The organism is Flavobacterium sp. LC2016-13 (assembly GCF_009707955.1).
Taxonomy (GTDB): Bacteria; Bacteroidota; Bacteroidia; order Flavobacteriales; family Flavobacteriaceae; genus Flavobacterium.
This window is the reverse complement of sequence record NZ_WMDQ01000006.1, coordinates 230687-337532: the sequence shown is the minus strand read 5'-3', so window position 1 is coordinate 337532 and position 106846 is coordinate 230687. Positions and strand designations below refer to the sequence as shown.

61 protein-coding genes (1 of these 61 only partly in view) are annotated in these 106846 nt (G+C 34.5%); 46 read left to right on the top strand and 15 right to left on the bottom strand.

Annotated elements, in window-relative coordinates:
* Positions 1-276 precede the first annotated feature (276 nt).
* The 8 genes from GKZ86_RS14755 to GKZ86_RS14720 form a co-directional block, all read right to left on the bottom strand.
* The gene (locus GKZ86_RS14755; protein ID WP_154783844.1) at positions 277-1383 is read right to left on the bottom strand and encodes a pectinesterase family protein; all 1107 of its coding nucleotides are present in this window, start codon (positions 1381-1383) and stop codon (positions 277-279) included.
* Between the two features lie 86 nt (positions 1384-1469).
* A complete protein-coding gene (gene fucP / locus GKZ86_RS14750; protein WP_154783843.1) occupies positions 1470-2777 on the bottom strand; it encodes an L-fucose:H+ symporter permease in 1308 nt (435 codons plus the stop codon).
* A 107-nt stretch (positions 2778-2884) separates the two neighbouring features.
* Positions 2885-3328, bottom strand: coding sequence for a MaoC/PaaZ C-terminal domain-containing protein (locus tag GKZ86_RS14745; protein ID WP_154783842.1), 444 nt, complete (start codon positions 3326-3328; stop codon positions 2885-2887).
* Between the two features lie 82 nt (positions 3329-3410).
* Complete coding sequence (locus GKZ86_RS14740; protein WP_154783841.1) at positions 3411-4478, bottom strand: Gfo/Idh/MocA family protein; 1068 nt, start codon at positions 4476-4478, stop codon at positions 3411-3413.
* 1 nt (position 4479) lies between these two features.
* The gene (locus GKZ86_RS14735) at positions 4480-5703 is read right to left on the bottom strand and encodes an extracellular solute-binding protein (protein WP_154783840.1); all 1224 of its coding nucleotides are present in this window, start codon (positions 5701-5703) and stop codon (positions 4480-4482) included.
* Positions 5703-6842, bottom strand: a complete 1140-nt coding sequence (locus GKZ86_RS14730) for a CaiB/BaiF CoA-transferase family protein (protein WP_154783839.1) — start codon at positions 6840-6842, stop codon at positions 5703-5705. Before GKZ86_RS14730 ends, GKZ86_RS14735 begins: the two co-directional genes overlap by 1 nt.
* Entirely contained in the window at positions 6843-7988 is a 1146-nt protein-coding gene (locus tag GKZ86_RS14725) for a CaiB/BaiF CoA-transferase family protein (RefSeq protein ID WP_154783838.1), read from the bottom strand.
* A complete protein-coding gene (locus tag GKZ86_RS14720; RefSeq protein WP_154783837.1) occupies positions 7985-9133 on the bottom strand; it encodes an ABC transporter substrate-binding protein in 1149 nt (382 codons plus the stop codon). The genes GKZ86_RS14725 and GKZ86_RS14720 overlap by 4 nt, the downstream gene beginning before the upstream one ends.
* 324 nt (positions 9134-9457) lie before the next feature.
* On the opposite strand from GKZ86_RS14720, the gene GKZ86_RS14715 reads away from it, so the two are divergent.
* From GKZ86_RS14715 to GKZ86_RS14670, 10 genes are all read left to right on the top strand, one after another.
* On the top strand, positions 9458-10222 hold the full coding sequence (locus tag GKZ86_RS14715) for an SDR family NAD(P)-dependent oxidoreductase (protein WP_154783836.1): 765 nt from the start codon (positions 9458-9460) through the stop codon (positions 10220-10222).
* 198 nt (positions 10223-10420) lie between these two features.
* On the top strand, positions 10421-11275 hold the full coding sequence (locus GKZ86_RS14710) for a fumarylacetoacetate hydrolase family protein (protein ID WP_154783835.1): 855 nt from the start codon (positions 10421-10423) through the stop codon (positions 11273-11275).
* A 19-nt stretch (positions 11276-11294) separates the two neighbouring features.
* Positions 11295-12308 carry a zinc-binding alcohol dehydrogenase family protein gene (locus tag GKZ86_RS14705; RefSeq protein ID WP_154783834.1) on the top strand — a complete coding sequence of 338 codons (1014 nt, stop codon included), beginning with the start codon at positions 11295-11297 and terminating at the stop codon, positions 12306-12308.
* A 185-nt stretch (positions 12309-12493) separates the two neighbouring features.
* On the top strand, positions 12494-13291 hold the full coding sequence (locus GKZ86_RS14700) for an SDR family oxidoreductase (RefSeq protein WP_154783833.1): 798 nt from the start codon (positions 12494-12496) through the stop codon (positions 13289-13291).
* A 5-nt stretch (positions 13292-13296) separates the two neighbouring features.
* A complete protein-coding gene (locus tag GKZ86_RS14695) occupies positions 13297-14127 on the top strand; it encodes an amidohydrolase (RefSeq protein WP_154783832.1) in 831 nt (276 codons plus the stop codon).
* Positions 14128-14607: 480 nt separating this feature from the next.
* Positions 14608-16749 (top strand): bifunctional aldolase/short-chain dehydrogenase, encoded by a 2142-nt coding sequence (locus GKZ86_RS14690; protein ID WP_154783831.1) that lies wholly within the window; start codon positions 14608-14610, stop codon positions 16747-16749.
* A 320-nt stretch (positions 16750-17069) separates the two neighbouring features.
* On the top strand, positions 17070-19583 hold the full coding sequence (locus GKZ86_RS14685) for a right-handed parallel beta-helix repeat-containing protein (protein WP_154783830.1): 2514 nt from the start codon (positions 17070-17072) through the stop codon (positions 19581-19583).
* A gap of 163 nt (positions 19584-19746) precedes the next feature.
* A complete protein-coding gene (locus tag GKZ86_RS14680) occupies positions 19747-20811 on the top strand; it encodes a Gfo/Idh/MocA family protein (RefSeq protein ID WP_154783829.1) in 1065 nt (354 codons plus the stop codon).
* Positions 20808-22388 carry a sodium:solute symporter gene (locus GKZ86_RS14675; RefSeq protein ID WP_154783828.1) on the top strand — a complete coding sequence of 527 codons (1581 nt, stop codon included), beginning with the start codon at positions 20808-20810 and terminating at the stop codon, positions 22386-22388. The genes GKZ86_RS14680 and GKZ86_RS14675 overlap by 4 nt, the downstream gene beginning before the upstream one ends.
* 166 nt (positions 22389-22554) lie before the next feature.
* Entirely contained in the window at positions 22555-23529 is a 975-nt protein-coding gene (locus GKZ86_RS14670) for a serine protease (RefSeq protein WP_154783827.1), read from the top strand.
* Positions 23530-23639: 110 nt separating this feature from the next.
* Here the strand turns inward: GKZ86_RS14670 and GKZ86_RS14665 are convergent, their stop codons facing one another.
* Complete coding sequence (locus GKZ86_RS14665) at positions 23640-23846, bottom strand: helix-turn-helix transcriptional regulator (protein ID WP_194632539.1); 207 nt, start codon at positions 23844-23846, stop codon at positions 23640-23642.
* 163 nt (positions 23847-24009) lie between these two features.
* Here GKZ86_RS14665 and GKZ86_RS14660 point away from each other — a divergent pair, with 163 nt between their 5' ends.
* From GKZ86_RS14660 to GKZ86_RS14500, 33 genes are all read left to right on the top strand, one after another.
* Positions 24010-24225, top strand: coding sequence for a SymE family type I addiction module toxin (locus GKZ86_RS14660; RefSeq protein WP_154783826.1), 216 nt, complete (start codon positions 24010-24012; stop codon positions 24223-24225).
* 260 nt (positions 24226-24485) lie between these two features.
* Complete coding sequence (locus GKZ86_RS14655) at positions 24486-26672, top strand: family 78 glycoside hydrolase catalytic domain (protein ID WP_154783825.1); 2187 nt, start codon at positions 24486-24488, stop codon at positions 26670-26672.
* 235 nt (positions 26673-26907) lie between these two features.
* Positions 26908-28578 carry a hypothetical protein gene (locus tag GKZ86_RS14650; RefSeq protein WP_154783824.1) on the top strand — a complete coding sequence of 557 codons (1671 nt, stop codon included), beginning with the start codon at positions 26908-26910 and terminating at the stop codon, positions 28576-28578.
* 136 nt (positions 28579-28714) lie between these two features.
* The gene (locus tag GKZ86_RS14645; protein ID WP_154783823.1) at positions 28715-29842 is read left to right on the top strand and encodes a glycosylase; all 1128 of its coding nucleotides are present in this window, start codon (positions 28715-28717) and stop codon (positions 29840-29842) included.
* The gene (locus tag GKZ86_RS14640; RefSeq protein ID WP_154783822.1) at positions 29842-33126 is read left to right on the top strand and encodes a glycoside hydrolase family 2 TIM barrel-domain containing protein; all 3285 of its coding nucleotides are present in this window, start codon (positions 29842-29844) and stop codon (positions 33124-33126) included. Before GKZ86_RS14645 ends, GKZ86_RS14640 begins: the two co-directional genes overlap by 1 nt.
* Before the next feature lie 202 nt (positions 33127-33328).
* Complete coding sequence (locus GKZ86_RS14635; protein WP_154783821.1) at positions 33329-36790, top strand: glycosyl hydrolase; 3462 nt, start codon at positions 33329-33331, stop codon at positions 36788-36790.
* A gap of 74 nt (positions 36791-36864) precedes the next feature.
* Positions 36865-38298 (top strand): sialate O-acetylesterase, encoded by a 1434-nt coding sequence (locus GKZ86_RS14630; RefSeq protein WP_154783820.1) that lies wholly within the window; start codon positions 36865-36867, stop codon positions 38296-38298.
* 200 nt (positions 38299-38498) lie between these two features.
* Complete coding sequence (locus GKZ86_RS14625; RefSeq protein WP_317173608.1) at positions 38499-40829, top strand: DUF5703 domain-containing protein; 2331 nt, start codon at positions 38499-38501, stop codon at positions 40827-40829.
* A gap of 19 nt (positions 40830-40848) precedes the next feature.
* Positions 40849-43308, top strand: coding sequence for a polysaccharide lyase family 1 protein (locus GKZ86_RS14620; protein WP_154783819.1), 2460 nt, complete (start codon positions 40849-40851; stop codon positions 43306-43308).
* A 220-nt stretch (positions 43309-43528) separates the two neighbouring features.
* Positions 43529-45550, top strand: a complete 2022-nt coding sequence (locus GKZ86_RS14615) for a glycoside hydrolase family 127 protein (RefSeq protein ID WP_154783818.1) — start codon at positions 43529-43531, stop codon at positions 45548-45550.
* Positions 45551-46110: 560 nt separating this feature from the next.
* Positions 46111-49509, top strand: a complete 3399-nt coding sequence (locus GKZ86_RS14610; RefSeq protein WP_154783817.1) for a SusC/RagA family TonB-linked outer membrane protein — start codon at positions 46111-46113, stop codon at positions 49507-49509.
* Positions 49510-49527: 18 nt separating this feature from the next.
* The gene (locus GKZ86_RS14605) at positions 49528-51504 is read left to right on the top strand and encodes a RagB/SusD family nutrient uptake outer membrane protein (protein ID WP_154783816.1); all 1977 of its coding nucleotides are present in this window, start codon (positions 49528-49530) and stop codon (positions 51502-51504) included.
* A 98-nt stretch (positions 51505-51602) separates the two neighbouring features.
* Complete coding sequence (locus tag GKZ86_RS14600; RefSeq protein WP_154783815.1) at positions 51603-53306, top strand: polysaccharide lyase; 1704 nt, start codon at positions 51603-51605, stop codon at positions 53304-53306.
* An 82-nt stretch (positions 53307-53388) separates the two neighbouring features.
* Positions 53389-54060: a DUF3826 domain-containing protein gene (locus GKZ86_RS14595; RefSeq protein WP_154783814.1), complete on the top strand. Its 672-nt coding sequence runs from the start codon at positions 53389-53391 to the stop codon at positions 54058-54060.
* 54 nt (positions 54061-54114) lie between these two features.
* Complete coding sequence (locus GKZ86_RS14590; protein WP_154783813.1) at positions 54115-55824, top strand: polysaccharide lyase; 1710 nt, start codon at positions 54115-54117, stop codon at positions 55822-55824.
* Between the two features lie 178 nt (positions 55825-56002).
* A complete protein-coding gene (locus GKZ86_RS14585; RefSeq protein ID WP_194632538.1) occupies positions 56003-59161 on the top strand; it encodes a DUF6298 domain-containing protein in 3159 nt (1052 codons plus the stop codon).
* A gap of 171 nt (positions 59162-59332) precedes the next feature.
* On the top strand, positions 59333-60730 hold the full coding sequence (locus GKZ86_RS14580; RefSeq protein ID WP_154783812.1) for a glycoside hydrolase family 140 protein: 1398 nt from the start codon (positions 59333-59335) through the stop codon (positions 60728-60730).
* 125 nt (positions 60731-60855) lie between these two features.
* Positions 60856-62424, top strand: a complete 1569-nt coding sequence (locus GKZ86_RS14575) for a glycoside hydrolase family 28 protein (RefSeq protein WP_154783811.1) — start codon at positions 60856-60858, stop codon at positions 62422-62424.
* Between the two features lie 102 nt (positions 62425-62526).
* Positions 62527-63444 carry a glycoside hydrolase family 43 protein gene (locus GKZ86_RS14570; protein ID WP_154783810.1) on the top strand — a complete coding sequence of 306 codons (918 nt, stop codon included), beginning with the start codon at positions 62527-62529 and terminating at the stop codon, positions 63442-63444.
* 269 nt (positions 63445-63713) lie between these two features.
* Entirely contained in the window at positions 63714-65579 is a 1866-nt protein-coding gene (locus GKZ86_RS14565) for a six-hairpin glycosidase (RefSeq protein WP_154783809.1), read from the top strand.
* A 109-nt stretch (positions 65580-65688) separates the two neighbouring features.
* Positions 65689-68439: a glycoside hydrolase family 78 protein gene (locus GKZ86_RS14560; protein ID WP_194632537.1), complete on the top strand. Its 2751-nt coding sequence runs from the start codon at positions 65689-65691 to the stop codon at positions 68437-68439.
* Positions 68440-68729: 290 nt separating this feature from the next.
* Positions 68730-70151: an acetylxylan esterase gene (locus GKZ86_RS14555; RefSeq protein WP_154783808.1), complete on the top strand. Its 1422-nt coding sequence runs from the start codon at positions 68730-68732 to the stop codon at positions 70149-70151.
* 87 nt (positions 70152-70238) lie between these two features.
* Positions 70239-72689, top strand: coding sequence for a glycoside hydrolase N-terminal domain-containing protein (locus tag GKZ86_RS14550; RefSeq protein WP_154783807.1), 2451 nt, complete (start codon positions 70239-70241; stop codon positions 72687-72689).
* A gap of 248 nt (positions 72690-72937) precedes the next feature.
* Positions 72938-74506 (top strand): glycosyl hydrolase family 65 protein, encoded by a 1569-nt coding sequence (locus GKZ86_RS14545; RefSeq protein ID WP_154783806.1) that lies wholly within the window; start codon positions 72938-72940, stop codon positions 74504-74506.
* Between the two features lie 246 nt (positions 74507-74752).
* Entirely contained in the window at positions 74753-77509 is a 2757-nt protein-coding gene (locus GKZ86_RS14540) for an alpha-L-rhamnosidase (RefSeq protein ID WP_154783805.1), read from the top strand.
* A 137-nt stretch (positions 77510-77646) separates the two neighbouring features.
* Positions 77647-78795, top strand: a complete 1149-nt coding sequence (locus tag GKZ86_RS14535; protein ID WP_154783804.1) for an exo-alpha-sialidase — start codon at positions 77647-77649, stop codon at positions 78793-78795.
* Between the two features lie 98 nt (positions 78796-78893).
* The gene (locus GKZ86_RS14530; protein ID WP_154783803.1) at positions 78894-79790 is read left to right on the top strand and encodes a sugar phosphate isomerase/epimerase; all 897 of its coding nucleotides are present in this window, start codon (positions 78894-78896) and stop codon (positions 79788-79790) included.
* Between the two features lie 86 nt (positions 79791-79876).
* The gene (locus tag GKZ86_RS14525) at positions 79877-82609 is read left to right on the top strand and encodes a glycoside hydrolase family 20 zincin-like fold domain-containing protein (RefSeq protein WP_154783802.1); all 2733 of its coding nucleotides are present in this window, start codon (positions 79877-79879) and stop codon (positions 82607-82609) included.
* A gap of 288 nt (positions 82610-82897) precedes the next feature.
* Positions 82898-86428, top strand: a complete 3531-nt coding sequence (locus tag GKZ86_RS14520; RefSeq protein ID WP_154783801.1) for a malectin domain-containing carbohydrate-binding protein — start codon at positions 82898-82900, stop codon at positions 86426-86428.
* Between the two features lie 170 nt (positions 86429-86598).
* Complete coding sequence (locus tag GKZ86_RS14515; RefSeq protein ID WP_154783800.1) at positions 86599-89031, top strand: glycoside hydrolase family 2 TIM barrel-domain containing protein; 2433 nt, start codon at positions 86599-86601, stop codon at positions 89029-89031.
* A 239-nt stretch (positions 89032-89270) separates the two neighbouring features.
* Positions 89271-90077: an SDR family oxidoreductase gene (locus GKZ86_RS14510; RefSeq protein WP_154783799.1), complete on the top strand. Its 807-nt coding sequence runs from the start codon at positions 89271-89273 to the stop codon at positions 90075-90077.
* Positions 90078-90170: 93 nt separating this feature from the next.
* Entirely contained in the window at positions 90171-91085 is a 915-nt protein-coding gene (locus GKZ86_RS14505) for an AraC family transcriptional regulator (RefSeq protein WP_154783798.1), read from the top strand.
* Positions 91086-91088: 3 nt separating this feature from the next.
* A complete protein-coding gene (locus tag GKZ86_RS14500) occupies positions 91089-91412 on the top strand; it encodes a MazG-like protein (protein WP_154783797.1) in 324 nt (107 codons plus the stop codon).
* 124 nt (positions 91413-91536) lie between these two features.
* Here GKZ86_RS14500 and GKZ86_RS14495 read toward each other — a convergent pair whose 3' ends face one another.
* From GKZ86_RS14495 to GKZ86_RS14475, 5 genes are read right to left on the bottom strand one after another with little or no spacing between them, the layout of a single operon-like run.
* Positions 91537-92991 carry a serine hydrolase domain-containing protein gene (locus GKZ86_RS14495; RefSeq protein WP_154783796.1) on the bottom strand — a complete coding sequence of 485 codons (1455 nt, stop codon included), beginning with the start codon at positions 92989-92991 and terminating at the stop codon, positions 91537-91539.
* A gap of 12 nt (positions 92992-93003) precedes the next feature.
* Positions 93004-95421, bottom strand: a complete 2418-nt coding sequence (locus tag GKZ86_RS14490; protein ID WP_154783795.1) for an ABC transporter permease — start codon at positions 95419-95421, stop codon at positions 93004-93006.
* Between the two features lie 42 nt (positions 95422-95463).
* On the bottom strand, positions 95464-97875 hold the full coding sequence (locus GKZ86_RS14485; protein ID WP_154783794.1) for an ABC transporter permease: 2412 nt from the start codon (positions 97873-97875) through the stop codon (positions 95464-95466).
* 1 nt (position 97876) lies between these two features.
* Positions 97877-100312 (bottom strand): ABC transporter permease, encoded by a 2436-nt coding sequence (locus tag GKZ86_RS14480; RefSeq protein ID WP_154783793.1) that lies wholly within the window; start codon positions 100310-100312, stop codon positions 97877-97879.
* A gap of 4 nt (positions 100313-100316) precedes the next feature.
* Positions 100317-101030, bottom strand: coding sequence for an ABC transporter ATP-binding protein (locus GKZ86_RS14475; RefSeq protein ID WP_154783792.1), 714 nt, complete (start codon positions 101028-101030; stop codon positions 100317-100319).
* 280 nt (positions 101031-101310) lie between these two features.
* Here GKZ86_RS14475 and GKZ86_RS14470 point away from each other — a divergent pair, with 280 nt between their 5' ends.
* From GKZ86_RS14470 to GKZ86_RS14460, 3 genes are all read left to right on the top strand, one after another.
* Positions 101311-102660, top strand: coding sequence for a sigma-54 dependent transcriptional regulator (locus tag GKZ86_RS14470; protein WP_154783791.1), 1350 nt, complete (start codon positions 101311-101313; stop codon positions 102658-102660).
* Between the two features lie 192 nt (positions 102661-102852).
* Positions 102853-104184: a PAS domain-containing sensor histidine kinase gene (locus tag GKZ86_RS14465; RefSeq protein ID WP_154783790.1), complete on the top strand. Its 1332-nt coding sequence runs from the start codon at positions 102853-102855 to the stop codon at positions 104182-104184.
* Positions 104185-104337: 153 nt separating this feature from the next.
* Complete coding sequence (locus GKZ86_RS14460; RefSeq protein ID WP_194632536.1) at positions 104338-106587, top strand: patatin-like phospholipase family protein; 2250 nt, start codon at positions 104338-104340, stop codon at positions 106585-106587.
* A gap of 71 nt (positions 106588-106658) precedes the next feature.
* Here GKZ86_RS14460 and GKZ86_RS14455 read toward each other — a convergent pair whose 3' ends face one another.
* On the bottom strand, positions 106659-106846 hold the 3' portion of the coding sequence (locus GKZ86_RS14455; RefSeq protein WP_154783788.1) for an NAD(P)/FAD-dependent oxidoreductase. The gene runs 982 nt beyond the window's last position; the window shows 188 of its 1170 coding nt (coding positions 983-1170); the start codon falls outside the window, past its right edge; it ends in the stop codon at positions 106659-106661.

Sequence of the window (106846 nt, the reverse complement as noted above, 5' to 3'; positions counted from 1 at the left end):
ATCACTACTAAACAATAATTGCTTTTTACTTCTGTTAAATTAAAGTCAATTTTAAGTTTTAAACTATAGGGTGTTAGTCTTTTTGTCGGAGGTTGTAAAAATTAAGCTAAAAAAAGCTTCTTAAATTAATAAGAAGCTTTTTTGCAAAATAGGTTAATACTATTTCTTCGCTTTTAAATTACTAATAGCTTATTTAAATTATAGAAAGAAGTACTATATGTTCTTTTCTGAATATTCGAAAAAGAGAAATTATCAAAGGTGATAATTTTTGATGTTTCACTTAAATCCTTTTTCAAAAACTGAATCTGCATTTTTATCTTTTTTAGAAAGTAAAATGGAATTGCATTTATCTTTTTCAATTACTGGATCCCAGTCTCCTTCAAGATTATTTGCGGTTGTGGTATTAGCTCCAAATATTTTTTCTTTGGTATATTCCGAAGCCTCATTTTTATTTAGCTGATGGGACCATGATATACGATTATTTGGTTGGTAACCGGGGCCATAACAATCATACTCAGCATAAAAACTCATTTTCCAATTATTATATGCTTTATGTTCAGGATCTTTTGACCAAACAGACCAACCATCGGGTATAATATGTGAACCTTCATAACAATTAATAAAAACTACATTTGCACCCGCTCCCCACGGTCTACCTAAAGATACGTTTGGAGCAACTCCTTTAGAATATTCCATCACAACGCAATTTTTAAATACAAAGCCATATTTATTTTTACCTACATCCTGATTACTTGCAGTAATATATGAACCTCCTTTACTTTGAATATAACAATTTTCAAATAGAGCAATACCAGAGCCAAAAATAAAATCTGTAGTGCCGTCAATGATGCAATCTTTGATATAGGCTCTCTTATTTGCTTTAAGATAAAATGTGTCCTGAAAACCGCTTATTTTGCAGTTATGAAATATAGACCTGTCACCATTAATCATCAGAGCTACAGCTTGGCCTCCTTTTTTATATTGTGGTAAATAGCTGTCGATTTTATTTTCAAACGTGATATTCTCTGCAAAAAAGCCATCTGCTTCAATGAGAGTACTAAATGATTTGCTTGTGCCACCAGCGATCTCTGCATAATCATCATAAGTAAGTATTGTATTTTGATATGATTCACCTATTAGCGTTACATTTTTCTTGCTTGAAATGAGTTTTAATTTTTCTTTGTATCTACCAGCTTTTACAAAAATAATTGTGCGTTTCAAACTATTGTCAGGAACGGCATCAAAAGCTTCTTGAAGTTTAGTAAAATTTCCACTTCCATCTATAGCAACGACAATGTCATAAGTCTTTTTGTCTTTCTGAGCAGATAATATATTAGTAAATACCAGTAGTGATAGACAAATTATTTTAAAATCTTTTTTCATTTGTAAAGTGTATTTAATTTTAAACAAAAACAAGGTGTATTTAATTATAAATATCACCTTGTAATTATATGAAAAAATAAAAATAATTAAGAAGAAGGGCTAGTCTTTACTTTGTGTCCAAACACACCAAAAGAAAGAATTATAATGAAACATACTAATGGAATAATATATCCCGATTGAATATCATCATGATTGATATCAATTAAAGTTCCCATTCCGTAAGGTAAGATTGCTCCACCTACAATTGACATTACTAGCCATGAAGAACCCGTTTCGGTATTCGATTTTAATCCAACCAAACCTAATGAGAAAATAGTTGGAAACATAATCGACATAAAAAATCCGATTCCGCCAAGTGCATAAATCACATAAATTCCTGTTCCGTATATTGCTACTAAACACAATAAAATACTACAGATGCAATAGATAGAAAGCAAAACATAATCTTTAACGAATTTTAAAAAGAAAGTTCCAATAAAACGTCCAGCCATAAATAAGAAACCATATATACCAAGATAATATCCTGCTGTTTTTTCATCTAGTCCGGCTCCTTGTTCTGCAATTCTGATAAAAAAACTAGTAATACAAACTTGTGCTCCTACGTAAAAGAACTGCGCAACTACTGCCCAACTTAAATGTGAAAATTTTAAAACAGAGAAAAAACCTGGTTTAACTTCAACTTCTGTATGCTGTGGTTTCATAGAAGGCAAGTGCATAAAATAAAATAGGATGGCTACTAAAACCAATACACTTCCTAAAATGATATAGGGTAATTTTACAGACGAAGCTTCTTCCAGTAAATAAGCAGCTCTTGTCGCATCTGGCATTGCGGCCATTTGTTCTGGTGTATTGGTTTTTCCAGAAAGAATAAATAACGATCCAACAATTGGAGCGATCATTGCTGCTAAACCATTAAAAGATGCTGCCAGATTTAATCTTTTTGAAGAAGATTCAGCAGGTCCTAAAATGGCTGCATAAGGATTCGCACTAGTTTCGAGAATCGTTAAACCACATCCAATTACAAATAATGCAAACAAAAACAATTCATAGGTTCTGGTATTTGCGGCTGGAACAAATAGGAAAGCACCAGTTGCAAAAACTAATAAACCTGTAATTATACTGTTTTTATAACCAAATCGTTTAATTAACATTCCGGCTGGAATTGCCATGATGAAATAAGCAAAAAATACTGAAGTGTCAATCAATGTTGATTGACGATTATTTAATTCACAAGCTTTTTTTAAGTGTGGAATTAAAATAGAATCCAGATTATGTGCCATTCCCCAAAGGAAAAATAAACTGGTAATTAAAATGAAAGGTAAAAGATACTTCGTTCCTGATCCTTTTTCTGTGGCGACTTCATGTTGATCGCCAATTTGGTTGGTTATTTGCATAGTTAGTTTTTTTAAAGGTTCAGAGGAACATAGGTTCAGAGGTACAAAGATTAACATTCAGATTAAAACCTCTGTGCCTTTGCAACTTTGTTCCTTTGGACCTCCTATTAAAGATTCTTTTTTACTAATAATAGATGATCGCAAACAAGTACGACTTCTCCTTTCTGATTGATAATTTCTACGTGTTCGGTTATTGTTCCCATATCCGGTTTCTTGGCTTCTCCTTTTTCTGAAATTGTGATTTCTGAATGAATAGTATCACCAATATGTACAGGTTTTACGAATCGCATACGGTCATATCCTTTAGAAAAAGCTTCAGGATTAATTTCAGAAGCTGTTAAACCAATACCAATACTGAAAACCATAGTTCCATGGGCAATACGTTGTCCGAAAGGTTGTGTTTTACACCATTCTTCATCCATATGATGTGGAAAAAAGTCTCCTGTATGTCCTGCGTGAACGACAAAATCTGTTTCTGTAATAGTTCTTCCAAAGGTTACTCGTTTGTCGTTAAGTTGATAATCTTCAAAAAATGTTGATTTGAAATACATATATTTTTTAGTTTGAAAGTTTGAAAATGAAAAGTCGTAAAGTCAAATACTTTGGACTTTATGACTTCGGCTTTCGACTTAATTATAATTCGTTTAATGAAATACCTCCGTTTTTATTGCTGATATAACAAGCTTCAACAACCTTCATTGTATCAAGAACATCTTGAACACTGGCTAATAATTTTTGATCTGAACCTTCTTTAAAACGCATTAGGTTAGACATTGTTCCAATAAAAGCTTCGGGAAACCATGATCCTTCAAGTTTTATTTCTTTCCATTCGTATTTGCCTTCTTCAGTCTCAACGGCATATTCAAAAATATCAGGCAAGCCGTCAGGATAATTCATCAATAATCCCATTTTGGCTTTTATAGCCCCTTTTGTTCCTTCCCATTTAATGTAACTTTCTTCATGTTTAGGTCCAAAATGATGATCGTGATTCGTATTTATAACGACGTGTTTGGTTTCTCCATAATCTAAAATGATAGTAGATCGGCTGGAGGATAATTTTTTTAGCGGATGTTTTGCTGTTTTTGCCATCACACTTTTCGGATTTCCCAGAAACGATCGTATGCAATCGATATAGTGAACACTGTGAAAAAGAATTTCTAATCTTGGATGTTCCTTAATAAGTGGAAATAATTCCCATGGAGTATTAACAGTTACTTTAAATTCCAAATCATACAATTCGCCGATGATTCCTTCATTAATTAAATATCTTGCCGCACTTACAAAAGAGGCAAAACGCAATTGAAAATTAATACCAGCAACTAATTTTTTTTTCTCACAAACAGCAACAATTTTACGAGCTTGTGCCAAATCATTTCCCATAGGTTTTTGAATTAGCACTGCAGCGCCATCAGGGAGTTGTTCTAAAATCTCAATATATTGATCAGGAAGAACAGTAATGTCATAAACAGTATTTGCAGGAGCATTTTTAACCGCATCGGCAACAGATTCAAAAACATGAGAGATTTTAAATTGTTTAGCCAAATCATGTGCCTTAGAAATAGTTCTGTTTGTAATACCAAAAACAGTAAAACCAGCCATTTCATAAGCAGGCAAATGTGCATCTTTTACAATACCGCTTGCACCAATAATAATTATAGGCTGATCGGTTTCCGGTAATGAGGGTTTATATGGAATATTCATCTTAAATAATTTTTTGAATCGTATTTTGGGTTTCTTCTAAAAGTTTTTCAGAAGGAATATCACTTTCTATGGCTTTCAAAACCATTTCATCTATCAATGTTGCCACTTTTGGCCAAACAGGAGTTTGTGGTAATGTTAAAGCATTTTCGTGAAGCATTTCAAGTTTATGATAAAACGGAATAGTTTTATTTATTTCGGCATCATTCCAGGTTGATTTTCTGCAACCAATTCCTCCTTCATTCGTTAATAATTTATCGCTTTTTGCAGTAGTAGCAAATCTTAAAAAGTCGTAAGCGAGTATTTTATGTTTGCTTCCAATGCCAATTGTGTATAACCAATAAACATTTAACGAAGCCGTTTTATGGTTTTTATCACACGGAAGTTCCGTGATATCTACTTTGCCCTTTACTTTCGATTCTTCGATTACTTCACACATTGATGCAAATCCAAACCAATTAATAGCCATTGCAGCTTCTCCTTCGGCGAAAGCCATTCCTGCTTCAACCGAACCAAAAATTTTCGATTTGGGATGAACAGCTTTATCATTATTTACCATTGTTCTGTAAAAATCTAAAGCTTCAATTGCTGCATCTTGATTGATATTAATTTGATTTTGATTATCTAACAATGATCCGCCACGTGTCCATAATTGCAGGCAAAAATCAAAAACCATATTATGACCATCCGGATAATTGGCAAAAACAGAACCATAAAGATTTTGTTCAGGTCGATTAAAAAATTCAGCGATTTGAGCAAATTCTTCCCATGTTTTTGGAGGATTTAATTCATAACCAAACTGATTTTTAAAATTCTCTTTTTCAGCTAAATCTTCAAATAAATCCTTTCTAAAAATTAAACATTCAGGACCATCGTGAAAAGGCAATCCGTAAGTGCTATTTTTTATTTGTTGTAAATGCAATAAAGATTGATGCCAGCCTTCAGGATAATCCTGCGGAGGATTTTGATTGATAAATGAGGTTAAGTCGAGAACCGCTTTTTCGTTCGCAGCATCAAATATCCAATCCGTATTAATGTGAGCAATATCCCAAGTACCATTTTTTAAACCTTTATTGGTAATTGTTTCTTCATAAAGATCATGCAATTCTAAAGGAACCATTTCTGCCTCAATAGAAATATCATTTTTAAGGCAAAACAAATCCCAAAGCTTTTGAAGCGTACTTTCAAAAGGATCAAATTTTCTAACAGCTATTCGTAACTTTCCCATTATAGAGCTATAAATTCTTTAATGATTTTCTCGTTATCCTGTCCTAACTTTGGAGAACCTTTATCAGAAGTTAGATATTCTCCATCTATTTTAATTGGGCATCTTGTTGTTTGATATGAATATCCATCTAACATTTGAACTTTCTGCGTAAAATCTAAAACCTTAAATCCTTCTTCGGCAAAAAGCTCTTGATAGTTTAATACACCGGCACACCAAATGTCAGCAGGTTCTAAAATATTCAACCAAAAATCTGTATTTTGAGTTTGTAAATGAGTGGCTAAAATATTTTTGATTTCATCTCTTAAATGAAATTTATTCTCAGGAAATTGTAATAATCCATCGCATTTTAAAAGTGAAGCCAAAACAGAAATAGAGCCCATCGCCAAAGCCAAATAACCATTTTGTGTTTTATAAATTCCATAAGGCGCACCCAAATAAGCGTGAGCATTATTAGTTTTAGTTCGAACAGGTAATTCGCCGCCATCATTAAAAAAAGTGGTAATAGTTTCAAACTGAAAATCAAAAGCAGATTCTAACATACTTACCTGAATTGATGCTCCAATATTATGTATAGCTTTTCGATATAAAGCCGCTAAAATTCCCTGAGCCAAATGTGCTCCGGCTAACATATCAACAATTGATAAACCCATTGGTACCGGACCATCTTCCTGATTGCCGCTCAACCATGTTAAAGCAGTAAGAGATTGTAACAACAAATCTTGTCCCGGTAAATCTTTTAAATCAGGATGATTACCAAAACCTGATATTGAAGCATAGACAACAGTTGGATTAATTTGTTTTACATCATCATAACTTAAACCTATTCGCTCCATAACTCCGGGTCTGAAATTATGCATGACAACATCAGCTTTAGCCAATATTTTTTTTAATTTTTGAAGTTCTTCCGGCTGCTTAAAATCTATGGCAAAAGATTCTTTGTTTCTGTTAATTGTATGAAAAACAGAAGATTCTCCGTTCATAATCAAATCAGAAGTATATAAAGTTCTGCAAATGTCTCCAGTTCCCGGTTTTTCAATTTTTATAACGCGCGCACCCAAATCAGCCAAACGTAAACTTGCTGACGGACCTGAAAGAAACTGACTAAAATCTACAATTAAATAATTTTCTAATGGTTTCATCTATTCGCTTAAAAATTGTTCATGTATTTTTACATTGTCTTCTCCAACTTTTGGAGCAGCTTTTGTACTTATTAAAATTTTACCGTCAAGCTGAATTGGACTTCTGGTTGTTACCAATTTTTCTCCAACAGAATTCTGAACGGTTTGTTTCAATTGCAATTCATTCACAAAAGATTGATTGTCTAATTCTTCATAATTGAAAACTTTTCCAGACCAAATCCCTTCTTTTTGAAGTAAATTCAACCAATAATCAGATTTTTGAGTCGACAGTTTTTCACTTAATACGATTCTGATCTCATCTCTTTTTTCAAACCAATGATGTTTATCCGAATATTTTTTTAAATCAATGCCAATTGTATTTCCAATAAAAAGTAAATCTCCCATTGCCAGAGAGATAAAACCATCTTCAGTTTGATAAATTCCGTATGGCGCGCTAAGAAAAGCGTGCGCACTTCCTTTAATATCACCTCTTTCAGGCAGTTGTCCGCCATCATTTAAGAAAGAAGTAATCGCTTCAAATTGTACATCTAAAACAGATTCTAATAAACTTACTTCAACCAAAACACCTTTTCCGGTTTTGGCTCTTTTAAGTAATGCCGCTAAAATTCCCTGTACAAAATGATTTCCGCACATTAAATCGGCAACAGCCAAACCAAACGGAACCGGTCCCTGACTTTTTCTGCCGCTTAACCAACTTAATCCTGAAAGTGATTGTAATAATAAATCCTGTCCCGGTTTTTTTGCCCACGGACCAATATTTCCGTAACCCGTAATGGTTCCGTATATTATTTTTGGATTAATAGAAAGCGTCTTATCAAAATCTAATCCTATTTTTTCCATTACGCCGGGTCTGAAATTATGCGTCATAATATCAGCTTTGGCGATTAATTTTTTTATCAAAACTAAATCATCCGGGTTTTTAAGATCAGCCGCAAATGATTCTTTATTTCTGTTAATCGTATGAAATAATAAACTACTGTCATCAACAAAAAGATCCTTAATACTAAGTTGTCTGCAAGCTTCACCTTTTATCGGGCGTTCAATTTTAATAACTCTTGCGCCCAAATCGGCTAATTTTAGTCCCGCCGAAGGTCCCGCCAAAAACTGGCAGAATTCTAAAACAACTAATCCTTCTAATGGTCTCATGTTGTTTGCAAGTTTAAAGATTTTGTATAAAGTGAGTTCATCGTTTCTAAAACCAATTCTTCGTTTCCGCCATTCATCAAATAATCACGAACAACATCGCCGGCATGATCCTGAAAATACATATGTCCGGAATATCTTGGACGTAAAAAAGCACGTTCTAAAGCAGGTAAAGTATTTTTGAAATAATCATGAGTTAATGCATTAATTCGATCACTTTTCCATGCCTGCAAATGACCGGGCTGTCCGCCATTATCAGCGAAAATATTTTGTTGTGTATGAGAAGATCCTGTAAATTCAGCATATTTAATAGCCTCAGGAATATTTTTACTGAAAGAAGAAACAGCCAATCCCGTTCCGCCCAAAGAGCTAATCATCGGATTATTATTTAAACGAACCAAATCATAAAAATGAAGCAGCTTTCTGCTATATCCCGTTCTTGAATAATTCGAATATCCGTAAGCAAAAGGACAATAAGCAATTTCATCTGAATTTACCATTGCCTCGTAAACCTGAATTGGATTTCTTTTAAAATTCGCAGGATCTATCAATTGAGCCAATTCTCTAAACATTTGCAAAGCCTTTTTTCCCGTTTCCGGAGAAACAACTTTTTCTTCAGATTGAAATGGAGCTTCGCCAAGACTGCAGCAAAACATATAAAAACTCATTAAAACATCAACAGGAATTCCGGCAAAAGCCACCAATCCTTTTTTGGCCAAAGCCAATAAATCATCATAAATTTCAGGAACTTTTAATCCTTGTTTTTCTAAAATATCTAAGCGCGCTGCCGCAACAGGAGTAGCTGCATCAATTGGTAATGCCCATAATTTATGATGAAAAACATAACTTCCGTAAGAGCGTCCAACCGTATTTATTTCCTGATCTTTTATATATTCTGACGATAAATAATCGGATAAAGGAAGGATTGCATTTGTTTGTGCTCCAAAGCCTGTCCACGGATGATCAATTACCAAAAGATCAAAACGTTTTGCCAAATCTTCGATAGAAGCATCCGCAAATTCTTGTAAGCTTCTTTTCTCCCAGGTAATTTCAATGTTTGGATTAAGTTCTGTAAACCGTTGTGCTGTAGCTACCATTGGCAATAAACCTCTTGTATGATTCCAGGTTATCCCTTTTAATATCGTCATTTTTAAATAATTTATGAGTAATGATTTTATTTGAAAATTAATAAATGTAAAAAATACAATTACAAAAATAGAAATAAGATTGAATTGAACAATAAATGAAGCATTTATTAACAGTCATTTTTTAAAGTAAATGAATCAGAAGAGGATTTTTTTTACAAACGTTATAAAAAATGTTATAATTTATTAAAGTTTACTCATTTTGGAGTATTCATTTAAAAATATTTCTCAAATATTAATATTTAAAATTACTTTTGTAATTGTGGTTTTTACATTTATTAAATGTAGCCACTGGAATAATACATAAATGACTAAATAAGAATAAAAATGTTTTCATTAAAAAATAAAAAAACTGTTGTTACCGGTGGAGGCAGCGGAATAGGTAGAGCAATTGCTACTTTGTTTGCAAAACAAGGAGCCGAAGTACATATTATAGATCTAACAATTGAAAGTGCGCAGGAGACTTTAGACGAAATCAAAAAAGCTGGAGGAAATGCTTTTTCGTACGCCTGTAATGTTGCGGACCAAAAAGAAGTTGTTGCAACATTTGAAAAAATAGGAAACATAAATATTCTGATCAATAATGCAGGAATTGCAAATGTTGGAAAAGTAGACACCACATCTGAAACTGATTTTGATCGCGTTATGGATGTAAATGTAAAAGGGGTATACAATTGTTTGTTTGCAGCAATACCACAATTCAGACTTTCGAATGGCGGAGTTATTATCAACATGGCATCGATTGCGGCTTGGGTTGGTATTCCGGACAGGTTTGCTTATTCAACAGCAAAAGGAGCAGTTATGGCGATGACATTATCTGTGGCAAAAGATTATATAGGAGAAAATATTCGCTGTAATTCTATTTCTCCGGCAAGAGTTCATACACCTTTTGTTGATGGTTTTATTTCGAAAAACTACGCAGGAAAAGAAGCTGAAATGTTCGAAAAATTATCACAATCACAACCAATCGGCAGAATGGGAAAACCGGATGAAATTGCTGCATTAGCTTTATATTTATGCAGTGACGAAGCAGGATTTATCACAGGTTGCGATTACCCAATTGATGGAGGATTTATCAAATTAAATAATTAGAAAAAGGCGCTATCCCGAAGCCTCGGGACTGAGATACTAAGATGCTAAGGTTTTTGTGCTTAAGTTCTTAGTTAGAATGAAACTTATAACTAAAAAATATAAATAATTAAAAAAAGAAGCTAAGGTTCTAAGAGGCTAAGATTAAAAAAAACTTAGAACCTCAGAACCTTAGCAACTTAGTAACTTAAAAAAGAAAATATGAAATTAATACGTTTTGGAGAAATCGGAAAAGAAAAACCAGGAGTTTTAATTGGTGAAAAAAGATTTGATGTTTCGGCAATTGTTTCAGACTTTAATGAAAGTTTTTTTGAAGAAAACGGTTTAGAGAAATTGCAAAAAGCATTAGAAAGTAATCCGACTTTACCAGAAGTTGACGCAAAAGTACGTTTAGGATCTCCAGTTGCGAGACCTTCAAAAATAATATGTATTGGATTAAATTATGTAGATCATTGTTTAGAAACCAATGCACCAATTCCAACAGAACCAATCATCTTTTTTAAATCGAGTACTTCTTTATGTGGACCTGATGATGATTTGGTTATTCCTAAAAACAGTGTAAAAACAGATTGGGAAGTTGAGCTTGCATTTGTTGTAGGTAAAAAAGCCAGTTATGTAGAAGAATCAGAAGCTTTAGATTACGTTGCAGGTTACGCTTTATTGAATGATTATAGTGAAAGAGAATTTCAAATTGAGCGTGGCGGACAATGGGCAAAAGGAAAAGGCTGCGATACATTTGCACCTCTTGGACCATTTTTGGCAACAAAAGATGAAGTAAAAGATGTTGATAATTTATCAATGTGGCTTACTGTAAATGGTAAAAAATATCAGAACAGTAATACTTTAAATTTAGTATTCAAAATCCCATTTTTAGTTCACTATTTAAGTCAGTTTATGACATTGCTTCCTGGCGATATTATCAGTACAGGAACGCCTCCGGGAGTTGGTTTGGGAATTAAACCAGATCCTATTTACCTAAAAGCAGGCGATGTTGTAGAACTTGGAATCGAAGGTTTGGGTACAAGTAAACAAACTGCAGTAGCATACAAAAAGTAATTAAAAAGAAAATTCTAAGATGAAATTTATTGTATGCGAAAAACCGCAGGAATTTAAATTAAAAGAAAAAGAAATACCAGAACCAAAAGACGGCGAGGTATTATTGAAGATAAAAAGAATTGGAATTTGCGGAACTGATATTCATGCTTTTGGCGGAACTCAGCCGTATTTTGAATATCCAAGAATTTTAGGTCACGAACTTGCTGCAGAATACATAAAAGGAAATGCAAAAGGTTTTGAACCAGGCGATAAAGTAACTTTTATTCCGTATTTCAATTGTGGTAAATGTGTGGCTTGTAGAAACGGACTTACAAATTGCTGTGTAAATATTAAAGTTTTTGGAGTTCATATTGATGGCGGAATGGCTGAATATGTAACCATTCCGGAGCAATATTTATTGCACGGCCAAGGTCTTGATTACGATCAATTAGCATTAGTTGAACCTCTTGCCATTGCAGCGCACGGAGTACGAAGAGCAGCCGTTAATGCAAATGATACTGTTTTAGTTATGGGCGCCGGACCAATTGGTATCGGACTTATTCAATTTGCAAAAATTGCCGGAGCCAAAGTAATTGTAATGGATATCAACGATTACAGATTAAATTTTTGTAAAAATGAATTGAATGCTGATGAAACCATCAATCCGTTAAACGAAGATGTAGCGCAAAGATTAGCAGAAATTACAAACGGCGATATGGCAAATGTCGTTATCGATGCAACCGGAAATCAAAAAGTAATGAATAGCGCTTTTAATTATATTTCGCATGGCGGAAGATTTGTTTTGGTTGGACTTCAAAAAGGAGAATTGAGTTTCAGTCATCCTGATTTTCACAAAAGAGAATCAACTTTAATGAGCAGCAGAAATGCCACAATTCAGGATTTTGAATATGTTATGGAATGCCTGAAAAACGGAAAAATAGATCCTAAAAAATATATTACACACAGAACCAGTTTTTCTGAAATGATTACCGATTTTGGACAATTAATTGATCCGAAGAATAATGTAATAAAAGCATTAATTGAAATAGAGTAATATTGAGTTTAAATAAAAGTTTTACGTAAAGTTTGTCATTCCGAGGAACGAGGAATCTCCGCTAGAAACTCTACAAAGATTGGTGAATTTGCTGAAGGAGCTTCTTGCGGAGATCCTTCCTTTGTCAGGATGACAAAACTGTGAAAAAGAACTAACTATTTGCTAAACCTTAATAACCACAAAAAATGGATTTAAATTTAAGAAATAAGATAATTGTTGTTTCAGGTTCAGCCGGAAAACAAGGCAGTATTGGAGAAACCATTATCAACAGATTGGCAGATGAAGGTGCGATTCCGGTCTTGGTTGATAGAAACAACAGAGGAGCTGATTATGCAGCTTCACTTCAAAAAAAAGGAATTGATGCATTATTTGTGCAAACAGATGTTACAGATCCTCTTGAAATAGAAAATGCCATAAAAAAAATAGTTGAGAAATACGGAAGAATTGACGCCGTTATCAATAATGTTGGCGTAAATGATGGCGCTGGTTTAGATTCGAGTTATGAAGATTTTATGAATTCTTTGAAACTAAACGTAGTCAGTTATTTTTTAATGGCTAAATACGCGCTTCCATATTTAAAAGAATCAAAAGGAAATATTTTAAATATTGGTTCAAAAGTAGCTTTAACCGGACAAGGCGGAACTTCAGGTTACGCTGCCGCAAAAGGCGGAGTTTTAGGATTGACCAGAGAATGGGCGGTAGATTTAATTCAATTCGGAATTCGTTCGAATGCCATAATTATTGCAGAAAGTTACACTCCGGCATACGAAGACTGGATTAAAACATTACCGGATGGAGAAGTAGTTTTGAAAAAAATCAACAAAAGTATTCCGTTTGAAGGAAGAATGACCAAAACAGAAGAAATTGCAGATACAGCACTTTTCATTATTTCAGATCGTTCGTCGCACACAACAGGACAATTTGTTTTTGTTGATGGAGGATATGTACATTTAGATCGCGCTTTAATCAACGATGTAAATTAAAAAGCATGAATAACCGAATTGATGCACATCAACATTTTTGGAAATTTGATCCCGTAAGAGATAGTTGGATTGATGATTCAATGCAGAAAATTCAAAGAGATTTTTTGCCCGAAGATCTTTTGCCATTACTTCATGAAAATCAGTTTTCAGGTTGTGTGGCAGTTCAGGCAAGTCAGTCAGAAGAAGAAACCAATTTTTTAGTAAATCTTGCAGCAAAAAATGATTTTATAAAAGGAGTTGTTGGTTGGGTAGATTTGCGCGATGTAATTATTGAAGAAAGATTAAAACATTTTTCTTCTAATAAAATACTGAAAGGATTTCGTCACGTCGTTCAGGGAGAAGCCGATGATTTTATGTTGCGAAAAGATTTTCAAAACGGAATATCACTCTTAAAACAATTTAATTATACCTACGATATTCTTATTTTTCATCATCAATTACCAGCAGCAATAAACTTAGTAAACCAATTTACTGATCAGCCTTTTGTTATCGATCATATTGCAAAACCCGATATAAAATCAGGAGATATTTTATCCTGGAAAAAAGGCATCGAAGAGATTTCAAAAGCTGAAAATGTAATGTGTAAAATCTCCGGAATGGTAACAGAAGCCAATTGGCATTCATGGAAAACCGATGATTTAAAACCTTACTTAGATGTTATTTTTGAAAATTTTTCTGTCGATAAATTAATGTTCGGATCAGATTGGCCCGTTCTAAATGTAGCTTCAGATTACACAGACGTTGTAAAAACTTTAGAAAATTATATTGCACAATTCTCTATTCAGGATCAGAATAAGATTTGGTCTGAAAACGCCAAATTATTTTATAAACTTTAAGTTTTCAAATGTATTTCTTCTAATGTTGCAATAAAAAAAATAGCCACAGATTAAAAGATTAGCCCTGATTTAAATCTTTTAATCCTTTAATCTGTGGCAAAAAAACTTTGCAAATCTTATGCAACGCGTTTTTAAAATATTTTTAAGTAATTTATTTCTAAAGAAAAATAGCTTTTCAATTACATTTTCAGAATTTCTATAGATAAAGTATACTTTATGTATGTCTCAATTCACTTTTTATTAGTTGCATTTTATTTCCTTTTTCTCTCTTCAATTTTATAGTTTCTGTCTAATTTTCATGTAATTACAAGAATTTTAATTCCCTTTCAGAATTATTATTTTGTTTTTAGCAGTCCCATTTACTTGTTAATATTTAGTTATCAATAGAATACAGCCTTTTCCGTAAAGGATAGTACAGGATAGTTATGTTTTTTACATTCTCTTATTTTACACAACAAGATTATGCAAAACAATATAACAATGTCGAATACAAATACAATCAATATGAATTTTAAGCACGTAAGCTATCTTTGGGATGAGAGTAAGGCAGCCGCATTGGCAGGAGATGAAGTAGGGCTTTTCATTTATCGTTCCAATTTGCTTGGGGCCGATTTGCGTTTAACCAATTACGGAGGAGGAAACACTTCTGTAAAAATAACTGACAAGGATCCTTTAACCGGAGCGAGCTCAGAGGTAATGTGGATCAAAGGTTCGGGAGGAGATATTGGAACACTGACCAAATCAGGCTGTGCGGCATTGTATTTGGACCGATTACGCAATTTGGAAAACGTTTATAAAGGAATTGAATTCGAAGATGAAATGGTGGAATTGTTCAACCATTGTATTTTTGATCTGGCTTCAAAAGCACCATCGATCGATACACCTTTGCACGGATTTTTACCCTTCAAACATATTGACCATTTGCATCCCGATGCGGCAATTGCAATTGCAGCAGCCAAAGACGGTGCAAAAATCACCGAGGAATTATTCGACGGCGAAATAGGCTGGGTTGGCTGGCAGCGTCCGGGTTTCGACTTGGGACTTCAATTAAGATCTTGTCTGGAAGAAGCCGAAAAGAAAGGCAAAAAACTAAGAGGCATTATGTTAGGCTCTCACGGATTATTTACCTGGGGCGATACATCATACGAAAGTTACATCAATACCCTTGAAGTAATCGAGAAATGCGCCACTTACTTGGAGAATAACTACGGAAAAAAACGTCCAGTTTTTGGAGGACAAAAAATAGAAAGCCTGCCGGAAGAAGCCAGAAAACTAAAAGCAGCAAAAGTAGCACCGATCCTAAGAGGTTTCTGCTCGTCAGAACGCCAGATGATCGGACATTATACCGATGATAAAAGGGTTTTGGAATTCATCAATTCCAACGATCTGGAAAAACTGGCACCGCTTGGAACTTCCTGTCCGGACCACTTTTTAAGAACCAAAATCAGTCCATTGGTTTTAGAGCTTGATCCAAACGAAGATCTATCCGATGTAAACGCCATCAAAGCCAAACTGACACCGGCTTTTGAGGCTTACAGAGCGATGTATAAGGATTATTACAACAAATGTAAAAAAGATAACTCTCCGGCGATGCGTGACCCGAACCCTGTGGTGATTTTATATCCGGGAGTTGGAATGTTCACTTTTGCCAAAGATAAAACTATGGCAAGACTGGCATCAGAATATTATGTGAATGCCGTGAATGTGATGAAAGGCGCAGAAGCCGTATCGGAATATACCTCACTTCCGCATCAGGAAGCTTTTGATATCGAATACTGGTTACTGGAAGAAGCCAAATTGCAAAGAATGCCAAAACCAAAAGCCTTGTCAGGAAGAGTAGCCGTTATTACGGGCTCGGCAGGCGGAATAGGAAAAGCAATTGCCAAGAAATTTGCTCAGGAAGGCGCTTGCGTGGTGATCAACGATATCAACGAAGAACGCCTGCAGGAAGCAACAGCAGATTTTATCAAAACCTTTGGGAAAGATGCTATTGCAAGCACTTTACTAAACGTTACCGATGAAAAAAGTACTGAAAAAGCATTAGACCAAGCGTGTCTTGCTTTTGGAGGAGCCGATATTATTGTGAACAATGCAGGGATCAGTATCTCAAAATCGATAGCCGAACACACGCTGGAAGAATGGGACAGACTGTACGATATTCTGGTAAAAGGACAATTTATTGTATCGAAAGCAGGAATAGAGGTCATGCGCAAACAGGGATTTGGAGGCGATATTGTAAATATCGTATCAAAGAATGCTGTTGTTGCAGGACCAAACAACCCGGGTTACGGATCAGCGAAAGCAGCACAGGCACACTTAACACGCCTTATGGCAGCAGAGCTTGGACCGGATAAAATCCGTGTGAACACGGTAAATCCGGATGCCGTAATTTCAGATTCGAATATTTGGTCTGGAGGCTGGGCAGAAGGAAGAGCCAAAGCGTATGGTATTACGGTAGCAGAACTGCCGGCTTATTATGCCAAACGCACACTTTTAAATGAAATCATATTGCCGGATGATATTGCCAATGCGTGTTTTGCGTTTGTTGGCGGATTCCTGAACAAATCAACAGGAAACGCCCTGAATGTAGACGGCGGAGTTGCAATGGGCTTTTATAGATAAAGACAGTTTTTTTTAAGTTTGTTTAAGCAAAAGTGGTTTTTTGTGATCTAGCGTCCGATGTTATCGGACGTTATTTTTTTATATACTTATTTGGTTTTAAAAACTCAACCAAATTGTTTGTTTAAGTTGAAAAAGTAAATAATGTGTAAAAAACACACTTATTTAACATCTTTCAGGAAGGTACAGGATACTTATGTTTTTAGGTTCAATTAAATTGGTGCCAAATAATTATATAAAATGCTAAATTAGATGAGAATAAGTTTTAAATCATGAAATTTATATTCAAATTTTTTAAGCATTATAAAAATTAATAAAACAAAATGCGTTTACAAACTCTTCATAAAATATTTATAGCACTTTTGATAACCTGTTCTGTATTTTCAGCAACTGCTGCTGAAATTTGGGTTTCACCAAGTGGAAGTGATAAAAATCCGGGAACAAAACAAAGTCCTTTGGCAACCGTACAAATGGCAATGCGAAAAGCCAGAGAATTGCGCCGTACAAAAGATGCTTCTATAAAAGATGGTATTCGTATTATCGTCATGAACGGAACGTATTATTTAAACGAACCTTTATTTGTAAGACCCGAAGATTCAGGAACTCCCGAAAGTCCAACAACTATTGAAGCAGACGTAAATGCAAAGCCAGTTTTAAACGGTGGACTAGAAATAAAAAACTGGAAAACAACAACAATAAACGGCCTAAAAAAAGGAAGTGTCTGGGTGGCCGATGCGCCTCAAAAAGCAGGCGAAATTATCAATTACCGACAATTATGGGTCAACGGAAAAAAAGCCGTAAGAGCTAAAAGTACTGCCGGAAATCAAATGGATCGTATTTTATCCTGGGATGCTGCAACAGAAACGTGCTGGGTTCCATTTAAAGATAAATCAATAAAATTCGAACCCGGAATGGAAATGTTTATCGTACAATGGTGGTCAATTGCCAATCTTCGAATTAAAAATATTGAAGTTCAAAAAGACAGCGCAAGACTTTCGTTTGAACAACCGGAAAGCCGCATTCAAAGCGAACATCCCTGGCCAGCGCCATGGATTTCTAAAAACAATGGAAATTCTGCATTCTATCTAAACAACGGAATTTCAATGTTGAACGAACCCGGAGAATGGTTTTTGGATAAAAAAAATGCCAAAATCTATTATATTCCAAGAGAAGGTGAAGATTTTAATTCAGCAAAAGTTACAGTTCCCGTTCTCGAAAATTTAGTAGAAGTAAAAGGAACAATAGATTCTCCCGTACATCATTTTAATTTTAAAGGAATCTCATTTCAATACAGCAATTGGCTTCGCCCTTCACAACAAGGTCATGTTCCGTTGCAATCAGGATTATATTTATTAGATGCTTATAAATTAGCAGTTCCGGGAACTCCAAATCAGGCCAATTTAGAAAATCAGGCTTGGGTTGGCAGACCGCGCTCGGCTGTCGAAATTAATTATTCGAATAATATTCAGTTTGAATCTTGTCGTTTCGAACATTTATCTTCAACAGGATTAGATTTAAATAAAGGAACAAATCACAATACCATCAAAGGAAATTTATTCAAAGACATTGGCGGAAGTGCCATAAATGTTGGAATTTTTTCTGAAGAAGCTTTTGAAGCACATTTGCCTTTGGTCATAAAAGATGAAAGAGAAATTTGCTCTGATGAAATAATTGCAGATAATTTAATTACAAACGTAACCAATGAAGATTGGGGAACATTAGGAATCAGTGCCGGTTTTGTAAAAAATATTACGATCGAACACAACGAAATTTCAGATGTATCATATTCAGGAATTGCAATGGGTTGGGGTTGGACGCACACTAAAAATGTGATGGAAAACAACAAAATTCTTGCAAATAAAATTCATCATTATGCCAAGCATTTGCACGATGTTTCCGGAATTTACACGCTTTCATCACAACCAAATAGCAGAATTGAAGAAAATTATATAGATAAAGTGTACAACAGTCCGTATGCACACGATCCGTTTTTGTGGTTGTATTTGTATACCGATGAAGGAACACAAGGATTTACAATTAAAAACAACTGGATTGCAGAAAAGAAAATCTTAAAAAACCACAATGGTCCTGAGGGAAATATCTGGGAAAATAATGATCCGTATGTAAATGCCAAAATTAAAAATGCTGCAGGAATCAGAGCGCCTTACACTGATTTAGCAAAAGAGGTTGTAATTGATGAAAAGTGGGGATTGCAGGAAATGCCAAAACCAGTTACAATCGAAATGATAGGTTCTGATTTTGATATAGAAAAAATCAGATCAACCATAAAAGGTTTCAGAATTGTTGGTGAGGAATTATACCAATGGAAAAATCATTTGGTGATTTACGGAAAAATGAATCAGCCGGAAAGAACAAAAAAGAAATTGGCATTGGCATATCCATCGGCACAAATAAAAATTTACGAAAACCCAATTTACGATTTCCAAAATTTTGAAAGATGCAAAGATTCAAAACCGGCATCAGAATGGGAAAATATTGTTTTAACAGCCAATTTAGTTGATGATCCAAAATTGCAAAAAGAATATGTAGATTATCACACGACACAATTTGAAAAATGGCCGGAAATCGCAAAAGGATTCTGTAATGCCGATTTTCAACAATTACAGGTTTTCAAAAATGAAAAACAATTGATGTTGATTATCAGTATTCCAAAAGGAGAAAATCTGGATAAACTAAATCCAAAAACAACAGAAAATAATCCGCGTGTAGACGACTGGAATGCTTTAATGAAAAAATACCAAACCGGAATCGAAGGCGCAAAACCAGACGAAACCTGGATTTTCCTTAATAAAGTGAATGTAGAAGAGAAAAAATAGAAGAAAGAGTCAAGAAGAAAGAATCTACAGAAGAATCAAGAAGAAAGAAAATCTGCCCGATCTGCTTAATCTGCGTGAAAAAACAAAACTAATCTCAAAGAAGGTTTTAGAAATAATCTAAAGTCTAAAATCTAAAATCAACAATCTAAAATAACCACAACCCATGTTAAAAATTGCCATTTTAGGACTCGGAGAAGGACGAAGCACAATGTCGGCAGCTTTAAAAAGTTCAAGATTAGAACTCGTAAAAGTCTGCGACAGAAATGAGGAATTGTGTAAACAAAGAGCAAAAGAATTTGATTTCCATTCGTATACAACAAATTACACCGATTTATTAAATGATCAGACAATCGATATAATCGCAATTTACACACCGGATCATCTGCATGCCGAACATGTTAAACAAGCTTTGCTGCACGGAAAACATGTCGTTTGTACAAAACCATTTATTGATAATCTTTCAGATGCGGCAGCATTAATAGAATTAAGCAAAAAAACCGGAAAGAAAGTTTTCATCGGACAAAGTTCAAGATTTTTTGAACCAGCAAAAAGACAAAGAGCCGATTTTGAAGCAGGTTTAATAGGCGATTTAATCACCATCGAAGCGCATTATCATGCTGATCATAGATGGTTTTTAGAAAAAGAATGGTCTTTATTGCAATCTTTTAAATGGCTTTACGGAGGTTTAAGTCATCCTGTTGATTTTATCAGATGGTATTTGCCGAATATTCAGGAAGTAATGGGTTACGGAATGATCAGCAGTAACGGAAGCGCTGCCGGATTAAAAAATGAAGACACAATGCACTTTATCTTCAAAGCAACCGACGGAAGAATTGCAAGAGTAAGCGGCGTGTATACTTCGCCAACGCAGCCTGCACAAAGAGACAGTGGAATGAGCACGATTTTAAGAGCGACCGAAGGCGCAAGCCAGGCAGATTATCATGAATTACGTTATGCTGTTACAGACAAAACCGGAGAAGAAAAAGTAATAACCTGGGGCGATTCAACCTTAAAACATTATTTCCGTTTTGAAGGACAAAGCCATCATGCAGGCGAATATCAAAATTATCTAGAATATTTCGCAGACAGTATCGAACAGGATTTTACAGCTTATCCAAACATGGAAGAAGGAATTGGAACTGTAGCTTTATTACAAGCAATGGATAAATCTTTACAAACCGGAATGCCAGTAAAAATAGCTGATATTCTTAACGAATACGGACTATGAACAGCATCTACGATAAATTAACAACGCTCGATTTTATAATTGTTGGCGTTTATTTGGCAGCTTTATTAATTATCGGTTATGTCGTAAGTGTCAAACAAAGCAAGAAAAACGAAACACTTTTTCTCGCCGGTAATTCACTAAAATGGTACAGCATCGGTTTTAATATGTGGGGAACCAATGTTGGTCCGTCATCATTATTGGCTTTTGCAAGTATTGGTTACGCAACCGGAATTGTAGCTGGAAATTTCGAATGGTACGCATTTGTATTTCTATTGCTTTTGGCAATGGTTTTTGCACCAAGATATATTGCGAGCAAAGTAAGCACAATGCCCGAATATATGGGAAAACGTTATGGCGATAGCACACAAAATATTTTAGCCTGGTACGCTTTAGTCAAAATATTAGTAAGCTGGTTGTCATTAGGTTTATTTAGCGGAGGAATTTTAGTACGCCAGATTCTTGGAATTCCGATGTGGCAAAGTGTGACCGTTTTAGTCATTTTTTCCGGAATTTTTACTTTCGCAGGAGGATTGAAAGCCATTGCCAAAGTGAATGTTTTTCAGATGATTTTATTGATTGTTGTTTCGCTAACATTATCGTATTTAGGATTGCAAAAAGTGGGAGGAATCAGCGCTTTAATTGCAAAAACGCCTCCTAATTTCTGGAATTTGGTGCAGCCGGCAAACGAAGCACATTATCCCTGGCCGGCAATATTATTAGGATATCCAGTTGCGGCAGTTGCTTTTTTCTGTACAGATCAATCGATGGTGCAGAGTGTTTTGGGCGCAAAAAATCTGGAGCAAGGACAACTTGGCGTTAATTTTATCGGTTGGCTAAAAGTTATGGCTTTGCCTTTGTTTATTCTACCGGGAATTTTGTGTTATGTTTTATATCCTGAATTAGGAAAAAATTCTGATTTGGCTTACATGACAATGGTAACAAATTTATTTCCAAGCGGAATGAACGGTTTGGTTATTTGCGTTATGATTGCTGTTTTAGTCGGAACAATTGGTTCGTCATTAAATGCATTAAGTACCGTTTTTACCAATGATATTTATGTCAAAAAAATAAATCCAAATGCTTCAATAAAAGAGCAAATTAAAATTGGTCGTGTCACAATTGCCGTTGGATGTTTATTTGCAATTCTTATTGCCGTTGCGATTGACAATATAAAAGGACAAAATTTATTCAATATTTTTCAGGCCGTTTTAGGTTTTCTGGCGCCATCTTTATCAGTGGTTTTTCTGCTGAGTATCTTCTGGAAACGCACCACCAAAAAAGCTGTAAATGCAACTTTATCCTGGGGTTCAGCCTTTAGTTTATTTGTTGGGGTTTTATATCTATGGATTTTCCCTGCAGATAAATATCCCGTTTGGCCTCACTTTTTATTGATTTCGTTTTACATTTTTGCAACTTTATTAGTATCTGCGATTGTTATTTCATTAGCAGATAAAAATCCTGAAGTTAATTTTTCAGATGAAACTGATATTCCTAAAACTAGTAAAAAAGTGAAGTTATTGTTTACTGTTTTGGGAGTTGTGATTCTTAGCTTGTATTTTATTTTTAATGGGAATTAAATAGATTTATCATTTTATATCGAACGTTTTTTGTAAAGCATTTTTGTGTAAATTTTCCTGAATTTAAAAATAATAATTAGGTTTGTAAAAGTCTAACTACATAATGAGAATTAATAAATTTTAATCAAATATGTAGTTTGTAATGCAAATCAAATAAAAATTTAGGATGACATATTACTCAATTCAAAATCCCCTAGGAAGTATTTTACACTTTGTTAATAGCTATAATCTTTCAGACAGTTCAGAAAGACGTGAAAATATTTTAAAATGGCAATCGGATCAATCACCAGCATTGGACATCGAAAAGCACAATGCTATTTACGATGAATTTTCAGAGTTACTAAATTTAGACATAGAATTGCTTGATGAACTATTCAAATCATTGAGTTGGATGACTATTTATATTAAACCTCTTTTAGAGGAAAAGATTTCAATTGCATTCAAATCTGGTTTAATTGAAAACAAAGATGGAAAAGTAATCCTAACAGAAATAGGCAAGTACTTATTTGAGGCAAATGAATATAATAATTATGTAAATTCAATTCATTACAAAGCGAATTTTTGGAAACGTAATAATTTAAAAATTACTGACGATATTAATATTGGTTCTGGTTTTTTTATTGATCTAAACACAATTGTAACCTGCAAACATGTTTATGAAGAACTTATTAAAGAAAAAATCTATATTGAAGATGAAGGTGGTAGAAAATATACCGTAACTGAAGTTACTCCACATCCAAGTGATAAAATTGACATTATAAAATTAACTACAGAAGAGAGTTTTGACTTTTTTCCTCATACGACTGAAGACAACATAATACTAACAGAAAGAGTTATTGTTTTTGGTTATCCGCCAATCCCATTATCCTCTAAACCATTCTTAATGGCAAATCTAGGGGAGGTAAGTAGTATTGTTGATAATTATTTGGATGGAACTGATTGTATTATTTTATCGTGTATTTTAAGACCAGGAAATAGTGGAGGACCAATTATAAATGAGTATGGAAAATTAATTGGAATTTCGACACAAAACCGCAGTCAGAAGGTTACTTTAACATGGAATGATACAGAAGATCTTGATTTAAATAAAAGTTTAGGATATGCAACTGGTCTAAATGCAAAATACATAAATGAATTTTAAAGAATGTATATAAACATTAAACAACTTTAATGACTATTAACTTCGTTATTGTGTATTTAATTTATCACCATACAAATGTAAAAGGCTTTCTCTAAACAGGAATGCGGTTTTTATTTCGTAGAAACCAACAACTCCCGAATATCAACCTTCAAAAATTTAGAAACCTCATAAAGCGTTTCAATAGAAGGTTGAGCTTCATTTGTACACCAACGCGAAACAGTAGATACAGTTTTACCTAAATGATTAGCTAATTCCTTGCTGGTTCGATTGTTTTCAACTAAAACAACTTTTATTCTATTTAATTTAAGTTTCGACACAATGTTGATTTATTGATATTTCATGCAAATATCTTATAATTTAAATATAAGAAAAAGAATATTTCAAATACTCAAAATTGCCCTAAAACAATAATTTAGTGTCTAAAAAATATTATTTGTAGTATAATTTTTACTATTTTTGTTTCGATGAAATAAAAATGAAATGAAGCAATCAGCGAAAAGACGATTAAAAATCCAGCCAAAGCATATCGCAAGATCATATAATCGATACGTTATATTTCCAGAAATACGTCTTTGCGGAAAATGGCTTCAGAAAATCGGTTTTAATTACGGGAGTTTCGTAACGATTGAACATCAGCAAAATAAAATCATTATTACAGCCAATAATGAAATTGAAGGATCACAAACCAGACAATAAAAATTATTCTTTAAATAAATTTTAAATGCCTCAACATTCTTGAGGTATTTTTTATTCGACACATTTTCAATGAATGATAAATCTGACAACACATTATCATTTCAAACAAAAATCAATTAAAATTTAATGAATTACATAAAAAAAGAGATATAAAATTATAGTGAATTTATTATTTAGGTTAAATTAAGATGTTAAACAGGACACAACAGGTTGTGAAATGTAAAAATAACACTTATCTTTAGTCCCAAAATAAACTAACTATGCTAAACCGCTTTTTAATTTTTAAAATTTTCCTTGTCTTTGGTGTTTTATTTTCTTCTAATTTCCTATTGGCACAAGAAAAACCAAAAGAAGCGACATGGATCTGGTATCCAGGTGATTTTGAAGTTTGGTTAAGCAATAAAATGCAAGTAAGACGCACAGAACGCGAAGCAGTATTTCCGCCGCTTTGGCAATATTACAGTCCGTACGCTTTGGTAACTTTTCAAACAGAAGTAGATATTCCAGAACCAGACGAGGCAAAAATATATTCAGAAGGACCTTTTCAATTACTTTTAGATGGTGTTCAGGTTTATGGACAACCAAAATCAATAAAAATTCCTGCTGGGAAACACAAAATTTCCTTTAAAGTATATAATCAAGAAGTATTGCCGGCTATTTATATTGCGGGTAAATATCTTAAATCTGATGCCTCCTGGAAAGTGACCAATGAAGATAAACTTTGGATTGATGAAACCGGAAAAGCACAACAATCCGGTACGCCATGGGTGCCTGTTGGTTCTTGGAATTTTAATTTGCCAGAAAATAAACCTTCTGAGTTTAAGCTAACAACTAAACCTTTGAGTGCAAAAAAAACAGAAAAAATAGGAACTGGTGAATTAGTAGATTTTGGTAAAGAAACTTTTGGTTATATTAAAATTCACGGTTTAAAAGGAAAAGGTAAAGTAGCACTTTATTATGGTGAATCTCGTGAAGAAGCGTTGGATTCTGCCAGATGTGAAACATTAGATCATTTATCTTTTGATGGAAAACAGCCGGAAACTTACACTCATAATGGATCGAAAGCATTCCGCTATGTTCAGGTACAAGCAGATGCAACGGTAAAATACGATTCTATTTCGATGCTTTATGAATATTTACCATTAGACTATCGTGGAGCATTCAAATCTTCGGATGAACAATTGAATAAAATTTGGAATGTGTCGGCTTACACGATGCATTTAACGTCTCGTGAATTTTTTATAGACGGAATTAAACGCGACCGTTGGGTTTGGTCTGGCGACGCTTATCAAAGTTATTTAATGAATTATTATTTATTCTTTGATTCGGCTTCTGTAGAACGAACCCTGTTGGCTCTTCGTGGCAAAGAACCAGTAACGGCCCATATTAATATCATAATGGATTATTCGCTCTATTGGTTTGTGGGCGTTTACGATTACTATTTACACACGGGCGATACGAAATTTATAAAAACTTTTTATCCGCGAATGAAATCACTTATGGAATTCTGCCTAAAAAGAAGAAACACAAACGGATTCCTGGAACCATTAGAAGGCGATTGGGTTTTTATTGACTGGGCAGACGGACTACCAAAAAAGGGCGAGGTTAGTTTTGAGCAAATGCTTTTAGCAAGAAGTTTAGAAGCCATGGCAGTTAGTGCTAAAATTGCAGGTGAAAATGAAGACCAAAAACAGTATCAAAAATTAGCGGATGATTTAAAAACAAAACTATTTGATGTGTTTTGGGATAAAAAACAAAACGTTATGAAACACCAGCGTATAGACGGTAAAATGCAGGATATTGTAACCAGATACGCTAATATGTTCGGTATTTTTTTTAATTATTTTAATGAAGAACAAAAACAAAGTATAAAAAAGAAGGTGTTACTCAATGATGATATTCTTAAAATCACTACACCATACATGCGTTTTTACGAGCTGGAAGCGTTGTGCGCTATGGGCGAACAAGATTATGTGCTGAAAGAAATGAAAAATTATTGGGGCGGAATGTTGAATGAAGGAGCAACTTCTTTCTGGGAAGAATACAATCCAGCCAAAAAAGGAACGGAACATTTAGCGATGTACGGACGACCTTATGGAAAAAGTCTTTGTCATGCCTGGGGTTCTAGTCCAATTTATCTATTAGGAAAATATTATTTGGGTATAAAACCAACCGCTCCGGGTTATTCAGAATATGAAATCAAACCAAATCTTGGAGGTTTACAATGGATGCAAGGAAAAGTGCCAACGCCAAACGGTGAAGTTGAAATTTATTGCAGCACCAAAGAAATCAAAGTAAAAGCCGCTGAAGGAGAAGGAAAATTGATTTTTGAAAGTTCAGGAAAACCAAAAACAAACTCTGGAACAATTACAGAATTAGCGAAAAATAAATATCAGTTGATTGTGAAACCGAATGTGGAATATAAAGTGAGTTATAAGGCTTTGTGAGTTATAAGTTATAAGTTATGAGTGATTAGCTGATAGTTTATAACACCCAGTTTGTCATTCCGACTGAAAGGAGGAATCACACTCGTAACCACAAAGATTGTCACACCAGTTTTGTCATTTCGAGGGGCGAGAAATCCTCGCAAGAAGCTCCACAAAGATTGTTGATTATAGTTGCGGAATTCCTAGTGTGATTCCTCCTCCGTCGAAATGACAAAAAACAGAAAAAATAAAATCAATGTTTTCAAAAAACAAAAAACACAACTTCAAATTAAGAACCGCATTCCTAATGCTGTTAACTGTCTGCATCCAAGCCTCAGCACAAACAACTCCATGGAAACCAGCATCATTTGAAATTGTAAAATCCAATCATAAAACATTCAAAACTACACAATATGCACACGCTTTTTCAGGAAGTAAACATAATATTGTTCGTTTAGCTTCAGAATTACAAGGTTTAACTGGGATTGAAGTTCCTTTAGATCAATATAAAAAAGAAACCAACTCTCCATTACAGTTAAAATTCAAAGAACCCGTTCAGCTTTTGATTGGTGTTTTTGAGGAGATAGATACAGCTGAATTTACTCCTTTAAACTCTGTTAAAATGGTACTTCAAAATGGTTTAACAGTAACAGGTTTATCTCCTATAAATGTGTATGCTGTTTCTTATCCCAAAGGAACGCACAAAATTAATCCAGTAAACAGATCATTCGCTATTTTAGGAGTTATAAAAGCTTCTGAAAAAATAGAGTTCAGAAATGCCAATTTCCCAGACGGAAAACTTTGGAACCCAACTTTTATCGTTGAAGGATTTTCAGATGAAAAACCACTTTTCGAAATTATCGGAGGAGAAAACAAACCCGTTATTGATGAAGAAATGTCTGGTACAGAAGGAATTCAAGGCGGTTTTGAGGGCGGACGTGTCGTAAAAGTTGGTGATACCTATCATATGTTTCCAACCGAAAGAGCTGGAGAAAAAGGAGTAGATTATTATTACGATCGTGTAAAAACCAGAATCGGACACTGGACAAGTAAAGATGCCATCCACTGGAAAAGAGAATCCACCATTTACCAAGCAAGCGGAACATACGCCGTAACCGAAGACGATAACCCAATGAATGATCGTCGTGCTGCAATTTGGTCGTATATGCCTGTTTTTAATGAAAAAGCAAACAAATGGTACGGCTATTATTTGGCGTATACCGTTAGTAAAGAAATAGAACCCAATCATTCTTTCGGAAGAATCTGGCGTTGCGAATCAACCGTTGATGGAATGGAAGGAATTGGAGGTCCATACAAAGATATGGGAATTATCATGGAGCCGGGATTAGACTCAGAACCTTGGGAAGGAAGACAAGGAGTTGCTTCATTTTTCCCATATAAAGTCGGCGATAAATATTTTGGATTTTACAGCGGAGCTTACCCTTTTAATTCATGGGCAGATTATCCCAAGAAAACAGGAAAAGGCTGGTTTGTAGCTTTAGCCGAATCGAAAAGTTTAGAAGGGCCGTGGTCAAGAATCAAAGACGGCAGTAATCCGATTAAAACCATACATCCTTTTTTTGTAGAAAATCCAATTGTGAGTCAGTTACCAAACGGTTTATACATCGCCATTTTTGATGGAGGCCCTGACGGTTGGGGACATCATTTACCCAATATGATGGGATATTCATTATCAAAAGATGGTAAAAATTGGAGCGAAGCAAGATATCTTCCAATAGAAACAAAAGTCAATAAATGGTGGGATATTATGAGAACGCCTTTGTGTTTAATCCCAGAAGGAAATGACGTTTACACCATAGTTTATAATGCAATCGATTTAAAAAGAAGATTTCATCCAACAGGAATGGTAAAAGTAAAACTGAATAAAGACGTAATGGAATCACGTTTGAAGGAATTAAAAAAATAATTTAACGCAGATCTCGCAGATTTTAGCTGATTGACGCAGATAAAAATCAATTAATAATCTGCTTAAATCTGCAAAATCTGCGTGAAACAAAAAAAACTTAGAGCCTTAGCGCCTTCGTGGCAAAAAAAATGTAAAAATGAAAATTAAATACCTAATACTAACCATCTCAGCGCTTTTCATAACGAGCTGTGCAACTCAAAAATACAAGAAAAGAGAAATCAACGAAACCGTAATGCAGGAGATTTATAACGAAGTAAAAACACCTTATAAATACGGTTTGGTAATGGTACCAACAGACAACTCATACAAAATGGATTGCCCAAGCGTATTTAGAAAAGACGGAAAATGGTATATGACGTATTTAATTTATGATGGAAGAGGTTATGAAACCTGGCTAGCAGAAAGCGACAATCTTTTAGACTGGAAATATTTAGGAAAAGTAATGTCTTTCTCAGAAAATGAAAAACATTGGGACGTGAACCAAAAAGCTGGATATATTTCGTTGCAAGACCCAACGTGGGGCGGAAGCTACGAATGGGAAAAATACGATGACAAATACTGGATGAGTTATTTTGGTGGAGACAGCAAAGGTTACGAAGCAGGAATTCTATCTATCGGAATGGCCTATACCAAAGAAGCGCCGACAAAGCCTCACGAATTTCAGAGATTAGAAAATCCGGTTTTAACTCCAAAAGACAAAGACGCCAGATGGTGGGATAATAGCACGATGTACAAAAACAGTGTGATTCGTGATAAAGATAAGATGACGGGACACAATTTTGTCATGTATTATAATGCCCGTGGCGATAGTATAAATCCGGCTAAAGGCGCAGAGCGTATTGCTATGGCAGTATCGGATGACATGAAACAATGGAAGCGTTATGGCAATAAACCTTTAATCAATCATCATAAAGGAATTTCAGGAGATGCATATATTCAGCGTATTAATGATACTTGGGTGATGTTCTATTTCGGAGCTTTTTGGACGGGTTGGAATCAAGGTGCATTTAACCGTTTTGCAGTTTCGAATGATTTAGTAAACTGGACCGACTGGAAAGGCGAGGATTTAGTTAAATCATCTGAACCTTATGATAACATGTTTGCTCATAAATCATTTGTTGTAAAATATAATGGAGTAGTGTATCACTTTTATTGTGCCGTAAACAAAGCAGAACAAAGAGGAATTGCAGTCGCAACCTCTAAAGATTTAGGAAAAAGTGAAATGAATTTTGTGGCACCGCCAGAGAAAAAAGAAAAGAAATAATGAATAATTTTAAAGTACTATTTTTTATTCTGTTTGGGGTAATTGCCCAAGCACAATCCGTTACAGGTGAACCCGCAGGAATTCCTGAACTACATAAAAAATATGAATTTGCACCGTGGGAAGATCCAACGGTTACAAGTATAAACAGACAACCATCGAGAGCAACAGCATATTCTTATACCAATATAGAAGATGCATTAAAAGGTGACAGAACTAAAAGCCGACTTAAAATGCTGACCGGAGATTGGGATTTTAAATATGCTTCAAATCTTAAAGAAGCATCCAAAGATTTCTATAAAGGAAAAGTTGCCGGTTGGAATAAAATCGAAGTACCATCAAATTGGGAATTAAAAGGTTATGATATTCCCATTTATAAAAGTGCCGTTTATCCGTTCAGACCAATAAATCCGCCTTATATTCCTAAAGATTATAACGGAGTTGGTTCGTATCAGCGCAGTTTTACCGTTCCCGAAAATTGGAAAGATATGACCGTAACGTTACATTTTGGAGCTGTAAGTTCTGGTTTTCAGGTTTGGCTAAACGGAGAATTTTTAGGTTACGGAGAAGATAGCTGCCTTCCTTCAGAATTCGATATAACACCTTATTTAAAAGAAGGAGAAAATGTAGTTTCGGTTCAGGTAATTCGCTGGACAGACGGTTCATATCTTGAAGATCAGGATCACTGGCGCGTAAGCGGAATCCAGCGTGAGGTTTTTATTATGGCCGAACCAAAATTACGTATTCAGGATTTCTTTTATCAAACAAAATTAGATAAAGAATACAAAGACGCATCTTTTCAATTGCGACCAAAAGTAGAAAATCTAACAGGCGAAAAAATCAAAGATTATACATTTCAGGCACAATTATACGATGCCAATAATGTGGCTTTATTTAAAGAACCGCTTCAAAAACCAGTTATCGATATGATCAACGAAAGTTATCCGCGTTTAGATAATGTTCGTTTTGGAATGTTTAAGGAAAACATCAGCAATCCAAAAAAATGGAGTTCTGAAGAACCTAATTTATACACTTTAGTAATGTCGATAAAAGATCCAAACGGAAATATTACAGAAGTTAAAAGCTGTAAAGTTGGTTTTCGATCTATCGAATTCTCCAAGGAAAATGGAAAAATGCTCATCAACGGAAAAGAAACTTACGTTTATGGCGTAAACCGTCACGACCAACATCCAACAAGAGGAAAAGCCGTTACAAGAGAAGACATTAAAGAAGATATTACCACCATTAAAAAATTCAATTTCAATTTTATCCGAACAAGTCATTATCCCAACGATCCATATTTTTACGATTTATGCGATCAATACGGAATCATGGTGATGGATGAAGCCAATCAGGAAACACACGGAATTGGCGGAAAATTAAGCAACGACCCAAAATGGACCAATGCTTATTTAGAGCGCATGACCAGAATGGTCGAAAGAGATAAAAATCATCCATCAGTAGTTTTTTGGAGTTTGGGTAACGAAGGCGGAAAAGGACCAAATCACGCTGCAATGTCAGGTTGGGTTCATGATTTCGATATTACACGCCCCGTGCATTACGAACCAGCGCAAGGAAATCCAAGATTAGACGGATATATAGATCCGCTAGATCCGAGATATCCTAAAACAATCGATCACGCGTATCGATTTGAAAACCCGCAAGACGAACCGTATGTAGATATGGTGAGCCGTTTTTACCCGGGCGTTTTTACACCTAAATTTTTAGTCGATCAAAAGAAAGATACACGACCAATTATTTTTGTAGAATATTCTCATGCCATGGGAAATTCAGTTGGAAATCTTAAAGAATTATGGGATGAATTCCGTTCACTTCCAAGAGTTATTGGCGGTTGCATTTGGGAATTTAAAGATCAGGGATTATTAAAAAAAGATCCGGCAACAGGTCAGGAATTTTTTGCTCACGGCGGAGATTTTGGAGAAAAATACCATGACGGAAATTTCAATACAAAAGGAATTGTTGATTCAAACGGAAAACCAAAAGGTTCAATTTATGAAAATAAATGGATTTATCAACCCGCAACAAGTACCTTAAAAAACGATTTTCAATTAGAAATTAAAAATCGTCAGGCCGTAAAATCGTTGGCAGACTATATTCCGGTTTTAAAAATATTAGAAAACGGAAATGTTATTAAAAGCCAAATATTAAAACCGTTCAATCTTGAAGCAGGACAATCTACCATTTTAGATCTAAAACAATATTTGCCAAAATTGAAAAAGGATGCGGAATATTTTCTGAATATCGAATTCCAACTTTCAAAAGATGAACTTTGGGCAACAAAAGGTTACGCTGTCGCGGAAGATCAATTCTTGTTGAAAAAAGCAGATACTTCTTTTGATTTTGAGAAGAAAAACAATGTTGAGGTAAAAACGACAGAAACAGATTCAGATTTTAAAATCAAAGGAAAAACGTTTGATATCAAAATAAACAAAGCAAACGGCGCATTGAATTCTTATGTTTTCAATGGCGAAGAACAAGTTTTTGCACCATTGCTTCCTAATTTTGTCAGACCACTTACAGATAATGACAAAAGAGGATGGAAATCTAATAAAGTATTAAAACCGTGGTATCAGGCAAAATCAAAATTGGTAAATACTAAAATGACTTCATCAATTGACGCAGTGGAAATTACGAGCAATTACGAAGTTATAAAAGACAGTGCAAATGTAAGTGTAGTCTATAACATCAATAAAAATGGAGTTATTAAAGTTGATTACAATTTAAAAGCAACAAACAAATTACCAAACATTCCAAAAATCGGAATGCAAATGGGTGTTCAAAGAAAATTCGATCAAATTTCGTGGTACGGAAAAGGAGAATTAGAAAATTATATCGACAGAAGTTTTGGATCATTTGTGGGGAAATATTCATTGCCAATAAATGATTTTCTGGAACATTATGTAAAGCCTCAGGAAAATGCAAACAGAACCGAAGTACGATGGATGGCTTTTACAACACCTCAGAAAAATAAAGGATTGTTGGTTTTTAAAGGCGAAAAGAATTTAAGCATGAGCGCATGGCCGTACACGCAGGAAAATTTAAGCGCTGCCAAACATACTTTTGATTTAAAAGATCCCGGATTTTTAACCGTAAATATCGATTTGATCCAAATGGGAGTTGGAGGAAACGACAGTTGGACATCAGTTGCACAGCCTTTAGAACAATATCAAATTAAGTCAGGAGATTATCAATATAGTTTTTATCTAATTCCTTTCGAAGCATCAAAAAATGGTTTGGAAGAGAATTTGAAAAAGTTTAAATTTTAAATTACGATCTTATCCTAACAGTCCCGAAGCCTCGGGATAAAATCTGTTAGGTATTTTCGTTTAAAGATTAAAGATATAGTTTGTCATCCTGAGGAACGAAGGATCACACCAGAAGCTCGACAAAGATTGACGATTCTCTGTGTGGAGTTTCGCGTGTGATCCTTCCTGCGTCAGGATGACAAAAGAAAAAACAAGCAAAGCAATGTTTCAAAAAAAACAATTTTTTCTTTTTAGATTTGACTTTCGACTTTCGGCTTTCCGACTTTCGACTGTATTGTTACTCCTTGCGGGCTTTGTCTCCGCACAGGAAATCCATAAAAAAGAAAACACAACTTTTCAACCCACAATCGAATCCTCAAAACCTTGGGTATATTGGTATTGGATGCAAAGTGCCTATTCTAAAGAAGGCATCACAGCTGATTTAGAAGCAATGAAACAAGCCGGAATTGGAGGCGCATATTTAATGACCATAAAAGGCCCGTCAAATCCGCCATTGATGAATCCGCCGGTTCTGCAATTGAGCAAAGAATTCTGGACTTTAGTAAAATGGGCTTTGACAGAAGCAGATCGTTTAGGCGTTAAAATCGCATTTCATCCCGCAGATGGTTTTGCCGTAGCCGGAGGACCTTGGATAACGCCCGAAACATCAATGCAAAAAGTAGTTTGGGCTGATATTTTTGTAAACGGAAATAACACTAAAAATTTACAATTACCAATCCCAAATCATTACAAAGACTATTATAAAGATATAGCAACTTTTGCTATTCCTGTAAAAGAAACATATAGCACATCAAATCAAAATCAACCAAAAATTACTTCTACAATTGCTGATTTTGATGCTTCGTTTTTAAGTGATGTAAAGAAAGACGATCAATTTCGATTGAAAGAAAAAGGCTGGGTACAATACGAATTTGATCAGCCGTTTTTATGCAAATCCATTCAAATCGAAACCAAAGGAAATAATTTTCAGGCGCATCGTTTGATTGTTGAGGTTAGTGACGACGGTAAAAACTTTAAAAGCCTTGGCCGATTAACAACACCACGTCACGGCTGGCAAGATTCGGATGCATTTTATACACACAGCATTATCCCGACAAAAGCCAAATATTTCAGATTTGTATATGATCCTGAAGGAACAGAACCGGGAGCAGAAGATTTAGATCCGGCAAAATGGAATCAGGGATTAAAAGTCTCAAAAATACTTTTGTCAAACGAACCTTTAATAGATAATTATCAGGGAAAATCAGGTGCAATTTGGCGTTTAAGTCCAGAAACCTCTTCAGAACAAATAAACAAAACCGATTGTATTGATCCGTCAAAAATGATTAATATTTCGAAGTTTGTTGATGAAAAAGGAATTCTGAATTGGAAAACTGCTTCAAACGAAAATTGGCGAATTATTCGTTTCGGATATACTTCTACAGGCCACGAAAATGCAACCGCAGGCGCAGGAAGAGGATTAGAAGTTGATAAATTTAATGCAGAAGCTGTTCGTTTTCAACTCGATCATTGGTTTGGCGAAATGTTGAGAACTGCAGGACCGGAATTGGCTTCAAAAGTGGTCAAAATTCTTCATATCGATAGTTGGGAATGTGGCAGTCAAAACTGGTCACCAGTTTTTAGAAATGAGTTTAAAACAAGACGAGGTTATGACATTGTAGATTATTTGCCCGTTATGGCAGGGATTCCAATTAACGATATTCAAACTTCTGAGAAAGTACTTTATGATATAAGAAAAACAATCGCAGAATTGGTTTCTGATAACTTTTTCGCTACACTGGCAGATGTGGCTAAAAAATCAAATGTAAAATTTAGTTCAGAAAACGTGGCGCCAACCATGATGAGCGACGGACTTTTGCATTTTAAACATGTCGATTATCCAAGTGGTGAATTTTGGTTGAAAAGCCCAACGCATGATAAACCAAATGATATGCTGGATGCTATTTCAGGCGGACATATTTACGGAAAAGATATAATTCAGGCCGAAGCTTTTACCGAATTAAAAATGGATTGGGATGAACATCCGGGAAATCTTAAAACGTTGGCAGATCGAAATTATGCTTTGGGAATTAACCGATTTTTCTATCACGTTTTTGTACATAATCCGTGGACGGACAGAAAACCCGGAATGACTTTAGATGGTGTTGGATCTTATTTTCAAAGAGATCAAACGTGGTGGAAACCAGGAAAAGCCTGGGTTGATTATTGTCAGAGAGTTCAGTTTCAATTACAGAAAGGAAAACCGGTTATTGATTTGGCCGTTTTTATTGGCGAAGATTTACCATCGCGTTCCGTTCTTCCGGATCGATTGGTTCCTTTTATTCCGAATATTTTCGGGGTGGCACGTTTAGAAAGTGAAGCCATTCGATTGAAAAATGAAGGTCAACCAAGTATTAAGATTCCAAAAGAAGTAAGTTCTACTAAAAATTCTACCGATTTATCACAATGGATAAATCCCATGAACGGTTATCAATACGATTCTTTTAATGCAGATGTTTTATTAAATAATACAAAAGTTGAAAATGGAAAAGTAGTTTTCAGCAATAGTATTGAATATGGCGCTTTATTATTTCCGGGAACTCATAAAATGGCACCTAATAAAATGATTTCTTTGGCTGTGGCCGAAAAGATATTGCAACTAATAAAAGATGGCGCAACTGTTTTTGTTGATGAAAAACCAGATTTACAACCCGGAATTCAATCAGAAGCAGATCATAAAAAATGGCAGAATGTTTTGAATGAAATTTGGAATACTAATTCAAATGCAGCTTCATGGAAAATCGGAAAAGGAACAGTAATTAAATTGCCCTATTTAGGAAATGATTTTGCGTCAATCGGAATTGAACAAGATATTTATTTTCCAAAATTAAACAGAACCGATTCTGAAACTTTAGCATGGACACATCGTAAATCTGAAACAGAAGATGTTTACTTTCTTTCCAATCAAAATGCAGTAAAAAGACAATTTGAAGCTTCGTTTCGAATTACCGGAAAAAAACCGGAATGGTATAATCCCGTAACAGATAAAACTTCAGCATTAGCAAATTGGAAAATCGAAAACGGAAGAACTATTGTATCCATAAATTTAGACTCAAATGAATCTGGTTTTGTAATTTTTAAAGAAGAAACAAAAGAGATTTTAGCCCAAGGATTTCAAAAAGGTTCTGAATTTGAAACGGTTCAAACATTAGATGAAAAATGGAATTTGCAATTTGATCCGGCATTTCACGGACCAAAAGATGTGGTAAAAACAGCTAAACTTTTTGATTGGAGCACATCTGAAAATGATCTAATTAAATATTATTCAGGAACTGTTATTTATAAAAAAGAGTTTAACTGGAAAGGAAAAACTATGGATAAAATCTGGCTCGATTTAGGAGCAATTGCCAATATCGCAGAAGTTACAATCAACGGAAAAGATTGCGGAACGCTTTGGACTTTTCCCTATAAAGTTGATATTTCTGAAGCACTTAAAAAAGGAAAAAATACATTAGAAATAAAAATCACCAATACTTGGGCAAACCGATTAATTGGCGATCAAAAATTACCAAAAGAAGAAAGATTAACCTGGACAACCGCACCTTTTAGATTGGAAGAGACGCCATTGTTGAAAGCGGGATTATTTGGACCGGTTATGATTGTGAAAGAAAGAAATAAAAAATAGCCACGAATTCACGAATTATTTTAAAATTATAATGAAGAATAATTCGTGAATTCGTGGCAAAAAAGCATCATATAATGAAACATTTTAAAAATTTAATAATCGCGCTTCTTGTTGTTTTAGGAAGCTTTCAAACCAGTGCAAAAATCAAATTACCGGCTTTGTTTTCGGATAATATGATGTTGCAGCAAAAGTCGAATGCGCCAATGTGGGGCTGGGCAGAGAAGAACGGAAATATTACCATAAAAACTTCGTGGAACGCTAAAATCTATAAAGCAAAAGCAGACAATCAAGGCAAATGGAATGTTGCTTTGCAAACTCCTGTTGCAGGCGGGCCATTTACGATTGAAGTAACAGAAGGAACCGAAAAGATAATCATTAAAAACATATTAATTGGTGAAGTTTGGTTGTGTTCAGGACAATCAAATATGGAAATGCCTTTGAAAGGTTTTCAGGGTCAGCCAGTAAAAAACGGAAATGAAATTATCGTAAGATCGACCAATAAAAACATTCGTTTAATTACGGTTCCGAGAGCGACAGTTTTAGAACCTTTACAAGATTTTGAAGGAAAATGGGAAATTGCTTCGCCAAAATCTACCGCTAATTTTAGTGCAACGGCTTGGTATTTCGGTTCACTTTTGCAGGAAGTTTTAGATGTTCCGGTTGGATTAATTCATGTTTCATACGGAGGTTCAAGTATGGAAGCCTGGATGAATCAGGAAATGCTGAAAGATTTTGCAAGCGCTAAAATTCCAACAACAAAAGAAGAATTAGCAAAAGACCCAAATCGTGTACCGACAACTTTGTTTAACGGAATGCTTTCGCCGGTAATTGGTTACGGAATAAAAGGCTGCATTTGGTATCAGGGAGAATCAAATTACGAAAGAGCTTCTGAATATACCGCTTTAATGAAAAAAATGGTAAGTAGTTGGAGAACGTTATGGAAACAAGGAGATTTTCCTTTTTATTTCGCTCAGATTGCACCGTTTAATTATGCGTCATTTCATCCAAAAGATTATTTAGAAAAATACAATTCAGCTTATATAAGAGAAGCACAATTGAATGCTTCAAAGGAAATTCCGAATTCAGGAATGGCAGTTTTGATGGATATTGGAGAAGAAAATAACATTCACCCAATGGACAAGGAAAAAGGAGGAAACCGATTGGCTTTTCAGGCTTTGGCGAGAACATACGGAATTGAAGGTTTTGAATTTGAAAGTCCGAAATATAAATCGATGGAAATAAAAGATGGTTCAGTAACCGTTTCTTTTGATGATGTTGCCAACGGAATTACATCTTATGAGAAAGAAGTAACAGGTTTTGAAATTGCAGGAGAAGATAAAGTGTTTTATCCAGCGAAAACAGTGGTTCGAAGAAAATCGGTGGTATTAACTTCTGATAAAGTAACTAAGCCAGTTGCCGTTCGTTATTTATGGAAAGACTTTGTAAAAGCAGAACTTTTTAGTACGGGAGGATTGCCGGTTTCATCTTTTCGAACAAATGAATGGTAGTCGATTAAACCTTTTATAATTTATCTAGTCTAATCAATTCATTAATTGTTAAAAATTGATTAGTTAAAATTTGGATAAAACCTGGCAGCTACCTAATAGCTGTCAGGTCTTTCCTTAACAGAAAAAATACAAGATTATAAAATATTAAAATATAAAGTGGTTCTCCATTTTTAAGTAATTTTACGTCTAAATAAATAAGTGTGAAAAATACAATAATTTTATTTTTTCTCTTTTCAATGCTTTTAGCTAAAGCACAAATTCCTGTGCTTAAAAATTACAATCAGGTTTGGAATACGCAAAGTAACAATGCATCAGAATCGATGCCTTTGGGCGGTGGCGACATTGGTTTGAATGTTTGGGTAGAAAAAGGAGATTTATATTTTTATTTTTCAAGAAGCGGCACTTTTGATGAACACAATACTTTGCTGAAATTAGGCCGTGTAAAAGTAACTTTAATGCCAAATCCGTTTAAGGATAACGAAGGTTTTCATCAGGAATTGGTTTTGCAGGACGGTTATATTTTAATTGATCAGAATAATACAAAAATCAAACTTTGGGTAGACGTTTTTAAACCGATAATTCATTTCGATTTAGAAAGTAGAAATGCATTAAAAATGACGGCTTCTTATGAAAGCTGGCGTTATAAAAACAGAGAATCCAAAGGAAAAGCAAATAATGCCAATTCTTATAAATGGGCGCCGCAAGGAGAAATAATCACATACAAAGATTCGATTTCATTTGAAAACAGCGGTATAAAATTTTATCACAGAAATAGAGAAAATACTGTTTTTGATGTTACTGTAAAGCAACAAAAAATGGAATCGGTAAAAGATCAAATGATGAATCCGTTGGCGAATTTGACTTTTGGCGGATTTATTACGGGAAGTAACTTAAAACCAGACGGAACTTATTCAGGAACTTATCAAAATACAGATTTTAAAGGTTTTAATCTTTCGAGTATAAAACCTTCAAAAAAACATTCATTAGAACTTTATTTAAATACAAGCCAATCTGATTTTGAGGCTTGGAATAATGGTTTGAAAAATCAAATTTCTGCAAATAAAAACACTTCAAAACAAGCAGAAAAAAACACTATAAAATGGTGGAATGATTTCTGGAACCGCAGTTTTATTTTTACTCAAAAAAATCAATCGATTGAGAAAGATTCAGTTTATCAAATGGGTCAAAATTATCAATTATTCCGATATATGTTAGGTTGTAATGCTTACGGAAAATATCCAACAAAATTTAACGGCGGACTTTTTACTGTCGATCCTGTTTTTACAAACCCGGACTTAAATTTCACACCAGATTTCAGAAATTGGGGCGGCGGAACAATGACAGCTCAAAACCAGCGATTGGTTTATTTTCCGATGGTGAAAAGTGGTGATTTTGATATGATGAAATCGCAATTAAATTATTATCTGAGTTTACAGAAAAATGCCGAGTTAAGAAGTATGGTTTATTGGAATCATAACGGAGCATCGTTTACAGAACAATTGGAAAATTTCGGTTTACCAAATCCTGCAGAATACGAATGGAAACGCCCAGCAGATTACGATCCGGGAATGGAATATAACGCTTGGTTAGAATATGAATGGGATACTGTTTTTGAGTTTTGCCAAATGATGTTACAACAAAAAGAATATGCCGGAGAAGATATTCAAAAATACAATTCGTTTATCATAAGCTGTCTTCGTTTTTTTGATGAGCATTATCAATATCTCGCCAAACAACGAGGAAGAAAAGGGTTGGATGGAAATGGAAAATTAATTCTTTATCCGGGTTCTGGTGCCGAAACGTATAAGATGACTTATAATTCTAACAGCACAATTTCGGCTTTAAAAGTTGTTACAGAAAATCTTTTAAATCTTTCTTCTGAACAATTATCTAAAGAAGATTTAGAATATCTAAAAGGTTTTCAAACCAGGATTCCGCCTTTAAATTTTGGGGAAATTGACAATCACAAAGTATTAGTTCCGGCAAAAACGTGGGAACGCGTAAATAATTCTGAAGTGCCACAATTATATCCGGTTTTTCCTTGGGGAATTTACGGAATTGGAAAGCCAGATCTTGAAACTGCTTTAAATACATGGAAATATGATTCAGATGCAATTAAATTCAGAAGTCATATTGGTTGGAAACAAGACAATATTTTCTCAGCAAGATTAGGATTAACAGAAGAAGCTGCAAAATATAATACTTTAAAAATGGCTAATTCAGATCGAAGATTTCCCGCATTTTGGGGCCCGGGTTTTGATTGGGTTCCCGATCATAATTGGGGCGGCGCAGGAATGATAGGAATGCAGGAAATGCTTTTGCAGGAAGCAAATGGTAAAATCTATCTTTTTCCGGCCTGGCCAAAAGACTGGAACGTTCATTTTAAATTACATGCTTCTCAAAACACAACCGTAGAAGCAGAACTTAAAAACGGGATAATAAATAGTATAAAAGTCGTTCCGAAGGAAAGACAAAAAGACATTATAAATCTCTTAGGGATTTCAATAGAAGAAAAGAAAAAATTAAACTAACTAACATTACCACTCAAAAATGATAAAGAAATTATTAAGTGCTGCAGTTTTGTCGATGCTTTTGGCAACGAACGGGCAAGCACAATCAGTTGATAAAACAACTGAAAGACAAATTGTTAAAGTCGATTTCGATTTTTCGGGACGAAGAACAGAGGAAGTAAGCGATCCTAATTACAGTTCGTGGCCTATTAGCGAACAAACCGAAGCTGAAAAAACATTTAATAATGTTACCTTCAAATTAAAAGGAAATTTTTCTTCAAAATGGTATAAAGTCGGAATGAGCGCGCCATTCTATAGCCGTTTGGCAAGTGATGGTCTGGTAACCGATAAAAGTTTAGAATTTACAATAAGCGGATTAAAAGAAGGACAACATTCGTTACTGACTTTTCATAACACTTTTGATAAAGTCGAAGGAAAAACATTTGCTCCGGTAAAAATTTTTGTAAATGATAAATTAGCCGAAACCGTAACACCAAGTAACAGAGCAAATGCTACAATCGATGCAGCGACATCATATATTGTATTTAATGCACAAGCGGGAAAAGATGTAGTGATTCGTTTTGAATTAGATTCTAAATCTGCAGATTTAATTCAGCAACTGGTAATCAATGGTTTTGAAATTGATACACCAAATCTGAAAAAACAATCACATTCTCCAAAACCGGAAAATGCAAATGAGCACGTTGTAGTTGATAAAAGTTTAATACTAAATTGGGAATCATCAAAAGATGCGGTTGCTCATAATTTATACTTCGGAACAAATAAAAATGCGATTACAAATGCAACAGTAAAATCTGCCGAATTTAAAGGAAAACAAACCAAAACTAAATTTACTGTAGCAGATTTATACAGCATGACAACTTATTATTGGAGAGTTGATGAAATCGATAATAAAGGAAATATAACATTAGGAGAAGTTTGGTCATTCAAACCTGCACAATTGGCTTTTCCGGGAGCAGAAGGTTACGGTCGTTTTGCTGTTGGAGGAAGAGGCGGAAGAATTGTTGAGGTTGATAACTTAAATGATAGTGGTCCGGGAAGTTTTCGAGCTGCAGTAAATGATGGCTCAGGGCCTAAAACAATTGTATTTAATGTTTCCGGAAATATAAAATTAGAAGATCGTTTGGTAGTAAATAATCCGTATATCACAATTGCCGGACAAACTGCTCCGGGCGAAGGAATTACAATAAGTAAAGCTCCGGTTGGACTAACTGGAAATGATGGTGTTATCCGATTTTTGAAAGTTAGAATTGGAAGCGGAAAAACCTATGACGGAATGGGACTTACAGGTGCCAATCATAGTATTATAGACCATTGTTCTATTAGCTGGACAATTGATGAATCTTTTAGTTCACGCGGTGCTCACAATATTACATTGCAACGTACTTTAATTTCTGAAGCTTTAAATGTAGCTGGACATGACAAATATGAAGTTGGAAAAATGCATGGATTTGCTGCTACAATTGGCGGTGATATAGGTAGTTTTCACCATAATTTATTGGCTCACAATTACGGCCGTAACTGGAGTATTGGTGGTGGTTTAAATGGAGATGGATATTACACAGGAAGATTGGATATCAGAAATAATGTGGTTTACAATTGGGGACAAAGAACTACAGATGGTGGAGCAAACGAAGTAAATTTTGTAAATAATTATTACAAACCGGGCGCCTCGACTAAATACTTCTACGCCTTAAACGCACAACATGAAGGCGTTGGAAAAGGAAAACAACAATATTATTTTAGAGGTAATATTATGGAAGGCTATTTTGATGAAAAAAATCAGGAGAAAGGCAGAACAGCTACAATTTCACATAATGAAATTGTGAAGTATGAAACCTTTGTTGATAAACCATTTTTCGAATCTTTCGTAAAAACCGAAAGTGCAAAAGCAGCTTATAAAAATGTCCTTTCGGATGTTGGGGCAAGCGAACCCTTTTTTGATAAACACGATAATAGAATTATTGGAGAAACCCTTAAAGGAACTTTTACTTTTAAAGGAAGTAAAAGTGGTTTAGGCGGAATGATCGATTCTGATAAAGATTTAGGAGATTCATCTGAATATGCTTCTGAAAAACGTTCTTCAGATTGGGATACAGACCATGACGGATTGCCAAACTGGTGGGAAGTAGCACATAATTTAAATGAAAACTCAAAAGCTGGAGATTTTTCAGATACCAATTCAGATATTGATAAAGACGGTTACACACAATTGGATGAATATTTAGACTGGATGTCAAAACCTCATTATTTTATAAACGCTGGTGAGAAGAAAGAACTTTCGGCAATTGATTATTTCAAAGGATATGAAAACAAACCGGTTTATTCTTTTTCAGAAGTTAAAAACGGAAAAGTTACTGTAAAAGGAAATACAATTGAATTCAATACAACCGGAAAAGGATTGGCTTCTTTCGTAATTACAGTTAAAGATGCGGATGGAGATTCAATGAGCAGGAAAATTAATTTTTTCGTTAAATAAAAAATAGTTTCACGCAGATTTTGCAGATTTGGGCAGATTTTTTTATTTACTTTCTTATTAAATTAAAATCTGCGCTGATCTGCTCAAATCTGCAAAATCTGCGTGAAAAATTGCAACACATAGCTTAAGCAAATAAAAAAATCCCGTATAAATCTGCGTTTTGCTTTAGCAATCCGTTTCATCCGCGTCACAATATTCACAATATCAAGAACAAATCAAAATGAAAAAGCAAGTCATATTACTATCAACTATACTTTTTTCAACAGCTTTTATGGCGCAGAATAAAGGTTTGGTAGCGAATGCCCAAAGTCCATATTCAAAATTACAAAGTGTTGGTCTGGAAGATGTAAAATGGACAGATGGTTTCTGGAAAGAACAGTTTGATGTAGAAACCAAAAGCACATTGCCTTATATGTGGAACTTGTATCATAACGATTCAATTTCTCATGCTTATCAAAATTTTGAAATTGCTGCGGGTTTAACAAAAGGAGTTTTTAAAGGACCTTCATTTCACGATGGTGATTTTTATAAAATTTTTGAAGGAATGGCAGCGACTTATGCGGTAACAAAAGACAAGAAATTAGATGCCGAAATGGACGAAGCTATTGCGCTTTTTGCAAAAGTACAACGCAAAGACGGTTATATTCATACTCCGGTTTTAATAGACGAACGCTGGGGAACTTTGGGTCCCGAAGAAGTTAAAAAACAATTGGGTTTTGAAAAATACAACATGGGGCATTTGATGACAGCTGCATGTGTACATTATCGTGCCACGGGAAAAACAAATTTCTTGAATATTGCAAAAGGAGTTGCTGATTATTTGTATGATTTTTATAAAAAAGCTTCACCGGAATTAGCCAGAAATGCCATTTGTCCTTCGCATTATATGGGAATCGTCGAAATGTACCGAACCGTAAAAGATCCAAAATACTTAGAATTAGCCAATAATCTAATCGATATTAGAGGAACCACAAATGATGGAACCGATGATAATCAGGACAGAATTCCGTTTAGACAACAAACTACTGCAATGGGTCATGCCGTAAGAGCAAATTATCTTTATGCCGGTGTTGCCGATTTGTATGCAGAAACCGGAGAAAAGAAATTATTAGAGAATTTAGAATCTATTTGGGATGATGTAACGTACCGAAAAATGTACATTACCGGAGCGTGCGGTGCATTGTACGACGGTGTTTCTCCAGACGGAACTTCATATAATCCTACCGATGTTCAGAAAATTCATCAGGCTTACGGAAGACCATTTCAATTGCCAAATGCAACAGCTCATACAGAAACCTGCGCCAATATTGGTAATGTGTTGTGGAATTGGAGAATGCTGCAAATTACAGCCGATGCAAAATATGCAGATATTGTAGAATTGGCTTTATACAATAGTGTTTTGTCAGGAATTAGTTTAGAAGGAACAAGATTCTGTTATAATAATCCGTTGAATGTTTCTAAGGATTTACCTTTTAAACAACGATGGAGCAAAGAACGCGAAAGCTATATTGCATTATCAAATTGTTGCGCACCAAACGTTACACGAACTGTTGCCGAAGTTGGTAATTATGCTTACAGCTTTTCTAAAGAAGGTTTGTATGTCAATTTATACGGAAGCAATACACTGAAAACAACAATGCCAGATGGTCAGAAAATAGAAATAGAACAACAAACGAATTATCCGTGGGATGGAAAAATTGTGTTGAAAATTATAAAAGCGCCAAAAGAGGCTCAGGCTTTTTTCTTAAGAATTCCGGGATGGAGTCAGGGAGCGATTATTTCATTAAATAATAATAAAATTAATGATGAGGTTGTTTCCGGAACTTACTTCAAAATCAATCAAAAATGGAAAAAAGGAGATATTATTGAATTGAATATCCCAATGCCGGTCGAATTAATGCAGGCAAATCCGTTAGTAGAAGAAATTAAGAATCAAATCGCGGTAAAAAGAGGACCGGTTGTTTATTGTTTAGAGTCAGATCAGCTTCCTGCTAATATAAGTATTAATGATGTTGTTTTAAATGCAAATTCTCAATTTACTACAAGTTTTATTGAGCTGGATAGCAGAAAGTTGTTGACTATAAATGCAACTTCAAAAATTGCTCAGGATTATTCTTGGGATAAAAAACTTTATCAGCCAATCTCTAGTAAAACAGCTAAAGAATATAGTTTTAATTTAATTCCATACTTCGCTTGGGGCAATAAAGGCAAAGGAGAAATGACAGTTTGGATGTCTCATTAATCTCTTCAAAAACCATTCGTAAGATTTTACTTTTAAAAGTTATTTTTTCTTTCAATTTTTAGATAAAATTAACATATTTTGTTAAACTTGAGTTTTTGAATTTCTGTAAGTTTTTTATTCAGATAAGTATTGTTTTTTTATTTAAAAATGAGTAAAATTTTCAAAAATAAATCTTTAAGCGCTTCAATTTCAGTAATAAGTAAAATTTTGTTTTGCGAATAAATTAACATATTTTTTATTTTACTGCATATTTTACTGTTTTTCAAATAAAAAGGGTTTGGATATTTAATAATGTTCAAACCTTTTCCTTGTTTTTTACTTAACGTTCATTTTTTCTTTCTTATTTTTATTAATATTGTTTTTTTAAGTCGTAATTTTTCAGATAATACCATTAATACAGGATAGAGCAGGATAGTTGTAATACGCAATCGTTATATTTTTGGATCACAGATAATAAATGTATTTTTAACATTTAATATTGTTAAAACGATTTTAAGAAAATTATATTTTTTTATTTCAAATCTAACTAAACTAATAACCTAACCAAAAACAAAACATTTATGAAACAAGCACTTATTAAAAGATGTAGTTTTCTTTTGTTTGCACTAATGAGTATTGTGAGTTATGCTCAAACCACAACACATACTATTGTAACTGTTACAGGAACTGTCACAGATAACTTAGGAGGTTTAATACCTGGTGTAAACGTAACTGAAAAATCGACTAAGAATACTGTGACCACAGATTATAGTGGAAAGTATTCAATTAAAGTTAAAACCGGAGGAACTTTGGTTTTTTCTTTCATTGGAATGAGAAAAGTAGAACTGCCTTTAGATGGCCGTACAATTGTTAATGCAAAAATGTCTGAAGATTCAAATCAACTAGACAATATCGTTGTTGTGGGTTATGGTACTCAAAGGAAAAAAGAACTTACTGGTGCTATTGCGACTATTAAACCAGATGATTTAATGGATTTGCCTGTAACTAACTTATCTGACGCTTTAAAAGGATTAGTTCCTGGTCTTGCTGTGACTGGAGGTTCTGGGCGCCCAGGAGATGCTGCCGCTATCCAAATCCGTCAATCTGTTGGTTTTTCAAAAGATGGTGATTCATCTATTCCTTTGGTAATTATTGATGACATGATTCAGGTTGATCCTACGAATGGTAAACCTACATTAGAGCAATTCAACAGATTAGATCCTTCTGAAATCGAAAGTATTACTATTTTAAAAGATGGATCTGCTGCAATTTATGGTTCTCGTGCTTCACAAGGCGCAATAGTTGTAAAAACCAAAAGAGGAAAAGTAGGTAAGGCAAAATTTACTTATAACAGTCAGTTTGCGGTTAATGATGCTGTAAGCCATACTAAAACTATGAATGCTAACGAGTTTGGTGTTTTTAGCAATAGATATTTTACTTCGCAAACAGCTCCTGGCGTTGTTACTGATCCGGTAAAATTGTATTCTCCAGCGGAATTAGAGGAGATGAAAGGTCTGAATTATGATTGGTTAAAAGAGGCGTGGAAACCTGCTATTCAGCAAAAACACACTTTCAATGTAAGCGGAGGTAGTGATGATATTACTTATTTTGCAGGAGCAACTTATTTTACACAAGATGCTAACCTAGGATATCAAAAATACGATAAATGGAATTATCGTTTAGGAATTAACGCAAAAATAGCAAAAGGTTTAGATTTTTCTGCTTCTGTATCCGGAACTGCAGGAACAATTGATAAGTCTTTTACTAAAGCATCTGCAAATATCAATGACGGTAGTTACGGTTCTGCCGGAGGAGGAGAACAGGCTGATTATGCGTATTTGGTGCATATGCCAAAGTTTGTTCCTTGGGAGACAGTTGTTGATGGTAAACAATATTACATGTCACCATTTCCTAATTCGAATAAAAATTTAGGAAGTGCAAATGCAAATGCAAATATTGCAGGATGGAACTATTTTGCTAACTTAAATAATGGTTCGCATCAGATAAGTGATGATAATTCGTCTACTATTAATGCTTCTTTAAATTATAAAATAGCAGCTGTGAAAGGATTGTCATTTAAAGGAACTTTTTCCAGAACTCAAAGTTCTAGTTATACGGAACAAATTCAATTGCCATATGATTTGGCAAGAATTAGAAATTACGAAACATTGGGTAATCACCTTGCAAGTGCAGCTGATCCTACTGTATACAATAATGTTACTAATCCAAATGGAGATTATATTATAGAAACAAATGTTAGAAATTCAAGAGTTTATTATAATAATAGCGATAGTAAGAATACTCAGGGTGACTTTTTAATTAACTACGACAGAACTTTTGGAGATCATCAGATTGGTGCGATGGTTGGAGGAGAAGCATCTGAGATTTACAATACATTTACACGTTTAGCGTATGAAAATACCGGAAAAGATTATTTAGGAAATTTTGCAACAGCCGGGACATTAATCCAATCTAATAGCCAGGCAACTAAAGTCGAAGGCGGAACTCTTTCATATTTTGGGCGTATCAACTATAATTATAAGCAAAAGTATTTGGCACAATTTCTTTTCCGTAGTGATGCTTCGACAAAATTTGCTCCGGAACACTATTGGGGATATTTTCCATCACTTCAATTGGGTTGGGTAGTGTCTAAAGAAGATTGGTTTGAAAAAAATGTGCCATGGGTTGATTTCTTAAAGGTTCGTTATTCAATTGGTAAAACAGGAAAAGATAATCTTCAGGCCTGGAAATGGGTTCAATATTATGATGTTATTGTTGACAAAGGTTTTCAATTTGGACCTAACGGAGGGAATAATGCAGCAGGTTTGACTCCTAGAGTAAATCCGAACAGAGATGCAACATGGGATACTACAGTAAAAAACAATGTTGGTATAGATTTGAATGTTTTGAAAAACAGATTGAATATTACTTATGATTTCTATTATGACAAAACGACAAACATGTTAACAGATATGGCAAGTGCTACCGGTGTGCCATTTTCAGTAGGAGGAGGATATGCAGAGCAAAATTATGGTGCTGCTAATACATGGGGATCTGAGATTAGTATTAACTGGAGTGATAAAATAAAAGGAGCTGTTAGTTATGATATTGGTATCAATTTTAGCTATGCTAATAATGAAGTAGTAAAATATCCAAACCAAGGAAACTTGCCCGAAGCTAATAATGTGAGAAGAGAAGGCAGATCAGAAGGATTTAATCCTGTTTGGGGATTTGCAGTATGGAAGGGAACATCTACAGGAGATGGTATTTTACGTACCGATGCAGATATCGCTAACTATTGGGCTTATTTAACTGAACATGCAAATGCAGTTGGCGGAACTCCAAAATATTTTGATCTTACTACTGCTAGTGCTTTAAGAAAAGGTTCATTAGCTTACCAGGATATTGGAGGACAACTTAATCCTGATGGAACTGCAACTGGACCAGACGGTCAAATTATATCAGACAGTAAAGAATTAGATTATGTTAAATTAGCGAATAGTAGCAGAAAATACGGATTTAATACTAACCTGGGCTTCAAAGTTAGTGGGTTTTATTTAAGAACTCAAATAGCAACGTCATGGGGAGGAGCTAATTTTGTAGATTTAGTAAATCAAGGTTCATCATCCGCTTCTAATATGTGGGCACGTGAAACTTTCTGGAATGATATGTATGCTGAGGATAATCCAAACGGAAAATACCCTAACGTAGCACAATGGACTTATATGTCAAGTCCTTCAGATTTTTGGCAACTGAATACTTTTCGTTGTTTTGTTAGAAACTTAAGTGTTGGTTATGATATTCCTAAAAAAGTATTTGCAGATACTAAAATTTCAAGCATAACATTAGGTGTAACAGGTAATAATCTTTGGGATCTTTATAATCCTTATCCTGATAAGTACCGAAACATGTATGACAATTCTTCTGTAGGTTATCCTACACTTAGAACATGGTCGCTTAATTTTAACGTATCATTCTAATTTAAATTCATGACAATTATGAAAACAAAATTTAATTTATATATATCTTTAACACTGCTAGTTGTTTTGGGTACATCTTGTAGTCAGGACTTTTTAGAAGAAAAGAAAAATTATGGTTCTTACGATGATACTTTCTTTCAAACTCAGGAAAGAGTACAAGCGTATGTAGATAATCAATACTATGATTTTTACAACGCATATAAATCACCAGTATCTACCGTAGTAGGATTATTTACTGATACAAACTCAAGATTAACAGAAGAACTTGGAGGGACTCAGGATTTTATTAATCCAAATAAAACACTTTTAAGCGCAGGTGAAGCTGGTAATTACTATGGACTTAAACTTGGTTCAGGTGTTAATAATACTGCCTATAACAGAATAAGAGAATGTAATATTTTGTTAGAAGATATTGATGTAAAAGGTGCAAATTTGGATAAAACATTCCGTGATCAGGCAAAAGGGCAAATGTACTATATGCGTGCCATGCAGTATTTTGATTTAATGCGTACTTATGGAGGAGTTCCTATCGTAACGACTGTTCAGACAGCTGCTTCAGATGATCCGACAATACAACTGCCAAGAGCAAAAGTTTCTGAAGTAGTAGCTCAAATAGTTGCAGATTTAGATACAGCAGCAAGTTTATTGCCTGGAAAATGGATAGATGCAAGTTACGGACGTTTTACAAAAGGAGCAGCTTTAGCACAAAAAGCTCGTGTACTTTTAACATATGCAAGCCCTTTATTCAACAAAAATTGGGATGGTTCTAACGAGCGTTGGCAAGCAGCTTTGGATGCCGGATTAGCTGCTGAAACTCAATTGACAAAAGATGGTTACGGGTTATTTGGAAATTCTATTAAGGATTGGGAAGCAATGTTCCTAAAAGATAATGTTTTTTGTCCCGAGGCGATAACTGTTCAACTTTGTGGGACTGGTACAACAGGTACAGCAATAAACAATTCTTGGGAAAAAGCGATTCGTTTGGTTAGTTTAGGTGGATCTGGAGGTGGTACTCCCGCCCCTAAAGAAATGATTGATTTATTTCCGTTGGCCGATGGTTCAAGACCTACTGCAGCGAATGGATATAACGATTTTACATTCTTTCTTAACAGAGACCCTAGATTTTACAGAACATTTTCTTTTTCTGGTGCTAAATGGGGAAATAAAGAAACACCAAACGCCGTTCTTTGGGCTTATCGCTGGGTAGATGCTACTAATAAAGCAGGTTTCTCTGATGCGAATACTGCTATATCGAGCCCTGCTTTTGTTCGAAAAATGAGTAATACTGCTGCAAGTAAAGAAACCAATTTTCAATATTCAGGAACAGATATTTTTGAATACCGTTATGCTGAATTGTTACTAAATATTGCAGAATGCTATGCAGCATTAGGACAAACTAATAATACATTAGCTTATTTAGGAAGAATTAGAAACCGTGTAGGAATTCCTTCTGCAAATAACTATGGAATTGGAACATTAACTAGTAAATATGCTGCTATAGAAGCAGTTTTATATGAGCGTAGAGTTGAATTAGCTTACGAAGGAAAACGTTTTTGGGATGTTCAAAGATGGATGCTTTATGATAATGCATCACTTCCTGGTATTGTTGGAGGAACTGTTAGCAAATTAGGATTATCTCCAATCAACGGAACAAAAAGAACCGGAAATTACTTACAATATAAAAACACGGCAGCATCATCAACAACTGATCCTTTAACAGCTGCTCGTGCAAGCATAATAGTTGATTATGATTCTGCTAATTTCCAGACTCAATTAACAACTTTAGCAGCTTTTTATAACGCTAATTTTACTCGTACCGATCTAATTACAGCTATGGATAATTTTGCAGGTGCTCCAGTAAATATTAAGTTTAATCCAAACTATTACATAAGTGGGCTTAATACTGCTGTTTTGACACAAAACCCATGGTTATTGCAAACAGTAGGCTGGAATGATAATTTTGGAGGACCTGGAACCTTCAATTATCAAGAATAAATTCAATATCAAATGAATTAGTATATTAACTTTTCACCTGTATTCTAAAAAAATACAGGTGATTTGTTTAAAAAGAATTACCATAATTAAAAATTAGTATGAAAAATTTCACTTTATCGGCTGTTTTCCTATTGTTTTTAGGAAGTTTCCAATGTTTTGCCCAATATCCCAAAATCAGTCCGGAAGTTCAGGCACAATCCAAAATTATTATGGATGAAGCTTCAAAACTTTCTGATGAGGCGTGGGAAAAAGCTCTTGTAATTATCGAGGAAGAAGCCAAACATGGCAAACCTTATGTGCCGTGGGCATCTAGACCAAACGATTTACCTCAGGCAGAAATTCCTTCTTTCCCAGGTGCTGAAGGTGGAGGAATGTACACTTTTGGTGGTCGTGGCGGAAATGTTTACACAGTTACAAGTCTTGAAGACAGCGGACCTGGAACTTTACGTGAAGCGTGCGAAAAAGGTGGAGCAAGAATAATAGTATTTAATGTTTCAGGAATTATCAGAATCAAAAGTCCTCTAATTATTCGTGCACCCTATATTACTATCGCAGGACAAACTGCTCCCGGAGATGGTATTTGTGTAGCAGGAGAATCTGTTTGGATTAATACGCACGATGTTATTATTAGACACATGCGTTTCCGTAGAGGAGAAACTTTCGTTGGTCGTCGTGACGATGCAATTGGAGGAAACCCTGTTGGAAATATTATGATCGATCACGTTTCTGCAACTTGGGGATTAGACGAAAACATGTCAATGTACAGACATATCTATAGTCCAGGTCCAGGTTATCCGGATATCAAAGTAGGTACCGTAAATATTACAATTCAAAACAGTTTGTTTGGAGAAGCATTAGATACTTACAACCACGCTTTCGGAAGTACTTTAGGTGGAGAAAATTGCGCCTTTATCAGAAATATGTGGGCAAATAATGCAGGAAGAAACCCTTCAATTGGATGGAACGGTATTTTCAATTTTGCAAATAATGTAATTTTCAACTGGTATAACAGATCAACAGATGGTGGCGATTATACAGCCATATACAACATCATGAACAACTATTATAAACCAGGACCGGTAACTGATTTGGCTGAACCAATTAGTTACAGAATCTTAAAACCGGAATCAGGTAGAAGTAAATTACCATACATGGTTTTTGGTAGAGCATTCGTAAGCGGAAACATCGTTGAAAAGAACGAAAAAGTATCAAAAGATAACTGGGATGGTGGTGTTCAAATCGAAAATAAAAAAGGTGAGTTAATGACTTATGACGAATCTAAAGTTTATTTTGATAAAATGAAAAGCGACAAACCTTTCCCAATGCCATGGTTTCACCCATTTATGAAAGCTGATGAAGCGTATGAATATGTGTTGAAAAATGCCGGAGCAACTTTACCAATCAGAGATAAAGTAGACGAAAGAATTGTTAGAACAGTAAAAACAGGAGTTCCCGAATATGCAAAAGGATTAGAGAAAAAAGAATTTTATCAATTCGAACACAGACGTCTTCCGATGGATTCGTATAAAAAAGGAATCATTACAGATATTTCTCAAGTAGGAGGATATCCTGAATACAAAGGAAAACCATACCTAGATACAGACAAAGATGGTATTCCTGATAAATGGGAGAAAAAACATGGTCTAAATCCAAACGATGCTTCTGATTCAAAAATAGATTCAGATAATGATGGGTACACCAATATCGAAGAATATTTAAACGGTACAGATCCAAATCAAAAAACAGACTGGAAAGATTTAAGCAACAATCATGAGACTTTAACGAAGTCTTTGCTAGAGTAATTTTTAATAAACATTCTTATTTCATCACGAAATAGTGAAATAAGAATGTTTTTTTTAAACAAAAATTTCAAAATTCATCATCATGTCAAACAGAAAAATTATAAGTGTTTTAATATTATTTTTGATATGCTTCAATAGCATTGCACAACAACATTTAGATCCTGTATATATTAATATTACCAATGAAAGAGCTGCAAAAATTGTAGCTAAACTAGAATTGGCAAATCCTGCAAAAGAAAAAGCAGTTACAGATATCATTGCGCAGCAGTTTCGAGATTTAAGCCAAATTCAGGATGGAAGAGATGCAGAAATCAAAAAAGTAAAAGCCGACAGCAGTGTTGTAAAGGAAAAAAGAAATGAGAAAATCGATAAATTAAAATCGACTGCAGATGAAGCAATCAGCAAACTGCACGCAGCATATCTAAAAAAATTAGGAACTCAATTATCGCAAGATAAAATAGTAGCAGTTAAAGACGGTATGACTTACGGAGTAGTAGAAATAACCTATGCCGGATATCAGGATATGCTACCCGCCTTAACCAAAGCACAAAAAGAATACATCTACACCAATTTAGTAGAAGCCAGAGAATTTGCAATGGATGGAGGATCATCTAAAGAAAAACATGCCTGGTTTGGTAAATATAAAGGAAGAATAAATAATTATTTATCTAAAGAAGGTTACGATTTAAACAAAGAAAGTGCCGACTGGCATAAACGTGTTGAAGAAAGAGAAAAGAATAAAACAAAAGGATAAGAACCTTTTTAATTTATTCAGATCTCAATATAAATTTCAGAACATTAAATTCTCATGCAAAATATTTTTCCAAATACCACTCTGAAACGAACTATGATGATTATTTCATTTTGTTCTTTCTTCTCTTCTGCGTACGCACAATATCCCGAAATTCCAAAACCACTTCAAGACAAAGCCGATCAGATTTTGGCTGATGAAGAAAAAAGGCTAAGCGAAATCTGGACAGCGAATTATAATGTTATTCAGGCCGAAACAAAATTAGGACGTCCATATTTACCTTGGGCTTCATATCCAAAAGATTTTGTTCAGGCAGATATTCCTGCATTTCCCGGTGCCGAAGGTGGCGGAGCTTTTACACAAGGAGGAAGAGGCGGAAAAATATTTGTTGTAACCAGTTTAGAAGACAGCGGAAAAGGAACTTTTCGTGAAGCTTGTGAGGCCGTTGGAGCAAGAACAATTGTGTTTAATGTTTCCGGAATTATCAGATTAAAGAAAAGAATCAGCATGCGTGCACCGTATGTTACAATTGCAGGACAAACCGCGCCGGGCGACGGAATTTGCATTGCAGGCGAAACTTTAGAAATCGATACACACGATGTTATCATCAGACACATGCGTTTCCGCAGAGGTGAAACCGATGTTACCCGCAGAGACGATGCACTTGGCGGAAACCCAATCGGGAATATTATTGTAGATCACTGCTCCGTAAGTTGGGGATTAGACGAAAATATTTCACTATACAGACATCAGTTTGCGGCAAATGATAAATCAAAATTAGAGAAATTACCCGCTTGTAATATTACCATTCAAAACACCATTTCATCAGAAGGATTAGATACTTATAATCACGCTTTTGGAAGTACCATTGGCGGATTAAACAGTACGTTCATGAGAAATTTATGGGCCGATAATATTTCAAGAAATGCTTCTATCGGAATGTACGGCGATTTTAATTTTGTGAATAACGTAATTTTCAATTGGTGGAATCGCTCGCTTGACGGAGGAGATTATCGTTCGATGTTTAATATCGTAAATAATTACTTCAAACCGGGACCAATAACACCAACAGATAAACCAATTCGTTACAGAATTCTAAAACCTGAATCAGGTTATATGAAACCAAAAACATACGGAAGAGCTTATGTTTCCGGGAATTATATCGACGGAGCTCCAGAGGTTACTGCCGATAACTGGAACGGCGGAGTACAATTAGAAGATCTTTCAGATGAAGAAACCAAAGGATTTTTAGAATTAATCAAACAAAATAAACCATTCTCGATGCCGCACATTACCATAATGAAGGCAGAAGAAGCGTATGAATTTGTGTTGAATAATGTTGGAGCAACTTTACCAAAAAGAGATGCTGTCGACGAAAGAATTATCAAACAAGTCCGCACCGGAAAAATCGAATCAAAAGACGGATTAGAAAATGCAATTGGTAAAGATTTTATTAAAAGAAGATTACCGGCAGATTCATATAAAAAAGGAATAATTACAAGTCCTGACCAAGTAGGCGGTTATCCTGAATATAAAGGAAAAGCATATAAAGATTCTGATAATGACGGAATTCCGGATAATTGGGAAAAGAAAAACGGACTGAATCCTAATGACGCATCAGATGCCAATAAAGATTCAAACGGAGACGGTTATACCAATATCGAAAAGTATTTTAACGGAATTGATCCGAAATCTAAAACAGATTGGACAAAAACAGAAAATAATACTGATACATTGGCAAAATTATCAAAAGGATTATTGCAATAAAGTCTTAAATTTAGTCCGTTAGCTAAATTATCTCGACGTATCCTAACAGGTTTTGAAAACCTGTTAGGTATTTAAGAAATATAGGTTTAGAATAATTTGAGAATATAAGACCTTAAAGCAAATACCTAACAGGTTTTCAAAACCTGTTAGGATAAATCACAACAAAAAATATTTTAAAGTGAATTTTACTCAACTAAAAAATATAGTTTCCCTTCAAAAAGATAAAATCATTTTGTCTGGTTTTATAATGCTTTTCAGTATCAATATTGGAACAGCACAAAATACCTTCCCGGATATTGTAAAAACAAAAGAAGGAAAACTTTCTTTTACTACGGATAATTTAGGAAATCAAATTCCTGATTTTTCTTATGCGGGATATATGGCATCAGAAAAGGCAATTCCTAATCTTGACAACAAAATTTTTGTTTCGAAACAAGAAGAAGACGCCACCCCAAAAATACAAGCAGCGATTGATTATGTAAGTAATCTTAAACCGGATAAATCAGGTTTTCGCGGAGCGGTACTTTTAGACAAAGGAATTTTTAAAGTTAGCGGAACATTATATATTAAAAAATCTGGCGTAGTTTTAAGAGGAAGTGGAAACACAGAAAACGGAACAATTCTTTTAGGAACAGGATTAAAAAGAGAAGCCTTAATTAGAATTTTAGGGATTGATGATAAAAAACCAGGCGAGACTTTTGAATTCAATACAGCTTATACACCACTTGGAACAAAAAAGATCCAATTAAAAAATACCTCAAAATTAAAACCATCTGACGAAATTATCATCACTAAACCTTTAACGGATAACTGGATTAAAGAGTTAAAAATGGATGATTTTGGAGCAGAAACCGGTTGGGTTGGCTGGAAAAAAAATGATTGGGATATTACTTGGAACAGAATCGTAACCAATATCAATGGAAACGAAGTAACGCTAAACGCACCGTTAACAATGACTTTGGATGATATTTACGGGCAAGCCAAAGTAACAGTTTATTCATGGCCCGGACGAATTGAGCAAATCGGAATCGAAAATATTCTGATGAAATCAAGTTATAATGAGTCAAAACCAAAAGACGAAGAACACAGATGGTTAGGGATTAGCATCGAAAACACAAAAAATGCATGGGTCAAACAAGTAAATTTCAAGCATTTTTCTGGAGGCGCAGTTGCTTTATTAAAATCAGCTCAGCAAATTACAGTTGAAGACTGTATTGCAACTGAACCTGTTTCTGAAATTGCAGGTTTTAGACGTCACACTTTTTATACCGAAGGTCAGCAAACATTGTTTCAACGTTGTTATTCTGAATACGGTTATCATGATTTTGCAGTAGGCGGATTTGGAACAACAGGTCCAAATGCGTTTATTCAATGTCAATCATATTTACCATTCAATAATAGCGGAGCCATTGGCAGTTGGGCAACAGGAGTATTATTTGATGTTTCTTATGTAGACGGACATGCTTTAAGTTATAACAATAGAGAACAAAATGGCAGAGGCGCAGGCTGGACTGCTGCAAATAGCGTAATCTGGGAAACTTCAGCATCTAAAATAGAATGTTACAGCCCGCCAACAGCACAAAACTGGGCTTTTGGAACTTGGGGCGGAATCATGGGTGGCGATGGTCACTGGAAAGATGTAAATGGACATATTAGTCCGAGAAGTTTATTTTATGCACAATTAGAAAGTCGTTTAGGACAACTTCCTGTAAAACCGTTTATTTATGATTTAGGTTCAGAACCATCATCAAGTCCTGCTGTTGAAGTCGCACAGGAATTAACCAAAAATTCAGTTGAACCAAAAGAAAGTTTACTGGAATGGATTGCAGAAGTTTCAAAATCAAATCCAATTGATACAAACAATTCAGGTCTTAAAAATGCCAATGATTTAAAAATAAACCCGGCACAAAACATAAATTCCAACAACAAAGTAATAACAAAAAATGGCTGGCTTATTTATGATAATAAAGTAATAGCAGGAAACCGATTAAATGTGCCTTGGTGGAGAGGAAGCCTTAGAGATAGTGATATTTCGAAGTCATTGCCAGATATTACCAGATTTGTTCCCGGCAGAACCGGTACAGGATTTACCGATAATATTAATGAAGTGGCAGATTATTTGACCACTAATAATATGGTCGCTTTAGAACATAATTACGGATTATGGTATGAGCGAAGAATGGACGATCACGAACGCGTTCGCCGTTTTGATGCCGATGTCTGGCCGCCATTTTACGAACAGCCATTTGCAAGAAGCGGACAGGATTTAGCCTGGGATCAATTGAGCAAATACGACTTGACAAAATTCAATGATTGGTATTGGGATCGTTTATCACTTTTTGCTGATTTGGCAGAAACCAAAGGACAATTGTTAGTCAATCAACAGTATTTTCAACATAACATTATAGAAGCCGGAGCTCATTGGGCGAGTTCACCTTGGCGTTCAGCAAACAATATAAACAGTACAGGTTTTCCGGAACCGCCGCCGTATGCAGGAGACAAACGCATCTTCATGGCAGAACAATTTTATGATGTTACCAATCCTGCCAGAAGAAAATTGCACCAAGGATTTATTCGTAAATCATTAGAAAATTTTCAGGAAAACAGCAACGTAATTCAGTTAACAAGTGCCGAATATACAGGTCCGCTTCATTTTATGGAATTCTGGCTGGATGAAGTTCAAAAATGGAAAGACGAAACTGGTAAAAAAGAAATCATTGGTTTAAGCGCTACAAAAGATGTTCAGGATGCTATTCTAAATGATGCTAAAAGAGTAAAAACAGTCGATTTAATTGATATTCGTTATTGGTATTACAAAGAAGACGGAACCGCTTACGCACCACAAGGCGGATTAAATTTGGCACCAAGACAACACGCCAGAAAACTAAAAACAGGAAAAGAAACAGACGATCAGGTATATCGTGCCGTTAGAGAATATCGCGAAAAATACTCTGAAAAAGTAATTTTATATTCAACAGATGGATCACCGAGATTTGGTTGGCCGGCATTAATGGCGGGAGCTTCATTGCCAAATATTCCAAAAATTGAACTTCCTGCATTTTATTCTGCTTTAAGCGAAATGAAACTAGTTGAAGGAAACACATTTTCAGATAATCTTTGGAAATTGGAAAACAAAGGAAAAAGCTATCTTTTTTACGCGAAAAATGCACAGGAAATTTCGATCAATTTATCAGATTACAAAGGCACTTTCGAAGTATATGAAATTAACCCATCAACAGGAACTTTAACTAAAAAAGCAAACATAAGCGGAGGAAAACAAGTAACAATCCCACAATCCGAAATAAAAGAAAAAGTGCTTTTTGTAGTGAAAAAGTAAAATAAGAGTTAGCCACGAATTACACGAATTAGCACGAATTATTTTTTGAAATAATTTGCAAAATCTCTAAAATCTGCGGGAAACAAAAAAACACAAGAAAAATAAAAATTCGAGAAAATTAGTGTAATTCGTGGCAAACAACTAAAAAACATAAATTCAAAATAAACCAAAATGAATCTGAAAATTAAATATTTATACGCCCTAAGTATTAGCTTTTTGTTGACAGCACAAAGTGGATTTTCGCAATCAACAAAAGGCGCTCTGCCTCAAATTAAAGTTTCAAAAAACCAACACTATTTTGTAACCGAAAATGAAAAACCATTTTTCTGGTTAGGCGATACAGGTTGGTTAACATTCAGTAAATTAGACAGAGCAGGTGTTGACAAATATTTTAAAGACAGAAAAGAAAAAGGATTCAATGTCGTTCAGATCATGGTTTTGCATAATCTGAATGCAATAAATGTTTACGGTGATGCCGCGTTGATAAATGAAGATGCCGCACAACCATTAACCACACCAGGCAACAATTTTGATAATCCGGCTGAATACGATTATTGGGATCACGTAGATTACACTTTGGATGTTGCTCAGAAAAATGGAATCTACGTAGCCATTGTGCCAGTTTGGGGAACCAATGTTTCAAAAGGAAATAAAGTAAGCAAAGAACAAGCAGAAAAATATGCGAAATTTTTAGCCGACAGATATAAAAACAGAACCAATGTTATTTGGTTAAACGGAGGAGATACACACGGAAATGAATTCACAGATATCTGGAATGCGATTGGAAGCACCTTAAAAACAAACAATCCAAATCAATTAGTGACATTTCATCCTTTTGGAAGAACAGATTCTTCAGAGAATTATCATAATGCGACTTGGTTAGATTTCAATATGTTTCAATCAGGACACAGAAGATACGATCAGGATTCAGTGAAAACGAATTTCAAAGAAGACAATTACAAATTTGTTCAAAGAGATTTAACTTTAAAACCAACGAAACCAACGCTTGATGGAGAACCTTCATACGAAGGAATTCCACATGGTTTACACGATACATTACAACCAAAATGGACAGCGAACGACGTAAGACGTTACGGATATTGGTCTGTTTTTGCCGGAGCAGCAGGATATACTTACGGACACAACGCTGTAATGCAAATGTTCAGAAAAGGTGATAAACCAGCTTACGGAAATAAAGAATTATGGACATCAGCCATTAATGCACCCGGAGCCGGACAAATGATTTATATTAAAAAATTAATATTAGATTTTCCCTATTTAGAAAGAATTCCGGATCAGACATTAATTGCCAATCAAGGCGAAAAATACGATTATCTGATTGCAACAAGAGGAAATAATTACGCTTTAATTTACACCTACACAGGAAGAAAAATTGAAGTTAATATGGGAAAAATTGCTGGTAATAAAGTAACCGCAAGTTGGTACAACCCTAGAAACGGACAAAAAACAAAAATTGGAATTATAGACAATAAAGGAACCAAAGAATTTCAACCGTCAGGAAAAAAAGAAGATGGGAATGACTGGGTTTTGATTTTGCGTTCGAACTAGTAATTAATGAATTGCTTTTTCTCATAAAAAATGAGAATAAAATACTCTCGCGGATTTTGCAGATTAAAGAGATAAAAAAATCTGCTCAATCTGCAAAATCTGCGAGAAAAAAAACAACCATAACAATGAAAAACATACTAATCATACTCTGCTTCATAACAGGACTAAACACCGCCTTCGCAAACGACGGCTGGCTGAATATCTTAAATGAAGGAGGAAATAATAAAGGCATTAAATGCACCGAAGCCATTCAGAATGCAATCGAAAAAGCATCTAAAAACGGCGGTGGAACAATTTTTTTTCCTGCAGGAGAATATTTAACAGGCGCTTTAAAACTAAAAAGTAATATTACAATTCATTTAGATTCGGGAGCACTTTTAAAATTTTCAGAGAATTTTGATGATTATCTGCCTTATGTAGAAATGCGTTATGAAGGATTAGTAATGAAATCTTTCTCACCATTATTTTATGCGAAAGATGCAGAAAACATTACCATAAAAGGAAGAGGTGTAATCGACGGACAAGGAAAAGCATGGTGGAATGAAGTATATAGAATTGAAAGTGCAAAAGAACCAATTCCGTTAACGAAATATCAAAAAATGTGGGACGAACAAAATCAGGGAATCGTCTATTCTGATTATTATAAAAGAACAATCGATAAAAAGTTTTTCAGACCATCTTTCTTTCAGGCTTATGGTTGCAAAAATATTTTAATCGAAGGTGTAACGTTTCAAAATTCACCTTTTTGGACAATAAATCCTGAATTCTGTGACAATGTAACCGTTACCGGAATCACCATTTTTAATCCACATTCGCCAAATACCGACGGAATTAATCCTTCGTCTTGCAAAAATGTTCATATTTCAGATTGTCATATCAGTGTTGGAGACGATTGTATTACCATTAAATCCGGAAGAGACGAAGACGGTCGCAAATATGGCGTAGCAACAGAAAATGTTACCATTACAAATTGCACCATGTTAAGCGGTCACGGCGGCGTTGTGATTGGAAGCGAAATGTCTGGCGGAATCAAAAAAGTAACCATTTCAAACTGTGTTTTTGACGGAACAGATCGCGGAATCCGAATTAAAGCAGCACGCGGAAGAGGTGGAGTTGTAGAAGATATTCGCGTTGATAATATTGTAATGAAAAACATCAAAGAAGAAGCAATTGTATTGAGCCTTTTTTATGATAAAGATACCAAAGTGGAACCCGTTACTGAAAAAACCCCGATTTTCAGAAACATTCACATGAGTAATATTACGGCTTCAAATGTAAATAAAGCCGGCACTATTTTAGGAATCAGCGAAATGCCAATTCAAAACATATCGTTCTCGAATATTAATATGGACGGAAAAGAAGGTTTTACGGTAAATACAGCAACAGATGTTGAATTTCATGACGTAAAAGTAAACGCAAAAATTGGTTCATCTTTCAAAATATCAGATTCAAAAAATATCATTTTAGATAATGTTGGATCTTCAACACCAATAAAAGGAGTTTCAGTTATCAAATTAGATAATGTTTCAAACATGATGATCAACAATAATTTTCCATTTAATGCAACCGATGTTTTTATCGAAGCCGATGGAAAAGAAACAAAGAATATTTTCCTGAAAAATAATGTATTTAACAACGTAACAACGGCAATTAAAAAAGGAAAAGATCTGGATAAAAAAGCAATTATAGAATAACACCACGTAGTCCTGCAAGGTTTTCAAAACCTTGTAGGTCTAGTTTATACGCATAAGAATACCTACAAGGTTTTGGAAACCTTGCAGGAGAAAAAACGAAGTATGAAAAAAATAATAACCATAATAACTCTTTTTCTTTTTGCGATAAGTTACTCGCAAAAAAAGAAAGAAATTTATCTTTTTACGTCGTTTCGGGAACCCGCGACAGAAGGTTTGTATTTAGCCTACAGCAAAGATGGTTACAACTGGAAAGGGTTGGAAGGTTCATTCTTAAAACCAGAAATTGGAGCAAGCAAAATCATGCGCGATCCGTCAATTACAAAAGGCGGAGACGGAACATATCACTTAGTTTGGACAACCGATTGGAAAGGCGGAAACGGTTTTGGATATGCTAATTCTAAAGATTTAATTCATTGGTCGAAACAAGAATATATTCCCGTAATGAAAAACGAACCAGAAGTCGTAAACGTTTGGGCGCCGGAAATTTTTTATGATGATGTTAAAAAAGAATACATCATTATTTGGGCATCGACAATTCCGTTTCGATTTGAAAAAGGACAGGAAGAAGAAAAGAACAATCACAGAATGTATTATGTAACCACAAAAGATTTCAAAACATTCTCAGAAGCCAAATTATATTACGAACCAGGTTTCAGCGTAATCGATTGTGTGATTGTAAAAAAAGGAAAAAAAGATTATGTTTTGGTTTTGAAAGACAATACAAGACCAATGCGAAATATAAAAGTAGCTTTTGGGAAATCGCCTTTAGGACCATTCGGAAAGAGTTCAGAACCATTTACGGCCCATTTATCAGAAGGACCAACAGTTGTAAAAGTCGGAAAAGAATGGTTGATTTATTATGATAATTACGGCGAGAAAAATTATAAAGCTTCAAGCACTTTAGATTTTGTTCATTTTGAAGATGTATCATCAAAAATAAGCCTTCCCGAAGGACATAAACACGGAACGATTACAACAATATCCGAAGAAGTTTTAAAACGATTAATTGAAAAGAAATAAAAGAGAATGTCACAGATTTAAAGGATTTTTTAATCAATCATAATCAACAAAATACGTGGCGATAGTAAAATAAGAATCAGCAAAATCAGCAAAATCTGCGAGAGTAAAAATTTCTCCCGCAGATTTAGCAGATCAAGCAGATAAAAAGAAATAGTTAGAAAAATTTCACGCAGATTTAAGCGATTTTTATTTTAGATAATAGCAGAAAAAAAAATCTGCGTTGATCAGCTTAAATCAGCAAAATCTGCGTGAAACAAAAAAATATTAAAATGATTGCTTTCCAAAAAATAAAAACCAACATCATAACAACAGCCACAATGGTATTGATTTGTACTGCTGTAAATGCACAGAACGATACCGTGCGTTATGTTGGTAAAACACTTTCAAATGTCGATTATCACCACGGACAATTAAGTCCGGCGGTTGGCGTTCATGCTACACAAGTTATGCGTGCAAGCCGTGAACATCCCGAAAAAGCAGATGGTTTTGGATGGACATACAATCACCAGCCCATGTTGGCATATTGGAACAATACATTCTATTTACATTACTTGAGTGATCCAACCGGAGAACATATTCCGCCGGGACAAACGTTGTTAATGACATCAAAAGATGGTTCAAACTGGACAAAACCCGAAGTAATTTTTCCGATTTACAGAATTCCGGACGGATTTAAAAAAGAAGGAGTTGAAGGCGTAGCCAAAAATCTTGATGCCGTAATGCATCAACGAATGGGTTTTTATGTTACATCAGATAAACGATTATTGGCAATTGGATATTACGGAATTGCAATGGATGAAAAAGACGACCCGAATGACGGAAAAGGAATTGGTCGTGTCGTGAGAGAAATTTATAAAGACGGAACTTTTGGCCCAATTTATTTCGTTCGTTTTAATAAAAGCTTTAATCAAACCAATACAAAATTTCCATTTTATACAAAAAGCAAAGACAAGAAATTCATAAAAGCCTGCGACGAACTAATGTCGAAACCATTATTAATGCAGCAATGGGTTGAAGAAGCAGATCGCGACGATGAATTAATTCCGTTGAAAAAGCAATTTAAAGCATTCAACTATTACCATTTACCAAACGGAAATGTAGTAGGTTTATGGAAATTTGCTTTAACATCACTCAGTAAAGATGAAGGGAAAACTTGGGAATATAACCCAACTAGAGCGCCTGGTTTTGTAAACAGCAATGCAAAAATCTGGGGGCAAAAAACATCAGATAACCGTTACGCAACAGTTTATAATCCATCAGAATACCGTTGGCCATTGGCGATTTCAACAAGTGACGATGGTTTAAATTACAAAGATTTATTGTTGGTTCACGGCGAAATTTCTCCAATGCGATATGGCGGAAACTACAAATCTGCCGGACCACAATACGTTCGCGGAATTCCAGAAACTGACGGAACTCCGCCCGACGGAAAACTTTGGGTAAGTTACAGCGTAAACAAAGAAGATATTTGGGTAGCATCGATTCCGGTTCCGGTTGTAAATACAGTTAACGAAGATGTAAAAGATGTTTTTAACGAACTTCCTGACGGACAAGAATTAAAATTATGGAATACCTATGATTTGTCTTGGGCTTCGACTAAAATAGAAAAGAAAACCGACGGAAAAAAATGGCTGACTTTAAGAGATCAGGACTTTTTTGATTATGCAAGAGCAGAGCGTGTGATTCCGTTTGCAGAAAAAATGGAAACAACATTTACCGTAAAACCAGAACAAAATAATCACGGTTTATTACAAGTTGAATTTCAAAATAAACAAGGACTTCCCGCAGTTCGAATTATTTTTGATTCTGATGGAAATTTGAAAATAAAAACAGGAGCACGTTACAACAATATTGCAAAATACGAAGCCAATAAAGAATATAAAATCACTGTAAAATTGAACATTAAAACCCGTTCGTACACCATAAAAGTAAACGACGAGAAAGAATCAACAAAGATTTTTTATGCTCCGGTTGATGGTTTCGAACGAATTATGTTCAGAACCGGCGATCAAAGATTCACACCAAATACAGATACACCGGCAGATATAGATGATTTTGTCGATTTACCCGAAACAGGAAAATTAATTCCCGAAGCGGTTTTTAATATTGAATCGTTGATAACGAAAAAGTTATAAAAAAAATAGCCACGAATTCACGAATTTTAATTTAACAATTAGTATGAAAAAAATTCGTGAATTCGTGGCAAAAAAACTTTCAGGTTTCTAAACGACTAAAAAATTTAAAGTGAAGAATTTAAAAAACATATTATTCCTCTTAAGTCTTCTGACAACTTTCATTTCAAATGCACAAATTTCTGTTACGCATTTAACTTGCGAAATGACAGAAAATCCATTAGCTGTAATTCAAAGTCAACCAAGATTAAGCTGGCAATTGGTTTCTGCAAAATCAAATGTTTCTCAAACCGCATATCAGATTTTAGTTGCTTCTTCTGAAGAAAAATTAAAAAAAGACGAAGCAGATGTTTGGGACAGCAGAAGAGTAAATTCAGGTAAAAATCTTCAAATTAGTTACAATGGAAATCCTTTAAAAAACGAAACCAAATATTTCTGGAAAGTAAAAGTTTGGGATCAGAATTATAAAATTTCGCAATGGAGCAAAACCGCTTTTTTTAGAATTGCCCCAAACGAATCAGATTTAAATCCAACTTGGATTGGAGCTATTACAAAAGCCGATAGCCATTTGCCGGAAGGTAGAAATTATCATTCGGCAACATATAAAAGAGAGAAAAAAGATGCCATAATAAATGCTTCAGATTCTTTATCTCGCAGAAGTATAATGCTTCGTAAACCATTTTCGGTAAAAAAAGAAATCAAAGAAGCCGTTGTTTACATTTCCGGTTTAGGACATTACGAGTTAACCATTAATGGCAAGAAAATAGGTAAAAGTGAGTTTGCTCCTTTATGGACAGATTACGATAAAACGGTTAATTATAATACGTATGAATTAAGTACGAATCAACTAAAAAATGGAGAGAATGTTATTGGAGTTCTTTTAGGAAATGGAATGTATAATACACTTGCAGAAAGATATACCAAGTTTTTTGTGAGTTTTGGTCCGCCAACTTTGTTCTTCAAAATGAAAGTTGTTTACAAAGACGGTACTGAAGAAATTATAAAATCTGATGAAAGTTGGAAATACAGTAAAAGTCCAATCACGTATAACAGCATTTTTGGAGGCGAAGACTACAATGCCAATTTAGAACAAAAAGGCTGGAATGAAGTTGGATTTAATGATTCAAACTGGAAAAAAGTTGTCGTTCAGGAAGCTCCAAAAGGAATTTTAAGAGCACAAACTGCACCGCCAATTACAATTCAAAAACAATATAACATTGCTTCTGTAAAAGAATTGAAACCAAACTTTTATGTATTTAATATGGGACAAAATCTTTCAGGATTTCCAACCATAAAAGTAAAAGGGAAAAAAGGACAAACCGTTCGTGTTTGGGTTGGCGAAGGATTAAATGATGACGGAACTGTTGGTCAGGGAAGATCAGGAAAACCATATTACTACGATTACACTTTAAAAGGCGAAGGCGCAGAAGAATGGCAGCCAAAATTTAGTTATTACGGTTTTCAATACGTTCAAATTGAGAATATCAATTATAAAGAAACTAAAGATCAAAATTTGCCAACATTAGTAGATTTAAAATCCAATTTCATTTATAATTCTGCAGGAGAAGCAGGAACTTTTGAATCTTCAAATGTAATTTTCAATAAAACGCACGAACTGATTAATAACTCGATAAAAAGTAATTTTCAGAGTGTTTTTACAGATTGCCCGCAACGAGAAAAATTAGGTTGGCTGGAAGAAATTCATTTAAACGGACCCGGATTAATGTTCAATTACAATCTTGAAAGTTATATTCCGGCAACGATGCAAAACATCTCAGATGGTCAAAGAGAAAACGGATTAATTCCGACAATAGTTCCTGAATATGTAGTTTTTGGAGGCGATTTTACCGATTCACCGGAATGGGGCGTAACGGGAGTAATTCTCCCTTGGATGTATTATGAATATTACGGAGATGCATCTTTAATAGAAAAGTATTATCCCGTAATGAAGAAATACGTAGATTATTTAGGCACAAAAGCAACAAACCATATTGTTTCATACGGATTAGGAGATTGGTACGATTACGGAACACATGCCGCAGGATATTCTAAAAATAGTCCGATTGCACTTTCGGCAACTTCTCATTATTTTTATGGAGCAAGTTTAGTAGCAAAAGCAGCCAAACTTTTAAATAAAACAGAAGATATTGCTCAATATGAAACATTAACTTCTGATATAAAAACCGCTTTCAACAAGGAATTTTTCAATGTTGAAACGAAACAATACGGAACAAATAGTCAGTTTAGTAATGCCGTTCCTGTTTTTATGGATATTGTAGAACCGCAATATAAAGCTGCAGTAATGCAAAATTTATTGGCAGATATAAAAGCAAAAGGCGACAGATTAACAACAGGCGATGTCGGAAATCGCTATTTGTTTCAGGCATTAGCACAAAATGGCGAAAATGAAACGATGTATAAAATGAACAACCATTATGATGCGCCGGGTTATGGTTTTCAGATCAAATTTGGATTAACCACTTTAACCGAACAATGGGATCCGCGAAAAGGAAATTCGTGGAATCATTTTATGATGGGACAAATTGAAGAATGGTTTTACCAAAGTCTTGCCGGAATTGTTCCCGATGATAAAAATCCGGGTTTCAAACATTTTTTTATTCAACCGGAAATTGTGGGCGATATGACATTTGTAAAAGCAACATACAAATCAATTTATGGAAATATAGCTTCGGCTTGGGAAAAGAAAGACGGAAAATTAATCCTGAAAGTTGAAATTCCGGTAAATACATCAGCAACAATAAAATTGCCAATCGCAAAGAATTCAGAAATAAAAGTAAATGGAAAAGGGACTAAACATTTAAATTTAGGATCAGGGAAATATACGATTGAATGCGAAATATAGGACGCGGATGATGCGGATTCGCTAAAGCGAAGACGCGGATAAAAACGGATTTTTATTCCAACTAAAATGAATAGACTCCAGCTTTAGCTGGAGATTAAAAATATAAAATTACAAGGCTTTAGCCAAATATTAAGTTTGGCTAAAGCCTAATTACAAAATCAAATTATTTTCCTCCAGCTAAAGCAGGAGGCAATTAAAAAAATAAATTAAAATCTGTTTTTATCCGCGTCTTTACGAAGTAAATCCGTGTCATCCGCGTTCAATTCTAAGCCAGTTTAATACACAATAAAATGATGAAAATAAAACATATATATATAGCAGTTTCATTCTTTGCATTGACAATTTCAAATGCACAGATAACTTCTGATGAAAATTTCAGAAAACCAGTTTCAGAAACGCTAAAAAAGATAGAAACAGCTTTTCACGTTACGATAAACGATGACAGAGGTTTATTAAAAGGAAAAGAATTGGATTATGCCGATTGGAGAATCGAACCCGGAAATCTGGCTATTTCATTAACCAACATTTTAGCTCCGTTTGAATTAATGTATTTCAAACAACCGGACGGAACATACATCATCAGAAAATATGAAAATCATAAAGTTTCGGTAGATAAAGGAAAAGAACGCTTAAATTATTTGGTGACTTTATATTCGAATGTTTCAGAATGGGAAGCGCGCAAAAAAGAAATAAAAGCCTGTATGATAACGTCTTTTGGTTTAGATAAAGCGCCGCCAATGCCAAAATCAAAACCAATTTTAACACCAAAAAGAATTTATAAAGATTATAGTATCGAGAATATCGGATTAGAAATTTTACCGGGCGTTTATGTTACAGGTTCAATTTATAAACCATATCCATTAAACAAAAAAGCTGCTATTATTTTGACGCCTGATGGACATTTTGGTGACGGAAGATATAGAAAAGACGAGCAATATCGTTGTGCTATGATGGCAAAAATGGGTGCCATTGTAGTGAGTTATGATTTATTTGCGTGGGGAGAATCATTGCTTCAATTTCCAGAAGAAACCCACAGAAATAGTATTGCCTCAACCGTTCAGGTTTTAAGCGGAATTCGATTATTAGATTATTTGGCAACAACCAAAAATGCTGATGTTTCAAGAGTTGGCGTTACCGGAGGTTCCGGCGGAGGATCACATACGATGTTTTTGGCAGCTTTAGACGATCGAATCACAGTTTCGGCTCCGGTTGTGATGGTTTCTTCGCATTTTTCCGGAGGTTGTCCGTGCGAAAGCGGACGTGGAATTCACCTTTGCGGAAACGGAACTAATAATGCAGAAATATCTGCAATGATGGCACCAAAACCACAATTAATCGTTTCTGATGGAAAAGACTGGACGCTTGCAGTTCCGGAATTAGAATTTCCTTTTATTCAAAGAACGTATGAATTGTACGGAAAAAAAGATTTAGTCGAAAACGCTCATTTTGCAAAAGAAGGCCACGATTTTGGAATTTCAAAACGTATGGCTTTGTATCCGTTTATGGCGAAATATTTAGGTCTGGATTTGAATAAAGTAAAAAACAAAAAAGGAGAAATCGATGAATCGACTTGTGTGATAGAACCTTACGATAAATTATATGTCTTTGGAAATAAAGCCGAAAATTTGCCTAAAAACGCATTGAAAGATATCAATAAGTTATATGAAATGTTTGGCGAGAAAAATAATAAAGTTTACGAGGTTAAGAAGTAAGAGTAAAAAGATAGCCACGAATTCACGAATTTTATTTTTAAAATTAGTTTAAAATAATTCGTGAATTCGTGGCGAAAAAAAATATTTATGAAGTTAAGAAATAAAATAACGGCAATTTGTTTTGGAATTTTTTCGTTTGTTTCGGCACAAAACAATGACTTAAAACTCTGGTACGATAAACCTGCATCAATCTGGAACGAAGCTTTGCCTTTGGGTAACGGACGTTTGGGTGCGATGGTTTTTGGTGATCCCGCTGTTGAACGTTTACAATTGAACGAAGAAACAATCTGGGCAGGTTCGCCAAACAGCAACGCACATTCAAAATCATTAAAAGCTTTACCAATTGTTCGACAATTAATTTTTGACGGAAAATTTGATGAAGCGCAGGAATTGGCAACACAGGATATTATGTCGCAAACGAATGACGGAATGCCGTATCAAACTTTTGGAAGCGTTTATGTATCATTTCCCGGACATCAAAAATATTTGAATTATTACAGAGATTTAGATATCGAAAACGCCACGGCAAAAGTAAAATATACCGTAAATGGAGTTGAATTTACAAGAGAAATTTTAACCTCATTTTCAGATCAGGTTATTGTAGTGAAACTTTCGGCAAGCCAGCCGGGACAAATTACGTGCAATGTTTTTATGAATAGTCCGCTTGATAAAACAGTTTCAGGAACAGAAGGCGATCAAATTTTGCTTTCGGGAATTACAAGCAATTTTGAAAATCAAAAAGCAAAAGTCAAATTTCAGGGAAGATTAACGGCTAAAAATAAAGGCGGAGAAGTTTCGGCAAGTAACGGAATTATCAGTATTAATAAAGCCGATGAAGTAACACTTTATATTTCGATAGCCACAAATTTCAAAAATTATCAGGACGTAACCGATGATGAAGTGGCGAAAAGTAAAGCCTATTTGGCTAAAGCCGAAACCAGAGATTTTGAGAGCATTAAAAAAGATCATATTGCCTATTATCAAAAATTCTTCAACAGAGTTTCTTTTGATTTAGGAACAAATGAATTCGCGAAGAAACCAACAAACGAAAGAATCAGGGATTTCTCGAAACAATTTGATCCGCAATTGGCGAGTTTATATTTTCAATTTGGTCGTTATCTTCTAATTTCAAGTTCGCAACCTGGCGGACAGCCAGCCAATTTACAAGGAATTTGGAATGATATGGTAACGCCGCCGTGGGACAGTAAATACACAACAAACATAAATGCAGAGATGAATTACTGGCCTGCAGAAGTAACCAATCTTTCAGAAATGCACGAGCCTTTTATTCAAATGGCAAAAGAATTAAGTGTGACCGGACACGAAACGGCAAAAATCATGTACAACGCAAACGGTTGGGTTTTACATCATAACACCGATATTTGGCGCGTAACCGCTCCTGTAGATTATGCAGCATCAGGAATGTGGCCTACGGGCGGTGCATGGGTAAGTCAGGATTTATGGGAAAGATATTTATATACTGGAGATAAAAATTATTTAAAGGAAATTTATCCTGTAATGAAAGGAGCCGCAGATTTCTTTTTAGATTTTATGATAATCGATCCAAATACAGGTTATCTGGTTGTTGTTCCTTCTAGTTCTCCAGAAAACACACACGCTGGCGGAACCGGAAAAGCAACAATTGCATCCGGAACAACAATGGATAATCAATTGGTTTTTGATCTTTTTACGAATGTAATTAAAGCTTCAAAAATTGTTTCGCCAGATGAAGTTTATACTAAAAAAATAAGTGAAGCTTTGGCTAAAATGCCACCAATGAAAATTGGGAAACATAGTCAGTTGCAGGAATGGCAGAACGATTGGGATAATCCTGAAGACAAACACAGGCATGTTTCACATTTGTACGGCTTGTTTCCGAGTAATCAGATTTCGCCAATCAAAACCCCTGAGTTATTTGAAGCTGCTAAAAACTCCTTAATTTACAGAGGCGACGAATCTACAGGTTGGTCAATGGGTTGGAAAGTCAATTTATGGGCAAGATTATTAGACGGAGATCACGCTTATAAATTATTGCAGGATCAGATGCATTTGGTTACCGCAGAACAAAGAAAAGGCGGCGGAACATATCCAAATATGTTGGATGCGCATCAACCATTTCAAATAGATGGTAATTTTGGATGCACTGCCGGAATTGCCGAAATGCTGATGCAAAGCCAGGAAGATGCCATTCAGTTATTGCCAGCTTTACCAAGTGTCTGGAAAGAAGGAAGTATAAAAGGTTTAGTTGCCAGAGGCGGTTTTGTAATTGATATGAGTTGGAAAAACAATAAAATTTCGACTTTAAAAATTTACTCAAAACTAGGAGGAAACTGCCGATTGAAAGTTGAGAATACGCTGAAAGGATCTTCAATTAAAAAAGCAAAAGGGAAAAATCAGAATCCTTTGTTTTATGATGTTGAAGTGAAAAAACCGATTATTTCAGATAAAGCCAATTTGAATAAAGTAGTCTTGCCGAAGTATAACGAATATGATGTGGAAACGAAAGCTGGACAAACGTATAGTTTTTACGGAAATTAGTAAAGTTTCTTGCAAGGTTTCCAAAACCTTGTAGGTATAAGTGATAAAGTTTGCGAATAAAAATAAAACACCTACAAGGTTTTGGAAACCTTGCAGGAGTGGGAAAACGAGATCATCTCTCGCGTGAGTGATGGAAGTGAAGCTCTTTTTTAGTGAGGCTTTTTCTGCCGAACTAAAAAAAGCGGGAACGGACAGCACGACCCGGAGGGACACGCCCAAAGAATTAGTTTTAAAATAACAATTAGAATATGTTACATCATTTTAAATACAAAATAATAGCTTTTATAATCTTGATTTCAACTTTAAATATAAGTTGTAAATCAGGTGCAAGTGCATCAAATAAAGGAACTTCAGTTGTTTTAAAAGAAAAAGATTTCAAACATTATGTTGATTATTTCAACACAATGGAAGATGAGAATTTAAAATTCGCGATTCCAAACGATTCTGCGTGGACTTGGATGGAAAAGAATATTCCGTTGTTTGAATGTCCACAGCAAAATTTTGAGGAGATTTATTATTTCAGATGGTGGAGCGCACGAAAACATATCAAAAAAACACCTCAGGGTTATGCGATTACTGAGTTTTTAGTAGATCGTTCTTATGCCGATAAACACAATATGATTAGTTGTGCTTTGGGACATCATATCAATGAATTTCGATGGATTCATAATCCGCAATATTTAGAAGAGGACGTTCATTTATGGTTTAGAGGCAATGATGGCAAACCAATGAAAAAACTCAGAACTTTTAGCAGTTGGACGGCAGATGCATTATACAATCGCTATTTGGTCAATAAAGATGATAAATTTTTAGTGGATATGTATCCGGATTTAGTTGCCGAATATGCAGCTTGGGAAGGCGATAGAAAACGCAAAGACGGCTTGTTCTGGCAGTTTGATGTAAAAGACGGAATGGAAGAATCGTTGAGCGGCGCAAGAAAATTTAGAAACGCACGACCAACGATTAATAGTTATATGTTTGGAAATGCAAAAGCTTTAGCAAATATTGCGAAGCTAAAAGGCGATGCAAAACAGGAAAGTTATTTTGAAGCAAAAGCCGATACATTACAAAAATTAGTAGAAACAAAATTGTGGAATCCTAAAAGTGAATTCTTCGAAACGTTTACAGAAAAAGATACTTTGGCGCAGGTTCGGGAAGCGATTGGATTTATTCCGTGGTATTTTAATTTGCTACAAAAGGATAAAGGTTTTGAAAAAGCGTGGGAACAAATTAAAGATGAAAAAGGATTTTCAGCTCCGTTTGGCTTAACAACAGCAGAACGCAGAAGTCCACGTTTTAGAACACACGGAACCGGAACTTGCGAATGGGACGGTGCAATCTGGCCTTTTGCTAGTTCACAAACCTTAACGGCTTTGGCAAATGTGCTGAATAATTACAATCAGAATTTTGTTGCCAAAACAGATTATTTCAAGCAAATGAGCTTGTATGTAGAATCGCAATATTTTCACGGAAAACCTTATTTAGGAGAATATTTAGATGAAACTACAGGATATTGGTTAATGGGTGACAGAGAACGCAGCCGTTACTATAATCATTCGACTTTTAATGATTTAATGATTACAGGTTTGGTAGGTTTACGCCCGAGAGCCGATGAAAAAATAGAAGTAAATCCGTTGATTCCGCAAGAAAAATGGGATTGGTTTTGTTTGGATAATGTTTTGTATCACGGCAATATTATCACAATTCTTTGGGATAAAACCGGTGAAAAATATCATAAAGGAAAAGGTTTCAGGATCTTTAAAAACGGTAAACAAATTGCGGTTTCTGAGAAGTTGGAGAGATTAATTTCTGAGTAAGTACGTTGAGTTTTTTCTCTCGCAGATTTGGCGGATTGAGCAGATTTATTTCTCATTTGTTGTCATTTCGACGGAGGAGAAATCACACGCGAAAATCGAGAAATATTGGCGACTTTATGTGTGGAGTTTATAATGTGATTTCTCCTCCGTCGAAATGACAAAATAGAGCGAAATCAAAATAAAAATCCCCTAAATCTGCAAAATCTGCGAGAACAAAAATCACCGCAAAGACAATAAAATAAAATTATGAAAAAGTTTTTTTTACATCTCACAATAATCATCTCACTCTTTACATTTTCGGCGCAAGCCCAAAATAAAATCAGCGTAACTGAATTGCAATGCGAAATGCTAAACAATCCGGAAGGAATTGATATTGTTCAGCCAAGATTAAGCTGGCAAATAAAAGCAGAAGTTAATGATGTAAAACAAACCGCGTATCAAATTTTAGTGGCTTCGACTTTAGAGAATCTAAACTCAAATAAAGCGGATTTATGGAATAGCGGAAAAGTAGAAAGTACAGAATCTGTTAATATTATTTATAACGGAAAACGTTTAGAAAACCGTCAAAATGCATTTTGGAAAGTAATTGTCTGGACTAATAAAGGAGAAATTCAACCGACAAATTCGGCTCATTTTAGCATGGGAATCATGACTTATGCAGATTGGAAATCGACACGCTGGATTGGTTATGAAAAAGCTTCAGCGGGAGATAGTATTTCTCAATATTCTAAATTGTCTGCAAGATATCTTCGCAAAGAAATCAACTTAAAAAAGCAAGTCAAAAATGCCAGGGTTTATATCATGGGATTAGGACTTTATGAATTATACATTAACGGAAATAAAATTGGTGATCAGGTTTTGGCACCGGTTCCAACGGATTATACCAAGAATGTAAAGTACAATGTTTTTGATGTGACTTCGCAACTAAAAGAAGGCAAAAATATGTTGGGAACGATTTTAGGAAACGGACGTTTTTTTACCATGCGTCAGGATTATAAACCTTATAAAATTAAAACATTTGGTTACCCAAAAATGGCTTTGCAATTGTTTGTCGAATATACTGACGGAAGCAAAGATGTTATAAGAACTGATGATACTTGGAAAGTGATCACAAACGGACCCATTTTATCCAACAACGAATATGACGGCGAAGAATACGATGCCCGAAAAGAAATGAAAAATTGGAACACGACCAATTTCGATGATAAAAACTGGTTATTGGCAGAATACGTGCAGGAACCGGGAGGTTTTTATGAAGCACAAATGTCGTCTAATATGAAAATAATGGGCGAGGTAAAACCAATTACGATCAAACAAACTCCAAAAGGAACTTATATTCTTGATATGGGTCAGAATATGGTGGGTTGGCTACAATTGAAAGTAAAAGGAAAAAGTGGAGATAAAGTCAATCTTAAATTTGCCGAATCATTGCAGGCGGATGGATCTTTATATATCGAAAATTTACGTGATGCCAGAACAACAGATGTTTATACTTTAAAAGGCGAAGGCGAGGAAATTTGGGAACCAAGATTTATATTTCACGGATTTCGTTTTGTAGAAGTTTCAGGATTTCCGACAAAACCAACTGTAGATAATTTTACTGGAAAAGTAGTTTACGACGACATCAAAACAATCGGAACTTTTGAATCATCTGATGTAACAATGAATCAGATTTTTAAAAATGCGTATTGGGGAATTCGAGGAAATTATAAAGGAATGCCAATCGATTGTCCGCAACGAAATGAACGTCAGCCTTGGCTTGGAGACCGAACAACCGGAGCTTATGGCGAAAGCTTTTTATTCAACAATCAGACTTTGTATGCAAAATGGCTTGACGATATTAAAAATGCACAAACGGCCGATGGCGGAATTCCGGATGTTGCGCCGGCATTTTGGCGTTATTACGGAGATAATGTAACCTGGCCGGGAACTTATATTACGGTTGCTGATATGTTGTACCAGCAATTTGGCGATAAAAAAGTAATCGAAAAACATTATCCATCCATGAAAAAATGGGTGGTATATATGGAACAAAATTATTTGGTTAAAGATTTAATGACCAAAGACAAATACGGAGATTGGTGTGTTCCGCCGGAATCATTAGAATTAATTCACTCTAAAGATTCAGCCAGAACAACAAACGGAGAATTAATTGCGAGCGCTTTTTATTATCATTTATTGCAAAAAATGAAAAAGTTTGCGACAATTAACGGAACAAATTCTGATGATATTAAATATTATGATTCACTTTCTGAAAGAGTAAAAACAGCTTTTAATGCGAAGTTCTTCAATGCTGAAAAAAATAATTATGCGAATAATACCGTAACGGCAAATCTGCTTCCGTTAGCATTCGGAATGGTTCCTGAAAACCTTCAGTCAAAAGTATTTGAAAATATCGTGCATGAAGTTGAGGTAACCTATAAAGGTCATATTAGTACGGGCGTTATCGGAACTCAGTTTTTAATGCGAACCTTATCTCAGTTTGGAAGACCTGATTTAAGTTATAAATTAGCGTCAAACGATACATATCCAAGTTGGGGATATATGGCGAAAAACGGTGCAACAACTATTTGGGAATTATGGAATGGAAACACCGCAGATCCTAAAATGAATTCGCAAAACCACGTCATGTTATTGGGCGATTTACTGATTTGGTATTATGAAAATATAGCCGGAATCAAAAGCAATCCAGAAACTCCGGGTTTCAAACAAATTATCATGAAACCTGATTTTGAAACAGGATTAACCTTCGTAAATGCTTCTTATGAATCTGTTTACGGAACGATAAAAAGCAATTGGAAGAAAAATAAAAACAATCTACAATGGAATATTACCATTCCGGCGAATTCATCTGCATTGGTTTATTTGCCAACAACGAATGCTTCAAATGTAATTTTGAATGATAAAAAAATAGACAATGCTTCTGCATCTTATAAAACAGAAAACAATAAGCTTATCCTGACATTGTCGTCGGGTTCTTACAATATAAGTCTTAAACGTTAATTTTAAATAATTCGGGATAGTACAGGATAGATATTTATTTTTTTAGTGTCATTTTTACACTTAACAAATAATTTTGTGCGAAAAATTATTAGGAATGCATTTAAAATCAAAAATTTTAATTCAAAATAAAATTAAGAATGAAGATTGTAAAAATAACTTTCATCTTTTTAGGACTTCTTTTTTTAGGAAGTTGTAAACCCACATTATCAAAAAAAACCTGGAAAGAAGGAATTTTAGTCGATGAATTTATATATGACAAAGCACCTTATCCGTCTTGTCACGCCGCTACAATTGTAGAAGCCACAAACGGAGATTTAGTGGCTTCCTGGTTTGGAGGAACACACGAAAGACATCCTGATGTTTGCATTTATGTAAGCATCAAACCAAAAGGAAGCGACAAATGGACAACAGGCGTTCAGGTTGCCGATGGAGTTATGAAAGAAGGTCCAAGATTACCAACATGGAATCCTGTTTTATATCAAATTCCGGGTGGTGATTTAATGCTTTTTTATAAAATCGGACCAAAACCATCAGAATGGTGGGGCGTAATCCGTACTTCATCTGATAACGGAAAAACATGGTCTGAAGCTAAAAATATGCCGAGTAAAGATTTTCTGGGACCAATTAAAAACAAACCTGTTTTATTAAGCAACGGAACTTTAATGTGCCCGTCAAGTATTGAAGGCGACGGTTGGAGATTAAGAATGGAAACATCTCCGGATTTTGGAAAAACATGGATTTTAGGCGATACTTTATCAAGAGGAAAACAAAAAATAAATGCCATTCAGCCTAGTATTTTATTTCATAAAGATGGAAGAATTCAGGCAATCGCGAGAACTAGAAACAGAGCTTTAGCAACTACATTTTCAAGTGATAACGGAAAAACATGGTCAGATTTAGAATTGATTGGCTTACCAAATAACAATTCAGGAACAGATGCCGTAACACTTAAAAACGGAAAACATTTATTGGTCTACAATCACGTATTGCCTCCGGGAACAGAAGCGAAAGGACCAAGAACACCTTTGAATGTTTCTGTTTCTAAAGATGGAATTCACTGGGATGCAGCTTTAATTTTAGAAGATTCAAAAATCAGTCAATATTCTTATCCGTCGATGATTCAGAGTTCTGACGGAATGGTGCATATCGTTTATACCTGGAGAAGAGAAAAAATCAAATATGTAAAAATAGATCCAAGTAAATTAAAAGCAATTCCAATTAAAAACGGAATCTGGCCTGGAGACGAAAACAAAACCGTAACGGCTGTAAAAGCTGAAGAAGAATAAATAAAAGTTTGCCACGAATTTCACGAATTTCACGAATTTTTTTAATAGTAATTCGTGAAAATTTGTGCAATTCGTGGCTAAAACACACACACACAACAATGAGCAATAAAATTTTTATAAAATTAACGGCTATATTTTTTATGGTTGTTTTTGCGGGAGGATTCAATAGTTGCGCAACGGCTCAAACATCAAAAAATAAACAACAATACAAAGTTGCCGTTTGCGATTGGATGATTTTAAAAAGACAAAAATTAGGCGCTTTTGGTTTGGCAAACGAAATCAAAGCCGACGGAATAGAACTGGACATGGGTGGTTTAGGAAACAGGCCAACTTTTGATAGCAAATTAGGTGACCCGATTGAAAGGCAAAAATTTCTTGATAAGTCTAAAGAATTGCATGTGGGAATCAGTTCTATTGCCATGTCTGGATTCTATGCGCAATCTTTCGCGAAAAGAGAAACTATTGTACCAATGATTGAAGATTGTGTTAAAGCAATGAAAGACATGAAAGTAAAAGTGGCTTATCTTCCGTTAGGTACAGAAAGTGATTTGGTAAAAAATCCTGAATTACGCCCAATAATTGTCGAAAGACTAAAATGGGCAGGAAAACAAGTTGGTAAAATTGGTGGCGTTATTGCAATAGAAACATCATTAAACGCTACAGAAGAAAAGAAATTATTAGAAGAAATTGATTCTAAATACATTAAAAGTTCGTTCAATTTTGCAAATGCCGTAGATAACGGAAGAGACATTGTTTCGGAACTAAAAATATTAGGCAAAAAACATTTAGGACAAATTCATGCTTCAAACACAGATAAAGTCTGGTTAGAAAATGACACCACGATCGACATGCCAAAAATTAAACAAACACTTGACGAAATGAAATGGAGTGGCTGGTTAATTGTCGAACGTTCCAGAGATGTTACACAAGTTCACAATGTAAAAGCGAATTACGGCGCAAATGTAGCTTACTTAAAGCGCATTTTTCAGAATTAGTATCTGCGCTAAAGGCCTAACAGTCACGAGACTTCGGGACAGTTAGGTCTCGATTCGCATTTGCAAAGAATAAAAATTACAATACAATGAAATATTTCAGTCTACTTTTTTTAGGTTTCTACATCTCTTTCGCGACAGCGCAAAATGTCACAATTGTTAGTGATATAAAATCGCCTCGTGCTCAGTTTGGAGTAGAGAAATTGTCTGAAACATTATCAGGAAAAGGATTCAAAATCACTTCTTCTGATAAAATAACTAAAAGTTCAAAAGATAAAGTAATTGTCATTGGAGAAAAAGGAACCGATTTTTGGAAACAAAATTCAAAAAGCGCTAAAATAGACGATAGCCAATTAAACAAAAAAGAAGGCTTTCAAATTCGTACTCAAAAAAACTTCATTTATATAGAAGGAACCGATGCTTCGGGAGCTTTATATGGTGCGATGGAATTGGTTGATCGTATTAAAAGTTCAGGCGAAATTCCGTTAGAAATAAATATCGAAGACAGTCCTGAAATGGTTTTGCGAGGTACTTGTATCGGAATGCAAAAAACAACCTATCTTCCCGGAAGAGACGTTTACGAATATCCGTATACGCCGGAAACTTTTCCGTGGTTTTACGATAAAAAATTATGGACCAAGTATTTGGATATGATGGTCGATAACAGAATGAATTCCTTGTATTTATGGAACGGACATCCGTTTGCATCTTTAGTAAAACTGAAAGATTATCCGTTTGCGATGGAAGTAAGCGAAGAAGATTTTAAAAAGAATGAAGAAATCTATAAATTTCTAACCGAAGAAGCCAACAAAAGAGGAATCTGGGTTATTCAGATGTTTTATAATATCATCGTTTCCAAACCTTTTGCAGAGCATTACAACATAAAAACACAAGATCGTTCACGCCCAATTACGCCATTAATTGCTGATTATACCAGAAAATCTATTGCAGCATTTATCGAAAAATACCCAAATGTTGGATTATTAGTTTGCCTTGGCGAAGCCATAAATACAGTTGATGATGACGTAGAATGGTTTACCAAAACCATTATTCCCGGAGTTCAGGATGGTTTAAAAGCATTGGGAAGAACAGATGAACCGCCAATTATTTTGCGTTCGCATGATACTGATGGTCCTTTGGTTATGGAAAAATCGCTTCCACTATATAAAAACCTATACACAGAAAGTAAATACACAGGAGAATCATTAACAACGTATACGCCTGGCGGACCTTGGGGAGAAACACACAGACAGTTAAGTGCTTTAAAATCAATTCATATTGAAAACGTTCATATTCTGGCAAATCTCGAACCTTTCAGATACGGTTCGCCAGATTTTATCCAGAAAACGGTCAAAGCAATGCACAGCGCTCACGGAGCAAATGCATTACACTTGTATCCACAGGCGTCTTATTGGGATTGGCCTTACGCTGCAGATAAAACAAAAACGGGCGAAAGAGTACTCGAAATGGATCGCGACTGGATTTGGTACAAAGCCTGGGCAAGATATGCGTGGGATAGTAAAAGAGACAGAAATGAAGAGATTAAATTTTGGGATACAGATTTAGCCACGAAATACGGAACAGATCAGGAAGCCGCAAATAATATCCTAAAAGCATACGAAGAAACCGGAGAAATTGCTCCAAAAACATTAAGACGTTTTGGAATTACCGAAGGAAATCGCCAGACATTATTATTAGGAATGTTCGAAAGCCAATTGGTAAATCCGGCGAAATGGCGCGTTTATCCGGGATTTCATGAATCGTGCGGACCAGCAGGCGAATTGCTTTTAGAATATGCTAAAAAAGAGTGGAATCACGAACCGCATTCCGGAGAACTTCCAACTCAAATTATTTCAGAAATTACGGAACACGGAAGATTAGCTGTTGAAGCGATCGATAAAGCAGAGCCAAAAGTAACGCAGAATAAAGAAGAATTTTTACGCCTTAAAAATGATATGCATTGTTATAAAGCTTTCGCTGATTTCTTTTCAGAGAAAGTAAAAACCGCATTGTTGGTTTTAAGATACAGTTATTCAAATGATATTTCAGATCTTGATAAAGCGCTTCCGCATTTAGAAAAAAGCATTGAATATTATGAACTATTAGTAAATCTAACTAAAGATAATTATTTGTATGCCAATAGTATGCAAACCGCGCAACGCCGAATTCCGATTGGTGGCGACGACGGAAATAACAAAACATGGATAGAATTATTGCCACATTATGAACGTGAATTGGTTAACTTTAAACGAAATTTAGAGCTACTAAAATCATCAAAAAATGGTAAAATAGAAACTAAAATTGGAAAATCGTGGCAAACCGCAGAAGTAACTTTGTTGAGTGAAAATAAAGGAATTTACGAAGTTAAAAACGGAATAAAAGTTTACGGAACGCCAATTTCTGAACTTATAAAAATTGCGCCCGAATTGCAAAACCTAAAAGGAATTGCATTCGACGAAACATCGCAAAATGAAAACGGAACTCATTTGAAATTTAAAAATACCAAAGCCGTAAAATTGGTTGTAGGATATTTTAATTCAGATCAAAAGCGATTTTTATTTCCGCCAAGTTTAGAAACAGATGCAGCAGGAAATGCCAACGGTCAGGCCGAAGTTATTTTGGCAAGCGCCATGAATTTGAAAGAATTACCAAGAGTAAACATTCATACGTATACATTTCAACCAGGCGAAAATAAATTAGATTTAGGCAAAGGAAGAGTTTTAATTTTAGGATTTATAGATGCAAACCAAACCATAACGCCACGCGATGTTGGTTATATCGATGCAGGAGAAAAAGGGGCGATCGACTGGTTGTTTTATTAATAAGTATAATTTGGGCGTGTCCCTCCGGGTCGGGCTTTCGGCTATATCTTTTATTCCGCTAAAGCTTCATAAAAGGATACCGCCTCAATCCCTCACGCAAACTCGTAATTAACTTACACCTAACAGGTATTCTTAGAGATTTCCTGCAAGGTTTTCAAAACCTTGTAGGTATTCAAAGTAAATATTAAGAAGGCGTAAAAATTAAACCTACAAGGTTTTCAAAACCTTGCAGGAAACACAACGATTAGACTTAAAATGACCTTATATAACTTATATGGTTTAAAAAATATGAAGAAGATAGTTTTTTTTATTTGTTTTTTATTTGTTTTCAGTTCAGTAGAGAGTCAGAAAAGCAATAAGACAGCGAAATTCCGTAAAGAGATTTCGCTGAATTCATTTTGGGAAACTACCATCTTAAGTGCGCCTTTGCAACAAGACGAAAATTTTGTAAAAGATCCAAAAACAAATTCCTGGCAAAAAACAAATGTGCCTCACAATTGGGATCAATATTACGGATACCGAAGAATGAAACACGGCAATTTGCATGGAACTGCCTGGTATCATAAAACATTTAAAATTGAAAAAACGAACAAAGGCAAACGCCTTTTTTTGTATTTTGAAGGAGTTGGTTCGTATGCAACAGTTTGGGTAAACGGAAAAAAAGTAGGCGAACACAAAGGCGGCAGAACCACTTTTACAATCGATATTACAAATGCCGTTTCCTTTGATGCTGAAAATGCAATCATGGTCAAAGCAGAACATCCATCATTTATTGCAGATCTTCCGTGGGTTTGCGGTGGCTGTTCCGGAGAATGGGGATTTTCTGAAGGCTCTCAGCCAATGGGAATTTTCAGACCGGTTTCTTTAGTCATTACAGATGAGGTTCGTATAGAACCTTTTGGCGTTCATATCTGGAATGACAAATCTATTTCTAAAGAAAAAGCGATTCTTCATACCACAACAGAAATCAAAAATTATGGTACTTCAGAACGAAATCTAACAATTGAAAATATACTTTTTGATGCAGCAGGAAATAAAGTTGCTATCAAAAAAAACGATATCAAAAGCATTTCAGGAGAAAGAAAAGAAATAACACAGACACTTCCGGAAATTTTAAAACCAAAATTATGGTCACCTTCCAATCCGTATTTATATGATTTGGTAACTTCCATTTATGAAAACGGAAAAATTATTGACCAATTAACAACGCCGTACGGAATTCGTTGGGTAAGCTGGCCAATTAACAGGCAAGGAAAAGACAATCGTTTTTATATCAATGATGAACCTTTGTTTGTAAACGGAATTTGCGAATACGAACATTTAATCGGCAAAAGCCATTCTTTTTCAGACGAACAAATTCATGCAAGAATCGAACAAATAAAAGCCGCTGGATTTAATGCTTTTCGAGAAGCACATCAACCTCATAATTTATTATATCAAAAAGAATTAGACGAAAACGGAATCTTGTTCTGGAGTCAGTTTTCGGCACATATTTGGTACGATACACCAGAATTCAAAGAGAATTTTAAAACCTTATTACGCGAATGGATTAAAGAACGCAGAAATAGCCCGTCGGTTGTCATGTGGGGATTGCAAAACGAAAGCACAATTCCGAAAGAATTTGCAGAAGAATGCACCAAAATTATTCGTGAAATGGATCCGTTATCTGAGTCGCAGCGTTTGGTAACAACTTGCAATGGCGGAGAAGGAACAGATTGGAATGTGGTGCAAAACTGGTCCGGAACGTATGGCGGAGATCCGTTAAAATACCATCTCGAAATGAGCACGCAACTCCTGAACGGAGAATATGGCGCATGGCGAACGGCAGATTTACATACCGAAGGCGAATTTGATCAACAGGGAATTCACAGCGAAAACAGATTTTCGCAATTAATGGAAATTAAAGTTCGTGAAGCCGAATCTGTAAAAGATAAAATTGCGGGACAATTCAATTGGCTTTTTGCTTCACACGAAAACCCGGGACGTTCTCAAAATGGTGAAGGATTTCGTGATATTGACAAAGTTGGCCCAATAAATTATAAAGGACTTTTTACCGTTTGGGGCGAACCTCTGGACGCGTATTATATGTATCGCGCCAATTATGTTTCGAACAAAATAAACCCAATGGTTTATATCGTTTCGCATTCGTGGCCAAATCGTTGGGATTCGGCAGGAATAAAAAACGGCATTGATATTTACTCCAATTGCGATGAAATAGAATTATTTAATGATGTTGATAAAAGTTCTTTAGGAAAAATTAAAAACCCGGGATTAGGACAGCATTTTCAGTTTAATAATGTCAATATTCAGTACAATGTTTTATATGCAGTTGGTTATGTAAATGGTAAAGCCGTTGCCAAAGATTATGTTGTGTTGAACACGCTTCCGAAAGCTCCAAATTTAAATGCATTATATACCAATCAGGCTGATATTACAAAAGCAAAAAAAGGATACAATTATATTTACAGAGTTAATTGCGGAGGTTCAGAACTAACAGATTCTGCAGGAAACACTTGGTTTACAGACACGCACAAAAACGGACAAAATACTTGGGGTTCTTTATCGTGGACAGATAAATTTGAAAAACTTCCCGATTTTTATGCGAGTCAAAGAAGCACTTTTGATCCAATAAGTGGAACAAAAGATCCCGAATTATTTCAAAATTTCAGATATGGAGTAGATAAATTAAGTTATGAATTTCCAGTTCCGGATGGCGAATATTTAGTCGAATTGTATTTTACAGAACCTTGGTACGGAGTTGGCGGCGGATTAGATTGCAAAGGCTGGCGTTTGTTTGATGTTGCCATTAACGAAAATGTGGTTCTGAAAGATTTTGATATTTGGTCAGAAGCCGGGCACGATAAAGCATTAAAGAAAACATTTAAGGTAAAAAGCAAAAACGGAAAACTGGTAATTTCATTTCCAAATGTAAAAGCGGGACAAGCAATTATCTCAGCAATTGCAATTGCCACTAAAAATTATCATGCCAGGCCAGCAGACGAATCTCCAAAAAACATTCAGAATCTTGTTTTAGATTCTTACGATAAAAGTATAAATAGAATAGCTTCATGGCTGGACATTAATTCAAAACAATATTCAGATTCAGATATTGTTTTTACGCAATTGCCTTCAGAAGTTTTTGGAGCAGATTATTTGCAGTTTTCAAATCTTTCTAAAGTAAAAGGTTCTTTTACAGCCAAAGAAGATTCAGATGTTTATGTTTTAATCGACAATAAAATAAAAACACAATTTGTCTGGTTATCGGATTATAAAAAAACAGAAACAATTGCAAAAAACAGTAATAATATCACGTTTACTATTTTTTCTAAAAAGGTTAAAAAAGAAGAAAAAGTACTTTTTGATAACTCAGAAATTATAAATACTATTATTGTTGTACCAGTTTATGATATGGGCGAAAAAGATGATTCTCGTCCGGTTGTTGTTTTTGAAGCAGAAAATGCAAAAACAACAGGAACAGATATCGTAAAAGGAAATTTTAAAAAAGCAGATTATATTGAATTCACAAAAAAGACAGAAAACAGCATTCAGTTTGAAGTAAAACCCGGAGTTGCCGGAATTTATTTAATGCGTTTCAGATTCATGAACAGAAACGAAACACCATTAAAAGTAAAATTCAAAATGGAAGATGCCTACGGAATTTTAATGCGAAATGATACAATCGATTTTATTCCTTCGTCAGAAAAATGGAAAATTTTAAATACAACTTCAGGCGGTTATATTAATGCAGGAACGTATAAAATTACGCTGGAAGGCGAAGATTTGAAAGGATTGGTTTTGGATAATTTTGAATTTCAATAGGTTTTTTTGAGGTTCAAAGTAGCAGAGGTTCAAAGATACAAAGGTTTTATTGTAGAGGCGCACAGCAGTGCGTCTACGTTCCAATTGTCCATATCATGTGTTAGACGCACTGCTGTGCGTCTCTACGGAAACGTTATGATGAATAATTAAATTAGAATAAAAACATATTTATGATTAAACATAAAAACATTTTACAAAAAACAATAATTGCAATAATATTGTTGTTCTCAATAATTGGTTTTTCACAAGGGAAACAAGCAAGAATCATTGAAGATTTCAATAAAAACTGGAACTTCAAAATTGGAGATTATCCAACAGCAATTCAATCTTATTTTAATGCATCTGATTGGAGAACGCTTCAATTGCCGCATGATTGGAGTATTGAAGGAACTTTTGATAAAGACAGTAAAACAAAACAGGCACAAGGTTTTTTGCCGGCAGGAAAAGGTTGGTATCGTAAAGTGTTTACAGTTCCTAAAGATTGGAAAAACAAAACCGTTTCGATAGAATTTGATGGTGTTTTTAAAAACAGTGAAGTCTTTATCAACGGACATTCTTTAGGAATTCGTCCGAATGGTTATATTTCATTTTCTTATGAGTTGTCTCAATATTTGAAATTTGGAAATCAGGAAAATATTATTGCCGTAAAAGTTGATAATGATGCACAGCCCAATTCAAGATGGTATACCGGTTCCGGAATTTACAGAAATGTGCGTTTGGTTGCGAGTAATAAACTTCATGTCGCAAAATGGGGAACTTATGTAACAACTCCGGATGCTGCGGCAACAAACTCAAAAATACATTTAGAAATTACAATTGATAATGATAATGATGTTTCAAAAGAGTTTAAATTGGTGAGTTCTATTTTGAATGCGGCTAATGTTGAAGTTGGGAGTTTTACTTCAACAGAAAAAATTTCGGGAAAAACATCAGGAAAAAAGATTCAGAATTTAACTTTAAATCGACCGGAATTATGGAGTCCGGAAAATCCGTATTTATATAAAATCGTTACCAAAATATATGACAAATCAAAATTAGCAGACAATTACGAAACGCCGCTTGGAGTTCGATATTTTAATTTTGATGCTGAAAAAGGCTTTTCATTAAACGGAAAACCAACCAAAATTGTAGGCGTTTGCCTGCATCATGATAATGGTGCTTTGGGTGCGGTAGAAAATATTCATGCCGTAAAAAGAAAATTAGTTTTATTGAAAGAAATGGGCGTAAATGCTATTAGAATGTCTCATAATCCACATTCGTTAGAAATGATGCAATTGTGCGACGAAATGGGATTTATTGTTCAGGATGAAGCTTTTGATGTCTGGAAAAAGAAAAAAGTAACCAACGATTACCACAAAGACTGGGATGCGTGGCACAAACAGGATTTAGAAGACTTTATTAAAAGAGACCGCAATCATCCATCGGTAATAATGTGGAGTATTGGTAACGAAATCAGGGAACAATTTGATAGTACAGGAACTTCAATTACAAAAGAACTGGCTCAAATTGTAAAATCGTTAGATACAACACGTCCCGTAACTTCTGCTTTGACAGAAAATATTCCGGAGAAAAATTTCATTTATCAATCAGGCGCTTTAGATCTTTTGGGATTCAATTATAAACACGAAGATTATAAAGATTTTCCAACTCGTTTTAAAGGACAAAAAATAATTGCTTCAGAAAGTGTTTCGGCATTGGAAACGCGCGGACATTATGATTTTCCAAATGGAATTAAAGCGTGGCCAACAAAACATGGCGCTCCGTTTGATGGAAATGCAGATTGGACGGTTTCTGCTTACGATCAGGTAAAATCGTATTGGGGCGCAACGCACGAAGAGAATTGGAAAACGATAAAGAAACAGGATTTTATGGCAGGAACTTTTATCTGGACTGGTTTTGATTATATCGGCGAGCCAGATCCGTATCCGTATCCGGCAAGAAGTTCTTATTTCGGAATCATCGATTTAGCGGGATTTCCAAAAGATGTTTATTATATGTATCAAAGCGAATGGTCGACAAAACCTGTTTTGCATATTTTTCCGCATTGGAATTGGGCAAAAGATCAGGAAGTTGATGTGTGGGCGTATTATAATAATGCCGATGAAGTTGAATTGTTTTTAAATGGAAAATCTTTAGGAAAAAAATCCAAACAAAATGATGATTTGCATATTTCATGGCGTGTAAAATTTGAACCGGGAACCATAAAAGCGATTTCAAGAAAAGATGGGAAAGTGGTTTTAGAGGCAGCAATTCATACTGCCGGAGAAGCTTCAAAAATAGATTTGAAAGCAGACAAAACCACAATCAAAAATGACACTTATGATTTGGTTTATGTAGCCGTTTCTCTTGTAGACAAAGAAGGGAATTTACTTCCAAACGCAAATGATTTAATCAATTTTGAAGTTTCGGGCGGCGGAAAATTAGTTGGCGTTGATAATGGTTATCAAGCCAATTTAGATTCTTTTAAAGCGAATTCCTGTAAATTATTTAATGGAAAATGTATTGCGATTATCCAATCGAACGGGAAGAAGGAGAATATTCAATTGAAGGCTTCGACTGGAAACGGAATTCCAATTTCATCTCTTGAAATTAAAGTAGAGTAAATATATTGCTCGCAAAGTCGCGAAGACGCAAAGTTTTTTTGAACCATATAAGTTATATAAGTTGATTTAAGTTTTTTCTTAATTGTACTTATATAACTTATATCGTTTGTTTTTTTGTTCTTACATCCATAATGGAGTTTTTTTATATCCGTCATTTTGGCTAATACAACTTCCAAAATGGCTACAAGCAACTTTATGCTTCGGCTGATCTTTGCATTATAATTTTAAAACAATTAAAAATGCAAAAGACAATTTTTATTACAGGCGCTTCAACAGGATTAGGAAAATCTACGGCAAAATTATTTCAAAGCAAAGGCTGGCAAGTTATTGCAACGATGCGTAATCCTGAAAAAGAAACAGAATTAAATCAGTTAGAGAATGTAATTGTACTTCCGTTGGATGTTACGAACGAGGAACAAATTGATTCAACTATTAAAAATATTACGGCTAAATATTCGGTTGATGTTGTTTTAAACAATGCCGGATATGGTTTAATTGGTGCTTTAGAATCTTTGGATAATCAGCAAATTGAGCGTCAAATCGTAACTAATTTATTTGGTGTTATTAGAGTTTCAAAAGCGTTTGTAGCTCACTTTCGTGAAAAGAAAAGCGGAACTTTTATCAATATTACTTCTACTTTTGGATTAATGGGTTTTCCGACTTGTTCGATTTATAGTGCGACAAAATTTGCCGTAGATGGTTTTTCTGAAAGTCTGGCATCTGAATTAACGCAATTTGGAATTCAGGTAAAAGTTGTCGCTCCGGGCGGAATGCAAACTGATTTTGCTGTTCGTTCTATGGAAGTTGGACAACACGAAGCATACGAAAAATTAACGCTTGAAGTAAGTAAAGGTTATAGCGCAGAAAAAATGGAAAACTACACAAAAGCCGAAGATGTTGCCCAAATTATCTACGAAGCAGCAACTGACAACAAAAGCCAATTGCGATATATTGCTGGAAATGATGCAAATGCATTATATAACGAACGATTAAGTTTGGGTGCCGAAACTCAGGTGCAAAATATGAAAGCCATGTTTACTTTTTAATTTTAGAATAGTTCACTGGAATATTGCGCCAGTAGAACATTTCGTAAATTTGTAAAAACTCCAGAATTTTAAGTTGCAACTTAATCCATGAAAATGAAAAATCAACCCAAAATATTCAATTCCATTTCAGAGTTACATAAAGCGATGGGACAACCAAAACCAATGCATCCGCTTATTAGTATACTAAATTATGGCGAAGCTATATTTGATCCGAAGGATTTTGAAAACGGTATTGTTTTGGATTTTTATAAGATATCTTTCAAAACAAATTTCACAGGAAAATTACGTTACGGACACGGTTTCTATGATTTTGAAGAAGGCGGAATGTCATTTGTATCTCCGGGACAAGTTTTGAAAATGCAGGAAGAAGAAGCGGATTACAGCGGAATGTCGCTAAATATTCATCCTGATTTTTTTCGGCCTTATAGTTTAAATGAGAATATCAAAAAGTACGGATTTTTCTCTTATTCGGCTGCTGAAGCTTTATATCTTTCAGAAAAAGAAAAAGAAACGATTTTGGGCGTTTTCAAAAATATTCAGAATGAACTCGACGAACGAATTGATCATTTTAGCCAGGATGTTATTATTTCGCAAATAGAACTTTTGCTGAATTATAGCAATCGTTTTTACAATCGCCAGTTTATTACCCGAAAAGCAGTTAATAACGATATACTTTCTAAACTGGAAAACTTGTTGGAGAATTATTTTAATACCGAAAAACCACTGGAAAATGGTTTGCCAACCGTGCAGTTTGTAGCAGACGAAATGCAATTATCGCCAAGATATCTGAGCGATTTATTACGCAGCACTTCAGGGCAAAATACGCAGCAGTTTATTCACGATAAATTGATAGAAAAGGCAAAAGAATATATTGCAAAAGGAATATTTTCGGTTTCAGAAATCGCTTATAAATTAGGTTTTGAGCATCCGCAGTCTTTCAATAAATTGTTTAAGAAAAAAACAAATATCAGTCCGATTGCATTTAAAGAATTATTCAATAAAAATTAAATTATGGCATCACTAAACTTTGAACAGCTAAAAGAGCGTTCTTTAAAAATAAGAGCACGTTATCACGAACTAGAATTATCGCATCACGGCAGCGAATGGACAATTGAAGAAGATGCATTGGCTTTTTTGACTGATGCAGGTTTGGTTGGTCGCAACGTAATGTCGCAACAAGGAAGATGGCCAAAAGGAAATACAGAAGAAGAATTGAAACACAAAATAGGAGAGTCTATTTGGTGGCTTACGGTTTTGGCTGAAAGAATGAATATTAATATTGAAGAAGTTACAGAAGATTTTTTAACTAAAACAGAAGAATTAGTAGGGAATTAATTTTTGTGCCAAATTGCAAATTCTGAAAAAGCAACATTTTTTAATTCACGAAATTAAATAACTAAAAAAGACTCCATGATTATAATGGAGTCTTTTTTTTAATCTGAATTAATAAATTTCTGTTTTATTTTGTGGTTTTTATTATCTCTTCTAATTCTTTTATTTTTTTACTGACATTTGCTTGGTAGCTTTCATCAGCATTTAGTTCTTTTGCTTTTGTATAATTTAGCAAAGCCTTTTCGAAATTCTTATTTATCTGACAAACCTCTCCTAAACTGTCAAAAGCATTAAAAGACTTCGGATTTTCTGTGGTGTTTAAAGTAAATACAAATACGGCTTCTTGAGTTTTTTTCTCGTTCAAAAGGATATATCCAATAGCGTTTAAATGCTCTTCGAAATTTACATTTAAATATTTGGGATTGTTTTTTAAAGTTGTAAAAGCATTTTTAAAATTATCTATATTATTTTGTGCAGAATTAATTAAAGACTCGAAGGCTAAAACATTATAGTCAATAATATCGTTATCGACCAAATATGCAATCTGATTAACAATATTTTCAACATCAAAATTATTCCCTCCCAAGCCATTTGCTAAAAAAATGATACTTAAATTATCTTTAGGGAAATTTCTATAAGCAGTAATTCTTCCACCGGAAAAACCATAAGATAGATGACCATTAATTACGCGTTCATCCCAACCAAAAGTAAATTTTTCGTTTGATTTGGAGTAAGGAAAAGTTTCCCACATACTATTTTTTGATTTCTCATTAATAAGTTTATTGCTGTTTAATTTTTTGTCCCATATCAAAAAACTGTCCATTGTGATATTGATCCCATTACAGCTATTAAGATAACTGCCGTTGTTTGGAAGGCTAATTTGCATTTTGCCAGTATCATAATTAAAATATGGCGTAACTCTATTTGGAATAATGTCTCTTGAGTCTGTTGAGAAAAACATACTTTTCTTAGATATATCAGTAAACTGGTTTTGTGTAATAAAGGTTTCAATATCTTGTCTGCTCACCGTTTCTATAACTTTTTGAAGAAGCCAAAAATTGGTTTGATTATATTCAAATTTCTCTCCTTTTTTAAACGCTATCGTATCTGCAAATACTTTTTCTTGCGCAACATTCTCTTCTAGTTTTTCATAGTTCACAATATCGGGAAGCCCGGAAGATTGTGTTAGCAAATTTTTAATTTGAATAGAATTCCATGTTTTTGGAAGACCACTAATGTATTTTGAAACAGAGTCTTCTAAAGATAATCGGCCTTGCTCTATAAGTTGAAAAGTTCCTGTCGTAACAATTAACTTTGTTAAAGAATAAATTCTAAATATAGATTTATCAGAGACAGGTATGTCATTCTCAATATTTGCTTTCCCATAATTTTTTTTGTGAATTACCTTTCCGTTTTTAATAACAGCAAGTGAAATTCCGGGAATTACATACCTGTTTTGAATTTGAAATATGTATTTATCAATTTCTGTATTTAAGAAAGCCTTCGGGTTATTTTGGGCTTTACCAGCAGAAAATGAAAACAGTATTAAGAGTGAAACAAATAGTTTAATTAGGTTTATCATAGAGGTTATTTATTATTCATATTTCAAATATTTTAAAATATCCGTTTTTGTTGCGATATAAGCTCTTGAAAGCACAATTATCAAAGTCAAAATAAGTAAAATAATAAATCCTAAAAAGAAAGGAAACACAGTAATATCAATTCTAAAAGCAAAATTTTCGAGCCATTGATTTAATAAATAATAAACCGGAAACAAGGCAATCAGAAATCCAATTATACAATACAAAATATATTGTTTTGATAAAGCTGTTAGCAATGTATTGGTTTCTGCACCAAGTGTTTTTCTAATGGCGATTTCTTTCATTCGTCTTTGTATCGAATAAGAAGCCAAAGCAAATAAGCCGAATAATGCTATTGCAATTACGATAATATTTAAAAGCGAAAAAAGATTCTTTTGTTTGGTGTACGTTTCATAAGTTCTTGCGTATTGCTTGTCGACAAAATCATATTGAAACGGATATTCGGTATCGACTTTCGACCATAATTTTTCGATATTGGTAATCGTGTTTTCCAAATTGTCGGCGTTTAGTTTTATGTAAACTTTATCTATGTTATGCGCCATATCAAAGGTTTTAATATGATGAAAAGCAATTGGCGGCACTTTTAATTCTGGGCTCAATAAGTTAAAATCCCTGACAATACCAATAATTTTTAATTTTTGATCCCGTATGAGAAGTTCTTTTCCAAGTGGAGTTTTAAGATTCATTAATTTTGCGGCCGTTTCATTTATTATGACTGAATTAACGGTGTCAGACGCTATTTTTTTATCAAAATCTCTGCCTTTTATTATTTTAATATTCAGCATTTCAAACATTCCAAAATCTAAATTGATTATTCTTTCCTTAAAAAGTTCATTATTATACAGCACCGGAGAAATAGAATTATCTGAACCGTCAAAAGAAATAAGACCGGTAGAAACTTGTTGAACGCCTTTAATTTTATACAGCTGTTGTTTTATGATGCTGTATTTATTGTAAATAATTTGTTCTGCGTTTTCTGATTGATGTTCAATTGATGGGAAATTTAGGCAAACCGAAATTACCTGATCGCCTTTAAAACCAAGATCTTTATTTTGTAAATATTTAATTTGCTGATATACAATATTAGAACCAATAATAAAAAAAGCAGCAATTGCAAATTGAAGAATAAGCATTCCGTTACGCAGCCAAAGACCATTTTTGCTTCTTTCGAAATTTCCTTTCAGGACTTTAAAAGTTTTAAAATTGGCGATGTAAATTGCCGGTAATAATCCAGCAGTCAAAACCGTAATGATGAAAATCAGAATCAATTGTAGATAAAACTGACTGGCGAGAAGTGCAATGTTTTTGTTTAAAAAATTGTTGTAATAAGGCAAAGCAAGTTCTACAATTACTAACGCTAATAAAATGGAGAAACTCGTTGTTAAAATAGTTTCAAAAAGAAACTGAATAATTATATCGCCTTTAGAAGCTCCCGAAATTTTACGCACTCCAACTTCTTTTGCTCGCTTTACCGCATTTGCAGTGGCGAGATTGATATAGTTAACAATCGACAAAATGAGAATCAAAAGAGACAAACCCATCATGATCATCAAAAACTGATAATTTCCTCGCGTTTCAGGATAACCATCTGCTATCGAATGTAATCTGGCCTTAGACAAAGGTTCAAGAATAACCGTAAAATAACCTACTTTTTTAGCCATAACTTCGGCTGTAAAACCTGCTTCTTTGGCAAGTCGGGTAATAAAATCGTGGTTATAAAGTCTCTCGAGTTTCTGTCTTGTAAGATCAACTTTTGACGGGTCTTTTACTTTTAGTAATAACTTTAAAATAAACGGATTCATCATTCCGGAAGTTGTCAGTTCCTTCATTTTATTGATGATGACATTTGGCGCAATCGAAGAATTTCCTGGAATATGATACACGGCGCGTACAGAAAACAGCTGGTCAAAACATTTTATTTGTTTCCCAATGGGATTTTCATTTCCAAAAATCCTTTTAGCCGTAATATCTGAAATAGCAATGCTGGAATCATCTTTTATAGCTGAAATTGCATCGCCCTGAATCATTTTGAAAGGAAAAAAAGAAAAGAAATTTTGTTCGACATTGATAATTTTATCTACAAATTCTTTCTTTCCCTTATAAATAATTTTATCTTTTTGATACCAATAGTCAGCATATAGTATAGATTCGATATTTGGATCTTTGTCTAAAGCGGGTTTCAAAAATAAGGCACAATTAGACCAGGCAGGCATATCGGTTACCTGAACCAAAACCTGATAGACTTTTTCTTTTTCAGGATTCCATTCGTTATAACTTTGTTCGTCGTTCCAATACAGTAAAGCGAAAATTAATCCCGCAATTCCTATTGACAATCCTAAAATATTAAGAAAAGAGAACAGCTTGTTGTGCTTGAGCTGGTAAATAAATATGTTGATATAATTTAGTATCATAGTTTTGGTTGAGGTTAGTTCTAAAAGGTTAAACACTTTTAGTTATTCATATTTCAGGTATTTCAAAATATCAATTTTGGTTACCTGATATGCTTTTGCCAAAACAATTGTCAAGGTCAAAAACAGTAAAGAAACAAGTGCAACAAAAAACGGCAGCAACGGAATATCAATTCTAAAAGCAAAATCTTCAAGCCATTTTTGCAACAAAAGATAAGCGGGAATTATTCCGATCATGAAACCAATCAAACAGAAAACTACATATTGTTTGGATAAATTTTTGAGTAAAACATTTGTTTCTGCGCCCAACGTTTTTCGAATAGCAATTTCCCTTAATCTTCTTTCCATTGAAAATGAAGCCAAAGCAAATAATCCGAAAACGGCAATTAGAATTACAATCGCATTTAAAAGAGAAAATAACTGACTTTGGTTTTGATACTTTTTATAAGATCGGGCAAAGTTTTTATCGACAAAAGTATATTCAAACGGATATTCTGAGTCAACTTTTGTTTTCCAGAATTTTCCAATAGCATCAATAGTTTGAGGCATTTCTTTTGGTGAAATTTTAACGGCTATAGTATGTATATCTTTTTGTGCCCATTTTTCTGTTTTGAGATGAAAGAAAATCATTGGACCAATTTTATTTTCAAGTCCGAAATAATTGAAGTCCTTTACAATTCCTACGACTTTATAATTTCCCTCCGATAAATTGACAATTTTATCCAAAGGATCTTTTTCCTGTAATGTTTTTGCGGCAGTTTCATTTAGTAAAACATTCGAAATAGTATCTGAGGCAAATTTATCGGTCAAATCTCTTCCTTTTAATATTTGTATTCCCAAAAGATCCAGCATTCCAAAATCAATACCCATTTGCTGCGTTATAACTTCCGGATTGGTTTTATAATGTAAACCACTCCACGAGTTTTCCATGCTTCCAATAGAAAATGATGCTGTAGAAACAGTTTCAACACCATTAATTTTTTGAAGTTCCTGTTGTATGGTTTTATATCTTTCAAATTGTCCTCTTCCTTTTTTAGCCTTAAAAGAAATATCGATGACTTGCGATCCATTAAAACCCAGATCTTTTGCGGCCATAAAATTTACTTGTTGATAGACAATAAAAGAACCAATGATAAAAAAGGTTGCGATAGCAAATTGCAAAACAAGCATTGCGTTACGAAACCATACACCGCTTTTGCTTCTTGAAAAGTTACCTTTTAAAACTTTCAAAGGCTCAAAATTTGATATATAAATTGCCGGAAAAACCCCGGAAACAAAAACAACAAGAACAAAAATCAACACTAATTGAAGATAGAATTGCGTTCCGATAATGATGAGGTTTTTGTTTAAAAGCGAATTATAAAAAGGCAGTGAAAGCTCTACAATTACCAATGCTAATAAAACGGAGAAAAGCGTAATTAATATGGTTTCAAATACAAATTGAATTATGATTTGCAATTTTGTGGCGCCAACAACTTTTCTTACGCCTACTTCTTTAGCACGTTTTATAGCATTTGCGGTTGCCAGATTAATATAATTTGCAATAGATAACAGTAAAATAAGTATAGACAAACCCATTAATATTTGCAAAAATATCAGGTTGCTGTTTCCTTCCGGAAAAGGAGTATTTCCCTGATGAAGCCTTGCAGCAGTGAGTGGCAGTAACCTCATTTTAAGCGGTTCTCCATATCTTTTTATAAAAGCTTCAAGAGATAAACCTTCACTCTTTGCCTGCTTTTTGTAGTTTTCCTGAACAAAAATTTCATTTAATTTTTTAACAACAGCAGTTGAATCGCTTTGTTTTTTTAGCTTAAGCATTAATCCATAACTCAAGCCCCAGCTTTCTCTGTCTTTTTCGAGATCGTCTTCAATTACAGTTGTAACTGCAGATGGCATTGCCGAAGATTTTTCGGACAATCGATATACGCCGCGAACAACGAAAATTTGTTCTGCATATCTGACTTGTTTTCCCATCGGATTTTCATCCTTAAATAAACGAGAGGCAGTTTCTTCAGAAATAGCAATACTGTTGCGATCGTGAATAGCACTTTTTGCATCGCCTCGAACAAATTCAAAAGGAAAAAAAGAAAAGAAACTGCTTTGTGCCGTAAAAATCTTGTCAAACAATTCTATTTTACCTTTGTATTGTATCGTTTCCTTACTGTAATTGGTTCTAATAAAGCAATAATCATCTACATAAGAAGTAGTTGCTTTTAAAATAGGAGCAGGAATTGTCGAGGTTACAGCCCAGACATTTCCGCCACCAAGATCACTCATTATAGTATAAATTTTATCTTTTTGAGGATTCCATTGATCATACGAATGTTCCTCATTCCAATACAAAATTGCAAAAATTAATCCTGCAATTCCAATACTCAAACCCAAAACATTCAAAGCCGTAAAGAATTTGTTGTTTTTGATGTGGTATATAAATATGTTAGTCCAGTTTTTTAGCATGTTATTCGTATTTTAAATATTTTAATACATCGACTTTTGTCGCCTGATACGTTCTCGAAAGCACTACAATTAGCGTTAAAGAGAGTAATGCCACAAAGCCAATAAGAAACGGAAGTATTGGAATATCAATTCTAAAAACGAAATCTTCGAGCCATTTATTCAATAAATAATAGGCCGGGAATACCGCAATCAGAAATCCGATAACACAAAAAATAATATATTGTTTAGACAGTTCTTTTAGCAAAACATTGGTTTCGGCGCCAAGTGTTTTTCGAATGGCAATTTCCTTCATACGACTTTGTATTGAATACGAAGCCAATGCAAAGAGTCCGAAAAGAGCAATGAGAATTACGATTATATTCAATAAAGAAAAAAGATTTCTCTGATTCACAAATTCCTTATAATTTCTGGCGTAAGCCTTATCTGTAAAATCATATTTAAAAGGATAATCAGTAGTAATATTTTGTTTCCAGAATTTCTCGAGATCGGCAATTGTATTTTGCATTTCCGCAGGATTCACTTTTACGAATATATGATTGACATTCAGATTCATCCAGCTGATTGTTTTTAGATGAAAAAATACCATGGGCGGAATTTGCGCTTTTGGTCCCCAGATATTGAAATTTTTTACTATTCCAATAATTTTGAGTTTATGTTCGTTCCATTTTACAATTTTACCAATGGGATTTTTTTCTTTCATTAATTTCAAAGCCGTTTCGTTTATCAATATATTCGTAATCGTGTCTGATGAAATTCGACTGTCAAAATAACGTCCCTGACTTAATTTGATTTTTAGCATTTCGAGCATTCCAAAATCAACAGCCATATTTTGTCCCTGAATATTAATACCATGATAGCTAAAAGTTGATGATGAAGTGCCGCCGCCGCCAAAAGAAAACGCTCCTGTACTTACTTGCGAAACACCTTTGATTTTTGAGATTTCCTGTTTAACAGTTTCATATCGCGTATATAAGTTTTTGACTGCGTTTTGATCATTTGGATCGAAATAAGGTTTTCTATAATTTATTTCTAATACCTGATCGCCTTTAAAACCTAAATCTCTTTGGGTTAAAAACTGTACTTGCTCATACACAATATAAGATCCGATAATAAAAAAAGCGGCAATTGCAAATTGCAAAATAAGCATTCCGTTTCTCAGCCAGACACCGCTTTTGCTTCTTCCAAAATTTCCCTTTAATACTTTCAAAGTTTCAAAATTCGAAATGTAAAGCGCTGGAAATATTCCGGCAAGAATTACAGTAACAATAAAAATGAAACCCAATTCAACAAAAAATTGTGAGCCATGAATGGCTAATTCCTTTTCTAAAAAATTATTGTAAAAAGGCAATGATAACTCCACAATCACTAAGGATAAAAGAATAGAAAAAGAAGTAATGATGAAAGTTTCAAAAATAAACTGTAGGACAATATTACTTTTTGATGCTCCTAAAATTTTTCTAACCCCAACTTCTTTAGCTCTTTTTATGGCATTTGCCGTTGCCAGATTGATATAATTAAAAAGTGATAAGATCAAAATCAAAACAGATAATCCCATCATAATCATCAGGAATTGATAATTGCCTTTTCCTTCTGCATATCCATCAACAATCGAATGTAATCTGGCATCTTTTAAAGGTTCCAGAAATATTTTCATATTCTCAACCCCATTTTTTTTCTGCCATTCTGCAATAGTCAAACCTTCTTTTTTCGCCCATTTTGCAGTACGATTTTTGAATAGCAGACTTTCCATTTTGGCAATCACTTTATTTTTATCGGCCGGATTTTTTAATTTTATTAATAAACCATTATTAAAATTTCCCCAGCTGTCTTTTTCTGTAGGCAACTTTTCATCGATAAGATTTACAACAGCTTCCGGCGCCAAAGATGATTTTCCGGGAATTGTATAAACGCCCGTAACAACTAATTTTTTATCGGTATAGATCACTGTTTTGCCCAAAACATCGATGTTTCCAAATAAATTTAGAGCCATTTGTTTTGAAATAGCAATACAACTTTTGTCTTTTAAAGCTGTCTTTGCACTTCCTTTTATAAAATTAAAAGGAAACATTTCGAAAAAAGTTTTTTGAGCATCGATGATTTTAAAAATGCCTTTTTTATCGTTGTATTGAATTAGCTTTTCAGCATACCAATTATCGAGATAACAATAACTTTCAATTTCCTTGAAATCGGTTTTAAAATAATCTTCAAACGATGACACATTCGTAGACCAAAAATTATCCGGACTTATCTGGCATATAGATTGAAAAACAACTTCTTTGTTTGGGTTCCATTCGTTATAACTCTGTTCCTCATTCCAATATAAAATGGCAAAAATTAAACCTGCGATTCCAATACTCAAACCCAAAACATTCAAAGCCGTAAAGAATTTGTTGTTTTTGATGTGGTATATAAAAATGTTAATCCAGTTTTTCAGCATAATCCTAGTTATTTAAGTTCGCTGCAAAAACATCCACATTTCTATTATTTGTTTTTTCTGAAAGTATAATTCCGTCCTTCATCACAATTGTTTTTTGCGAAAATGAAGCATCATAATCAGAGTGCGTTACCATCAAAATTGTAGCTCCGTTAGCATGCAGATCCGTTAATAATTCCATAACCTCATTCCCGTTTTTACTGTCCAGGTTTCCTGTAGGTTCATCGGCAAGAATAATTTTCGGATCATTAATTAAAGCTCTTGCAACGGCAACACGTTGTTGCTGACCTCCCGAAAGTTGTTGCGGATAATGTTTTAATCGGTGCGAAATGCCTAATTTATTAGCAATCTCATTTACTTTTTTCTTTCTTTCAGAAGCTGGAACATCATTATAAATCAGAGGTAATTCGATATTATCAAAAACAGAAAGTTCATCAATTAAATTAAAATTCTGAAAAATGAATCCGATGTTTTCTTTTCTCGCTTTCGATTTTGTTTTTTCTTTCGTGCCAACCATTTCCTGATTTAACAATTGGTAACTTCCGGCAGAAGCACTGTCTAATAATCCAATGATATTTAATAAAGTAGATTTTCCGCTTCCCGAAGGTCCCATAATCGAAACAAAATCGCCTTGATTAATCGTTAATGAAATTTCGCTTAATGCATTTGTTTCTATTTCTTCGGTTCTAAATACTTTCGAAAGTTTTGTAATGTTGATCATAATGGTTGTTTTTTAGATTGATGTTCGTTTTTAATTTTTTTATTGCCGAGGTAAAAGAAACGCGTCGAAATTAAGATAATTAACAATATAGTTGTTCGCTATCTATTTTTGTTATTTTTACCAGCAATAATGATTCTCATGTTTGATGATTTGCTAGTCATAATGTGATTTTCATGCCAAAAACTTAAAATCTGTAACTGCCTTATTTTTACATTTTTATTTTTTGAATAAAATTTAAAGTGTCCAATATTGGACAGCTTTCGTCCAAAACCGAACAAAAATGAAAAAGACAAATGCCTCAATATTAATCATCGACGATCAGGAAGACATCCTTTTTGCGTCGAAAGTGTTCCTGAAAAAGTATTTTGAAGACATTTATACACTCAATAATCCAAAAAATATTGTCGAATTATTGTCGAAAAAAACCATCGATGTCGTTTTGCTCGACATGAATTACAGAATTGGTTTTGAAGACGGAAGGGAAGGTTTGTATTTATTGAAAGAAATAAAAACGCTTTCGCCAAAAACGGTTGTGATTTTAATGACTGCTTTTGGAAAAGTCGAAACGGCTGTTGAAGGTTTAAAATCCGGTGCTTTCGATTATATCTTAAAACCGTGGGAAAATAAAAAACTACTCGAATCTGTAAAACAAGCCGTAGAGAAATCTCGCAAAGAACAAAAGAAAGACAAGAATATTGAAATTGAAAATGACTTTTTTGTTGGTACTTCTGAAATTATAAAAAAGGCCTATTCGCTAGCTGATAAAGTGGCTAAAACCGATGCAAATGTTTTGATTCTTGGAGAAAACGGAACGGGAAAATTTGTTTTGGCGCATCATATTTTTAGTCAGTCCGAAAGAAAAAACAATCCTTTTATTGCAGTTGATTTAGGCTCTTTAAATTCGAATATTTTCGAAAGTGAATTATTCGGTTATGCAAAAGGTGCTTTTACGGATGCAAAATTAGATACGCCCGGACGTTTTGAAATGGCTCAAAACGGAACTATTTTTCTGGATGAAATAGGAAATGTGCCGTTGCATTTGCAATCTAAACTCTTGCAGGTTATCCAGACAAAAACGGTAACAAGATTGGGCGAAACAAAACCGAGACCTTTGAATGTGAGAATTATTACGGCAACCAATTTAAACTTGAAACTGGAAGTTGCAGATAAAAGTTTCAGGGAAGATTTGTATTACCGCATTAATACGATGGAAATTGTTTTGCCTCCGTTGCGAGAACGTAATGAAGATAAAATTCCGTTGGCAGAATATCTTTTAGATAAAATGATCGAAAAATACGGAAGAGACGCGATTACTTTCGACAAAAAAGTTCTCGAACAAATTGAAAAACACGCCTGGAACGGAAACATTCGTGAAATGGAAAATAAAATTGAGCGTGCCGTTATTCTTTGTGAAAATAATAAAATCACGGTTTCAGATCTTGATTTAGAAACGATAACCGCTTATGATGAAAATCCGGATGATATTCAGCTTTCGTCTGTAGAAAAAGCTGCGGTCGAAAAAGCGTTGCTCAAAAACAATAATAATATTAGTAAAACAGCCGAAGAATTGGGTTTATCCAGAGGTTCTTTGTATCGTCGTTTAGAGAAATATAATATCAACATTAACTAATTGCTGTAATTGATTTTAACACATAGAAAGATAGTTTTGCATAGTGTCGAAAGACATTTTATTTGCATTAATACACATAGCTATGTTTGAGAAACTAGTTTCTTTTTGCATTTCTTTTTTTATTCATTTCTAAAAAGAGACCTATGTTTCTATGTGTTAAAATTAATTACCAACAGATTAAAATTAATTAATATGTTTAAAACATTTCAAACTTATAAGTTGCTGTTTCTAAGATTGATTTTTATTGTAGCGGGAATTGAATTTTCGATTTTCTTCTTTAAAATAAATTTAATTTTTACAGGTATTTTTGGTCTTTTTATGGTGTTTTTGCTTATTCGCGAAATGTATTTTTATGTTCGGAATTTTGTTTTGTTGTATGATAAAACGATCGCTTCGATTTTGCAGAATGATTTTACTTCAGATTTTTCAAAACATAAATTCAATAAAAGTTATAACGATTTGTTTCAGTTATATGATACGCTGAAAACGAAACAAAACGAACAGGTTTCAAAAGATATTATTTACCGTTCTATTTTGAATAATATCGAAACGGGAATTATCATTTTGCAAAAACAGGAAAACGATTGGGATATTTTTTTGATGAACGATTATTTTTCAAGTCATTTTAATGTTCCCAAAGTTTCTAAATGGAAATATCTTAAAAACCAATTGCCTTCTTTGTGCCAGATTATCGAAGAAGATAATTTTCAGGAAATAAAAACATCTGTAGAAATCAGCATCAACGAACAAAACATGCAAACATTCGTTTTGCAGGCGTCAAGAACAGAGATTTTCGAAAAGGATTATTTTATTGTTTTGCTGGATTCAATTCAAAATGTTGTTGAGAAAAAAGAGAAAGATGCGTGGGTAAATTTGATGAAAGTGATTTCGCATGAACTTTTAAATTCGATAACACCAATTCGGTCAATTTGCCAGAATTTGCAGGATTTAGTAGAACAGGATTCTTTATCGCAGGAAGATTTAGAAGATGTAAAAAATAGTGTCGAAACGATGTTGCGCCGAAGTGATCATTTGCAAAAATTTGTAGAAGGTTACCGAAAACTGGCGATGCTGCCTTCTCCGAAAAAAGAAAAAACAGAATTGCAGCATTTGATGGAAAGTTGTGTTCAGATTATGAATCCGTTATTTAAGGAAAATGATATTGAAGTTATAAATACGATTTCTTCTAAACGCTGGATCAATATTGATTCACAGCAAATGGAGCAGGTTTTGATTAATCTTTTAACGAATTCTATCAACGCGCTAAAAGATACGCAGCTGAAACAGATTCTAATTTCGGCGGAAGCCAAAGAAAACCGAACGTTTATCAAGATTACGGATAACGGAAACGGGATTGAAAAAGAAATTGAAAATAAAATATTCCTGCCGTTTTTTACAACGCGAAATGAAGGCGCGGGAATTGGATTGACTTTGTCTAAAAATATTATCGAAGCGCATGGCGGTTATATCTCTTATAAATCAGAAAGCAAAAAAACTGCTTTTGAAATTTGTCTTTTGGAATAGGAAATGTAATTTTAAGGAAATATTACATTTTTAAAGGTATTTTGCTTTGAGTAACAAATACTTGATGAAATTTACGCTTTTGTCAGCAATGTAATGTTATGAAAATATAAGAAAATCATTATCTTTATTATTTAGACAGATAAAATGTTATATATGCGAAAACTTTACAACGCGCCCTTTTTACTTATTTTACTATTGTTTGCCGTTCAATCTTCGAACGCGCAAAATACCCGTCCTAAAATTGGACTTACGTTAAGTGGCGGCGGAGCCAAAGGAATTGCTCATATTGGCGTTCTTAAAGCGATTGATTCTGTCGGGCTAAAAGTAGATTATGTAACTGGAACTAGTATGGGTGCTGTTGTTGGAGGTTTATACGCTGCAGGTTATAATGCTGATGAAATTTTAGATATAGCCAAAACTCTTGACTGGACTTCCTTATTATCAAATGATCCTCCTGTAAACAGCTTAAATCTTAAAGAAAAAGAAGATTTTGGACACTATTTTATATTGCCTTTAATAAGAGGAAAACTCGCTCTTAAAAAAGGTTTTATCGAATCGAATGAGCTTTGGCTGAAATTGGCTGAGTTGTATTATCCATATTACGAAATAAACGATTTTAGTAAGTTCGAAAAAGGTTTTCAATGTATCGCAGCTGATGTTGGAACAGGAAAAATGGTAGTTTTAAAAAACGGAAATATTGTAAACGCCGTTCGCGCGAGTATGGCAATACCGTCTGTTTTTACTCCGGTAGAAATTAACGGAAAACTTCTCGTAGATGGTGGAATTGTCAGGAACTTTCCTGTCGAAAATGTTCGGGAAATGGGTGCTGATTTTGTGATAGGAAGTGATGTTTCCGGCGATCAGGATCCTGTTGATAAAATACAGTCTCCTCTTGATATTATCAGTAGACTTCCTTTTTTTAATGCCGTAAAAGATCTGGAAGAACAAAAAAAACTTGTTGATATATATATCGATTATCCGTTAGGAAATTATGGTACAAGCAGCTTTTCTGCAGAGGAAGAAATTATCAAAATTGGTTTGGCAAAAGGAAAAGAGCTTTATCCGAAAATAAAGAGATTAAAAGATTCTCTTGACCTTATTTATGGAAAAGAAATTATAGAAAAGAGAGTGCAAAAAAAGGACTCTGTTTTTATTTCTCAATATGATATCAAAGGAATCGCGGCTTATGAAAAACCTGCTTTTGTAGATCTTATTGATTTTGTACCGAATTCGTATTACACAGCAAATCAATTGGGAACTTCAATACGATCGGCTTTTTCAACACGTGCATTCACAAAAATTAATTATTCGCTTGTTCCTGTAGAACCGGGAAAAGCAAAAATTATTTTTGATGTCGAGAAAGCGCCAACAACTTTTACAAGGTTTGGTCTTCACTATAACACAAGTACGGGAATTGCGCTTAAAACGGGATTTGTTAAAAAAGGATTTTTAGTGCCTTTTTCGACCACTTCGTTTGATGTTTCGATTGGAGAAAATCCGAGAGCCAAACTGGGCTATGGTTTCTATCTGACAAAAGATCGAAAGTTTACAATGGAGTTAGAAGCTACTATAGAAACGATTGATATCAATACTTATAATCCTGAATTTTCGAGCACCGGACTTTATAATCAGGTAAGTCAAAATACTGATTTTCAAATAGTGTGGCAACCAGAAAATAATTGGGCATTGGGTTTTGGAACAAGTTTGGGTTATGTGGCTTTTGAGCCTAAAATTATTTCCCAAATTGAAGCAAACGGAAATCTTCGTTATATGGATACGTATTTATTTTTGCATCACAATACATTCAATACGCCGCTTTATCCCAACCGCGGAAGTGATATTTACATTAAAGCTGGTGTAGTATATAATCAGAATGTCGATTTTACGATTTCTCAAAATGGTACTGAGTTGGCTAATAATGATTCAGGAACTTTAAGCAGTAGTTCTTATACACAGCTAAGAATTAATTTTGAAAAATATTTCCCCATAAACAAAAATGCATTCTTTGTTCAACTGCAATCAGGAATGAATTTTAATTACAAACAAGCCATTATGAATGATTTTGTAATTGGTGGATTAAACAATGTAATCAGGAATCAAATTACTTTTTCAGGTTTACCCGAAGCATCTATTTTTACAGCAAGTGCTATAAGTTTCAAAGTTGGTTATCAATATGCGATTACGAACAATTTGTTTGTAATAACAAAAGTAAACGGTTTGTATTATGATTTTATTACAAGCAATTTCAGGCTAAATACAATTCCTCATCAGGGAATTGGTTATTCGCTAACAGGCGGTTACCGAACATTTTTGGGCCCAATTGAAGCCAGTTTAATGTACAGCGATTTTAATAAAAGAATAATGCCTTATTTTAATTTAGGATATATTTTGAGTTTGGATTAAATATTAAATTTGAATAATAAAAAACTCCATTATTTCTAATGGAGTTTTTTGTAAATAAGCAATTCTTCTTTTTAAGTTGGTATTCCATTAAGCATGTTTACCATTACCTGCAATCCTTCCGGAGCATACATCCAATCCATCATTTCGCCCGTTTCCTTTCCTTCCTCAACAAATCGTGCAAACATCTGTTTTTCATAAAAAGCGATCGCAGCTTCTACAGTAGTAAAATTTCCGTTAGTCAAAATCCCGCTTAAATTCA

Coding starts and splice junctions, on each gene's coding strand:
- GKZ86_RS14755 (WP_154783844.1), bottom strand. CDS start 1,383: ATGAAAAAAGATTTTAAAATAATTTGTCTATCACTACTGGTATTTACT.
- fucP (WP_154783843.1), bottom strand. CDS start 2,777: ATGCAAATAACCAACCAAATTGGCGATCAACATGAAGTCGCCACAGAA.
- GKZ86_RS14745 (WP_154783842.1), bottom strand. CDS start 3,328: ATGTATTTCAAATCAACATTTTTTGAAGATTATCAACTTAACGACAAA.
- GKZ86_RS14740 (WP_154783841.1), bottom strand. CDS start 4,478: ATGAATATTCCATATAAACCCTCATTACCGGAAACCGATCAGCCTATA.
- GKZ86_RS14735 (WP_154783840.1), bottom strand. CDS start 5,703: ATGGGAAAGTTACGAATAGCTGTTAGAAAATTTGATCCTTTTGAAAGT.
- GKZ86_RS14730 (WP_154783839.1), bottom strand. CDS start 6,842: ATGAAACCATTAGAAAATTATTTAATTGTAGATTTTAGTCAGTTTCTT.
- GKZ86_RS14725 (WP_154783838.1), bottom strand. CDS start 7,988: ATGAGACCATTAGAAGGATTAGTTGTTTTAGAATTCTGCCAGTTTTTG.
- GKZ86_RS14720 (WP_154783837.1), bottom strand. CDS start 9,133: ATGACGATATTAAAAGGGATAACCTGGAATCATACAAGAGGTTTATTG.
- GKZ86_RS14715 (WP_154783836.1), top strand. CDS start 9,458: ATGTTTTCATTAAAAAATAAAAAAACTGTTGTTACCGGTGGAGGCAGC.
- GKZ86_RS14710 (WP_154783835.1), top strand. CDS start 10,421: ATGAAATTAATACGTTTTGGAGAAATCGGAAAAGAAAAACCAGGAGTT.
- GKZ86_RS14705 (WP_154783834.1), top strand. CDS start 11,295: ATGAAATTTATTGTATGCGAAAAACCGCAGGAATTTAAATTAAAAGAA.
- GKZ86_RS14700 (WP_154783833.1), top strand. CDS start 12,494: ATGGATTTAAATTTAAGAAATAAGATAATTGTTGTTTCAGGTTCAGCC.
- GKZ86_RS14695 (WP_154783832.1), top strand. CDS start 13,297: ATGAATAACCGAATTGATGCACATCAACATTTTTGGAAATTTGATCCC.
- GKZ86_RS14690 (WP_154783831.1), top strand. CDS start 14,608: ATGTCGAATACAAATACAATCAATATGAATTTTAAGCACGTAAGCTAT.
- GKZ86_RS14685 (WP_154783830.1), top strand. CDS start 17,070: ATGCGTTTACAAACTCTTCATAAAATATTTATAGCACTTTTGATAACC.
- GKZ86_RS14680 (WP_154783829.1), top strand. CDS start 19,747: ATGTTAAAAATTGCCATTTTAGGACTCGGAGAAGGACGAAGCACAATG.
- GKZ86_RS14675 (WP_154783828.1), top strand. CDS start 20,808: ATGAACAGCATCTACGATAAATTAACAACGCTCGATTTTATAATTGTT.
- GKZ86_RS14670 (WP_154783827.1), top strand. CDS start 22,555: ATGACATATTACTCAATTCAAAATCCCCTAGGAAGTATTTTACACTTT.
- GKZ86_RS14660 (WP_154783826.1), top strand. CDS start 24,010: ATGAAGCAATCAGCGAAAAGACGATTAAAAATCCAGCCAAAGCATATC.
- GKZ86_RS14655 (WP_154783825.1), top strand. CDS start 24,486: ATGCTAAACCGCTTTTTAATTTTTAAAATTTTCCTTGTCTTTGGTGTT.
- GKZ86_RS14650 (WP_154783824.1), top strand. CDS start 26,908: ATGTTTTCAAAAAACAAAAAACACAACTTCAAATTAAGAACCGCATTC.
- GKZ86_RS14645 (WP_154783823.1), top strand. CDS start 28,715: ATGAAAATTAAATACCTAATACTAACCATCTCAGCGCTTTTCATAACG.
- GKZ86_RS14640 (WP_154783822.1), top strand. CDS start 29,842: ATGAATAATTTTAAAGTACTATTTTTTATTCTGTTTGGGGTAATTGCC.
- GKZ86_RS14635 (WP_154783821.1), top strand. CDS start 33,329: ATGTTTCAAAAAAAACAATTTTTTCTTTTTAGATTTGACTTTCGACTT.
- GKZ86_RS14630 (WP_154783820.1), top strand. CDS start 36,865: ATGAAACATTTTAAAAATTTAATAATCGCGCTTCTTGTTGTTTTAGGA.
- GKZ86_RS14620 (WP_154783819.1), top strand. CDS start 40,849: ATGATAAAGAAATTATTAAGTGCTGCAGTTTTGTCGATGCTTTTGGCA.
- GKZ86_RS14615 (WP_154783818.1), top strand. CDS start 43,529: ATGAAAAAGCAAGTCATATTACTATCAACTATACTTTTTTCAACAGCT.
- GKZ86_RS14610 (WP_154783817.1), top strand. CDS start 46,111: ATGAAACAAGCACTTATTAAAAGATGTAGTTTTCTTTTGTTTGCACTA.
- GKZ86_RS14605 (WP_154783816.1), top strand. CDS start 49,528: ATGAAAACAAAATTTAATTTATATATATCTTTAACACTGCTAGTTGTT.
- GKZ86_RS14600 (WP_154783815.1), top strand. CDS start 51,603: ATGAAAAATTTCACTTTATCGGCTGTTTTCCTATTGTTTTTAGGAAGT.
- GKZ86_RS14595 (WP_154783814.1), top strand. CDS start 53,389: ATGTCAAACAGAAAAATTATAAGTGTTTTAATATTATTTTTGATATGC.
- GKZ86_RS14590 (WP_154783813.1), top strand. CDS start 54,115: ATGCAAAATATTTTTCCAAATACCACTCTGAAACGAACTATGATGATT.
- GKZ86_RS14580 (WP_154783812.1), top strand. CDS start 59,333: ATGAATCTGAAAATTAAATATTTATACGCCCTAAGTATTAGCTTTTTG.
- GKZ86_RS14575 (WP_154783811.1), top strand. CDS start 60,856: ATGAAAAACATACTAATCATACTCTGCTTCATAACAGGACTAAACACC.
- GKZ86_RS14570 (WP_154783810.1), top strand. CDS start 62,527: ATGAAAAAAATAATAACCATAATAACTCTTTTTCTTTTTGCGATAAGT.
- GKZ86_RS14565 (WP_154783809.1), top strand. CDS start 63,714: ATGATTGCTTTCCAAAAAATAAAAACCAACATCATAACAACAGCCACA.
- GKZ86_RS14555 (WP_154783808.1), top strand. CDS start 68,730: ATGATGAAAATAAAACATATATATATAGCAGTTTCATTCTTTGCATTG.
- GKZ86_RS14550 (WP_154783807.1), top strand. CDS start 70,239: ATGAAGTTAAGAAATAAAATAACGGCAATTTGTTTTGGAATTTTTTCG.
- GKZ86_RS14545 (WP_154783806.1), top strand. CDS start 72,938: ATGTTACATCATTTTAAATACAAAATAATAGCTTTTATAATCTTGATT.
- GKZ86_RS14540 (WP_154783805.1), top strand. CDS start 74,753: ATGAAAAAGTTTTTTTTACATCTCACAATAATCATCTCACTCTTTACA.
- GKZ86_RS14535 (WP_154783804.1), top strand. CDS start 77,647: ATGAAGATTGTAAAAATAACTTTCATCTTTTTAGGACTTCTTTTTTTA.
- GKZ86_RS14530 (WP_154783803.1), top strand. CDS start 78,894: ATGAGCAATAAAATTTTTATAAAATTAACGGCTATATTTTTTATGGTT.
- GKZ86_RS14525 (WP_154783802.1), top strand. CDS start 79,877: ATGAAATATTTCAGTCTACTTTTTTTAGGTTTCTACATCTCTTTCGCG.
- GKZ86_RS14520 (WP_154783801.1), top strand. CDS start 82,898: ATGAAGAAGATAGTTTTTTTTATTTGTTTTTTATTTGTTTTCAGTTCA.
- GKZ86_RS14515 (WP_154783800.1), top strand. CDS start 86,599: ATGATTAAACATAAAAACATTTTACAAAAAACAATAATTGCAATAATA.
- GKZ86_RS14510 (WP_154783799.1), top strand. CDS start 89,271: ATGCAAAAGACAATTTTTATTACAGGCGCTTCAACAGGATTAGGAAAA.
- GKZ86_RS14505 (WP_154783798.1), top strand. CDS start 90,171: ATGAAAAATCAACCCAAAATATTCAATTCCATTTCAGAGTTACATAAA.
- GKZ86_RS14500 (WP_154783797.1), top strand. CDS start 91,089: ATGGCATCACTAAACTTTGAACAGCTAAAAGAGCGTTCTTTAAAAATA.
- GKZ86_RS14495 (WP_154783796.1), bottom strand. CDS start 92,991: ATGATAAACCTAATTAAACTATTTGTTTCACTCTTAATACTGTTTTCA.
- GKZ86_RS14490 (WP_154783795.1), bottom strand. CDS start 95,421: ATGATACTAAATTATATCAACATATTTATTTACCAGCTCAAGCACAAC.
- GKZ86_RS14485 (WP_154783794.1), bottom strand. CDS start 97,875: ATGCTAAAAAACTGGACTAACATATTTATATACCACATCAAAAACAAC.
- GKZ86_RS14480 (WP_154783793.1), bottom strand. CDS start 100,312: ATGCTGAAAAACTGGATTAACATTTTTATATACCACATCAAAAACAAC.
- GKZ86_RS14475 (WP_154783792.1), bottom strand. CDS start 101,030: ATGATCAACATTACAAAACTTTCGAAAGTATTTAGAACCGAAGAAATA.
- GKZ86_RS14470 (WP_154783791.1), top strand. CDS start 101,311: ATGAAAAAGACAAATGCCTCAATATTAATCATCGACGATCAGGAAGAC.
- GKZ86_RS14465 (WP_154783790.1), top strand. CDS start 102,853: ATGTTTAAAACATTTCAAACTTATAAGTTGCTGTTTCTAAGATTGATT.
- GKZ86_RS14460 (WP_194632536.1), top strand. CDS start 104,338: ATGCGAAAACTTTACAACGCGCCCTTTTTACTTATTTTACTATTGTTT.